Source organism: Kitasatospora sp. NPDC087315 (assembly GCF_044744345.1).
Taxonomy (GTDB): domain Bacteria; phylum Actinomycetota; class Actinomycetes; order Streptomycetales; family Streptomycetaceae; genus Kitasatospora.
In genome coordinates, this window is sequence record NZ_JBIUYD010000004.1 from 291,504 (window position 1) to 380,423 (window position 88,920).

The 88,920-nt window shown below is 72.4% G+C and carries 87 protein-coding genes, 2 rRNA genes and 1 riboswitch (1 of these 90 cut by a window edge); of the genes, 29 read left to right on the top strand and 60 right to left on the bottom strand.

What is annotated here, in order from left to right; all coding sequences use genetic code 11:
* A protein-coding gene (locus ACIO5D_RS08310; RefSeq protein ID WP_400653693.1) for a HelD family protein crosses the window boundary here: on the top strand, nt 1-2,008 show its 3' portion. The gene continues 44 nt to the left of window position 1, outside the view; the window shows 2,008 of its 2,052 coding nt (coding positions 45-2,052); its start codon lies beyond the left edge, outside the window; the stop codon is at nt 2,006-2,008.
* A gap of 90 nt (nt 2,009-2,098) precedes the next feature.
* On the opposite strand, the gene ACIO5D_RS08315 is transcribed toward ACIO5D_RS08310, so the two are convergent.
* The 3 genes from ACIO5D_RS08315 to ACIO5D_RS08325 all read right to left on the bottom strand — a co-directional run bounded on the left by ACIO5D_RS08315 (nt 2,099) and on the right by ACIO5D_RS08325 (nt 4,225).
* The gene (locus tag ACIO5D_RS08315) at nt 2,099-2,785 is read right to left on the bottom strand and encodes a copper homeostasis protein CutC (protein WP_400794345.1); all 687 of its coding nucleotides are present in this window, start codon (nt 2,783-2,785) and stop codon (nt 2,099-2,101) included.
* Nucleotides 2,786-2,924: 139 nt separating this feature from the next.
* Nucleotides 2,925-3,863, bottom strand: coding sequence for a hypothetical protein (locus tag ACIO5D_RS08320; RefSeq protein WP_400794347.1), 939 nt, complete (start codon nt 3,861-3,863; stop codon nt 2,925-2,927).
* Nucleotides 3,864-3,877: 14 nt separating this feature from the next.
* Nucleotides 3,878-4,225, bottom strand: coding sequence for a PadR family transcriptional regulator (locus tag ACIO5D_RS08325; protein ID WP_363612592.1), 348 nt, complete (start codon nt 4,223-4,225; stop codon nt 3,878-3,880).
* A 150-nt stretch (nt 4,226-4,375) separates the two neighbouring features.
* Here ACIO5D_RS08325 and ACIO5D_RS08330 point away from each other — a divergent pair, with 150 nt between their 5' ends.
* On the top strand, nt 4,376-5,044 hold the full coding sequence (locus tag ACIO5D_RS08330; RefSeq protein WP_400794349.1) for a hypothetical protein: 669 nt from the start codon (nt 4,376-4,378) through the stop codon (nt 5,042-5,044).
* 95 nt (nt 5,045-5,139) lie between these two features.
* Here the strand turns inward: ACIO5D_RS08330 and ACIO5D_RS08335 are convergent, their stop codons facing one another.
* From ACIO5D_RS08335 to thrC, 5 genes are all read right to left on the bottom strand, one after another.
* Entirely contained in the window at nt 5,140-5,508 is a 369-nt protein-coding gene (locus tag ACIO5D_RS08335; protein ID WP_400653690.1) for a hypothetical protein, read from the bottom strand.
* Between the two features lie 91 nt (nt 5,509-5,599).
* The gene (gene groL / locus ACIO5D_RS08340; RefSeq protein ID WP_363612598.1) at nt 5,600-7,222 is read right to left on the bottom strand and encodes a chaperonin GroEL; all 1,623 of its coding nucleotides are present in this window, start codon (nt 7,220-7,222) and stop codon (nt 5,600-5,602) included.
* Nucleotides 7,223-7,595: 373 nt separating this feature from the next.
* Complete coding sequence (locus tag ACIO5D_RS08345; protein ID WP_030289665.1) at nt 7,596-7,799, bottom strand: cold-shock protein; 204 nt, start codon at nt 7,797-7,799, stop codon at nt 7,596-7,598.
* Between the two features lie 576 nt (nt 7,800-8,375).
* Entirely contained in the window at nt 8,376-8,654 is a 279-nt protein-coding gene (locus ACIO5D_RS08350) for a ubiquitin-like small modifier protein 1 (RefSeq protein ID WP_363612600.1), read from the bottom strand.
* A 28-nt stretch (nt 8,655-8,682) separates the two neighbouring features.
* On the bottom strand, nt 8,683-9,969 hold the full coding sequence (gene thrC, locus ACIO5D_RS08355) for a threonine synthase (RefSeq protein ID WP_400653689.1): 1,287 nt from the start codon (nt 9,967-9,969) through the stop codon (nt 8,683-8,685).
* Nucleotides 9,970-9,986: 17 nt separating this feature from the next.
* Nucleotides 9,987-10,119: riboswitch (SAM riboswitch) on the bottom strand.
* 149 nt (nt 10,120-10,268) lie between these two features.
* Between thrC and ACIO5D_RS08360 the strand changes: the two genes are divergently transcribed.
* Together ACIO5D_RS08360 and ACIO5D_RS08365 are read left to right on the top strand one after the other, a co-directional pair.
* Complete coding sequence (locus tag ACIO5D_RS08360) at nt 10,269-11,309, top strand: glucosyl-3-phosphoglycerate synthase (protein WP_363612605.1); 1,041 nt, start codon at nt 10,269-10,271, stop codon at nt 11,307-11,309.
* A 40-nt stretch (nt 11,310-11,349) separates the two neighbouring features.
* A complete protein-coding gene (locus ACIO5D_RS08365; RefSeq protein WP_400794351.1) occupies nt 11,350-12,819 on the top strand; it encodes a trehalose-6-phosphate synthase in 1,470 nt (489 codons plus the stop codon).
* Here ACIO5D_RS08365 and otsB read toward each other — a convergent pair.
* Nucleotides 12,803-13,633, bottom strand: a complete 831-nt coding sequence (otsB, locus tag ACIO5D_RS08370) for a trehalose-phosphatase (protein ID WP_363612609.1) — start codon at nt 13,631-13,633, stop codon at nt 12,803-12,805. The genes ACIO5D_RS08365 and otsB overlap by 17 nt on opposite strands.
* A gap of 80 nt (nt 13,634-13,713) precedes the next feature.
* The gene (locus ACIO5D_RS08375) at nt 13,714-13,941 is read right to left on the bottom strand and encodes a DUF3263 domain-containing protein (RefSeq protein ID WP_363612611.1); all 228 of its coding nucleotides are present in this window, start codon (nt 13,939-13,941) and stop codon (nt 13,714-13,716) included.
* A gap of 112 nt (nt 13,942-14,053) precedes the next feature.
* On the opposite strand from ACIO5D_RS08375, the gene ACIO5D_RS08380 reads away from it, so the two are divergent.
* Entirely contained in the window at nt 14,054-14,398 is a 345-nt protein-coding gene (locus ACIO5D_RS08380; RefSeq protein WP_363612613.1) for a cupin domain-containing protein, read from the top strand.
* Between the two features lie 60 nt (nt 14,399-14,458).
* Here ACIO5D_RS08380 and ACIO5D_RS08385 read toward each other — a convergent pair whose 3' ends face one another.
* Nucleotides 14,459-15,730: an extracellular solute-binding protein gene (locus ACIO5D_RS08385; RefSeq protein WP_400653686.1), complete on the bottom strand. Its 1,272-nt coding sequence runs from the start codon at nt 15,728-15,730 to the stop codon at nt 14,459-14,461.
* A gap of 318 nt (nt 15,731-16,048) precedes the next feature.
* On the opposite strand from ACIO5D_RS08385, the gene ACIO5D_RS08390 reads away from it, so the two are divergent.
* Entirely contained in the window at nt 16,049-16,996 is a 948-nt protein-coding gene (locus ACIO5D_RS08390; protein ID WP_400794353.1) for an ROK family protein, read from the top strand.
* Nucleotides 16,993-18,189 carry an N-acetylglucosamine-6-phosphate deacetylase gene (gene nagA, locus ACIO5D_RS08395; protein WP_400794355.1) on the top strand — a complete coding sequence of 399 codons (1,197 nt, stop codon included), beginning with the start codon at nt 16,993-16,995 and terminating at the stop codon, nt 18,187-18,189. The genes ACIO5D_RS08390 and nagA overlap by 4 nt, the downstream gene beginning before the upstream one ends.
* 68 nt (nt 18,190-18,257) lie before the next feature.
* On the opposite strand, the gene ACIO5D_RS08400 is transcribed toward nagA, so the two are convergent.
* Together ACIO5D_RS08400 and ACIO5D_RS08405 are read right to left on the bottom strand one after the other, a co-directional pair.
* The gene (locus ACIO5D_RS08400) at nt 18,258-19,241 is read right to left on the bottom strand and encodes a carbohydrate-binding protein (protein WP_400794357.1); all 984 of its coding nucleotides are present in this window, start codon (nt 19,239-19,241) and stop codon (nt 18,258-18,260) included.
* 161 nt (nt 19,242-19,402) lie between these two features.
* On the bottom strand, nt 19,403-21,217 hold the full coding sequence (locus tag ACIO5D_RS08405) for a diguanylate cyclase domain-containing protein (RefSeq protein WP_363612621.1): 1,815 nt from the start codon (nt 21,215-21,217) through the stop codon (nt 19,403-19,405).
* A 367-nt stretch (nt 21,218-21,584) separates the two neighbouring features.
* Between ACIO5D_RS08405 and ACIO5D_RS08410 the strand changes: the two genes are divergently transcribed.
* Nucleotides 21,585-22,112: a flavin reductase family protein gene (locus ACIO5D_RS08410; RefSeq protein WP_363612623.1), complete on the top strand. Its 528-nt coding sequence runs from the start codon at nt 21,585-21,587 to the stop codon at nt 22,110-22,112.
* 19 nt (nt 22,113-22,131) lie between these two features.
* On the opposite strand, the gene arfB is transcribed toward ACIO5D_RS08410, so the two are convergent.
* Nucleotides 22,132-22,563 carry an alternative ribosome rescue aminoacyl-tRNA hydrolase ArfB gene (arfB, locus tag ACIO5D_RS08415; protein WP_363612625.1) on the bottom strand — a complete coding sequence of 144 codons (432 nt, stop codon included), beginning with the start codon at nt 22,561-22,563 and terminating at the stop codon, nt 22,132-22,134.
* Nucleotides 22,564-22,630: 67 nt separating this feature from the next.
* On the opposite strand from arfB, the gene ACIO5D_RS08420 reads away from it, so the two are divergent.
* Nucleotides 22,631-23,128: a hypothetical protein gene (locus ACIO5D_RS08420; RefSeq protein WP_400653683.1), complete on the top strand. Its 498-nt coding sequence runs from the start codon at nt 22,631-22,633 to the stop codon at nt 23,126-23,128.
* Nucleotides 23,129-23,287: 159 nt separating this feature from the next.
* On the top strand, nt 23,288-23,863 hold the full coding sequence (locus ACIO5D_RS08425; RefSeq protein ID WP_363612629.1) for a TerD family protein: 576 nt from the start codon (nt 23,288-23,290) through the stop codon (nt 23,861-23,863).
* Nucleotides 23,864-23,995: 132 nt separating this feature from the next.
* On the opposite strand, the gene ACIO5D_RS08430 is transcribed toward ACIO5D_RS08425, so the two are convergent.
* From ACIO5D_RS08430 to ACIO5D_RS08460, 7 genes are all read right to left on the bottom strand, one after another.
* Nucleotides 23,996-25,165 (bottom strand): hypothetical protein, encoded by a 1,170-nt coding sequence (locus tag ACIO5D_RS08430; protein WP_363612631.1) that lies wholly within the window; start codon nt 25,163-25,165, stop codon nt 23,996-23,998.
* 122 nt (nt 25,166-25,287) lie between these two features.
* Complete coding sequence (locus tag ACIO5D_RS08435; protein WP_363612633.1) at nt 25,288-25,776, bottom strand: DUF3180 domain-containing protein; 489 nt, start codon at nt 25,774-25,776, stop codon at nt 25,288-25,290.
* A gap of 241 nt (nt 25,777-26,017) precedes the next feature.
* Nucleotides 26,018-26,617: a 2-amino-4-hydroxy-6-hydroxymethyldihydropteridine diphosphokinase gene (folK, locus tag ACIO5D_RS08440; RefSeq protein WP_363612635.1), complete on the bottom strand. Its 600-nt coding sequence runs from the start codon at nt 26,615-26,617 to the stop codon at nt 26,018-26,020.
* Nucleotides 26,618-26,657: 40 nt separating this feature from the next.
* Nucleotides 26,658-27,017, bottom strand: a complete 360-nt coding sequence (folB, locus tag ACIO5D_RS08445) for a dihydroneopterin aldolase (RefSeq protein ID WP_363612664.1) — start codon at nt 27,015-27,017, stop codon at nt 26,658-26,660.
* A 250-nt stretch (nt 27,018-27,267) separates the two neighbouring features.
* The gene (locus ACIO5D_RS08450; RefSeq protein ID WP_363612638.1) at nt 27,268-27,750 is read right to left on the bottom strand and encodes a nuclear transport factor 2 family protein; all 483 of its coding nucleotides are present in this window, start codon (nt 27,748-27,750) and stop codon (nt 27,268-27,270) included.
* Between the two features lie 69 nt (nt 27,751-27,819).
* Nucleotides 27,820-28,686, bottom strand: coding sequence for a dihydropteroate synthase (folP, locus tag ACIO5D_RS08455; RefSeq protein WP_363612640.1), 867 nt, complete (start codon nt 28,684-28,686; stop codon nt 27,820-27,822).
* A 72-nt stretch (nt 28,687-28,758) separates the two neighbouring features.
* Entirely contained in the window at nt 28,759-30,597 is a 1,839-nt protein-coding gene (locus ACIO5D_RS08460) for a phosphatidylglycerol lysyltransferase domain-containing protein (RefSeq protein ID WP_400653680.1), read from the bottom strand.
* A 352-nt stretch (nt 30,598-30,949) separates the two neighbouring features.
* Here ACIO5D_RS08460 and ACIO5D_RS08465 point away from each other — a divergent pair, with 352 nt between their 5' ends.
* Complete coding sequence (locus tag ACIO5D_RS08465; protein WP_400653679.1) at nt 30,950-32,134, top strand: alpha/beta hydrolase; 1,185 nt, start codon at nt 30,950-30,952, stop codon at nt 32,132-32,134.
* 97 nt (nt 32,135-32,231) lie between these two features.
* Here ACIO5D_RS08465 and folE read toward each other — a convergent pair whose 3' ends face one another.
* The 6 genes from folE to dacB all read right to left on the bottom strand — a co-directional run bounded on the left by folE (nt 32,232) and on the right by dacB (nt 40,041).
* Complete coding sequence (gene folE / locus ACIO5D_RS08470; protein ID WP_363612647.1) at nt 32,232-32,837, bottom strand: GTP cyclohydrolase I FolE; 606 nt, start codon at nt 32,835-32,837, stop codon at nt 32,232-32,234.
* A 110-nt stretch (nt 32,838-32,947) separates the two neighbouring features.
* Nucleotides 32,948-34,999, bottom strand: a complete 2,052-nt coding sequence (ftsH, locus tag ACIO5D_RS08475) for an ATP-dependent zinc metalloprotease FtsH (RefSeq protein ID WP_363612649.1) — start codon at nt 34,997-34,999, stop codon at nt 32,948-32,950.
* 226 nt (nt 35,000-35,225) lie between these two features.
* Nucleotides 35,226-35,780, bottom strand: a complete 555-nt coding sequence (gene hpt, locus ACIO5D_RS08480; protein ID WP_049654051.1) for a hypoxanthine phosphoribosyltransferase — start codon at nt 35,778-35,780, stop codon at nt 35,226-35,228.
* Between the two features lie 71 nt (nt 35,781-35,851).
* Nucleotides 35,852-36,979 (bottom strand): tRNA lysidine(34) synthetase TilS, encoded by a 1,128-nt coding sequence (gene tilS, locus ACIO5D_RS08485; protein WP_363612652.1) that lies wholly within the window; start codon nt 36,977-36,979, stop codon nt 35,852-35,854.
* A gap of 299 nt (nt 36,980-37,278) precedes the next feature.
* Entirely contained in the window at nt 37,279-38,457 is a 1,179-nt protein-coding gene (locus ACIO5D_RS08490; RefSeq protein WP_400794360.1) for a zinc-dependent metalloprotease, read from the bottom strand.
* 84 nt (nt 38,458-38,541) lie between these two features.
* On the bottom strand, nt 38,542-40,041 hold the full coding sequence (gene dacB, locus ACIO5D_RS08495) for a D-alanyl-D-alanine carboxypeptidase/D-alanyl-D-alanine-endopeptidase (RefSeq protein ID WP_400794362.1): 1,500 nt from the start codon (nt 40,039-40,041) through the stop codon (nt 38,542-38,544).
* 75 nt (nt 40,042-40,116) lie between these two features.
* On the opposite strand from dacB, the gene ACIO5D_RS08500 reads away from it, so the two are divergent.
* Both ACIO5D_RS08500 and ACIO5D_RS08505 read left to right on the top strand, forming a co-directional pair.
* Nucleotides 40,117-40,608: an inorganic diphosphatase gene (locus ACIO5D_RS08500; RefSeq protein WP_363612658.1), complete on the top strand. Its 492-nt coding sequence runs from the start codon at nt 40,117-40,119 to the stop codon at nt 40,606-40,608.
* A gap of 213 nt (nt 40,609-40,821) precedes the next feature.
* Nucleotides 40,822-41,493, top strand: a complete 672-nt coding sequence (locus ACIO5D_RS08505) for a biliverdin-producing heme oxygenase (protein ID WP_363612660.1) — start codon at nt 40,822-40,824, stop codon at nt 41,491-41,493.
* 85 nt (nt 41,494-41,578) lie between these two features.
* Here the strand turns inward: ACIO5D_RS08505 and ACIO5D_RS08510 are convergent, their stop codons facing one another.
* Together ACIO5D_RS08510 and ACIO5D_RS08515 are read right to left on the bottom strand one after the other, a co-directional pair.
* Entirely contained in the window at nt 41,579-43,267 is a 1,689-nt protein-coding gene (locus tag ACIO5D_RS08510) for an HtaA domain-containing protein (protein WP_400794364.1), read from the bottom strand.
* A gap of 62 nt (nt 43,268-43,329) precedes the next feature.
* Nucleotides 43,330-44,826, bottom strand: a complete 1,497-nt coding sequence (locus tag ACIO5D_RS08515; protein WP_400653676.1) for an HtaA domain-containing protein — start codon at nt 44,824-44,826, stop codon at nt 43,330-43,332.
* A 168-nt stretch (nt 44,827-44,994) separates the two neighbouring features.
* Here ACIO5D_RS08515 and ACIO5D_RS08520 point away from each other — a divergent pair, with 168 nt between their 5' ends.
* Genes ACIO5D_RS08520 through ACIO5D_RS08530 form a run of 3 tightly spaced genes read left to right on the top strand, consistent with a single transcriptional unit; the run spans nt 44,995 to nt 47,908 of the window.
* The gene (locus ACIO5D_RS08520; RefSeq protein WP_400794366.1) at nt 44,995-46,023 is read left to right on the top strand and encodes a hemin ABC transporter substrate-binding protein; all 1,029 of its coding nucleotides are present in this window, start codon (nt 44,995-44,997) and stop codon (nt 46,021-46,023) included.
* A complete protein-coding gene (locus ACIO5D_RS08525; RefSeq protein WP_400653675.1) occupies nt 46,020-47,090 on the top strand; it encodes a FecCD family ABC transporter permease in 1,071 nt (356 codons plus the stop codon). The genes ACIO5D_RS08520 and ACIO5D_RS08525 overlap by 4 nt, the downstream gene beginning before the upstream one ends.
* Nucleotides 47,087-47,908: a heme ABC transporter ATP-binding protein gene (locus ACIO5D_RS08530; RefSeq protein WP_400653674.1), complete on the top strand. Its 822-nt coding sequence runs from the start codon at nt 47,087-47,089 to the stop codon at nt 47,906-47,908. Before ACIO5D_RS08525 ends, ACIO5D_RS08530 begins: the two co-directional genes overlap by 4 nt.
* A 21-nt stretch (nt 47,909-47,929) precedes the next feature.
* Here the strand turns inward: ACIO5D_RS08530 and ACIO5D_RS08535 are convergent, their stop codons facing one another.
* The 3 genes from ACIO5D_RS08535 to ACIO5D_RS08545 form a co-directional block, all read right to left on the bottom strand.
* Nucleotides 47,930-48,145, bottom strand: a complete 216-nt coding sequence (locus ACIO5D_RS08535; protein ID WP_363612922.1) for a dodecin — start codon at nt 48,143-48,145, stop codon at nt 47,930-47,932.
* Nucleotides 48,146-48,285: 140 nt separating this feature from the next.
* Nucleotides 48,286-49,245 carry an asparaginase gene (locus ACIO5D_RS08540; RefSeq protein WP_400757256.1) on the bottom strand — a complete coding sequence of 320 codons (960 nt, stop codon included), beginning with the start codon at nt 49,243-49,245 and terminating at the stop codon, nt 48,286-48,288.
* A 75-nt stretch (nt 49,246-49,320) separates the two neighbouring features.
* Complete coding sequence (locus tag ACIO5D_RS08545) at nt 49,321-49,911, bottom strand: ABC transporter substrate-binding protein (RefSeq protein ID WP_363612918.1); 591 nt, start codon at nt 49,909-49,911, stop codon at nt 49,321-49,323.
* A gap of 459 nt (nt 49,912-50,370) precedes the next feature.
* On the opposite strand from ACIO5D_RS08545, the gene dtd reads away from it, so the two are divergent.
* Nucleotides 50,371-50,811: a D-aminoacyl-tRNA deacylase gene (gene dtd / locus ACIO5D_RS08550; protein ID WP_400653673.1), complete on the top strand. Its 441-nt coding sequence runs from the start codon at nt 50,371-50,373 to the stop codon at nt 50,809-50,811.
* Nucleotides 50,812-50,834: 23 nt separating this feature from the next.
* Here the strand turns inward: dtd and ACIO5D_RS08555 are convergent, their stop codons facing one another.
* The 3 genes from ACIO5D_RS08555 to ACIO5D_RS08565 all read right to left on the bottom strand — a co-directional run bounded on the left by ACIO5D_RS08555 (nt 50,835) and on the right by ACIO5D_RS08565 (nt 52,966).
* Nucleotides 50,835-51,797, bottom strand: a complete 963-nt coding sequence (locus ACIO5D_RS08555) for a folate-binding protein (RefSeq protein ID WP_363612914.1) — start codon at nt 51,795-51,797, stop codon at nt 50,835-50,837.
* A gap of 10 nt (nt 51,798-51,807) precedes the next feature.
* Nucleotides 51,808-52,272 (bottom strand): Fur family transcriptional regulator, encoded by a 465-nt coding sequence (locus ACIO5D_RS08560; RefSeq protein ID WP_363612912.1) that lies wholly within the window; start codon nt 52,270-52,272, stop codon nt 51,808-51,810.
* Nucleotides 52,273-52,363: 91 nt separating this feature from the next.
* Nucleotides 52,364-52,966: an FABP family protein gene (locus ACIO5D_RS08565; protein WP_363612910.1), complete on the bottom strand. Its 603-nt coding sequence runs from the start codon at nt 52,964-52,966 to the stop codon at nt 52,364-52,366.
* A 285-nt stretch (nt 52,967-53,251) separates the two neighbouring features.
* Here ACIO5D_RS08565 and ACIO5D_RS08570 point away from each other — a divergent pair, with 285 nt between their 5' ends.
* Complete coding sequence (locus ACIO5D_RS08570; RefSeq protein WP_363612908.1) at nt 53,252-53,635, top strand: DsrE family protein; 384 nt, start codon at nt 53,252-53,254, stop codon at nt 53,633-53,635.
* Here ACIO5D_RS08570 and ACIO5D_RS08575 read toward each other — a convergent pair.
* From ACIO5D_RS08575 to ACIO5D_RS08605, 7 genes are all read right to left on the bottom strand, one after another.
* Entirely contained in the window at nt 53,629-53,901 is a 273-nt protein-coding gene (locus ACIO5D_RS08575; RefSeq protein WP_363612906.1) for a DUF3099 domain-containing protein, read from the bottom strand. The genes ACIO5D_RS08570 and ACIO5D_RS08575 overlap by 7 nt on opposite strands.
* Before the next feature lie 65 nt (nt 53,902-53,966).
* Nucleotides 53,967-54,257, bottom strand: a complete 291-nt coding sequence (locus ACIO5D_RS08580) for a DUF1416 domain-containing protein (protein ID WP_363612904.1) — start codon at nt 54,255-54,257, stop codon at nt 53,967-53,969.
* Between the two features lie 40 nt (nt 54,258-54,297).
* On the bottom strand, nt 54,298-55,131 hold the full coding sequence (locus tag ACIO5D_RS08585; RefSeq protein ID WP_363612902.1) for a sulfurtransferase: 834 nt from the start codon (nt 55,129-55,131) through the stop codon (nt 54,298-54,300).
* Nucleotides 55,132-55,362: 231 nt separating this feature from the next.
* Nucleotides 55,363-55,443, bottom strand: coding sequence for an Ms5788A family Cys-rich leader peptide (locus tag ACIO5D_RS08590; RefSeq protein ID WP_350517234.1), 81 nt, complete (start codon nt 55,441-55,443; stop codon nt 55,363-55,365).
* A 232-nt stretch (nt 55,444-55,675) separates the two neighbouring features.
* Nucleotides 55,676-56,392, bottom strand: coding sequence for a DUF2993 domain-containing protein (locus ACIO5D_RS08595; RefSeq protein ID WP_363612900.1), 717 nt, complete (start codon nt 56,390-56,392; stop codon nt 55,676-55,678).
* Nucleotides 56,393-56,561: 169 nt separating this feature from the next.
* Nucleotides 56,562-58,025, bottom strand: coding sequence for a hypothetical protein (locus ACIO5D_RS08600; protein ID WP_400794368.1), 1,464 nt, complete (start codon nt 58,023-58,025; stop codon nt 56,562-56,564).
* A gap of 5 nt (nt 58,026-58,030) precedes the next feature.
* A complete protein-coding gene (locus ACIO5D_RS08605) occupies nt 58,031-58,324 on the bottom strand; it encodes a MoaD/ThiS family protein (protein ID WP_363612898.1) in 294 nt (97 codons plus the stop codon).
* A 678-nt stretch (nt 58,325-59,002) separates the two neighbouring features.
* Here ACIO5D_RS08605 and ACIO5D_RS08610 point away from each other — a divergent pair.
* The 5 genes from ACIO5D_RS08610 to ACIO5D_RS08630 all read left to right on the top strand — a co-directional run bounded on the left by ACIO5D_RS08610 (nt 59,003) and on the right by ACIO5D_RS08630 (nt 64,674).
* Nucleotides 59,003-59,734, top strand: coding sequence for a response regulator transcription factor (locus ACIO5D_RS08610; RefSeq protein ID WP_363612896.1), 732 nt, complete (start codon nt 59,003-59,005; stop codon nt 59,732-59,734).
* Nucleotides 59,735-59,859: 125 nt separating this feature from the next.
* Complete coding sequence (locus tag ACIO5D_RS08615) at nt 59,860-60,921, top strand: LacI family DNA-binding transcriptional regulator (RefSeq protein ID WP_400794371.1); 1,062 nt, start codon at nt 59,860-59,862, stop codon at nt 60,919-60,921.
* Between the two features lie 125 nt (nt 60,922-61,046).
* Complete coding sequence (locus tag ACIO5D_RS08620; RefSeq protein ID WP_400757249.1) at nt 61,047-62,297, top strand: S1C family serine protease; 1,251 nt, start codon at nt 61,047-61,049, stop codon at nt 62,295-62,297.
* Nucleotides 62,298-62,350: 53 nt separating this feature from the next.
* Nucleotides 62,351-63,124: a response regulator transcription factor gene (locus ACIO5D_RS08625; RefSeq protein ID WP_363612890.1), complete on the top strand. Its 774-nt coding sequence runs from the start codon at nt 62,351-62,353 to the stop codon at nt 63,122-63,124.
* Complete coding sequence (locus ACIO5D_RS08630; RefSeq protein ID WP_363612888.1) at nt 63,121-64,674, top strand: HAMP domain-containing sensor histidine kinase; 1,554 nt, start codon at nt 63,121-63,123, stop codon at nt 64,672-64,674. The genes ACIO5D_RS08625 and ACIO5D_RS08630 overlap by 4 nt, the downstream gene beginning before the upstream one ends.
* A 69-nt stretch (nt 64,675-64,743) precedes the next feature.
* On the opposite strand, the gene ACIO5D_RS08635 is transcribed toward ACIO5D_RS08630, so the two are convergent.
* From ACIO5D_RS08635 to ACIO5D_RS08660, 6 genes are all read right to left on the bottom strand, one after another.
* Nucleotides 64,744-66,537, bottom strand: coding sequence for a bifunctional metallophosphatase/5'-nucleotidase (locus tag ACIO5D_RS08635; protein ID WP_400757247.1), 1,794 nt, complete (start codon nt 66,535-66,537; stop codon nt 64,744-64,746).
* Between the two features lie 220 nt (nt 66,538-66,757).
* Nucleotides 66,758-68,107 (bottom strand): ATP-binding protein, encoded by a 1,350-nt coding sequence (locus tag ACIO5D_RS08640; protein WP_363612884.1) that lies wholly within the window; start codon nt 68,105-68,107, stop codon nt 66,758-66,760.
* A gap of 30 nt (nt 68,108-68,137) precedes the next feature.
* A complete protein-coding gene (locus ACIO5D_RS08645) occupies nt 68,138-69,712 on the bottom strand; it encodes an SCO6880 family protein (protein WP_363612882.1) in 1,575 nt (524 codons plus the stop codon).
* Nucleotides 69,713-69,719: 7 nt separating this feature from the next.
* Nucleotides 69,720-70,928 carry a hypothetical protein gene (locus ACIO5D_RS08650; protein ID WP_400794373.1) on the bottom strand — a complete coding sequence of 403 codons (1,209 nt, stop codon included), beginning with the start codon at nt 70,926-70,928 and terminating at the stop codon, nt 69,720-69,722.
* A 73-nt stretch (nt 70,929-71,001) separates the two neighbouring features.
* Nucleotides 71,002-71,820, bottom strand: a complete 819-nt coding sequence (locus tag ACIO5D_RS08655; protein ID WP_400794375.1) for a hypothetical protein — start codon at nt 71,818-71,820, stop codon at nt 71,002-71,004.
* Between the two features lie 157 nt (nt 71,821-71,977).
* A complete protein-coding gene (locus ACIO5D_RS08660) occupies nt 71,978-72,328 on the bottom strand; it encodes a hypothetical protein (RefSeq protein ID WP_363612876.1) in 351 nt (116 codons plus the stop codon).
* Between the two features lie 269 nt (nt 72,329-72,597).
* Between ACIO5D_RS08660 and ACIO5D_RS08665 the strand changes: the two genes are divergently transcribed.
* Nucleotides 72,598-73,773: an NlpC/P60 family protein gene (locus tag ACIO5D_RS08665; protein WP_400794395.1), complete on the top strand. Its 1,176-nt coding sequence runs from the start codon at nt 72,598-72,600 to the stop codon at nt 73,771-73,773.
* 182 nt (nt 73,774-73,955) lie between these two features.
* Nucleotides 73,956-74,654, top strand: coding sequence for a phosphatase PAP2 family protein (locus tag ACIO5D_RS08670; RefSeq protein WP_400794377.1), 699 nt, complete (start codon nt 73,956-73,958; stop codon nt 74,652-74,654).
* 6 nt (nt 74,655-74,660) lie between these two features.
* Here ACIO5D_RS08670 and ACIO5D_RS08675 read toward each other — a convergent pair whose 3' ends face one another.
* Nucleotides 74,661-74,852 carry a hypothetical protein gene (locus ACIO5D_RS08675; protein WP_400757244.1) on the bottom strand — a complete coding sequence of 64 codons (192 nt, stop codon included), beginning with the start codon at nt 74,850-74,852 and terminating at the stop codon, nt 74,661-74,663.
* Between the two features lie 163 nt (nt 74,853-75,015).
* Here ACIO5D_RS08675 and ACIO5D_RS08680 point away from each other — a divergent pair, with 163 nt between their 5' ends.
* Together ACIO5D_RS08680 and ACIO5D_RS08685 are read left to right on the top strand one after the other, a co-directional pair.
* The gene (locus ACIO5D_RS08680; protein ID WP_400794379.1) at nt 75,016-75,909 is read left to right on the top strand and encodes a hypothetical protein; all 894 of its coding nucleotides are present in this window, start codon (nt 75,016-75,018) and stop codon (nt 75,907-75,909) included.
* A 188-nt stretch (nt 75,910-76,097) separates the two neighbouring features.
* Nucleotides 76,098-76,295 carry a hypothetical protein gene (locus ACIO5D_RS08685; protein WP_363612870.1) on the top strand — a complete coding sequence of 66 codons (198 nt, stop codon included), beginning with the start codon at nt 76,098-76,100 and terminating at the stop codon, nt 76,293-76,295.
* A 67-nt stretch (nt 76,296-76,362) separates the two neighbouring features.
* Here ACIO5D_RS08685 and ACIO5D_RS08690 read toward each other — a convergent pair whose 3' ends face one another.
* Nucleotides 76,363-76,752 (bottom strand): metal-sensitive transcriptional regulator, encoded by a 390-nt coding sequence (locus ACIO5D_RS08690; RefSeq protein ID WP_363612868.1) that lies wholly within the window; start codon nt 76,750-76,752, stop codon nt 76,363-76,365.
* A gap of 351 nt (nt 76,753-77,103) precedes the next feature.
* On the opposite strand from ACIO5D_RS08690, the gene ACIO5D_RS08695 reads away from it, so the two are divergent.
* Entirely contained in the window at nt 77,104-77,724 is a 621-nt protein-coding gene (locus ACIO5D_RS08695; RefSeq protein ID WP_363612866.1) for a DUF47 family protein, read from the top strand.
* A gap of 5 nt (nt 77,725-77,729) precedes the next feature.
* Complete coding sequence (locus ACIO5D_RS08700; RefSeq protein WP_363612864.1) at nt 77,730-78,725, top strand: inorganic phosphate transporter; 996 nt, start codon at nt 77,730-77,732, stop codon at nt 78,723-78,725.
* 104 nt (nt 78,726-78,829) lie between these two features.
* Here the strand turns inward: ACIO5D_RS08700 and pstB are convergent, their stop codons facing one another.
* From pstB to ACIO5D_RS08750, 10 genes are all read right to left on the bottom strand, one after another.
* Nucleotides 78,830-79,606, bottom strand: a complete 777-nt coding sequence (gene pstB, locus ACIO5D_RS08705; protein WP_363612862.1) for a phosphate ABC transporter ATP-binding protein PstB — start codon at nt 79,604-79,606, stop codon at nt 78,830-78,832.
* Between the two features lie 43 nt (nt 79,607-79,649).
* Nucleotides 79,650-80,726, bottom strand: a complete 1,077-nt coding sequence (pstA, locus tag ACIO5D_RS08710; protein WP_400794381.1) for a phosphate ABC transporter permease PstA — start codon at nt 80,724-80,726, stop codon at nt 79,650-79,652.
* Nucleotides 80,723-81,703, bottom strand: coding sequence for a phosphate ABC transporter permease subunit PstC (gene pstC / locus ACIO5D_RS08715; RefSeq protein WP_363612858.1), 981 nt, complete (start codon nt 81,701-81,703; stop codon nt 80,723-80,725). Before pstC ends, pstA begins: the two co-directional genes overlap by 4 nt.
* A gap of 146 nt (nt 81,704-81,849) precedes the next feature.
* Complete coding sequence (gene pstS, locus ACIO5D_RS08720) at nt 81,850-82,983, bottom strand: phosphate ABC transporter substrate-binding protein PstS (RefSeq protein ID WP_363612856.1); 1,134 nt, start codon at nt 82,981-82,983, stop codon at nt 81,850-81,852.
* A 227-nt stretch (nt 82,984-83,210) separates the two neighbouring features.
* Nucleotides 83,211-83,789 carry an NUDIX hydrolase gene (locus ACIO5D_RS08725; protein WP_400794383.1) on the bottom strand — a complete coding sequence of 193 codons (579 nt, stop codon included), beginning with the start codon at nt 83,787-83,789 and terminating at the stop codon, nt 83,211-83,213.
* 1 nt (nt 83,790) lies between these two features.
* Nucleotides 83,791-84,909: a CHAD domain-containing protein gene (locus ACIO5D_RS08730; protein WP_400794385.1), complete on the bottom strand. Its 1,119-nt coding sequence runs from the start codon at nt 84,907-84,909 to the stop codon at nt 83,791-83,793.
* A gap of 148 nt (nt 84,910-85,057) precedes the next feature.
* Nucleotides 85,058-87,235 carry an RNA degradosome polyphosphate kinase gene (locus ACIO5D_RS08735; protein WP_400653764.1) on the bottom strand — a complete coding sequence of 726 codons (2,178 nt, stop codon included), beginning with the start codon at nt 87,233-87,235 and terminating at the stop codon, nt 85,058-85,060.
* A gap of 278 nt (nt 87,236-87,513) precedes the next feature.
* A complete protein-coding gene (mshD, locus tag ACIO5D_RS08740) occupies nt 87,514-88,554 on the bottom strand; it encodes a mycothiol synthase (protein WP_400794387.1) in 1,041 nt (346 codons plus the stop codon).
* A gap of 75 nt (nt 88,555-88,629) precedes the next feature.
* Nucleotides 88,630-88,746, bottom strand: a 5S ribosomal RNA gene (gene rrf, locus ACIO5D_RS08745).
* 81 nt (nt 88,747-88,827) lie between these two features.
* Nucleotides 88,828-88,920, bottom strand: a 23S ribosomal RNA gene (locus tag ACIO5D_RS08750); the annotation flags it as partial.

The window sequence follows — 88,920 nt, forward strand, 5'->3', positions numbered from 1 at the left end:
CCATCTGGCCGCCTCCAGGGCCGCGCTGCGAGCGATGCGCGAGGACGTCCAGTCGCTGGACATCCGCGACGTGACCGGCACCTGGGTCACCGCCATCGTCCTCCAGAAGCAGATCGAGGCCCGGATCGCCGCCCTGGCCGACCTCTCGCACACCCCGCTGTTCTTCGGCCGCCTCGACTACCTGCACGCGATCAGCGAGGAGCTGTCCGAAGGCAGTGGAGGGGAGAACTTCTACATCGGCCGGCGGCACGTCCACGACGCCGACGGCGACCCGATGGTGATCGACTGGCGCGCGCCGGTCTCCCAGCCGTTCTACCGGGCCAGCCGGACCGCGCCGATGGACGTCGAGCGGCGCCGCCGCTTCGGCTACACCGGCGGCGAGCTGACCGCCTACGAGGACGAGCACCTCACCGACCCCGCCGAGTCGGACACCGCCTCCGCCCTGCTCGCCGCCGAGATCGAGAAGCCCCGCGTCGGGCCGATGCGCGACATCGTCGCCACCATCCAGCCCGAGCAGGACGAGATCGTCCGTGCCGACATCAGCGGCACGGTCTGCGTCCAGGGCGCCCCCGGCACCGGGAAGACCGCCGTCGGCCTGCACCGTGTCGCCTATCTCCTGTACGCGCACCGCGAGCGCCTCGCCCGGACCGGCACGCTGGTCATCGGCCCGAACAACGCCTTCCTCTCCTACATCGAGCAGGTGCTGCCCGCCCTGGGCGAGCTGGAGGTGGCGCAGGCCACCGTGCAGCAGCTGGTCGCGCATGTCGAGGTCCGGGGCGAGGACACCGCGGAGGCGGCCCGGCTGAAGGGCGACGCCCGGATGGCCGAGGTGCTGCGCCGGGCCGTGCGCTCGGGCATCACGCTGCCCACCGAGCCCTGCGTGGTGGTCCGCGGCTCCCGGCGCTGGCGCGTACCGGCCTACGAACTGGTCGAGATCATCGAGGAGTTGAAGGGCCGCGCGATCCGCTACGGTGCCGCCAGGGACGCGCTGCCGCAGCGGATCGCGCACACCGTGCTGCTGAAGATGGAGCAGGGCGGCGAGGCCCCCGACGACCGGGTGCAGGACGCGGTGGCCCGCAACCCGGCGGTCAAGGCGGTGGTCAAGCAGTGCTGGCCGCTGGTCGAACCGGCCAAGCTGGTCCTGCGGCTGCTCTCCGAACCGGAGTTCCTGGCCGAGTGCGCGGACGGCGTCCTCACCCCCGAGGAGCAGCGGACGGTGCTCTGGCCCAGGCCCGGCCGCTCGGTGAAGACCGCCCGCTGGACGGCCGCCGACGCCGTCCTGGTCGACGAGGCCACCGACCTGGTGCAGCGCACCCCCTCGCTGGGCCACGTGGTGCTGGACGAGGCGCAGGACCTCTCCCCGATGCAGTACCGCGCGGTCGGCCGCCGCTGCACCACCGGCTCGGCGACCGTCCTCGGCGACCTCGCCCAGGGCACCACCCCCTGGGCGACGGCCAGTTGGCCGGACGCCCTGCACCACCTGGGCAAACCCGCCGCCCACATCGAGGAGTTGACCAAGGGCTTCCGGGTGCCGGAGGAGGTCATCGCGTACGCCTCCCGGCTGCTGCCCGCGATCGCCCCGGGCCTGGCTCCGGCCAGTTCGGTCCGCGAGGCGCCCGGATCGCTGACGATCCGTCAGGTCGAGCGGGGCGTGCTGGCGGAGGCGGTGATCGCGGCCTGTCACCGGGCGCTGGAGCACGAGGGCTCGACCGGCCTGATCGCCGCCGACGAGCGCGTCCCACTGCTCGCCGAGGCGCTGGCCGCCGCAGGTCTGCCGCACCTCTCCCCCGGCGCCGAGACCAGCGCGGAGGCCCGGCTGACCCTCGTCCCGGCCTCGCTGGCCAAGGGCCTGGAGTACGACTACGTGGTGCTCGACGAGCCGGCCGCCGTGATCGCCGGCGAGCCCGACCGGCGGACCGGCCTGCGGCGCCTGTACGTGGCGCTCACCCGCGCCGTCTCGGGGCTCACGGTGCTGCACGCCGAACCGCTGCCCGAACAGCTGCGCTGACGACAGCGGGGCGACGGACAACGAACGACGAGTGACAACTGACAGATAACAGAGTCTGTTATCTGTCAGTTGTCACTCGTCACCCACCCCTCAGCCGTCGATCAGCGCCCGCCACTCGGCGACCCTGCCCGCGTCCACCGGCGACTGCCACCCGTCGACGCGCACCGCGCCACCGACGTGGAAGGCGTCGAAGCCGGCCGCCCGCAGGCTCGGCAGGTGCTCGGCCCGCAGCCCGCCGCCGATCAGGATCCGCTGGCCGTAACCGGGCTTCCCGGCCGCGGCCAGCTCCGCCAGCAGCACCTCCCGGCCCGCGTCCACGCCGCCGACCGCACCGGACGTCAGGAAGGTGTCCAGCCCGGGCAGCGCGCCGACGGCGGCGCGCACGGCGGCGCGGTCGGCGCTGTGGTCGATCGCCCGGTGGAACGTCCAGCGGCAGCCCGCCACGGCCTCGGCGACGGCCTCGGTGGCGGCCAGGTCGACGGCGCCGTCGGCGTCCAGGAAGCCGAGGACGAACTCGTCGGCGCCCTCGGCCCGGAGCGCGGCCGCGCGGGCGCGCAGCTCGTCCAGGTCGCCCGGCGCGAAGCCGTCCCGGATCCGCAGCATCACGCGCAGCGGGATGTCCACCGCCGCGCGGATCTTGGCGAAGTCCTCGACCGACGGGGTGAGCCCGTCGGCGGCCATGTCGGTGACCAGTTCGAGCCGGTCGGCGCCGCCCGACTCGGCGGCCTGGGCGTCCTGGGGCGTCAGCGCGATGACTTCGAGAATTGGTCTAGACATATCGGTAGACTGCCACATCCCGCGGCCCCCCGGCGAGCCCCGTGCGGCCGTTTGGCCGGGACCTGCCCTCCGGTCGCGGCCCGCCTCCGGTCGTCACCCGGCCGACCGGGCCGCCCGGCGGCGGCCCGGCCCGGTCCGATCAGATCGCGGTGCGCCATCCCTCCGTACCCGGGGGAACGCCGCCGCGCCGCCGCTTGACCAGAACCGCCGCCAGCATCAGCGCCACCGCCGCCGTACCGACCGGGAGCAGCCGCCAGATACCGCCGGCCTCCTCCCAGAGGCTGAACACGCTGAAGGCCGCACTCAGCGGCAGCATCGCGAGCCCCGCCGCGGCGGGCAGCAGCCAGCCGCGCACCACGGTGAGCACCAGGAACAGCGGAACGACCACCAGAACGGTCGACCACGGGGCGTTCATCAGGTAGCGGGTGTCGTAGTTCCCCTGGGCCGCGACCATGAGTCCGCCCAGGACCGCCGACGCCGCCATCAGCGCGCGCGGCCACCCCGTCGGGCGGCTCAGCAGGTCCCGTGGCGCGGCGATGACCAGCAGCCCGGAGAGCACGAACGGCACGACCGAGGTGCTCGTGTAGAGGGTCCACCACCAGCCCATGGCCTCCGGCGCGAACGCGTCCCTCATGCCGAGCAGCCCGGTGACCACCACCCCCACCGCGAAGATCCGCGCCACCGTCCAGCTCCCCACCATCGCGGCGAGGGCCAGCAGGAGCGCCACCACCGGCTGCGCGATCATGATCGCCCGGCCCAGGCTCGTCTCCCCGGCGAAGTTCCAGGCGACGGCGTCCACATCGCTGAACCACGGCGACAGACTCGCCCCCGCGACCGCGGCCGCGATCAGTGGCGCGGCCGCCCCGAGCAGCCGCCCGCCGAGGGAGCTGGAGGTCAGCCTGGTCCGCACCCGCAGGCCGTACGCGGCGAGGTCGAGCGCCTCCCGGGCCAGCGCCTGCCTGCCCGCCTCGGCCGTGGTGTCGGCGAAGACCGCGGCCAGTTCGTCGCCGCGCTCGCGGCGGTAGCAGGCCGGGTAGAGCTGGAGCGCGACCCGCAGGACGACCGTCTGTGTGGTCATGACGGTGGGTGTGGTCATGTGAAGGTCCCCCTGACCCTCGGTCGGACAACGGCGAGGCGCCGCTCGGCCTCGGTGGCGACGGCACGCAGCCGTTCGGCCTCACCGGCCAGGGCGGCGCGGCCGGCCCCGGTCAGCGCGTACGAGCGCCGGGCCCGGCCGTCCACCACCTCCTCGGCCGCGACCTCGATCAGCCCCTGCTGCAGCAACCGGTCGAGGGCGCCGTAGAGCGTGCCCGTCCGCATCGTGACCCGGCCGCCGGAGATCGCGGCGACCTCCTGGATGAGCGCGTAGCCGTGCCGTGGGGCGTCGGCCAATGCCGTGAGCAGAAGCAGCGTGGGCTCCTGCATCGCACGTTCTGTCATAGGACTACATATATCGCTAACCTACATATAGGTCCAGTGGAACTCCCACCGGCCGACCCGCCCGACCCGGACGCCCAGACTGATCAGGACGACCCGACCGATCCCGACGCCCCGGCCACACCGTCCGCCCGGGCCAGCACAATGAACCCCATGCCGAACACGTCCGCCGCCGCCGGCCCGCCCGCCGCCGCCGATCTGCTCGCCGACTGGACCGCCCTGCTGCACCGCTGCGGCACCGGCACCGACCCCGAACCGTACGGGCGCGAGCTGCTGCGCCGCTGGGCCGAGCCGCAGCGCCGCTACCACGCCACCGATCACCTGCGGGCGGTGCTGGGCCACGTCGACACGCTCGCCGGACACGCCGACGCACCGGACACCGTCCGGCTGGCCGCCTGGTTCCACGACGCCGTCTACCGCCCCGACCGCTCCGAGAACGAGGAGCGCAGCGCGGCCCTCACCGTCCGGGCGCTCACCGAAGCCGCTCTGCCGGCCGCCCGGGTGGCCGAGGTCGCGCGGCTGGTCCGGCTGACCACCACCCACCGCCCCGCCCCCGGCGACCGGGACGGCGAGGTGCTCTGTGACGCGGACCTCGCCGTCCTCGGCGGCACCCCCGAGGCGTACGCGGCGTACGCGGCCGCCGTACGCGCGGAGTACGCCTTCGTCCCCGAGCCGGACTTCCGGGCCGGGCGCGCGGCGGTCCTGCGCCGGCTCCTCGCGCTCCCCGCGCTCTACCGCACCCCAGCCGCCCGCGAACGCTTCGACGCCCCCGCCCGAGCCAACCTGGCCGCCGAACTCGGCCTCCTGGAGGGCTCCGAGTAGGACGCCGCGGACCGCGAACGCCCCGGGCGGCACAAGGGCCGCCGTCGCGCCCCGGAGCGCGACGGCGGCCGAAAGCGGTCCCGGCCGGGCGCGGTCTACGACAGCCGGCCGACGGGCGACACCACCGCCCCCTCCTTGCCGCACACCCAGTGCGGCTCGGGCCCGAGCTCCGGCTCCACGCCGAGCGCGTGCGGGTCCCCGTCCGCCGCGCACGCGGTGCACAGCGGCCACCGCCCGTACTCCTCCAGCAGCGCGTCCTGGACGTCCTGGGCGACCAGCCCGAGCACGTACTCGGCGCCGTCCGGCCACTGCTCCAGCCACCAGCGCCGGTGTGTCACGGCGTTCTCCACCAGCGACACCACGGCGGCGTCCGCCACGTCCCGGGCGGAGAGGTCGGCGAGGATCAGCGCCCGCGCGTTGTGCAGGGCGGTCTCGATGTCAGCGGTGTCACCGGTGGAAGCCATCCGTCCATTCTCCCGCAGAACGCCGCATGGGCGGCTCCCCGGAGGGAACCGCCCATGCGAGCGAGGAACTGCCCGATCCGATCGAGTCGGATCAGAAGTCCATGTCACCGCCCGGCATGCCGCCGCCGGCGGCCGCGGCGGCCTTCTCCGGCTTGTCGGCGATGACGGCCTCGGTGGTGAGGAAGAGCGCCGCGATGGAGGCGGCGTTCTGCAGCGCGGAGCGGGTGACCTTGGCCGGGTCGATGATGCCCGCGGCGACCAGGTCGACGTACTCGTTGGTGGCGGCGTTCAGGCCGTGACCGGCGGGAAGGTTGCGCACCTTCTCCACCACGACGCCACCCTCCAGGCCGGCGTTGGTCGCGATCTGCTTGATCGGGGCCTCCAGCGCGACCTTGACGATGTTGGCACCGGTGGCCTCGTCGCCCTCGAGCTCCAGCTTGTCGAACGCGACCGAGGCCTGCAGCAGGGCGACGCCACCACCGGCGACGATGCCCTCCTCGACGGCGGCCTTGGCGTTGCGGACGGCGTCCTCGATGCGGTGCTTGCGCTCCTTGAGCTCCACCTCCGTGGCCGCGCCGGCCTTGATGACGGCCACGCCGCCGGCCAGCTTGGCGAGGCGCTCCTGGAGCTTCTCGCGGTCGTAGTCCGAGTCGCTGTTCTCGATCTCGGCGCGGATCTGGTTCACGCGGCCGGCGACCTGCTCGCTGTCACCGCCACCGTCGACGATGGTGGTCTCGTCCTTGGTGATGACCACCTTGCGGGCGGTGCCCAGCAGGTCGATGCCGGCGTTCTCGAGCTTGAGGCCGACCTCCTCGGAGATCACGGTGCCACCGGTGAGGATGGCGATGTCGCCGAGCATGGCCTTGCGGCGGTCGCCGAAGCCCGGGGCCTTGACGGCGACGGACTTGAAGGTGCCGCGGATCTTGTTCACGACCAGGGTCGACAGGGCCTCGCCCTCGACGTCCTCGGCGATGATGACCAGCGGCTTGCCGCTCTGCATGACCTTCTCCAGCAGCGGGAGCAGGTCCTTGACCGAGCCGATCTTGGAGTTGGCGATGAGGATGTACGGGTCCTCGAAGCTCGCCTCCATACGCTCCAGGTCGGTGGCGAAGTAGGCGGAGATGTAGCCCTTGTCGAAGCGCATGCCCTCGGTGAGCTCAAGCTCCAGACCGAAGGTGTTGCTCTCCTCGACGGTGATGACGCCTTCCTTGCCGACCTTGTCCATGGCCTCGGCGATGAGCTCGCCGATCTGGGTGTCGGCGGCCGAGATGGAGGCGGTGGAGGCGATCTGCTCCTTGGTCTCCACGTCCTTGGCCTGGGCCAGCAGCTGGTCCGAGACGGCGGCGACGGCCTTCTCGATACCGCGCTTCAGGGCCATCGGGTTGGCGCCGGCGGCGACGTTGCGCAGACCCTCGCGGACGAGCGCCTGGGCCAGCACGGTGGCGGTGGTGGTGCCGTCACCCGCGACGTCGTCGGTCTTCTTGGCGACCTCCTTGACGAGCTCCGCGCCGATCTTCTCGTACGGGTCCTCGAGCTCGATCTCCTTGGCGATGGAGACACCGTCGTTGGTGATCGTGGGGGCGCCCCACTTCTTCTCCAGAACGACGTTGCGACCCTTGGGGCCGAGCGTGACCTTCACTGCGTCGGCGAGCTGGTTCATGCCACGCTCAAGGCCGCGGCGAGCTTCCTCATCAAAGGCGATGATCTTGGCCATCTGAAGTGGTCCTCCGGGACACGGTCGACTGCTCGGACCAAGGGGTGCCCGCGACGGACGGCCCTGGTGTGCGGGGGTCCTTTCCCCTACCGCTCCCGGGGGCCTCACCGACCCGGTCCGCTGTCACTCTCACGCTGTGAGTGCTAACGCCAATGATTAGCACTCTGGCAGGGCGAGTGCAAGCCCAATCGGCAACCCGCGAGCCGCACCGGCCACCCGCGGGCGGACGTGCGGCGGGCCCCGGGCGCCACGTGCGGCGGCGCCCGCCGCCGCACGTGGCGACGGGCCCGTACGACGTGTGTCGTACGGGCCCGTCGCGAAGCAAGAGGCGCACCAGCCGATGGGCCGAGCCGAACTCCTGGGGTCGGAAAGGTCAGACCGCGGCGCGGACCATGTCCGCCTGCGGGCCCTTCTGCCCCTGAGAGATCTCGAACTCGACCCGCTGGCCCTCCTCAAGGGTGCGGTAGCCGTCCATCTGGATCGCGCTGTAGTGGACGAAGACGTCCGCACCACCGTCGACCGCGATGAAGCCGTAGCCCTTCTCCGCGTTGAACCACTTGACGGTGCCCTGAGCCATTCCGAACTCCCCTAGTGCTGTGCTGGCCCTTCACGCGCCCGCAGGTCGCGGGCCCGGGTCTGGTTTCGAGGCCGGCCCGGGGAACCCCCCCTGGACGCAGCCGTGCACGCCGCGGTCCCCCGCCGAGCCACCGGACGGCATCCGATGGGCGGGCGATCGCGTCGATCGCGGCTGAATGTATCCGGATCGACGCCCTCTGCAACAGGGTCAGCCGCAGGGAATTCCCCGGGCCCGCCAGGGGACACCTCAGGTGAAATCAGGAGGAAATCGGCATTTCACGCCGGACATAGCGGACGAATTACTCAAATCCCCTTGAGAATTCTGACATCTGCCTGACATGTTTCACGGCCGTGCGCGCGGCGCCGGTCTCAGCGGCCGGACGGTCACCGGCGATACGGGTTCAGCCGGATTCGGGCGCCGGTGAAAGGGGAAGGGGAGCCCTGTTCCCAGCCGAGCGACACTCTACTCCGACTGGACCCGGAAATATTCCCGCCGAAATGCGGCCGGCCGCCCCCGCGTACGGAATTCGGAATTCCGTACGCGGGAACGGCCGGCCGGGAAGAGCGGCGGACGGGCTCAGCAGCCGCCGGCCACCGCCGGGATGATCGACACGCTCGCGCCGTCCTTGATCTCGGTCGCCAGCCCCTCCGCGAACCGCACGTCGTCGTCGTTGACGTAGACGTTCACGAAGCGGCGCAGCTTGCCGGCGTCGTCCAGGACGCGGGCGGCGATGCCCGGGTGGTTCTTGTCGAGGTCGGCGATGACATCGCCCAGGGTGGCACCCTCGGCGGCGACCTCGGCGGAGCCGCCGGTGTAGGTGCGCAGGATGGTGGGAATGCGGACGTTGGCGCTCATGGCGGGGGCTCTCCTAGCGGGGTGGTGGTCAGGCGGAGGCGAGGCCGGCGTCGCGGAAGGACTCCAGCGTCGGGCGGATGACGGTGGTCATGCCGGAGTCGGAGACGGCGTCCAGGGTCTTCAGGCCGTCGCCGGTGTTGATCGCGACGGTCTCCTTGGCCGGGTCCAGCTGCCCGGTCTCGACGAGCTTCTTCAGCACGCCGACGGTCACCCCGCCCGCGGTCTCGGCGAAGATGCCCTCGGTGCGGGCCAGCAGCTTGATCGCGGCCACCACCTCGGCGTCGGTGACGTCCTCGACCGCGCCGCCGGTGCGGCGGGCGATGTCCAGCACGTACGGGCCGTCGGCCGGGTTGCCGATCGCCAGCGACTTGGCGATGGTGTCCGGCTTGACCGGGCGGATCACGTCCCGGCCGGCCTTGAACGCGGCCGACACCGGCGAGCAGCCGGCCGCCTGCGCCCCGAAGATCCGGTACGGCCGGTCCTCGACCAGACCGAGCCTGATCAGCTCCTGCAGCCCCTTGTCGATCTTGGTGAGCTGGGAGCCCGAGGCGATCGGGATGACGATCTGCTCCGGCAGCCGCCAGCCGAGCTGCTCGCAGATCTCGTACGCCAGCGTCTTGGAGCCCTCACCGTAGTACGGGCGGAGGTTGACGTTCACGAAGCCCCAGCCCTCGCCGGCCGGGTCGCCGATCAGCTCCGAACAGAAGCGGTTGACGTCGTCGTAGTTGCCCTCGATGCCGACCAGCTCGCCGCCGTAGACCCCGGCCATCACGACCTTGCCCTGCTCCAGGTCGTGCGGGATGAACACGCAGGACTTGAATCCGGCCCGGGCCGCCGCCGCACCGACCGCACCGGCCAGGTTGCCGGTGGACGAGCAGGACAGCGTGGTGAAGCCGAACGCGCGGGCCGCCTCGATGGCGCAGGCCACCACGCGGTCCTTGAACGAGTGGGTGGGGTTGCCCGAGTCGTCCTTGATGTGCAGCTGAGCGGTGAAGCCCAGCTCACGGCCCAGGTTGTCGGCCTTCACCAGCGGGGTCCAGCCCGGGTTCAGGTTGGGCTTCCCGGCGACATCGGCCGGAACGGGCAGCAGCGGGGCGTAGCGCCAGATCGACGCCGGGCCGGCCTCGATCCGCTTGCGCAGGTCCTCGGCGGCCTCGCCGCCGAAGTCGTACGCGATCTCCAGCGGCCCGAAGCACTCCAGGCAGGCGAAGCTCGGACCGAGCGGAAAGCGGGTGCCGCACTCCCGACAGGACAGCGCGGCGGCGGGGCCGAGGTCAACGGTGAGGGATGCGGGTGCGGCGGTGTCGATAGCCATGATGGCGGAGGCCTCTCTCCTCATCTTCCCCGTGACGCGGTCGCGCCACAGGCCGGAATTGGCACCTGTCCCGCCGGGCCTGTACGACAGCCGCGCGAGAAGGTTGCCGGGACGTCAACGGGCCGTTCCCTCAGTCCCTCTGGATGAGCTCTGTGAAGTTGTGGTCCTGCTCAGCGGTGACCCCGGCGTGCGAAGGTCCGATCGCTGTACGAAGACTGTATCCGAAGGCGTCAACCCCGAACGGGACCGTCCGCCACGCGAGATGCCCCGTCCCACCCGAACCCGCCGAGGAGAGACCCGTGCCCGCCGAACCGACCCCCGCGCTCCTTCCGCAGGCGGCGTCCTGGCTGCGCCGCCGCTCCTGGAGCGCGGCCGACCGCCCGGTCGGCACGCTGCTGGACGCCAAACGGGCGGCGGGCCGGGCGGGCACCGTCAGCGTGGTCCTGCCCGCGCTGGACGAGGAGGCCACCGTCGGCGACATCGTCCGCACCGTCCGCCGCGAGCTGATGGAGCGCCTCCCGCTGGTCGACGAACTCGTCGTGGTCGACTCCGGCTCCACCGACGCCACCGCCGCGGTCGCCGCCGGGGCCGGCGCCCGGGTGGTGCACCGTGACGACATCCTGCCCCGGCTGCCCGCCGCCCCCGGCAAGGGCGAGGTGCTCTGGCGCTCCCTGCTGGTCACCAGCGGCGAGATCGTCTGCTTCGTCGACGCCGACCTGCGCGAGTTCGACCCGGCCTTCGTCTCCGGCATCATCGGCCCGCTGCTCACCGAACCCGACATCCAGCTGGTCAAGGCCATGTACGACCGGCCGCTCGAAGTGCCGTCGAGCGGCCCGTCCGACGCGGGCGGCGCGGTCGTCCCCTCCGGCGGCGGCCGGGTCACCGAGCTGGTCGCCCGCCCGCTGCTCAACCTGCACTGGCCGGAGCTGGCCGGCTTCGTCCAGCCCCTCGGCGGCGAGTACGCGGCCCGCCGCTCGCTCCTCGAACGGCTGCCGTTCCCGACCGGCTACGGCGTCGAGCTCGGCCTGCTGGTCGACGCCCTGGAGACCGCCGGTCTGGACGCCCTGGCCCAGGTGGACGTGGGCGTGCGCCACCACCGCCACCAGGACGGCCAGGCGCTCGGCCGGATGGCCGCCACCATCTACCGCACGGCCCTGGAACGCCTCGACCGCACCCACCGCCTCAAGGCCTCCGCCGACCTGGTGCACCCGCTGCTCACCCAGTTCACCCGCGACCCGGAAACCCGTGCCTTCACCGCCCACACCCACCCGGTCACCGGCCTGGAACGGCCCCCGATGCACACCGTCCCCGAGTACGTGAGCCGCCACCTGCCGCACTGACCGGGGTTTGCCGACCCTGGCCCCCGGCAACGTACCAACCATGGGCGATCTCACGACCGAACGTTCGAGTCCGACCGGCACCGCCCCCGTACTGGTGGCCTCCAACCGGGGACCGGTGTCGTTCAGCACCGCGGACGACGACACGCTGACCCTCCGCCGGGGCGGCGGCGGCCTGGTCTCCGGGCTCTCCGCCATCGCCGACCCCAGCGCCGTCTGGGTCTGCGCCGCCCTCGGCGACGCCGACCGCCGGGCCGCCGCGGAGGCCCCGCACGGCCGCCTCGACCTGGCCGGCCACGACGTCGGCGGACAGGCCGTCCGGATGCTGGACATAGATCCGGAGACCTTCGCCCGGGCCTACAACGGGGTCGCCAACTCCACCCTCTGGTTCGTCCACCACCTGCTGTACGCCACCCCCACCGCCCCCGCCTTCGACGCCGGCTTCCGCACCGAGTGGCAGGCCTACCTGGCCTACAACGCCGCCTTCGCCGACGCCCTCGCCGCCGAGGCGGCCCCCGGCGCCGCGGTCCTGGTGCAGGACTACCACCTGTCCCTCGTCCCCGCCCTGCTCCGCGCGGCCCGACCCGACCTGCGGATCGGCCACTTCTCGCACACCCCGTGGGCCCCGCCCGAGTACTTCCGGCTGCTGCCCGACGATGTCGCGACCGCCGTCCTCACCGGGATCCTCGGCGCCGACCGGGCCGGCTTCCTCACCCGCCGCTGGGCCCTGGCCTTCGCCGACTGCTGCGAGGCGCTGCTCGGCGCCACCGTCGACCGGACCGCCCTCACGGTCACCCACGACGGCCGCACCACGTTCCTCGGCGTCCACGGCCTCGGCGCCGACGCCGACTTCCTGCGCGACCGCGCCCACCGCCCGGACGTCGACGAGCGCCTCGCCGCCCTCCGTGAGGCCGTCGGCGGCCGGCGCACCGTCGTCCGGGTGGACCGCACCGAACTGAGCAAGAACATCGTCCGCGGCCTGCTCGCCTACCGGCACCTGCTGCGCACCCGCCCCGAGTGGCACGACCGGGTCGTGCACGTCGCCTTCGCCTACCCCTCGCGCACCGACCTCGCCGAATACCGGGCCTACACCGCCGAGGTCCAGCGGCTGGCCCAGGAGATCAACGACGAGTTCGCCACCCCCACCTGGCAGCCGCTGATCCTGCACGTCGACGACGACTTCCCGCGCTCCCTGGCCGCCTACCGGCTGGCCGACGTGGCCCTCGTCAACCCGATCCGGGACGGCATGAACCTGGTCGCCAAGGAGGTCCCGGTGGTCTCCGACCACGGCTGCGCCCTGGTCCTCTCCCGCGAGGCCGGCGCGTACGCCGAACTCGCCGACGACGCGATCACCGTCAACCCGTACGACATCATCGCCACCGCCGACGCCCTGCACGCCGGGCTCACCATGCCCGCCGACGAACGCGCCGACCGCACCAAGCGCCTCGCCGCCGCCGCGACCGCCCTGCCGCCCCAGCAGTGGTTCCTCGACCAGCTCAACGCGCTCGGCTGAGCTCCTCCCCCAGCGCCGCCAGCAGCTCCACCACGCCGGCCGGGCCCGGGACCACCAGGTCGGCCCGGTCGGCGAGCTCGCGGACGGTCGTCCCGCTGCACACCAGCAGCCCGGCCAGCCCCTCCCCGCGCAGCTTCTCCACCGCCGCGTAGGCCGCCACATCGCCCAGATCGTCCCCGGCGTACAGCACCGACCGGGCGGCCCGCTCCCGCAGGAAGCCGGTCAGCGCGGCGCCCTTGTCCACCCCCGGTGGCCGCAGCTCCAGCACCAGCCGGCCCGGCTCCACCACCAGCCCGTACTCGGCGGCCAGGGCCGCCACCGGTGCCCGCAGCAGTTCGAACGCCTCCTCCGGTGCCCCGGTGCGCCGGGTGTGCACCGCCAGCGAGCGGCCCTTGTCCTCCACCCAGGTCCCGGCCGGCGCCCCGGCCCCCGCCAGCACGTCCGGCAGCGCCGTCCGCACCCCCGCCACCCCCGGGTGCACCGGCGGCGCCGTGACCTCTCCGGCCTCCCAGCGCTCGGCGCCGTAGTGCCCCAGCACCACCAGCCCGTCGACCGCCGCCAACCCGCCGTACTCGACCGCCAGCGCGGCCGGCCGGCCCGTCACCACCACGATCGAGCCGACGTGCGGGGCCAGCCCCCGCAGCGCCCCCGCCACGCCCGGATGCGCGCGCGCCAGGCTCGGATCGGCCACGATCGGTGCCAGCGTCCCGTCGAAGTCGAGGGCGACCACCGCGTCCCCGGGCGAGGCGAGCACCGCCTCCAGCCCCGTGCGCCCGGCGTCCGTGTCCGGCTGCGGAATCTCCTTGAAGACCATGCCCGGACCCTACCCACGCGGCCGCGCCGTCACCCGGCCGGCGGTCGGCTACCGACCGCTACCGACCCACTGCCGACCCGCTACCGGGCCGCCCGCCGGGCCGCCCGTACCCGCCGCAACCGGTTCACCAGCACCGGCGCGTGGGCCAGGGCCTCCGGCCGATCCAGCAGCCCGTTCAACAGCTGGTAGTACCGCGTGCTGGAGAGCCCCAGCTCCTCCCGGATCGCCCGTTCCTTGGCCCCGGCCGTGCGCCACTGCCGTCCCTCCAGCTCCAGCACCGCCCGGTCCCGCCCGGTCAGCTCACCCATGCCCCGTCACCGCCTCCGACGCCCCGGTCCGCTACGACCTGTCATTCTCCCCCGCCGGTCCGACACACTCTGCGCCCCCGCGCTCCCCGCCCGCGCCGCTACCGTCGCTGGCATGACCACCAGCTTCGCCCTGCACATCCCCACCGCCGAGCTCGAACCCGACCCGCTGGACCCGGCCCAGATCGTCTCCGGCACCCCCGAGGTCTCCGGCAAGGTCCTCTCGGAGTCCCCCGACGGCCGCCAGCTCCGCGGCATCTGGCAGATCACCCCCGGGGTGGTCACCGATGTCGAGGCCGACGAGCTGTTCGTGGTGCTCGGCGGCCGGGCCACCATCGAGATCGACGGCGGCCCGACCCTGGAGGTCGGCCCGGGCGACTGCGCCGTGCTCCGGGCCGGCGACCGCACCACCTGGACGGTCCACGAGACCCTCCGCAAGGCCTACGCCATCACGCTCTGACGGAGCGCTCCGACCACCCGCCACGCCCGTGGCCGCCGAGGGGCCCTCGCGCCGGTCCGGCTACTTCCGGACCCGCGCGGCCTCCTTCAGCGCGGCCCCCTGCAGCCCCTCGAGCACCTTCTTGGCGTCGCCGGTGACGGCCTCCCCGATCCCCGCCTTGATCCGGTTGCTGACGTCGGTCCACGCCGGATCCCCGAACGGGTAGAAGCTGGCGTTCGTCAGACCCGTCGCGAACTGCTTCAGGTCGTCGTGCTTGCCGTCCGTCGTCATCTGGGTGAAGGCGTCCTGGGTCACCGGCAGCAGGTTGTAGGTCTCGTCGAACTTCAGCTGGTTCTCCTTGGTGTACACGAAGGAGAGGAACTTCTTGATCTCGTTCTTGTGCCCGTTGGCCTTGAACGCCATCATCCAGTCGGCGACCCCGAGGCTGCCGGTCTTGGCCACCCCGTCCCGCTTCGGTATCGGCGCCGTACCGAAGTCGATCTTCCCGGCGGCGGCCATCCGCAGCAGGGTGGGGTGCCCGTTCAGCATGCCGACCTTGCCCGCCGCGAAGTCCGTGAACACCGGCGTGCGGTTCATCTTGCCCGGCTCGGCGTAGGTGAGCTTGGTGTCGACCAGGTTGGTGCGCAGCCAGCTGAAGGTCGCCTGGTTCTGCTGGCTGTCGATGGTGTAGTTGCCGACGTCGTCGGAGAGGCTGCCGCCCCCGCTGAGCGTCCACAGCATCGACTCGGCCGGGGCCTCCTCCGGGCCGAGCGGCAGGCCGTACGGGGTGACCCCCGGCACCTTGGCCTTGATCTTCTCGGCGTCCTGCTTGAGCTCGCTCCAGGTGGCCGGCGGCTGGCTGATCCCGGCCTTCTGGAAGACCGCCTTGTTGTAGAACAGCACCCGCGAGGAGGAGACGAACGGGATGCCGTACTGCGTGCCGAGCATCTGCCCGGCGTGCGTGAAGGAATCCATCATGTTGGCCTGGGTCTCCAGGGACAGCACGTCCGTGGCCGGGTAGAGCCGGTCCGCGGCGGCCTGGTCGGCGAACCCGCCGGTCTGCAGCAGGTCGGGCGACGTGCCGGCGGCGATCAGGTCGTCGACCCGCTTGCCGATGTCGGTCCAGCCGACCACCTCGACATCGACCTTGATCCCGGGGTTGGCGGCCTCGAAGCGGTGGGCGATGTCGTCCCAGTACGGCTTGGAGCTGGTCTCCGCGCTCTCGCCGTAGTCGGCCGCGACCAGCTTGAGGGTGACCGTGCTGTCGCCCTGCCCACCGCAGCCGGTGAGCAGCAGCGCTCCGGCCAGCGCGGTGCCGAGCAGACGGGTGGGGACCTGGGCGCGCCTGTTCAACGCGGGTACCGCCTTCGAGGGGGGAGTCCGATGGACGTCGGAGTTGTCTGAAAAGCGGCCGGATGGGGGAATCCGGCAGGGGGGAGGCGTAACACTGTCAAACCCACCGCACGGTGGTCCACACCTCTGGCCGGTACGTGCCGGGTAGTTATCGAAGTGCGGAGGTCATTGCACGATGCGCAATGGCGGCGAGCCGCAGCAGGACGCGCAAAGTGCCGCACACCACATGGTTCTGCGACAAAGCTCACCTACTTTGGACCAGACCAATCCGACAACTGGACTAGACCTCTCCGACCCGACCAAGGGAAACTGTCCTCCGTGAAGCACGTCATCGCACTCGATGTAGGCGGCACCGGCATGAAGGCCGCGCTGCTCGCCCAGGACGGCTCCGTGCTGTTCGAAGCACGCCGACCGACCGGGCGGGAGCACGGCACGGACGCCGTCGTCGCCGCCATCCTCGACTTCGCCGCCGATCTGGCGGACGAGGGCCGAAGCCGTTTCGGCGTCGCCCCGCTGGCGGCGGGCGTCGCCGTCCCGGGGACGATCGACGAGAGGAACGGTATCGCGGTCTTCTCCGCCAACCTCGGCTGGCGGGACCTCCCCCTGCGCAAGCTGCTGGGCGAGCGCCTGGCCGGCCCGGGCGGCCCGCCCATGCCGGTCGCGCTCGGCCACGACGTGCGCTCGGGCGGTCTCGCCGAGGGCCGGCTCGGCGCCGGCCGGGGCGTCGAGCGCTTCCTGTTCATCGCGCTGGGCACCGGCATCGCCGGCGCCATCGGCATCGGTGGCCGGATCGAGGCCGGAGCCCACGGCTACGGCGGCGAGATCGGCCATGTGGTGGTCCGGCCGGGCGGCCCGCAGTGCGGCTGCGGCGCCCGGGGCTGCCTGGAGACGCTCGCCTCCGCCTCCGCCGTCTCCCGGGCCTGGGCCGCGGCCTGCGGTGACCCCGACGCCGACGCGGCATCCTGCGCCGTCGCGGTGGACGCCGGGGACGACCGTGCCGTCGCGGTCTGGCAGCACGCGGTGGACGCCCTCGCCGACGGCATCGTGCTCGCCCAGAGCCTGCTCGACCCGTCCACGGTGATCGTCGGCGGCGGGCTGGCCGAGGCCGGTGACACCCTCTTCACTCCCCTGCGCGCGGCGGTCAACGAGCGGCTGACCTTCCAGATGCCCCCCGAGGTCGTACCGGCCATGCTCAAAGACACCGCCGCATCCCTGGGCGCGGGCCTGCTCGCCTGGGACCTGCTCTCCATGGAGGTGACCGCGTGACCACGCGGATTCAATCAGCGGCTCTGCCGCGGCGTACCGCACTGGCCGGCGCCCGACTCGTCCTGCCCGGCGGTGTCGTCGAGGGCGACCGGCTCTCGATCGACGGCCCGCTGATCGCCGGCTTCGGCGGCGCGGCCGAGCCCGGCGACCTCGACCTGACCGGGTACACCGTCGTCCCCGGCTTCGTCGACCTGCACGTCCACGGCGGCGGCGGCGCCTCGTACACCTCCGGCATCGCCGAGGAGGCCCTCAAGGTCGCCCGTACCCACCTGGAACACGGCACCACGACCACCATGGCGTCCACCGTCACCGGTGAGATCGACGAGGTCGCCCGCCAGGCCTCCGTGCTCTCCGAGCTGGTCGAGGACGGCGTCCTCGCCGGCATCCACTTCGAGGGCCCGTTCATCTCGCACAACCGCTGCGGCGCCCACCGCCCCGACCTGCTGCGCGACCCCGACCCGGCGCTGGTCCGCAAGCTGGTCGACGCCGCCCGCGGCCACGCCAGGATGGTCACCCTGGCGCCGGAGCTGGCCGGCGGCCTGGAGTCCGTGCGGATGCTCGCCGACCTCGGTGTGATCGCCGCCGTCGGCCACACCGACTCCGACTACGCCAAGACCCTGGAGGCGATCGAGGCCGGCGCCACCGTCGCCACCCACCTCTTCAACGCCATGCCCGGCATCGCCCACCGCGCGCCCGGCCCGATCGTGGCGCTGCTGGAGGACGAGCGGGTCACCGTCGAGCTGATCAACGACGGCATCCACCTGCACCCCTCGGTGCTCGACCTCGCCTACGGCACCGCCGGCGCCTCCCGGGTCGCGCTGATCACCGACGCGATGGGCGCGGCCGGCATGGGCGACGGCCTCTACCCGCTCGGCCCGCTCCAGGTCGAGGTGAAGGAGGGCGTGGCCCGTCTGGTCGAGGGCGGCGCGATCGCCGGCTCCACGCTCACCCTGGACGTGGCGTTCAAGCGGTCCGTCACCGTCAACAACCTGACGCTGAACCAGGCCGCCGAGTCGCTCTCCGCCGCGCCGGCCCGCCTGCTCGGCCTCGCCGACTCGATCGGCTCGCTGGAGACCGGCAAGAACGCCGACCTGGTGGTCGTCGACTCCGAGAGCTACGACCTGGTCGCCGTGATGCGCCGCGGCGAGTGGATCACCGGCGCCGAGAAGTTCGCCCCGGTCACGTCCGTCTGACCGACGGCCACGGCCGCCCGCCCCCTCCGCACAGAGGGGACGGGCGGCCGTGGTGTGCCCGGGGCCGGTCAGCCGGCGCTGGCTTCGAGCGTCACCTGGTCGATCAGGACGGTGCCGCCCACCGGGGCCGAGACGGTCACGGTGTTCGGTCCGGCCTGGAGCGGCGGAGTTATGTAGGTGGTGTACCAGGAGGACGCCGCGTCCTTGCCCGGCGAGTAGTTCCGGAACGCCAGACCGCTCGGCCAGTCCTTGCCGTTGACGGCGACCGTCGCCTTCACGTCGGCCCCGGGGTTGTTGAAGTGCACGGTCAGCTTGTACGTCCCGGCCGCGGCGACCTCGCCGGTCCAGGTCACCGAGGACCCGGCCTGGAGCGTCAGATAGCTGCCGTCCGCCGACTTGGCGCCCTTGACGGTGTTCCCGGACGGCGCGTTCTGGCCCTGCAGCTGGCTCGCGTCCACGGTGCCGGGGCCGTTGGCCGGGGCGGCACTGGCCGAGGGCGAGGGGGCGGTACTGCCCGCCGTGGTGGTCGGGGTGACGGGCGCGCTGGCCGAGGGCGTCGGCTTGTCGTCCTTGTCGCCTTCCGGGTCACCGGTGGAGAGCGCTATCCCGGCCCCGATCGCGATCGCCGCGACCACCGCCACGGCACCGATCACCGCACCCTTGCTCCGGCCGCTGCTCGGCCGCTCCTCCCCCGGCTGCGGGCGGGAGTGCTCGGCGTAGCGGGTCTGCTGGGTCGGCACACCGCCGTACTCGGGCTGCTGCTGCGGGTACGGCTGGGCGGGCTGCCCCTGCGGGTACCCCTGCTGTTGCTGCGGCGGGTAGGGCTGCTGCGGCGGGTACGGCTGCTGACCGTACGGGGCCTGCTGCCCGTACTGGGCACGGCCCACCTCCATCGGGCGGCTGTACGACGTGCGCGGCACGCCCTGCTGCGGCTCGGCCGACTGCGCGGCGCTGCCGTCGGCCGGGCGGTAGAGATAGCCGAAGGGATCGTCGTCCTGCGGTGCACCGCCCTCCGGGCTCTCGGGCACTCCGTTGCTGCCGGCGGTCGTCACGGTGGTCAACTCCCCATCGCGGTCGCGCCGCCCGGCTGCCGTGCCGCCGGCGCAAGTCATGGTCGCTCGTACCCGGGAACCCTACCTGCCGTCTCCCACAGCGGGGAAAGAGCCCTTGACAACCGGCGGGTAGCTCGCGCCCGGCGGGGCCGCGCCGCTGCTCAGCCCGCCCGTCGGTGCGAGCGCTCTCCCCGGGCCCCGCGCACCGAGCCGCCCCTGGCCCGCTTCTCGTCGTACATCCGCTCGTCCGCGGTGTGCAGCACCTCCTCGATGCTCATCCCGCAACCCGCCCAGCCGACGCCGAGGCTGACGCCGACCCGCATCGCCCGGCCGTCGATCCGCATCGGCGGGATGATCGCGTTGCGCAGCCGGTGGGCGAGGTCCTTGGCCTCCTCCCGGCCGATGCCGTCGGCCAGCACCACGAACTCGTCGCCGCCGAGCCGGGCCACCGTGTCGCCGTCCCGGACGGCCCCGCTCAGCCGGCGGGCGACCTCGACCAGGACGGCGTCGCCCGCGTTGTGGCCGAACCGGTCGTTGATCGACTTGAAGCCGTCGAGGTCGCAGAAGAGCACCGCGAGCCCCTTCTCCACCGCGGCCGCGCCGCCCGAGCGGAACGGGCCCGACCAGACCTCGCCGCCCGCACCCTGGTCGGCGGGGACCACGGCGTGCACATGTTCGCCGTAGCCGCCCGGCCAGTCCGTCCCGCCCGGGGGGAAGTCCGGCCCGGGCTGCCCGTCGGGCGCGCCGTAACCGTGCACCGGCCCGGACCGCGGGTCCGTCCCCTCCAGCCCCCCGTACGCGGCGTGCGCGCTGTAGGAGTCGGCCGGGTAGCCGGGGTACGCCTGCGGGTAAGCCCCCTCGCCGTGCCCGGCGACGGCGCCGACGGCCTGCGGCTCGTTGCAGAGCCGCCGCCCCAGCCGGGCCTTGAGCTCGGCGCCGTTGGGCAGGCCGGTGAGCGCGTCGTGGCTGGCCCGGTGCGCCAGTTGGAGCTCGTGGCGCTTGCGGTCCTCGATGTCCTCGACATGGGTGAGCAGGAAGCTCGGGCCCTCGGCGGCGTCGGCGACGATCGAGTTCCGCAGACAGACCCACTGGTAGCCGCCGTCCCGCCGGGACAGCCGCAGTTCCGCCCGGCCGCTCTCGGCGCTGGTGCGCTCCAGCAGGGCGCGGTCCTCGGGGTGGACGAGATCGGCGAAGCTCTGCTGCCGGAGCACCGCGCGGGGGCGGCCGAGCAGCCGACAGAGCGCGTCGTTGACCCTGGTCAGCTGGCCGCGCCCGGCACCGTGCAGCTCGGTGATGGCCATCCCGCTGGGCGCGTACTCGAAGGCCTGGCGGAAGCTCTCCTCGCTGGCCCGCAGCGCCTGCTGCTCCTTCTCCAGGCGGGCCAGCGCACGCTGCATCTCGGCGCGCAGCCGGGCGTTGCCGATCGCGATGGAGGCCTGGAGGGAGAACATCTCCAGCGCCTCGCGGGTCCAGGCGCCGGGCCGCTTGCCGCTGCGCGGACGGTCCACCGAGAGGACGCCGAGCAGGTCGCCGCCGGCGCTGTACATCGGGGCGAGCAGCCCGTCGGCGGGGTGCCAGTCGTTGGCGTAGACGGGCTGCGGGCCGTCCCCGATCCAGCGCGGGATGTCGCTGGCGACGGCCCAGCCCCGGTCGTAGGGGAGGAAGCGCAGGGTGCCCCAGTGGTCGCTGACGCCGAGCAGCCGGTCCCAGGACTCGCGCGAACCGACCTGGCCGAGCAGGACGGAGGGGCCGCCCATGGCGCTCTCCTCCAGCTCCCAGACGGCCGCCACCACGAGGTCGCCGTCCGGGCGGACGAGGCTGACCGCGGCGGCGTCGAAGCCGAGCCCGTGCACCGCGCCCTCGACCACGGCCTGCAGCGTGCCCGCCAGGCTGCGGGCAGCGTTGAGGTCCGCCACGACCCGGTGCAAGGTGCGGAGGGTCGCGAGACGGACGTACGGCTCCGACTCGGCTTCCATGCGGGGGCTCCCCGGCTGCTTCGGATAGTTCTTGAATGGTTATCGTCCGATTGCCAGAAGAACTGAATCACAGGGAGCACAGCGTTCGGCACGCTCGGTCAGCAATAGGCCGCCACTTGTGACTTAAATCACACAAGACTTATGCGCCCTTAATCAGTTCATCCGTCCCGTATGGGGACATAGGGCTTCATCGGGATATTTCTCCTGGTCGGCCGCATTGACCGCGCACTGAAGCCACCTGACGGCCGGCGGGCTCCCTGCTTCACTCCTGCGGGTGAGTCCGGCGGCGAACCGTAACCTCTGCGCCGTTGGTCCTACGACCACGGCCCGATGCCGTTCTGCCCGGCCGCCGACTACCGTGCGGTACGTGTACTCGTCCCCGCAGCCCGAAGCTGCCCCCCAAGCGACGCCCGACGAGTTCCGGGCAGCGCTCTCCCAGCTCGCCTCCGGCGTGAGCCTGGTGACCGTCCACGACCCGGAGGACGGCGAGGACGTCGGCATGACCGCCACGTCCTTCCTCTCCGTCTCGCTGGAGCCGCCACTGGTGCTGATCTCCGTCCGCGAGGACTCCCGGATGGACGACGTGCTCTCCCGGACCGACACCTGGGCGGTCTCGCTGCTCGCCGAGGAGCAGAAGGCGCTCGGCTCGCGGTTCGCCATGAAGGGCCGGCTCAGCGACCGGCTGCTGTTCGCCGACGCGCCGCACCACCGCGGCCCGCTCACCGGCGCACCGCTGATCGACGGGGCGCTCGCCACCGTCGAGTGCCGCACCGAGCAGCGGATAGCCGCCGGTGACCACACCCTGCTGCTCGGCCGCGTCCTGGAGGCCGTGGTGCCGAACCCGGGCGGCCGCCCGCTGCTCTACTTCCGCGGCTCCTACCGGCAGCTGGGCTGACCCGCTCCCCGGCCCCGGGCTAGTCGGAGTGCGGAGCGCGCCGGCCCTGCTTCAGCTCGGAGCGGTGCCGCTTGTTGGACAGCCGCCGCTCGACCATGCCCCGGCTCGGCTTCGTGGCCCGGCGCGACTTCGGCGGCGGCGCGGTGGCCTCGCCCAGCAGCGACGCCAGCCGGGCCGCGGCGACCTCGCGGTTGCGCCACTGCGAGCGGTGCTCCGAGGCCCGCACCACCAGCACCCGCCCGTCCACCAGCCGGCCGGCCAGCCGCTCCAGGGCGCGCTGCTTCCAGACCTCGGGCAGCGCCGCGGAGGCCGCCAGGTCGTAGCGCAGCTCCACCTGGGTGTCGGAGGTGTTGACGTGCTGGCCGCCGGGGCCGGAGGAACGGGAGAAGCGCCAGACGAGCTCGGTGTCGGGGACGACCACCGAGCCCCGTACGCGGATGGGCTCGGGCATGCGCCCATCATCCCGTGCCCGGGGCCGCCGGTCACCCGGTTATCCGGCCGCGCCCGCAACCCCGACAATGGCGTACGTGATCGAGCTCGGCTACTCCCTCTCCAACCGCTTCCCCGACCCCCCGCAGACCGACTACCGCAGCGCCTCCGTGCACACCCTGCGGTACGACCTCTTCTGCGGCGACGTCTACCTCGACGCCGACGGGACGGAACTGTCCACCGACTGGAAATGGGTGCCGGTGCTCGATTTCGCCTGGGCCCTGTGCGACATCGCCGAGCAGCTGGACCGCGACCCGGACGGCAGCCGCGCGGCCCGGGTGCAGACGGCCGACCTCGACTTCACCCAGAACACCGAGCTGCTGCGGTTCGCCCGCCGCTTCAACTGGGTCGAGGTCACCGCGACCTGGCTGCCGGACGAGCCACCCGCCGTCGTCCGCCACAGCGAGCTGCGGCGCGAGGCCAGGGACTTCCTCCAGGACACCCTCGCCGATCTCTTCGACATGCACCCCGACCTGGCCGACAATCCGAACATCTGGTCACTTCAGGGCCGCTACCGTCGAATCTGACCACTTCGCGTGCCCGCCCCGATCGGCCTGTTCCGACGGTTCATTGCCCTCGTCTTTGCCCAACCGTGATTCACCGCGGAAATTGGCCACCCGGTACGGAACCAAGTCACCGGGCTCTCGCGTTATCCGGGTCAAAGCAACGAAGGGACAGCAAACACCATGCCAGTGAGCCTCTCCAAGGGTGGCAACGTCTCGCTGACCAAGGAGGCCCCCGGCCTGTCCGCGGTCACCATCGGACTCGGCTGGGACGTCAGGACCACGACCGGTGCCGAGTTCGACCTCGACGCCAGCGCGATCGTGCTGAACGCGGACGGCAAGGTGCTGTCCAACGGCCACTTCGTCTTCTTCAACAACACCAGCACCCCGGACGGCACCGTCGTCCACACCGGTGACAACCGCACCGGCGAGGGCGCGGGCGACGACGAGGCGATCAACGTCAACCTCGCCGGCCTGCCGGCCGAGGCCGCCAAGATCACCTTCCCGGTCTCGATCTACGACGCCGTGGCCCGCTCGCAGAACTTCGGCCAGGTCCGGAACGCCTACATCCGCGTGATCAACGCGGCCGGCGGGGCCGAGATCGCCCGCTACGACCTCTCCGAGGACGCCGCCACCGAGACCGCCATGATCTTCGGCGAGCTCTACCGCAACGGTGCCGAGTGGAAGTTCCGCGCCGTCGGCCAGGGCTACGCCTCCGGTCTGGCGGGCATCGCCCAGGACTTCGGCGTCCAGCTCTGACGCCACCCCGGACACGCCGAAGCGCCCGGCCCTCCACCACGGAGGGCCGGGCGCTTCGGCGTTGACGGCCACCGGAAACACTGCGGCGCGGGCAGCCGGTCGGACCGGCCGCCCGCGCCGACGGCGCCGGGTTCAGCGCGAGGCGCGCAGCTCCGGAAGCTGGAGCAGTTCGGTCTCGTCGTGCGGGGTCAGATCGACGACCTCGGGCTCCACCGCCGCTTCCTCCGGCGCGGGAGACCCTGCCTGCACCATCGAAGCGGCGTGCGCCTGCGCCTCTGCCTGGGCCTGGGCCTGAGCGGCGACGGCCTCGTCCCCCACCACGTCCGCCAGATCGGCGCGCTCGCCCAGCTCCGAGACGCTCCCGACGGCCGGCGTCGGAGCCGCCGCCCGGACGGCCGCGCCGGAGCTGCGGCCGAAGAAGCTGAAGCCCTGCCCCCGGACCTGCCCGGACTGCACCGGCCGCGGCCGGTGCCGCTCGGCCGGCACCACGGGCGCGGCGGGCGTCCCGCCCAGCTGCTCGACGGTCGCGGTCAGCACCGGCCGCGCGGGTGACCCGCCGACCGCCGGCCGTTCGCCCACGGCCTGGTCCTCCGCCGCCACGGACGCGGCCGACGCCGGGGCAGGCACCGCAGGAGCCACCGGAGCGGGCACTGCGGGCACCACCGGAGCCGGTACGGGCGCGGGGGCCGGAACCGGTGCGGCGGGCGCCGTACGAGCCCGCAGCGCGACCTGCGCACCGGCCGCCCGCTCACGCTGCGCCTCCTGCGCCGCCGCACGCCGCTCCAGCTGCCGCAGCACGGCCGCCGCGCGGACGAACGCCGCCGGGCTGGCCGGGTACCTGGGACGGCTCGCGGCCAGCGCCCGCTGGGTCGCCTCGGCCTCCTTGAGCGCCTGCTCGGCGACGGCGACGGCCCGCTCGCGCAGCAGCCGGGCGATCTCCGTCTCGGCCTTCGCCAGCCGAGACTTCTCGGCGGTCAGCCGGCGGCCGAACCGGGTGGCCCGCTCCTCGGCGACCTCCGCCGCGTACTCGGCCTCGGCGAGCTGCTCCTCGAAGCGCTCCTCGGCCCGCAGCCGCTGCGCGGCGGAGGCCTCGGCGGCCGCCCGCGCGGCCCGGTCGCGCTGGCGCAGCAGCACCGCGATCCCGAGCGTGGCGAGCACCGCGGCGACACCCACCGAACGCACCAGGACGGTGTCCTGACTGAAAAGCAGCGCGGCCACCGCGGCGACGATGAGCACGCCGGCGGCGGTGGGGGGAAAGACCCGGCCGAGGACGGAGGAATGACGGTGGCGTCCGCGAGACATGCCAAGAAACTAGCGTGCGAATTGGGGCCGTGTCAGCCCAGGGTCCCCTTTAGCCCTTGACAGCACGCAACCTTTACCGCACGTGCCCGGCCCCTCACTCAAGATCACCGAGTGCCGCCCGCTCAGCGGGGGGATGCCGCCGGGCCGCTCGGGTCGTCGTGGTTCTCCGGCAGCTTGCAGACGTGCTGCAGCCAGAGCGCCGCCGCGATCACCGCCGCACCGGCCAGCACCGCGAAGCCAGCCGTGACGGCCTGGTCCTTGCGCGCCGACACGTCCAGCTCGCCCAGCAAGTAGATCCCCGCGCCCGCGTAGATGCCGGTGACCACCGCCGAGACCAGCGCGCTCGCCTGCCCCAGCACCACCGCCCGGGCCGCGCCGAGCGGGTCGACCCCCTTCGCCCCGGGCTGCCGCTCGCGCGCCGCCTTCAGCCGGGACCGCAACGAGAGCGCGGTGGCCAGCAGGATCACCGCCACCGCGGCCAGCACCACCGGCGCCGCGCCGGGCACGGCCGGCAGGGTGTCCAGGGAGGCCCAGAGCTTGGAGCCGGCCCAGGACAGCGCCGTCGTAGCGGCGGTGATGCCGACCAGCAGACGGAGGCGAAGCAGCTTCACTCGGACGAGGTCCTTTCCCGGGGTACCGGAGACGGGCGGCCGCCCCCGGGCTGGGCCCTCTCCCCCGGCAGCCGGGCCGGGAGCGTGCCCCCGGCCCGTTGACGGGCAGGAGCCGAGGGCGGGTACGACGGCGTCAGGCCACCGTACCGGGCCCGGCCGGGCGGACACCCGCACGGAGGGCGGACACCTACTCGTACGGCCGGAGCCCCCGCCCGAGTTCCCCGGCCGCGGCCGGTGCCGGTTATTCCGGCAGGGTCAGCCGGATGTCCTCACGCCGCCGGACCCCCTGGGAGTCCGGACCGCCGAGCGCCGCCAGCAGCTCGGCGACCTGGCCCCGGCCGGGCAGCTCGGCCTCCGGCTGGGCGTCCAGCCAGGGAGCGAGCACGAAGGCCCGCTCGTGCGAGCGCGGGTGCGGCAGCAGCAGCTGCGGGTCGTCGCTGGTGACGCCCTCGTAAGTGAGGATGTCGACGTCCAGGGTGCGCGGGCCCCAGTGGACGGTGCGGACCCGGCCGAAGGCGTCCTCGATCGCGTTGCCGCGCTCCAGCAGGTCCTGCGGCGGCAGCGAGGTGCGCAGCACGACCACCGCGTTGTAGTAGTTGGGCTGCTCGTCGGGGCCGCCGACGGCCGCCGTCTCGTACACCGCGGAGACGGCCTTGATCCTGAGGCCGGGGGTGTCGGCGAGGGCGTCCACGGCGCCCTGGAGGGTGTCCAGACGGTTGCCCAGGTTGCTGCCGAGGGCGATCACGGCGCAGCGCTGGCTGTGCAGCGTGGTGTCGGCCGAGTCCACCCGGCTCTCCAGGTCGAACGTGGTCGGCGGGGCGGTCGGGTCGCTGGTGCTCATCGGATTCCCTCTGCGGCTGGAACGGGGTACGCGGCGTGGGTCATGCGCGGCCCCGGTGGATGGTCACGGTCACGTCGTCGAACGGCACGGTGATCGGGGCGTCCGGCTTGTGCACGGTGACCTCGACCCCCTCGACCGGGTCGTGCTTCAGGCACTGGTCCGCGATGCGCTGGGCCAGGGTCTCGATCAGGTCGACCGGCTCGCCGGCGATGATCGCGGTGACCTCCTCGGCCACGATGCCGTAGTGCGCCGTACGGGTGAGGTCGTCTCCGGCCGCGGCGGGGCGGGTGTCCAGGTACAGCACCAGGTCCACCACGAAGGTCTGGCCCTCGATGCGCTCGCGCTCGAAGACGCCGTGGTGGCCCCGGGCTCGCAGGCCCCGCAGGGTGACGCGGTCCAGCAAACGAATCACTGCTCCCAGTCGGACGGGCCCCGCCCCCGTGGAAAAGACGTGGGCAGGCAGGGTGAAGGCGGGCATCGCGCTCGCCACTCCGTTTCGAATCTACCCGCGAGCGCTGACAACGCCTGACCGTCCTACCCGGCACGAACCGTCGCCACGCACACCCCAATGGCAATTGACATGAACGTTCGGTGACCACTCGGACATTCCCGGGCCACCACCCGGTACTGATTTCCCGCCGGCGCCCGATTCAGTCCTCGTCGTCCTCGTCGCCGCTGGTCAGGACGGGTGAACCATGGTGCGACCAGAGCCTCCACCCGGCCGGGGTCCGGCGGAAGAGATTGGTCGAGACGACCTTTCCGCCGATCAGCGGGCCGAGTTCGCCCTCCTCCTCGGCCTCACCGCCGGAGAGGATGTTCTCGGTGCACGTGACAAGGGCCACATCGCCGTGCACCTCGGCCTCGACATCGGTCAGGAAAAACTGGATGTACTCCGTGTTCATCATGATCAGCATGTACGAGCGGGTCACCTGGGCCCGTCCGCGCAGCACCGGCCAGCCGGGGTGCACACACACCACGCCGCCCTTGTCGTCGGCGTCGGCGGCCCCCAGCCAGGCGTTCTCGACCGCCTCCAGATCGCCGTTCTCCAGGGCCTCGTACAGCGCCTGGTTGGCCGCCAGTACGGCCTCCCGGTCCGCCTCACGGGCCCGCTGTCCCGCGGTCTCGCCACTCACCCTGCCGTCACCTGCCACTGGCCCTCCCGTCTCGCCTCCCTCCTTGCCTGCCAACGGGCAGGAGGAGCCCTACCGAGCCGCGCGCTGCCAGGCCGCGACCACCCGGACGGCGTCCGCCGTGCCGGACACGTCGTGCACCCGCACCGCCCAGGCACCGGCCCGGGCCGACAGCACCGACACCGCGGCGGTCGCGTCGTCGCGCTCCCGGGCCGGGCGCAGTTCCCCGGTTTCCGGGTCGGCGAGCAGCGTACCCAGGAACCGCTTGCGCGATGCGGCGACGAGCACGGGACGCCCGAGCGCGGTGAGGGCGTCGAGACGGCCGAGCAGGGCCCAGTTGTGCTCGGGGGTCTTGGCGAAGCCCAGACCGGGGTCGAGGATCAGCTGCTCCTCCTTGACGCCCGCCGCCAGCAGCGCCTCCACCCGGGCGGTCAGCTCGCCGACCACGTCCGCGACCACGTCGTCGTAGACCGCCAGGGCGTCCATGTCGGCGGACTGCCCGCGCCAGTGCATCACCACGAAGGGCGCGCCGGTCTCGGCCACCACCCGGGCCATCGCCGGGTCGGCGAGGCCGCCGGAGACGTCGTTGACCACCCGGGCGCCGGCCGCGACGGCCTGCTCGGCGACCACGGCGCGCATGGTGTCGATGGAGACGACCACCCCGGCGTCGGCCAGTTCGCGCACCACCGGCAGCACCCGGCGGAGCTCCTCCTCCTCGGACACCCGCTGCGAGCCGGGCCGGGTGGACTCGCCCCCGACGTCCACCAGGTCCGCGCCCCTGGCCCGGAGCGCGAGTCCGTGCGCGATCGCGCGGGCGGGGTCGTGCCACATCCCGCCGTCCGAGAAGGAGTCGGGCGTGACGTTGACCACGCCCATCACGGCGCAGCGGTCGAGCCGCGGCAGTCCGGCCGGAAGGGAGAAGGACAGCAAATCGCTCATACCCCCATTATCGAACGGAGCCCCCGCCGAGGATTCTCGGCGGGGGCTCCGTCCAGGTCGGCGGCGGCGTGGTCAGGCGGCCTCGCCGACCTCCGGCCGGGCCGGGGCGGGCATCAGGCCCTCCCGCTGGCGCCTGCGGCCCAGGCGCGGCATGCCGAGGGTGATGAAGGCCTCGGCCTGCATCGCGGCGAATCCGATCCGCGGCAGGTCGCGGGTGTTGGGGAAGACCAGGAAGCGCGGCTCCCACTCGGGCTGGAACTTGGCGTTGAACTTGTACAGCGACTCGATCTGGAACCAGCGCGAGAGGAACACCAGCAGCCCGCGCCAGGCCCGCAGCACCGGGCCGGCGCCGATCCGCTCGCCGCGGGCCAGCGCCGATCGGAACATCGCGAAGTTGAGCGACACCCGGCGCACGCCCATCGCGGGCACGGCCTGCAGGGCGGCGACGATCAGCAGTTCGTTCAGGCCCGGGTCGGCGGCCCGGTCGCGGCGCATCAGCTCCAGCGAGATGCCGTCCGGCCCCCAGGGCACGAAGTGCAGCACGGCCTTCAGGTCGTCCCCGGTCTCGCCCTCCTCCGGGGCCTTGTGGGCGGTGACCACCACGCAGGCGTCGTCGCCCGGGTCGCCGAAGCGGCCGAGGGCCATCGAGAAGCCGCGCTCGGTGTCGGTGCCGCGCCAGCGGGCGGCGGCATCGGCGATCCGGTACTTCTCCTCCTGGCTGAGGTCGGCGACCCGCCGCACCTGGCAGGAGTAGCCGTTGCGCTCGATCCGCTTGACCATCTGGCGGACGTTGCGCATGGCCCGCCCGGCGAGCGAGAAGGTGCCGGTGTCGACGATCGCCTCGTCGCCCAGCTCCAGCGCGTCCAGGCCCGCCTCGCGGGTCCAGACCTCGCCGCCGACCTCGCTGCAGCCCATCACGGCCGGCACCCAGGCGTGCTCGCGGGCCTCGGCCATGAACACCTTGATCGCGCCCGGCCAGGCCTCCACGTCGCCGACCGGGTCACCGGAGGCGAGCATCACGCCGGAGACCACCCGGTAGGAGATCGCCGCCTTGCCGGTGGGCGAGAAGAGCACGCTCTTGTCGCGGCGCAGCGCGAAGTAGCCCAGCGAGTCCCGCTCGCCGTGCCGGTCGAGCAGCCCGCGGACCTTCTCCTCGTCCTCGGTGGTCAGCTCCGGCTTCGGCTTCTCCGGGCGCAGCGCCAGGTAGGCGGTGGTGAAGGCGGTGAACAGGCCCATGCCGCCGAGCAGGTAGGCGACCAGGTCGGACATCCGGTCCGCGTTGTAGTGGACCGGCCCCTCGAAGCCGAACAGCCCGTACCCGACATGCTGGAGCCGCTCGAACAGGCCCGGGTGGCCGATCTCGTACTTGGCCCGGGTGCTCACGATCAGCAGGCCGAGCAGCACGCTGACGGTGCCCATGACGACCAGGTTGACCACGGCCCGCCAGCGGGTGCGCGGGTCCGCCTTGGCGTAGAACTCGCGCTGGTGCACCAGCATCACCGCGAACAGCACCAGCGAGACCACCGCCGGGCCGATCTGGTGCCAGCGCAGGATGTGCAGTGCGGCGCCGACCGGCAGCAGCACGCAGACCGCGCGCCAGGCGCGCCGCTTGCGCCGGCGCAGCGCGTGGGCGAGCAGCACCAGCAGCAGGCCGATCATCAGCGTCCCGGCCGCGGCCAGGGTGGTGGTACCGCCGGGCAGCTGCCCGGCGAAGCTGTGCACCTTGCTGTGCCGGAGCCTGGGGAACACCGCGCTGGCGATGTCCACCAGCCCGATCAGCAGACAGGCGTAGCCGACCACGCCGGGGAGCCAGGCCCTCGGAACGGCGGCGGCTTGGGTGCGAAGCGTCTGCAGACTGCGCCGACGACGCGGCTGCTCGGGGCTCGGCTCAACGGACACGGGAACGCTCATGGAAGCTCAGCGTAGAGGCTGTGGAGCGGTGTCCTGTCACTCCGGGGGAGGAGTTGTGATGGACCTTCATGCCTTTTCCTTCATCAGGCAATACGCATACCAAGGAACCGGAAACGGAAGGTAAACCGGAACCGAGCACGCGCTGCGATTGAGCCGAGGGTGGGAGCCGGAGCCCCGGTGCCGCGTGGCGCGACGGGGCCCTCACGTACGCGGTACGTACGGTGGACGCCGCATTCTAGGGCTCCGGTTGCGTCCGGTCACTCCCGGCCTCCCCTGCCTGCCCCGGCGCCCGGACAGCCTAGCCGCGGTGGCCCCGGCTGACGGACCGCCAGACGATGAAGCCCGCACCGCAGTGTCCTACCGGAAGGCCGACGGCATGGAACTGACCAGCAACGCGCTGGTGAACTCGCTGCTCGCACTCGGCGCGGCGGCCCTGGTCGCCACCCTCTGGCTCTGGCCCCGGCTGGCCCGCCAGCGCCCGCTGCCGGTGCTCGGCCGGATCGGACTGATGACGGTCACTCAGGCTCTGGTCCTGGCCGTGCTGGCGCTGTCCGTCAACAACTCCTTCGGCTTCTACACCTCGTGGGACGACCTGCTGAACCCCGGCGGCGCCAAACTGACCCTCACCAGCAACGAGAACCACAAGGGCGGCGCACCGGCCTCCGACGAGCTGGTCCAGCCGAGCACCGAGGGCGGCCTGGAGACCGTCACCGACCTGCCCAAGGGTCCCCCGAAGGAGGTCGGCAAGGTGGAGTCGGTCGAGATCACCGGCACGGAGAGCGGCCTCTCCGACCAGATGTTCGTCTACCTGCCGCCCGAGTACTTCGACCCGAAGCTCGCCATGGTCCGCTTCCCGGTGCTGCTCGCCCTGGCCGGCTTCCCCGGCACCACCCTGCAACTGCTCAAGGAGCTGCCCGTCCCGCAGACCGCCTGGGAGCTGCGGAAGACCGGGAAGATGGCACCCGCCATCATCGTGCTGGCCCGCCCGACCGTCGCCCCGCCCCGCGACACCGAGTGCGTCGACGTGCCCGGCGGGCCGCGCACCGAGTCCTGGTTCGCCAAGGACGTGCCCGAGGCGCTCCGCTCGGCCTACCGGGTCAGCCGCTCGCCCTCCTCCTGGGGTGTGCTCGGCTTCTCCTCCGGCGGGAGCTGCGCGCTCCGTCTGGCGATGCGCTTCCCGGAGGTCTACGGCAACGGCACCGGCATGCACGCCGACTTCAAGGTGGCCGAGGACCAGTTCACCGGCGGCAACCTCTTCGGCGGCGATCAGACCCTGGCCGCCCAGAGCGACCTCGACTGGCGGCTGCAGAACCTCCCGGCGCCGGCCCTCTCACTGCTGGTGATCAGCACCCGCAAGGAGTCGGACTACCCGGACACGCTGAGGTTCGTCGACCACGCCCGGCAGGTGGCGGCCGCCAACCCGCAGTTCAAGGTCGATTCGCTCTACCTGGACGACGGCGGCCACAACTTCGAGAGCTGGGTCCGCGAGCTGCCCGCCGCCCTGGAGTGGATGAGCGCCCGGCTCAACTGGGCCTGACCGGCGGCGCGGCCGGGAAGGTGGCCACCCTCCCGGCCGGGCTCGCCCGCACCGCACGGGGTGCTCTGAGCGCATCCGCCGCCCGCTACCGCTACCGCTACCGCCCGATGATCAGGCTCATCGCCTCGGCCCGGGTGGCCGGGTCGCGCAGCTGGCCGCGCACGCAGGAGGTGATCGTCTTGGCGCCGGGCTTGCGGATGCCGCGCATCGACATGCACATGTGCTCGCACTCGACCACGACGATCGCGCCGCGCGGTTCGAGGATCCGCATCAGCGCGTCCGCGACCTGGCTGGTGAGCCGCTCCTGCACCTGCGGGCGGCGGGCGTAGACGTCGACCAGCCGGGCCAGCTTGGACAGCCCGGTGATCTTGCCGCTGGTGGACGGGATGTACCCGACGTGCGCGACGCCCCGGAACGGCACCAGGTGGTGCTCGCAGACCGAGGTCAGCTCGATGTCCTTGACCAGCACCATCTCGTCGTGGCCGAGGTCGAAGGTGGTGGTCAGAACGTCCTCGGGCTCCTGCCAGAGGCCGGCGAATATCTCCTTGTACGCCCGGGCCACCCGGGCCGGGGTCTCCAGCAGACCCTCGCGGTCCGGGTCCTCCCCCACGGCGAGCAGCAGCTCGCGAATGGCGTTCTCGGCCCGCTTCTGGTCGAAGGTCCCGACGGTGGACGAACCGTCGAGCGTCACCGGGTCGATCATGCGGGCCTCGCTAACTAGGTGGGACTTGGCTTAACAGCACGGATGCCGCGCCTCCAGGGTACAAACCCTGGTGACGCGGCATCCATTCCGTCCTTTGCCAGGCGGCCGGATCAGCCCTCGGCGGGCGGCTCGGTCGGCAGCGGCGGGAGCTTCACCACGTCGACCGGGGTGGTCTCCGCAGCGGCGGCGCCGTTGGTCAGCGCCAGCTCCTTCGGGGACTGCACCGGCGGCCGGGTGGACGGCGTGCGCCGGGACGAGCCCGTCCAGGCCGGCCGGGCCGGGCGCTTGACGATCGTCGCGAAGATCTCGGCGATCTGCTCCTTGTTGAGGGTCTCCTTCTCCAGGAGCTCCAGGACCAGGTTGTCGAGCACGTCGCGGTTCTCGACCAGGATCTCCCAGGCCTCGTTGTGCGCGGTCTCGATGAGCTTCTTGACCTCTTCGTCGACCAGCCCGGCGACCTCTTCCGAGTAGTCGCGCTGGTGGCCCATCTCACGGCCCAGGAACGGCTCGGCGCTGTCCGAACCGAACTTGATCGCGCCGAGCCGCTCGGTCATCCCGTACTGGGTGACCATGGCGCGGGCCGTCGCGGTGGCCTTCTCGATGTCGTTCGACGCACCGGTGGTCGGGTCGTGGAAGACCAGCTCCTCCGCCGCGCGGCCGCCCAGCATGTAGGCCAGCTGGTCCAGCATCTCGTTGCGGGTGGTGGAGTACTTGTCCTCGTCCGGCAGCACCATGGTGTAGCCGAGGGCCCGGCCGCGGGACAGGATGGTGATCTTGTGCACCGGGTCGCTGTTGGGGCACGCCGCCGCCACCAGGGCGTGGCCGCCCTCGTGGTACGCGGTGATCTTCTTCTCCCGGTCGGACATGATCCGCGTGCGCTTCTGCGGACCGGCCACGACGCGGTCGATCGCCTCGTCCAGGATGCCGTTGTCGATCAGCTTCTTGTCCGAACGGGCGGTCAGCAGAGCGGCCTCGTTGAGGACGTTCGACAGATCCGCGCCGGTGAAGCCGGGGGTGCGCTTGGCGACGGCCGAGAGGTCGACGTCCGGCGCGATCGGCTTGCCCTTCTGGTGCACCTTGAGGATGTCCAGCCGGCCCTGGAGGTCGGGACGCTCCACCGCGATCTGGCGGTCGAAGCGGCCCGGGCGCAGCAGCGCCGGGTCCAGGATGTCGGGGCGGTTGGTGGCGGCGATCAGGATGACGCCGCCCTTGACGTCGAAGCCGTCCATCTCGACCAGCAGCTGGTTGAGGGTCTGCTCGCGCTCGTCGTGGCCACCGCCGAGGCCCGCACCGCGGTGCCGGCCGACGGCGTCGATCTCGTCGACGAAGACGATCGCCGGGGCGTTCGCCTTGGCCTGCTCGAAGAGGTCGCGGACCCGGCTGGCGCCGACACCGACGAACATCTCGACGAAGTCGGAACCCGAGATCGAGTAGAACGGCACCCCGGCCTCGCCCGCGACGGCACGCGCCAGCAGGGTCTTACCGGTACCGGGCGGGCCGTACAGCAGCACGCCCTTGGGGATCTTGGCGCCGACCGCCTGGAACTTGGCCGGCTCCTGCAGGAACTCCTTGATCTCGTGGAGCTCCTCGACCGCCTCGTCCGCACCGGCGACATCCGAGAAGGTGGTCTTCGGGGTGTCCTTGGTGAGCAGCTTGGCCTTGGACTTGCCGAACTGCATGACGCGCGAGCCGCCGCCCTGCATCTGGTTCATCAGGAACAGGAAGACCAGGACGATGATCACAATGGGCAGCATCGACAGCAGCAGGCTGACGAAGGTGCTCTGCTTCTCCGGGCTGATGGTGTAGCCCTCGGAGAGCGTGCTCTGGTCGTTGTCGTTGATCTGGGCCTGGAGCTTGTCGGCGATCGCGACACCCTGGTCGCCGATGTACGAGGCCTGGAACTTGCTGCCGGACGGAACCTTGCCCGTACCGGCGTTGGACAGGCTTGCGCCGTCCTTCAGCTGGATCTTGATCGTGTTCGAGTCACCGGTGGTGATCTGCGCCGACTTGACCTGCTTGGCGTCGATCGCGGCGACGACCTGCCCGGTGTCCACCGTCTTGTAGCCGTTCGAATCCGAAACGACCTGCATCAAGACGATGACGGCGAGGACGGCCAGCACGATCCACATGATCGGCGCACGGAAGTATCGCTTGACGTCCATCCATGCGGGGCGTTGCCGCCCCGTCCCTCCTGCCACTCAACGGCGCCGCGGGGCCGTGGCCGCCGGCGCATCCGGTCTGTGCTCATGTGAAGAGCGGTTTTATTGGACCGTACCGCAGTCCGACCCGCCCGTGGCGGGAGCACAGCGACACGACGTATTTCTTTGTCCCCCCGACTCAACGGGCGGGAACGGCGTACTGTTCCCGCCCGTAGCCCGAACGGAGCTCTCAGCCGCCGTAGACGTGCGGGGCGAGGGTGCCGATGAACGGGAGGTTGCGCAGCTTCTCCGCGTAGTCCAGGCCATAGCCGACCACGAACTCGTTGGGGATGTCGAAACCGACGTACTTGACGTCGATCTCGACCTTGGCGGCGTCGGGCTTGCGCAGCAGGGCACAGACCTCCAGCGAGGCCGGGCCGCGCGAGCCCAGGTTGCCCAGCAGCCAGGACAGCGTCAGCCCGGAGTCGATGATGTCCTCGACGATCAGGACGTCCCGGCCGGCGATGTCGGTGTCGAGGTCCTTGAGGATCCGCACCACACCGGAGGACTTGGTGCCCATGCCGTACGAGGAGACCGCCATCCAGTCCATGGTCACCTGCGAGTGCAGGGTGCGGGCGAGGTCCGCCATGACCATCACGGCCCCCTTGAGGACACCGACGATCAACAGATCCTTGCCTGCGTAGTCCCGGTCGATGCGCTCGGCCAGCTCCAGGAGCTTGGCGTCGATCTCGTCCTTGCTGATGAGCACCTTCGCGAGGTCAGCGCCCATGTCGTTCTGATCCACCGGGGATACGTCCTCAAACGTTCGGGGTCTGTGTGGCCGGCGGCCCGGCGCCCCGGGAGCATGCCTGCCCGTCAGTCGCCCTGTCGCCGAAAGACCAGCGTGCCACACCTGCGGGTGGCCTCGACGCCCCCGGGTAGGTGCAGCGGCCCCTGACCGCGCCATCCGGTGACCAGCAGGTCGATCGTTTCGAGGTGCCGCGCGAAGAGGTCCCCGGCCGGGCAGCCCGCCCGCAGTGCGGCCCTGCGCAGGACCCGGCGGCGCACCGCGGGCGGCAGTTCGGCCAGCTTCACGACCTCCAGGGCGCCCTCGCCGGACCGGAGATCGCGCTCGGCCAGCGCGGCCCACTGGTCCAGGGCGTCGGCGTCGTCGCGGAACAGCCGGGCGGTGCGGGCCAGCGCCTCCACCACGCCGCCGCCGAGATGCTTCTCCAGGACCGGCAGCACCTCGTGGCGCACCCGGGAGCGGGTGTACGCCGGGTCACAGTTGTGCGGGTCGTCCCAGACCGGGATCGACTGGGCGGAGCAGGCCTGCCGGGTGGCGGCCCGGTCCAGCTCCAGCAGCGGGCGGCGGTAGCGGCCCTTCTGGGCGGGCATCCCGGCCAGCGAACGGGAGCCCGAACCCCGGGCGAGGCCCAGCAGCACCGTCTCCGCCTGGTCGTCACGGGTGTGGCCGAGCAGGACGGCGACCGCGCCGTGGCGCTCGGCGGCCTCGTCCAGGGCCGCGTAGCGGGCGTCCCGGGCCGCGGCCTCCGGTCCGCCGGCCCGGCCGACCCGGACCGGGACCGCCTCGACCGGGTCGAGCCCGAGCGAGCGCAGCCGGTCGGCGACCTGGGCGGCGCGGTCGGCGGAGCCGTCCTGGAGGCCGTGGTCGACGGTGACGGCACCGACCCGCAGGCCGATCTTGGGGGCTTCGAAGGCGGCGGCGATGGCCAGGGCCATGGAGTCCGCGCCCCCGCTGACGGCGACCAGGACCAGCGGCGAGCCGGGAGCGGCCGGGGTGCGCGGCAGCCCGGAGGGGTGGCGGTGGGCGTTGCCGATCAGGGTGGTCCCGACGGCGGCGCCGACCAGCGGCGCTCCGCTCGAACGCTCGCGCGGCTCCCGGACCGGGGCGGTGAAGGTGGTGCCGGCCTCGGCGGCGAGGTCGGTGAGCGTGCGGCGTACGGCCAGGCGTATCGCTGCGACGGCGGGGTGTGGGCCCACGGCGGACGACTCCTCGGCGGAGGGGACAGGACGGCGGCGGGCGCGGCGGGAACCGCACCCTCCGTAAGCGCCTCGTTACCGGGCGCTCACAGATGGTGGCAGAAAGGAGCGACCCGCTACGCCACCCGCGCCACCAGTACGACCACCGTCCCACGTACGGGTGAATGGAAAAACGTATCTTCACCCGCCATCTGCACGATTGGACCACTCGTACGAACGGGTTTGACCGCCGTCGGCCACCCTTCGGTGGCCAATCTGATCAGCAGCTCGCGTGATCGGCGGCTGGTCGGCTGGTCGGATCAGTGGGCGACGCGGGCGACCCAGGCGGCCGGGTCGTGGATCTCGTCCTTGGTCGGCAGGGTGTTCGGCGAGGTCCAGACCCGGTTGAAGCCGTCCATGCCGACCCGCTCGACCACACCGCGCACGAAGACCGCGCCGTCCTGGTACTGACGGAGCTTGGCGTCCATGCCGAGCAGTCGGCGGAGCACCAGGTCGAGGCGGTTGGCGCCGCGGTCCCGGCGCTGCTGGAACTTCTCCCGGATCTCCGCCACGCTCGGCACCACGGCCGGGCCGACGCCGTCCATCACCACGTCGGCGTGGCCCTCCAGCAGCGACATCACGGCCGTCAGCCGGCCCAGGATCTCGCGCTGCGCGGGCGACTGGACGACCTCCAGCAGACCGGTGGACGCCGAGCCGTCGCCGCGGCCGGCCAGACCCGGCAGGCCGCCGCCGAGCGAACCGGCCGCGTCCCGCAGGCGGTCCAGCAGCGCGCCCGGGTCGACGTCCGTCTCGGCCAGGAAGGACTGCACCTCGGACTGGATGTGGTCGCGCAGCCACGGGACGGCGGTGAACTGGGTGCGGTGGGTCTCCTCGTGCAGGCAGACCCAGAGCCGGAAGTCCGACGGGTCGACGTCCAGCTCGCGCTCGACGTGCACGATGTTCGGGGCCACCAGCAGCAGCCGGCCCGGGCCCGGGTCCTCGGGGCCGAGCCGGGGCTTGTCGAACAGCGCGGCCGGGCTGTCCGGCGCCTCCAGCGAGGGCTCCGCCGGGGCGAAGGTCTCGTACTGCCCGAGCACCTTGGTGGAGAGGAAGGCCAGCAGGGCGCCGACCTCGATGCCGGTGGCCTTCTCCCCCACCGTGCCGAGGACGCCCGCCGTGGTGCTGCCCGCCCGGCGGGCCTGGAGCTTCTCCACCAGGGGCTGGACGATGGTGCGGAAGCCCGCCACGTTGGCCCGCACCCAGCCGGGGCGGTCCACGATCAGCACCGGGGTCGCGGCCGTCTCGGTGAGACTGCTGGAGCGCATCCCGGTGAACCCCCGGACGTGCTCCTCGGCCTCCAGGGCGTGCCGGCGCAGCTCCGCCACCACGGCCGCCGCTTCGGCGCGGCTCACCTCCGGCCCCGGCCGTACCAGCCTGGTCGCGGTTGCGACCGCGAGATTCCAGTCGACCATGTCAGCACCGCCGCTCGCGCTCGTCATGCCCTCACCGTACGTGCTCCCGTCCGTCGGGGGGAGCCACAGGCGCCGACGTCCTGGGGAGTGGACCGCTCCGGTGCGTCCGGGTCAGTGGCAGCCGCAGGCGGCCAGCCGGGCGACGATGCGGTCCATGGCCGCGCGGGCGGTGTCGGCGGGGGCGGCGGTCCTCGTCATCACGGCGAAGGAGAGCAGCCGGCCGTCGGCGTCCACCACCGTCCCGGCCAGCGTGTTGACGCCGCTCAGGCTGCCGGTCTTGGCGCGGACCAGACCGGCCGCCTCCGCCGCACCGGAGTTGACGCCGAAGCGCTTGCCGAGGGTGCCGGTGAAACCGGCGATCGGCAGGCCGGTCAGCACCGGGCGCAGCTTCGGGTGCTGGTCCGAGGCGGCCAGCGCGAGCAGGTGGACCAGGACGGCCGGCGGGATCGCGTTGTCGGGGTGCAGCCCGCTGCCGTCGTTGAGCACCACTCCGGCCGTCGGCACGCCGAGCCGGGCGAGCTCCTGGGTGACGGCGGTGGCGGCGCCCTCGAAGCTGGCCGGTTGGCCTGCGGCCAGCGCGGCCTGACGGGCGATCGCCTCGGCGAGGGTGTTGTCCGAGGTGGTCAGCAGCCGCTCGACGAGCCGGGCGACGGTCGGTGAGTCCACCCGGCCGAGGACCGGTGCGGCGGCGGGCGCCGGGGCGGCGGACGGCCTGGCCTTGCCGTCGACGGTGATGCCCTGGGCCTTGAGCAGGGCGGCGAAGGCGTCGGCCGCCTGGGCGGCCGGGTCGGCCACCCGGGCCGGCGCCTCCTCGCGGCTCTTCGGGTCGACCTTGCCCTCGTCGATCATCAGCGGGGTGACCAGGGCGATGTTCGCCGCGTCGTGGTTCTTGTGCTGCGGGTTGCCGGAGTAGAGCGAGAGGTCGTAGTCCAGCCTGACCGTGGTGGTGCCGACGGCCCTCAGGGCGGCGGCGGTCTGGCGCGCCAGTGCGTCCAGCGAGGCCGGCGCGGTGTCGGCGTCGGCCGGGAGCCCGCCGATCTGCACCTGGTCGGCGGGCAGCGCGGTGAGCGTCGGGTCCCCGCCACCCACGAGGGTGATCCGGTCCGGGTCCGTTCCCTTGACGACCCGGGTGCTCAGCCGGGTGTCCGCCGGGATCAGCGAGAGCGCGGCCACCGTGGTCGCCAGTTTGGTGGTGGAGGCGGGGGTGGCGGGCGTGTCCGCCCCGGAGCCGTACAGGAGCCGGCCGCCGGCCGCGTCCGCGACGGCGAAGGTGACGGTGCCGAGGCTCTTGTCGCCGAGCGCGCCGGCGAGCGCCTGCTGGAGGCCCTGGAGGGTCGGCACCCCGGCCGTCGGACCGGCCTCGGCGGCGGTCAGGACGCCCGTCGCGGCGGGCGCCGGGCGGCCGGCGGCGGACGGGGCCGCGGAGCCGGACGGGACGGGGGACCGCTCGTCGCCCTCGCCGTGCCCGGCGGTGTGCCCGCCGGGCGAGGGGGACGGCTGCGCGTACGCACCACCCGAGGTCAGGACCGTACCGGCGACCAGCACCGCCGCTCCGAACAGCCCTGCGGCCGTTCCCCGGCGGCGATGCCCCGCCCCGACCCCAGCTCTCACCGACGGCCCCTTTCCCGAGCACTCACTCCCGTAGGAGACACTTGGATTCTGTCAGTCCCTACCTTGGAGGAACCGTTGGAGTTCGACGTCCTTATCGAAATCCCGAAGGGCTCCCGCAACAAGTACGAGGTCGACCACGAGTCCGGTCGTCTGCGGCTTGACCGGATGCTCTTCACCTCGACCCGCTACCCGGCCGACTACGGCTACGTCGAGGGCACGCTCGGCGAGGACGGCGACCCGCTGGACGCGCTGGTCATCCTGGACGAGCCGACCTTCCCCGGTTGCCTCATCAAGTGCCGCGCCATCGGCATGTTCCAGATGACGGACGAGGCCGGCGGCGACGACAAGCTGCTGTGCGTCCCGGCGACCGACCCGCGCTGGGAGCACCTGCGCGACATCCACCACGTGTCGGAGTTCGACCGCCTGGAGATCCAGCACTTCTTCGAGGTCTACAAGGACCTGGAGCCGGGCAAGTCGGTCGAGGGCGCCAACTGGGTCGGCCGCGCCGAGGCCGAGGCCGAGGTCACCGCCTCGATCAAGCGTCTGGCGGAGTCCGGCGGTCACTGAGCCGTCGTACCGATCTCGTTCGTCCAGGGCCGTTCGAGGCAGGTCGAGGCAGTCGGAGGCCGGGGTTTGCGGAGCGATCCGCGGGCCCCGGCCTTCGCCGTGTCCGGGGCCGGGACTATGGTCCGGGTTTACCGACAACCTGTCGGCATGACGTTGACTTAGGTTAGGCTAACCATAACAATCGGGGGTGATCCCGATCCCCTGGAGGCCCGCATGCCCACGCCCGAGCAGCCCGCTCCGTTCTCCACCGTGCTCCGCACCGCCAGCAGCGAGGAACACGAGGCCGCGGAACAGTCCTCGTTCATGAGCCACCTGCTCGGCGGACGGCTCGGGATCGACGCCTACGCCGACCTCACGAGCCAGCTCTGGTACGTCTACCGCGCGCTGGAGGGCCGGACCGCCGAGCTGGCGGACCATCCGGTGGCCGGACCGTTCATCGACCGCGCGCTGCTGCGCACCGCCGCCATCGAGCGCGATCTGGAGCACCTGCGCGGAGCCGACTGGCGCGCGGGGCTGGCGCCGCTGCCCGCCACCGCCGCGTACGTCGCCCGGGTGGAGGAGCTGGCGGCCGAGTGGCCGGCCGGGTACATCGCGCACCACTACACCCGCTACCTCGGCGACCTGTCCGGCGGTCAGATCATCCGCGGCATAGCCGAGAAGACCTGGGGCTTCGAGCGCAAGGGCGACGGCGTGCGGTTCTACGTCTTCGAGGAGGTCGACAACCCGGCCGCCTTCAAGCGCGAGTACCGGGCCAGGCTGGACGCCGCCGGCCTGGCGCTGGACGACATCGAGCGCCGTCGGGTGGTCGACGAGTGCAAGCGCGCCTTCGTGCTCAACGGCGCGGTCTTCCGCGACCTGGACGCGCGCTACCCGCTGAGTGCATAAACGTTTCTCCCCGCACACGTGGGCCCCGGCGAGCAACCGCTCACCGGGGCCGTTTCGTGTGCGGGCCGCTTCGGGCGGGGGTCCGTCAGGCCTGCGCGCCGCGGCGGCGGACCAGGACGGTGGCGCTGCCGCCGACCAGCAGCAGTCCGGCGGCGGTGGCCAGCAGCGGCACCACGGGGGTGCCGGAGCCGGTGGAGGCCAGCAGGCCGCCACCGCCGAGGCCGGCGCCGCCGGTGGTCAGCGTGGCACCACCGGCCGTACCCGCGCCGCCCGTACCGGAGTCGGCACCGCCGGTCGTGCCACCCGCCGTGCCACCGGTCGTGCCACCGGCCGGCGGGGTGGTCGGCAGCTGGGCGTTCCGGTCGAAGGCCAGCGAGACCGAGACCGGGTCCAGCGCCTCGCCCGCCTGGTAGTTGGCGAACGCGGGCACGCCCTCGGCGGTCAGCGTGGCGGGCACCGCGGAGAGCGTCACCACGCCGTCGACCGGGGCGAGGTCGGCCTTCGAGAGGTCCAGCTTGGCGATCCTGGCAGCGGAGAGCGAGGTGCTCTTCCCGTCCATGGACTTGGCGTTGACGTCGGCGGTCAGGTACGCGCCGTCCCGGTCGATCGTCAGGCCCGGCTTGGAGATGGTGGTGTCCAGCTTGTAGCCGCCGTTCTCCGGGTGGCCGAGGAAACGGACCGAGCCGTTGAAGCCGGCCGCCACCGAGTGGGTCGCGGTGTCGTACGTGCCGGTGGCGCCGGCGAAGCGGTAGTCGGCCGCGCCGCCGCCGAACTCGACCTTGCCGTTGGCGACCGGGCTCTCCAGGTACTTGCGGAAGCTCGCCTTGACCGACCAGTCCAGGGTGCCGTTGACGATGGCGAGTTCGCCGTTGCCGCTCGGCGCGGTGGTGGCCGAGGGGGTGCCGGTGGCGGACGGCGTACCCGTCGGCGAGGGGGTACCGGTGCCCGTCGCGCTCGCCGACGGCGAGCCGGTCGGCGAAGGAGTACCGGTCGTGGTGGCGGAGGCGGTCGGCGACGGGGTGCCGGTCGCGGACGGCGAACCGGTCGGCGCCGGGGTACCCGTGGCGGACGGCGACCGGGTGGGGCTCGGCGACTGGGTCGCGGACGGCGTGGCGGACGGCGTGGCGGTCGGCGAGGGCGTGGCCGGGCTCTGCTTCAGCAGCAGCGACAACGGGTCGAGGTCCGCGCCGGCCTGGTAGAAGCCCGCGAACGCCCTGGCGCCCTCCTCGGTGAGCTTGGCCGCCGTAGGCACGCCGGTGGTGGTGTCCCGGCCGACGGTGAACGTCGCCAGCGGCACGTCGTCCCGTCGGGTGATCTCGGCGCCGACCGTCTCCTTGGACGCGGTGTCGGCGGTGAGCGTGCCGGCCGTCCCCGAGGTGCTGATCTTCAGGTCGCTCAGCGCCACGTCCAGCGCGCCGTGGTGGGCGCTGAACCGGACGCCACCGGTGAAGGCCGAGCTGAGGACGTGCGTGGACAGGTCGTACGTGGCGCTCGCCAGGCCGAAGTGGAAGCTGCCGTCGGCGTTGGTGGTGGCGCCCCCGGTCAGCTCCACACCACCCTGGCCGATCGGCCCGGTGACGTAGCTACGGAAGCTGGCCTTCACCCCCCAGTCCAGCCCGCCGGTGTCGTACGTGACGCTGCCGGGGCCGCCTGCGGCGAGGGCCAGCGCGGGGGCGCCGAAGGCGGTCAGGCCGAGGCCGGCGGTGGCGGCCGCGAGGGCGGCGAGGCGGGTGCGGTTGCGGCGGCCCGGCCGCTGGGCGGTGCTGCGGGACATGGTGGTGCTCCGTTCGGTGGGCGGGGGAAGGTGGTGCGGCGTCAGACCGGGGCGGGGCCGGGTCAGGACGCGTCGCCGGGGGCGGACCGGCGGCTCCGGCGCCGGGCGAGCACGCCGCCGGCCGCGGCGAGCGCCGCCACCAGCAGGCCGCCGGCCACCGCCACCACCGGGACACCGCCCGAGGAGGAGGCGGAGGAGGCGACCGGCGCGGCGGAGGGCGTCGCGGTGGCGGCCGGGGCGCTGCCGATGTCGGGCAGCGGGGGCAGGGCGGCGGCCGGGTCGAGGGCGACCGCGAAGCTCAGCGGGTCCATGTCGGTGCCCGCCGGGTAGAGGTTGCCGAACGCCTTGGCCCCCTCCTCGGTGAGCTTCAGCGGCAGCTCGACGGCCTTCAGCAGACCGCCCTCGGGCGTGAGGCCGGCCGCGTCGAAGACGGCCAGCCGGACGCCGGTGAGCTGCTGCGAGCCGCCGTCCGGCGTCCGGCCGGAGACGTCCGCGACCAGCCGGCCCTGGCCGCCGGCCACCGTCACCCCCGGGTTGGCGAGGGTGAGGTCCAGCCCGTAGCCGTCGCCGCTCCGCATCCCGGTGAAGCGGACGCTGCCGGAGAAGGCGGCGGTGAGCTCTCCGGTGGCGGCGTCGTAGCCACCCCTGGCCGGGGTCCAGCGGTAGAACGCGCCGCCGTCCGCCGCGCCGCCGCCGAGTTCCCAGCGGCCCTTGGCGATCGAACCCGTGACGTAGTCGCGGAAGGTCCGCCGTACGCCCCAGTCGAGCGCGCCGTTGGCGAACTCGGTGCGGGCGGGGGCCTGCGGGGCGGCGCTCGACGGCTGACCGGTCGTCGGCTGCGCGGTCGGCGGCTCGGCGGCCGGCGTGGTGGCCGGCGGCGTGGTGGCGGCCGGGGAGGGCGTGCCCCGCGCGGTGGTGGGCTGCGTCGCGGGCAGGTTGACCGAGAGCGTGACCGGGTCCAGCGCCGTCCCGGCGGTGTAGAAGCTGCCGAAGGCCTTGGCCCCGGCGTCGGTCAGCGTCGCGGGCACATTGCTGAGCGTCAGGGTCCCGGCCGCGCCGCGCAGATCGACGCCGGCCAGCGAGAGATCGGCCAGTTTCGCCTGACTGGCGCTGCTGACCTGTCCGGTCTCCCTGGACTTGCTGCTGACGTCCGCGTAGAGCCCGGCCGCGCCGCCCTGGACGGCCCGGAAGGTGATCCGTCCGACGCTCAGGTCGAGCGCGTTGACGCCGTTCTCCTGGTGCCCGGTGAACCGGACACCGCCGGAGAACCCGGCGCTCAGCGCCCCGCTCGCCGGGTCGTACGTGCCGGTGGCGGAGTGGAACCGGAAGGTGCTGCCACCGACCGTGGCCGCGCCTCCGGTCAGCCCCCAACTCCCCTTGGCGATGGGCCCGGTGACGTACGTCAGGAAGGACTGTTTGATCCCCCAGTCCAGTCTCCCGCCGGAGACCTTCCCCTCGGCGGCGGCCGCCTGGAAGGGCAGCAGCGCCGCGGTGAGGAGGGCTGCCAGAGCGGCCACCAGGGAGGCGGCCAGGCGACGGAGCCGTCTGGGCAGAGGCACGGGGGATCACTCCTCGGCACGACAGGGGACACGACGGGGGAAGGGGCCGGCACGACGCCGACCCCCTTGCGAAACTGAGGTAAGGCTAACCTAATATATGAGTCAAGAGTCCCCCCGCCGCCCCTCGCACCCGGCCGCCGGTGGTGACAACTCCCAGTGAAGGGCCGCATGTTGAGCAGCACGATCCGAACCCGGGCCACCCGCGGGCCCGCCCTCCTGCTGCTCGCCCTCGGCCTGCTGCTCGCCCTGACCGCCTGCGGCGCGGCCACCGGCGCGACCGGAGCGGCCGGCTCGGCCGGCACCTCGCGCGCCCCGGACGCGGTCGAGCCACTGCCCGTCGAGCCCGCCCCGCAGCTGCCGGCCACCGCCGCCTCCGCCGACGGCCGATCGGTCACCGTCACCAGCGCCGACCGGATCATCCCGCTGAACGGCAGCCTCGCCGAGATCGTGTTCAGCCTCGGCCTCGGCCCCAGGGTGGTCGCCCGGGACGTCTCCACCACCTTCCAGCAGGCCTCCGCGCTGCCGGTGATCACCCAGGCCCACGACGTCTCCGCCGAGGGCGTGCTCTCGCTGCACCCCACCGTCGTCCTCGCCGACCGCTCCACCGGCCCGGCCGAGGCCATCGCGCAGATCCGGGCGGCCGGCGTCCCGCTGATCGTCCTGGACGACGCCAAGCGGCTCGCCGACGTCGGCCCCCGGATCGACACCGTCGCGGCCGCCCTCGGCGTCCCGGACGCGGGACGGCAGCTGAAGGAGCGCACCGAGCAGCGGATCACCGAGGCCAGGGCCGCGCTCCCCGGCGCCGACCGCCGTCCCAGGGTCGCCTTCCTCTACCTGCGCGGCAGCGCCTCCGTCTTCCTGCTGGGCGGCCCCGCCTCCGGCGCCACCTCGCTGATCGAGGCCGTCGGCGGCGAGGACGCGGGCCAGGCCGCCGGGCTCACCGGCGACTTCACCCCGCTCACCAGCGAGGCCCTGGTCAAGGCCGCGCCCGACGCGATCCTGGTGATGAGCAAGGGCCTGGACTCGGTCGGCGGCGTCGACGGCCTGCTCAAGCTGCCCGGTGTCGCCCAGACCCCGGCCGGGCTGGACCGCCGGATCGTCTCGATCGAGGACGGCCAGCTGCTCAGCTACGGCCCGCGCACCCCGCAGGTGTTGCGCGAGATCGCCGAGCAGCTCTACCCGACGGCCGCCAAGTGAGCACCGCCGTACGGGAGAAGCCCGTCCCGCTGCCCAGGGCCCGCAGCCGCACCGCCCTGATCACCACCGCGCTCGCCGTCGCCCTGGTGCTCTGCGCCCTGCTCGCGGCCGGCATCGGCGCCTACCGGATCCCGCTCGGCGACATCCTCGCCTCCTTCGCCCACCGGCTCGGCCTCGGCGGGCACGCGCTGGACCGCGTCCCCGAGTCGGTGCTCTGGAACGTCCGCCTCCCCCGGGTGGTGCTGGCCCTGCTGGTCGGCGGCTCGCTGGGCTGCGCGGGCGCGCTGATGCAGGGCGTGTTCGGCAATCCGCTCGCCGAGCCGGCCGTGATCGGCGTCTCCTCCGGCGGCGCGGTCGGCGCGGTGGCCTGCATCGTGCTCGGCCTGGACGCCCTCGGCAACTGGACGGTGACCGTCTTCGCCTTCGCCGGCGGCCTGGTCACGGTCTTCGCGGTGTACGCGATGTCCCGCTCCGGCGGCCGCACCGAGGTGGTCACGCTGATCCTCACCGGGGTCGCCGTCAACGCCTTCTGCGGCGCCCTGATCGGCATCTTCCTGTTCACCGCCGACTCCGCGGCGATCAGCCAGGTCACCTTCTGGCAGCTCGGCTCGCTCTCCCAGGCCACCTGGGGCAAGGTGCTCGCCGTCCTCCCGTTCGCCGCCGTCGGCCTCGCCGTGGCACCGCTCCACGCGCGGAAGCTGGACCTGCTGGCGCTCGGCGAACGCCCGGCCCGCCACCTCGGGGTGGACGTCGAGCGGATGCGGCTGGTGCTGATCACCGTCGTCGCGCTGCTGACCGCCGCCGCCGTCGCCGTCAGCGGCATCATCGGCTTCGTCGGGCTGGTCGTCCCGCACCTGCTGCGGATGGCGGCCGGCCCGGGCCACCGCTTCCTGCTGCCCGCCTCCGCCCTCGGCGGCGCCCTGGTGCTGGTCGCGGGCGACCTCGCCGCCCGCACCCTCGCCGAGCCCGCCGAACTGCCGCTCGGCGTGCTCACCGCGCTGATCGGCAGCCCGTTCTTCTTCTGGCTGCTGCGCCGGACCAGGACCAAGCAGGGAGGCTGGGCATGAGACTGCGCACCGACCGGTCGGTACCCCGACGCCCGCTGCCCGGGGACGAACTGCTCACCGCCGACGCCGTCCGGCTGACCGTCGGCGGGCGCGAACTGCTGGCCGGCGCCTCGGTCCGGGTCGCGGCGGGCGAGGTGCTGGCGCTGCTCGGCCCGAACGGCGCCGGCAAGTCCACCCTGCTCTCCGTCCTCGCCGGGGACCTCCCGCCGACCGCGGGCGAGGTCCGGCTGCACGGCCGCCCGCTGGCCGGGTACGGCACCGCCGAACTCGCCCGGCACCGGGCGCTGCTGCCGCAGTCCGCCGCGCTGTCCTTCCCGTTCCCGGCCGGCGAGGTGGTCCGGATGGGCCGCGCCCCCTGGTCCGGTACGGCGGCCGCCGCCGAGGACGAACCGGTGATCGCCGAGGCGATGGCCGCCACCGAGTCCACCGCCTTCGCCGAGCGCCCGTTCACCGCGCTCTCCGGCGGCGAACGGGCCCGGGTGGCGCTCGCCCGGGTCCTGGCGCAGCGCGCCCCACTGCTGCTCCTGGACGAGCCGACCGCCGCCCTCGACCTGCGCCACCAGGAGCTGGTGCTGCGGGTGGCCCGGGCGCGGGCCGCCGCCGGGGACGGCGTGGTCGTGGTGCTGCACGACCTCTCACTGGCGGCGGCCTACGCGGACCGGGTGGTGCTGCTGACCGCCGGTGCCACGGTCGCGGACGGGCCGGTGGCCGAGGTGCTGCGCGCGCCGCTGCTCAGCGAGGTGTACGGCCACCCGGTCGAGGTGCTGCCGCACCCGCGCACCGGCGTCCCGCTGGTGCTGCCGGAGCGGGACCGCTGACCACCCGGTGCGGTGGCGCGGTCAGCCCTCGTCGTCCAGCCGGAAACCGACCTTCAGACCGACCTGGTAGTGCTTGATCCGGCCGTCCGCGAGGTGGCCCCGGATCTGCGTCACCTCGAACCAGTCGAGGTTGCGCAGCGTCCGGGACGCCCGCTCGACGCCCTTGCGGATCGCGTCGTCGACGCTCTCGGTCGAGGACCCGACGATCTCGGTCACCCGGTACACGTGCTCGCTCATGACGGACTCCCTCAGCTGTGTGACGGCCCCCGGTCCACCGTGCACCGAGGGGGGTCCGCCCGCACGCCGACCGCCGTCCGGAGGCGTCTCCGCCGACCGGACCCCGCCGTCCCCCGCCCTCTGCCCGCCCTCTCCCGGCCCTAGAACGCCGCCCTGATCAGGCCCACCGGCACCCCGCCGCCGAGCAGCGGGGCCGCGCCGATCCGGTCGAGGGTGTCGTCCGCCGTCGTCACACCGAGCCGGCGCAGCGCGGCCGCCAGGACCGGCCCGCGGGCCCGCTCCGCGCCGTCCTCGATCTTGAAGGCGAGTGCCCGGCCGTCCGGCAGCGCCACGACCTGCACGGCCTCGGCGCCCATCTTGGACAGCAGGCCCGGGACCGCCCGCATCAGCCAGGTGTCGGCCCGGCGGGTGCCCGCCACGTACTCGGGGTGCGCGCGCATCGCGTCGGCCACCCGGCGCTCCGGAGTGCCGGGCTCCGCCAGCAGGAGGCCGCGGTAGCCGCGGGCCAGGCCGGTCAGGCTGACGGCCAGCAGAGGCGCGCCGCAGCCGTCCACCCCGAGGTGCCCGGCCGGCTCACCGGTGGCCTCCTCCAGCGCCTCGCGGGCGAGCAGCTGGAGAGGGTGCGCCGGGTCGAGGTAGCTCCCGGTGGACCAGCCGTTGGCGACGCAGGCGGCCAGCCAGCCGGCGTGCTTGCCCGAGCAGTCCATCAGGATCGGTGCCCGCCCGGCGCCGGCCCGCAGGAGGAGTTCGGCCTCGGTCTCGTCCAGCGGCAGGTCCGCCGGGGTCCGCAGGGCGGTCTCGTCCAGCCCGGCGCCGGCCAGGATCCGCCGTACGCCGTCGAGGTGAAACGTTTCTGCGGAGTGGCTGGAAGCCGCCAGTGCCAGCAACTCGCCCCCGATCGCCAGGCCGGCCCGCAGGGTGGCCACCGCCTGGAACGGCTTGGCGGTCGAGCGCGGGAAGACCGGCGCGTCGGGGTCGCCCAGCGCGAACTCGACCGAACCGTCGGCGGCGAGCAGCACCAGGGAGCCGCGGTGCCCCCCTTCGGTGAAGCCCGAGCGGATGACCTCGGCGAGAACGGGCAGGGCGGCGGACTGGGACATGGCGGATGCCTTCCGGGGGCGAGGGTGGGCCGGGGGCGAGCCGGGCACCGCTCCCGCCCAGGGCGCCTCACCCGGTCAGAGCGGGCCACCCAGGAGCAGGTCGTCGACCCGTGCTTCCCCATCACGGTACCTGCGGGTGATCTCCGCGCTGCAGCCGTCCGCCGTCCGCAGCAGCAGCTGCCGCCGCCCGGACACCTCGCGCTCGTGCGCGCGCAGCCGCTCCAGCGCCGCCAGCAGTTCCTCGGCCGGGTGCGCGGCCAGATCGGCCAGCTGGACATCGCCCATCAGGGTGTCCGCCTCCAGCTGGGACTGCTCGCCGCGCGGCGGCCCGAGGGTGACGTGCCGGGCGGAGCGGCGCACCGTGGACGGCGCGTCCGTGAGGATGGCCGGCAGCCGGTCCAGCAGGGCCCCGGCCGGCTCCTCGCCCGCCGCCGGTTCCCGGACCGGGCCGTCGTCCGGCCGCCGGTCGAGCTCGGCCCGCAGGATGTCCATCCGCCCGTGCAGCAGCCGCCGCAGATAGGACAGGTCGGCCTCCTGCTCCAGGGTCTCCCGGCGCAGGGTCCGCAACCGGTCCAGGCCCAGCCGCTCCAGATCGGGCGCCGCCGCCGGCTCCGGGCCCTCGGGCACCCGCCCGGACCGCTGCTGCGCCGCGCTGCTCGCGTCCATCAACCAACCACCTGCCGTCGTCCCGATCCCGCCCGCTCGCGGCACCCCGTCGCCTGCCGCCGGTCCGGTCCCGTCCCCCCGGCGGGCTGTTGCTCCCCGCCCGACGGACAGCACGCCCGGACACCCCCGAAGGTTCCCGCCCCCGGCCGGTGCCACCCCTCGGGGACGGCACCGCCGGAACGCCTGACCCAGCGGTCCGGCCTCCCGACCGAACCGGGCCCGGCGCGGCGGACCTTGACGCCCCGGACCCCTTGTACGGTCCACCAGCGTGCCACCCCGCCCGGCGCCGGTGCACCGCCTGTGCACCCGAACGGCCCCCTGGCGAACCGGGGTGGCTGATATGACCGGGGCTTTCCGCAGCAAGAGTGGCGCCCTTCGTGGCGCAGGCGCACACTGCCCGGCGTGCACATGGTGGAGTGCGCCCTCAAACGAACCACCCGCCTCCGGCACAATGGCCGCATGCGAGCAGTGGTGCAGCGAGTGACCGAGGCCAGGGTGACGGTGGCCGGCGAGAGTGTCGGCGCGATCGACGGACCCGGGCTCTGCGTCCTGGTCGGCGTCACCCATGACGACACCCCCGCCAAGGCGGCCCAGCTGGCCCGCAAGCTCTGGACCCTGCGGCTGCTGGAGGCCGACTCCGACGGGGTCGAGCGGTCCTGTTCCGACCTGGCCGCCCCGCTGCTGGTGATCAGCCAGTTCACCCTCTACGGGGACGCCCGCAAGGGCCGCCGCCCCACCTGGAACGCCGCCGCCCCCGGCCCGGTCGCCGAACCGCTGGTGGACGAGGTGGTCGCCCAGCTGCGCGCGCTCGGCGCCAAGGTCGAGACCGGCCGCTTCGGCGCCGACATGCGGGTGGCGCTGGTGAACGACGGCCCCTTCACCGTCCTCGTCGAGGTCTGAGCCCCGCTGCCCGGGTCCGAGCGCTACTGCGGGACGATCACGTCCTGCGTGCCCGGGACCGTCCCGGCCAGCAGGACGGCGTCCACCGGGACGTTCCGCTTGACGATGGCCAGCGCGATCGGCCCCAGCTCGTAGTGGCGCGCCGAGGACGTGACGAAGCCCAGCGCCCGCCCGTCCGGGTCCGAGGCGAGATGCACCGGCGTCCCGTGCGGGGGCAGCGTCTCCTCGGTGCCGTCCAGGTGCAGGAAGACCAGCCGGCGCGGCGGCCGGCCCAGGTTGTGCACCCGGGCGACCGTCTCCTGCCCCCGGTAGCAGCCCTTCTGCAGATGGACGGCGGTGGTCAGCCAGTCCACCTCGTGCGGGATGGTCCGGTGGTCGGTCTCGAAGCCGAGCCGCGGCCGGTGGCCCTCGATCCGCAGCGCCTCGTACGCCCAGATCCCGGCCGCCGGTCCGTACCCCTCGACCAGCGTCTCCAGCTCGGCGCGCGGCAGGAAGAGGTCCCGCCCGTACGGCAGTTCGCGCACCGCGGCGGCGCCCTCGGCGGAGGCGGTGGAACCGGCCGGCAGATGGACCACCGCGTAGTCGGCGGTCGCGTCGGCGACCTCCACCCGGTAGAAGAACTTCATGCTCTCCAGGTAGCCGACCAGCTCCCGCTGGGTGCCCGGCTCGACGTGCGCCCAGGTGGTGGTTCCGTCGTCGACCAGGTAGAGGGCGTGCTCGACGTGCCCGTTCGGGGAGAGCACCAGCGCCTCGGTGGCCTGCTGCGCGGGCAGCGCGCTGACGTGCTGGGTCAGCAGCAGGTGCAGCCAGGCCAGCCGGTCCGCGCCGGTGACGGTGACCACGCCCCGGTGCGAGAGGTCCACGAAGCCCGTGCCCCGGGCCAGCTCGCGTTGCTCGCGGAAGATGTCGCCGTAGTGGGCGGCCACGCCCTCGTCGGTTCCCTCGGCGGGGACGGCACCGGGCAGCGCAAGCAGCGGGCTCTTCATACCGGCCAGCTTACGACTGGGCCCGCCGGTGCTCGGCGGCGCAGTCGGCGCAGCGGCCGAAGATGGCGAAGTGCTTGAGATCGGTGTCGAAGCCGTGCTGGGCGCGCAGGCTGTCGATCAGCGGCTGGGCGATCTCGGTCCCGGTCTCGGTGACCTTCTGGCAGTCCCGGCAGACCAGGTGCAGATGGTGGTGCCGGCCGGCCAGGTGGTAGGTGGGGGCGCCGTGGCCGAGGTGCGCGTGCGAGACCAGGCCCAGCTCCTCCAACAGCTCCAGGGTGCGGTAGACGGTGGAGATGTTGACACCGCTGGCGGTCTGCCGGACATGGCAGAGGATGTCGTCCGGGGTGGCGTGGTCGAGCACGTCGACCGCCTCCAGGACGAGCTGCCGCTGGGGCGTGAGGCGGTAGCCGCGCTCGCGCAGGTCGGCCTTCCAGTCGCCGGAGAGCTGCCAGTCGGTGGTTCCGGTGTCCGCCACGGTGCTGTCCCTGCCAAGGTCGGGGAGTCCTGATGCAAGTGTAGGGACCGGCCCGCGGCCGGTCCCTACCTCAAGCGCTGACGAGTCGTGCTCAGCGGAAGAACGCGATGCCGTCGTCCGGCAGGTCGTTAATGTCCTTGACCAGCTGGGCCGGGCTGAGCACCTTCTTCAGCTGCGCCGACATGTACGGGCGCAGCGGCACCTCGGGCGCGGCCTTCTCGCCGACCCAGAGCAGCTCCTCGTTGACGAAGCCGTACAGACGCTTGCCGCCGGAGTACGGCGCCGAGCCCTCGATCCGGGCCACCGCGTCGGTGGAGACGTCGATCTGGGGCTTGCCGTCGGCCAGCTCGCCGTACCAGATCTCCACGGTGCCGTCGTCACGGACGGAGGAGATCTCGATCCCGCGGGCACCGCCGGTGCCGTGCTGGTTGCTGGTGATGCGCCAGAACGCGTGCTCGTTCTCCAGGGGGCGGACCTTCTCGCCCTCGTTGTCCAGCACCCAGGTGCGGGAACGGAACTCCAGGAAGGGCCGGCCGTCGTGCCGGATGACGATCTCCTGGCCGAAGTTGCACTTCTCGGTGCCGGCGCCCTCTTCACCGGGCAGCGGCGCGTAGACGCCCGCGCCCTCCCAGGTGCCGAGGAGGAAGGCGAGCGGGACGACGTCCTTGTGGAGGTCAGAGGGGATCTCGATCATGTTCCTGGTCGCTGTCGTCGGTGTGGGGCTGCTTCAACCGTACGGCAGTCGACTCAGCGCTGGCCCTGGTACAGCTTCATCACCGAGAAGATGGCGAACCAGGTGATCAGCACGGCCATGAGGGCCAGCAGACCGTCGAAGAAGATTTCCAGACCGGACACGGGGGGCTCCCAGGGCGGCGACAGTGTGGTGGATTTTGCTGCCGCTCACTCTATCCGCCGGTCGTCGACGGGTCTCGGTGAGCCCCACCCCGTCGGAATTTCGCCGACACCCTAGGGTGTCGGCATGTCGTCGAACACGAAGCCGGGCCAGAAGAAGCTCGTCATCAAGGTCACCGCCGGGGCGGACGCGCCGGAGCGCTGTTCGCAGGCCTTCACGGTGGCCGCGGTGGCCGTCGCCAGCGGGATCGAGGTCTCGCTCTGGCTCACCGGGGAGTCCTCCTGGTTCGCCCTGCCCGGGCGGGCGGCCGAGTTCGAGCTGCCGCACGCGGCGCCGCTGCCGGACCTGCTGGAGTCGGTCCTGGCGGCCGGCACGGTCACCCTGTGCACCCAGTGCGCGGTGCGGCGCGGGATCGAGCAGAAGGACACCGTCGAGGGTGTCCGGATCGCGGGCGCGCAGGTCTTCGTCAGCGAGATCATGGCCGACGGCGTGCAGGCGCTCGTCTACTGACGTTCCTCGTGGTCGGGGCGGTCCCGGTCGTGGCCGGGGTCGTCCCACTTCGGGTCGTCCCAGCGCGGGTCGTTCCACCAGTCGTCCTCCGGGTCCCGCTTGTTGGCGAAGACCGCGGCGGCCGGTGGGATGACCATCGCGAAGACGCACATACCGATCGCGGCCGGGACGGACCAGAACCGCACCAGGCCCCAGGCCAGGACGAACAGCCCGAGGCAGACGCCCATCATGGCGAAGTAGTAGCGATGCCGCCGGCGTGCCTGCACACTTCCACGGTACGGCCGAGGGCCCCTGCCGGAGCAGGGGCCCTCACCGTCTTTCCGCGGCCGGATCAGACCGCGATCGCGACCTCGACCGGGACGCCCTGGGCGGCGACCACCTGGCGGTCCACGGTCTGGCCCGGGACGAGCGCGCGCAGCGTCCACTTGCCCGGGCGGGCGAAGAACCGGAACTGGCCGGTCGCCGAGGTGGGCACCTCAGCCGTGAACTCGCCGCCCTCGTCGAGCAGCCGGACGTAGCCGTTGACCGGCTCGCCGTCGCGGGTCACGGAACCCTGGATGATCGTCTCGTTAGCCACGTCAACTCCTGCCAGGTCCGGGCCGCCGGCCTTCGCACCGCACATGTTGGGTCTTCCCTTCTGACTTACGCGTGGAGCCGGTGGCTCAGTTACCGAGCTCGATCGGCACGCCGACCAGGCTGCCGTACTCGGTCCAGGAGCCGTCGTAGTTCTTCACGTTCTCCTGGCCGAGCAGCTCGTGCAGCACGAACCAGGTGAGCGCGGAGCGCTCGCCGATCCGGCAGTAGGCGATGGTGTCGACCGCCAGGTCGACGCCCGCGGCCTCGTACAGCGCCTTGAGCTCGTCGTCGCTCTTGAAGGTGCCGTCGTCGTTGGCGTTCTTCGCCCACGGGATGTTGCTGGCGGTCGGCACGTGGCCGGGACGCTGCGACTGCTCCTGCGGGAGGTGGGCCGGGGCGAGCAGCTTGCCGGAGAACTCGTCGGGCGAGCGGACGTCGACCAGGTTGAGGTTGCCGATGGCCTCGATGACCTCGTCGCGGAAGGCGCGGATCGAGGAGTCGGCGGCCTGCGCCCGGTACTCGGTGGCGGCGCGCTCCGGCACCTCGGCGACCAGGTCGCGGGAGTCCAGCTCCCACTTCTTGCGGCCGCCGTCCAGCAGGCGGACGTCACCGTGGCCGTACAGCTTGAAGTACCAGTAGGCGTACGAGGCGAACCAGTTGTTGTTGCCGCCGTACAGGACGACGGTGTCGTCGTTGGCGATGCCCTTGGCGCTGAGCAGCGCCTCGAAGCCGGCCTGGTCGATGAAGTCGCGGCGGACCGGGTCCTGCAGGTCCTTCTGCCAGTCGATCCGGACGGCGTTGCGGATGTGGTTCTTCTCGTACGCGGAGGTGTCCTCGTCGACCTCGACGATCACGACCTTCGGGTCGTCCAGGTGGGCCTGGACCCAGTCGGCGTCGACCAGGACGTCGCTGCGGCTCATGGTGATGTTCTCCATCCGGGGGCGGTTGGCGGAAGGTGCTGCTATCAGGATGCTGCGGGCTGCCCGGTGGCGGCGGTCCGAATTTCCGTCCGAATACTGGGACGGGGAGAGGTGTCCGGTACGGCCGGGCGTTGGTCTGCGGAGTGCAGGGGCGACGATCGGCCACACATACCGGGCCAGGTCACCGGGGGAATCGGCGGCGGGCGGCAACTGCCCTGCCAGGACGCCGAGTTAGCGCATTCGACACAGACAGGCGGCCACGCGGCACAGGTCTACCGCCCGCCGCTTCGTGAGGTCCGTCTGTCGCTTCATGCGGACGATGCTAGGGACATCGGACACCTGCTGTCATCAGCGTATCGAATGGTGAGACCAGATGCTTCGAATGTTGAGATTTGAGGATTTCACGGCCGGTGGGAACCGGCCACCGGCCGTTCCGGACCCCTCACCGGGCGGGAACGACGCCGCTCCGCGGCCGACGATGGACAGCGCGTCTCGCGGAGCGGAACGGTGCGGAGACCGCAGGAGGGGCCGGCGGCGGGAGGGGTCAGCCGATGACCTTGACGCCCTTGCCGTCGAAGGTCAGCCGGACGCCCTCCTCCTGCGGCGACACGCCGGCCAGGTGCAACCCGGCCGGCATCGCGTCGAGGGTGAAACTCACCGGCTCGATCTTCTGGTTGGTGAGACCGGCCACCGCTCCGGCCACACCACTGAGCTGGAAGCCGTCCACCGTCACCGTGTTGCCCTGGCTGTGCAAGGAGCCTTCGCCGATCGGGAGCGGGCCCAGCGAGGCCTTGATCTTGCCCGGCCCGCCGTAGGAGAGGTTCAGCCGGGTGCTGGAGCCCCCCGAGAGCCGGGCCGCGTTCGGCACCATCTGGGCCGCCGGCGGAAGCAGCTGGGCCAGGTCCGCATAAGTGATCAGGCCGCTGCCGGTGCCGTTGTCCACCGTCGCGCTGGAGAGACTGCTGCTCACCGCGACGCCGGACAGCTCGGCCTTGAACGAGTGCAGCGCCACCTGGTGGCCGCCGTCCCCGACGGTCAGCCCCTCGGCGGAGACCCGGACGTCGTCCAGCTTCATCGACAGCACCTGGGTCAGGAAGGGGAAGCCCGCGATCGAGACGTCCGGGCGCTGGCTCATCCGGCCGCTCTTCACCATCTGGTCGGCGGCCTCGTCCTCGGCCACCCCGACCGCGATCCGGTCGGCGCCCACCAGCAGGCCGGAGAGCACCACCAGGCCGATCGTCGCCTTCAGCCAACCGCGCATCGCTCTCCCCCGTCGTGGCCTGTCGCCGTCGTCGTTCTCGTCGCCGCTGCTCGTCGTTCCGGTCCGGTGTCCGCCGGCCGCTCCGGTGCGACCGCCCTCGTACGACCGTACGACGTCCCGCCCCGGAGCATGGTTCCGGCGCGGGACGTCGTACGGCTGCCAGCGGATGTCAGCCGGCCAGCAGCCGGGTGGCGATCCAGATCAACGGCGAGGCCACCGCCAGCGGCAACGCCACACCCGCCGTCATGTGCACGAACCGGGACGGGAAGTCGTACCCCGCCACCCGGCGGCCGATCAGCGCGCCGAGGCCGGCCAGGGCGCCCAGCGCGAGCGGCGCGCCCACCACCAGGCCCAGCAGCACCGCCGCCAGCACACCGAGCACCGGGCCCAGCCGCTTCGGACCGGGCAGCGGCGCCGCCGCCAGCACGGTGGCCAGCGCGACCGCGCCGACCGCCGCCGGCACCCAGTCGGCCAGCAGCAGCGCGGTGCAGAGCACGGTCACCACGGTGGCCGAGCCGAGCACGGTGAGCGCGTAGAACCGCTCCTTCGGGTCCGAGGGCCGGAACGTCTGAAGAACCAGGACCAGCAGGAAGAACCCGCCGAGGGCGCCGACCACGGCCGCCGCGCCGCCGTCGGAGTCCGCCAGCAGCACCGCCGCGTCCGCGGTGAAGCCGGCCAGCGCGGCGAGGGCGATGCCCTGACGGGCCGGCCACATGCCGTTCAGCCGGAACCAGCCGGCCGCGGTCAGCGCCTGGAGCAGCGCGACCACCAGGGCCAGCGCCACCTGCCCGAGCGCCGCTCCGGCGGCCAGCAGCGCGGCCGCGCCGGCGGTGATCAGCGCGGGCTGCAGACCCGGGTCGATGATCGGCGAGCCGGTCCGGGCGCCGGGCGCGGCGGGTGCGGAAGCGGGGGCAGGGGCGGGAACGGACTGCGCCGGGACCCCGTGACGCGGCCCGGCGGCCGGCCGGCCGGCCGGGGGCTGACCCGCGAAGGCGCCCGAAGGTGCGGGGGCCTTCGGGAGCTTGAGCGTCATGGTCGGCGGGTCGAAGACCGGCACCGGGGCCGGCGGGGGCACCGGGGCCGACGCCGGGGCAGGCCTCGGGGCCGCCGCGGTCACCGGCGGGATCAGCGCCGTCGGCGCGTCGTCGAGGGGCGGCACCGGCGGGATCAGCGCCGTCGGCGCGTCGTCCACCGGCGGGACCGGCGGCAGCAGGGTCGTCGCCGCGTCGCCGACGGGCGGCTGCGCGTACTGCGGCCGGCCGTACTGCGCTTGTCCGGGCTGTGGTTGTCCGGGCTGTGGTTGTCCGGGCTGCGGCTGGCCGTACTGCTGCCCGTACTCCTGCTGACCGTGCGGCTGCTGACCGTACTGCTCGTACGCCGGGTAACCGCCGTACGGAGCCTGCCCCCCGGGCGCGCCCGGTTGCGGGTAGCCAGGCGCGTGGCCCGTGCCGGGGGCGTACGGCTGCGCCTCACGCCCCTGCTGCGAGTACGGCTCCGGCGCGTACCCCTGCTGGGGGGCGTACGGGTGCTGCGCCTGCGGGTACGGCAGGCCGCCCGCTTGGGCGTCCTGCGGGCCGCCGGGCCGCCGCCGACGTCTGCCGCGGCCTTCGTTCGCGTCGCTCATGTCGGTCACGCCGCTCACCCTCCCGCGAACGGCGGGAGCACCTCGACCGTCCCGCCCTCGGTGAGGGCGACGGTCGCGTGGTCACGGCCACCGACGGGCGAGCCGTCGACCAGGTAGGAGCAGTGCCCGAGCAACTGGACGAGCTTCGGCCGGTCGGCGTGCCGCCGCCGGGCCGCCGTCAGCGCCTCCGCCAGGGTCGCCGCCTCGTACGGCTCCTCGGCCAGCCCGGCCTCGGACTTCGCCGCCGCCCAGTAGCGGATCGTCCCGCGCACCCGAGCGGCGCTCGCGGGCTCGGTGGTCGCGCCCATGGCAACCCCTTCTCGTCGTCCTCGCCCCGTCCCGGTACCCCGGTCCGGGTCCACACCGGGGCGGCCGCGCCACCACCCGAAAGAGGTACGCGCACGGTGCCGTCGATGCGCGTCCCATGATGGCGTGTCCGCCGCCGCGACCGGCAATCGCCCTGGCCCGGCGAGCGCCGACGGCCCGCTCGCACGGTGGCCGGGCACACCCGGAGCGCGCCCGGAACAGCCGGAGCGCCGCTTTCCGGCCCTCCCGACGCGGGACCGGGTCGGCTATCCTCGATCCCTGAGGGATCCGGGCAGAGTCGCCCCCGGATCCTTTTGTGCTTTCAGGACGCCAGTACGGACGTTCGTGCGAATCGTCGGCCCACCCCCGGCGCGGAGCAGGAACCGCCCCGCCATTCGAGGCACAACGACGTGCCCGGGCCGGCCGGGGTGTCGGAAACCCGACGCCGGGCCGCCGCCCGACACGGGGACAGACCGGAAGGTTCGCGGGATGAGCAGGGCAGAAACGGTGCAGCAGGGGTTGCGGGACCTCTGTCGTACGCCCCGCTCCGCCGCGCACGCCGGCAAACCCTCCGGTCCCTGCCGGGCGCCCGCCCCCACCCCCTCCTCAGCACGAGCGCCATCCGGCTGTGGCGGCAGCCGTGACGCGACCGCGACGACCCGGAAAGGGGACTACCGGGTATGAGCTCTCTCCTCCTCCTCACCAACGCGCTGCAACCGTCCGCGGAGGTGCTGCCGGCCCTCGGCCTGCTGCTCCACAACGTCCGCGTGGCGCCCGCCGAGGGTTCCGCCCTGGTGACCACGCCCGGCGCCGACGTCATCCTGGTCGACGGCCGGCGCGACCTGCCGCAGATCCGCAGCCTCTGCCAGCTGCTGCGCTCGACCGGCATCGGCTGTCCGCTGATCCTGGTCGTCACCGAGGGCGGCCTGGCCGCCGTCACCGCCGAGTGGGGCATCGACGACGTCCTGCTGGACACCGCCGGCCCCGCCGAGGTCGAGGCCCGGCTGCGGCTCGCCCTGGGCCGGCTCAACGTGGCCACCGAGGACAGCCCGATGGAGATCCGCACCGGCGACCTCACGGTCGACGAGGCCACCTACTCCGCCAAGCTCAAGGGCCGGGCACTCGACCTCACCTTCAAGGAGTTCGAGCTGATCAAGTACCTCGCGCAGCACCCCGGCCGGGTCTTCACCCGGGCCCAGCTGCTGCAGGAGGTCTGGGGCTACGACTACTTCGGCGGCACCCGGACGGTCGACGTCCACGTCCGGCGGCTGCGCGCCAAGCTGGGCGTCGAGCACGAGCAGCTGATCGGCACCGTACGCAACGTCGGCTACCGCTTCGTCGTACCGGAGAAGCCCGACAAGGGCGAGCGCCCGGACCTCTCGCAGCGCTCCTCGGCGCCGCTGGAGGCCTGACCGGTCGGCCGGGCGAGGCTTCTCGCCCGGCTTGTCCGCATTCGCCCCGCCGCGTCCGCACCCCGCCCGCCGATAGCCCCAGGTGGCACTGCCCGGGCGGACACCACACGCGTAGACTCCCCTCCGTGGCCAAAGTGACGCGCGACGATGTAGCCCGACTGGCTGGTACCTCGACCGCGGTCGTCAGCTACGTCATCAACAACGGGCCGCGCCCGGTCGCGCCCGCGACCAAGGAGAAGGTCCTCGCCGCGATCGAGCAGCTCGGCTACCGGCCGAACAGCGTCGCCCAGGCGATGGCCTCCCGCCGTACCAACCTGATCGGCATGGTCGTCCCCGACGCCCGCCAGCCGTTCTTCGCCGAGATGGCGCACGCGGTGGAACGCGCCGCCTCCGAGCGCGGCAAGCTCGTGCTGATCGGCAACTCCGACTACGTGGACGACCGCGAGGTCCACTACGTCCGCGCCTTCCTCGGTATGCGGGTCTCCGGCCTGATCCTGGTCAGCCAGGGACCCTCGCAGCGGGCCGCCGAGGAGTTCGCCGCGATGGAGGGGGCGAAGGTGGTGCTGCTGCACCGCCGTCCCGAGGCGATCGACGATGTCGCGGTGGTCACCGACGACGTGGGCGGCGCCGAGGCCATCGTCCGCCACCTGCTGGAGGTGCACGGACACCCGTACGTGGCCTGCTTCGGCGGCCCGGTCGAATCCCCGGCCCCCGGTGACCCGGTCATCGACCACGTCGAGGGCTGGCAGCGCGCCATGGACGCCCACGGCCTGCCCACCGAGCCGCACCTGATCGACGCGCCCTTCCACCGCTACGGCGCCTATGACGTCGCGCTGGGGCTGCTGCGCTCGGCCGCCCGCCCGCCCGCGATCTTCTGCTCCACCGACGACCAGGCGATCGGCGTGCTACGGGCCGCCCGCGAACTCGGCCTGCGGGTGCCGGAGGACCTCGCGGTGGCCGGCTTCGACGACGTGCCCGAGGCCGCCCTCGCCGACCCGCCGCTGACCACCGTCGCCTCCGACCGCGACGCGATGGCCCGGGCCGCCGTGGACCTGGTGCTCGACGACTCGCTGATGGTGCCGGGCTCGGACACCGAACGGGTCCGGAAGTTCCCGTCCCGCCTGGTCATCCGCCGTTCCTGCGGCTGCGGCGGAACGGCCCCGGGCGCCACCGCCGAAGCGGAATAGCGCAATCCGGCCCGGCATCCGCCATCTACCGCCTGACCAGGCTTTATGAGAAGTCAACGGGCTTCTCGGGCCCTTCTGAGCCCGCTCTCATCCGATCCTCATCCAGCGGGCGGACGTTGGTCGACATGAGCGATCAGCAGCACGGCAGCGAGCAGTACGGACAGCGCGGGCAGGACGACCGGTACGACCCCTACGGCACGTACGACCCGGCCCGGCCCTCCCAGCCCCACGAGCCGTACGGCACGGACACCGCCCAAGGCGCCTACGCCGCCCACCCGGCTCCGCACGAGAACCGGATCATCCCGGGCACCGTCCTCGGGAGCACCGTCGCCGAGAGCACCGCCGGCCACGGCTACCGCGAGGACCACTCCCGCGGCGGCTTCGACAGCCCGCCGCCTCCCCCGCCCGCGGCGCCCCCCGTGCCGCCGGCCCCGCCCGCCGCCGGCGGACCGGGCACCCCCGGCGGCCACGGCGGCCGGGGCAGGCGCGGACTGCTGCGCGGCCGGGTCGCCCTGGTCACCGCCGTCGCGGCGGTCGCCGCCGTCCTCGGCGGGGTCACCGGCGGCGTCGTCGCCGCCGACGAGCACGGTTCCGGCACCCGCACCACCACCATCGCCAGCCCGGTCTCCGCCCGCTCGGACGGCAGCGCCGACGTCGCCGCCGTCGCGACCGCCGTCGCACCGAGCGTCGTCCAGATCACCGTGCAGGGCGCGAGCGGCACCGCCACCGGCACCGGCGTGGTCCTCAACAAGGACGGCCAGATCCTCACCAACTACCACGTGATCTCCGGCGCGGTCGACGGCGGCCGGCTCACCGTCACCTTCAAGGACGGCTCCACCACCCAGGCCACCGTCACCGGCACCGACAAGGCCCTGGACGTCGCCGTGATCACCGCGAGCGGCGCCAGGAACCTCGCCCCCGCCGTCCTCGGCGACTCCTCCGCCGTCTCGGTCGGCGACCCGGTCGTCGCCATCGGCAACCCCGAGGGCCTCACCGGCACCGTCACCTCGGGCATCATCAGCGCCGAGAACCGCGAGGTCACCGTCCAGGTCGACGAGAGCAGCACCAGCGGCAACGGCGGCTTCGGCTTCCCCAACCTGCCCGGCCTGCGCGGCGGCACCCCGCAGAGCAGCGGCGACACCACCACCTACAAGGCCTTCCAGACCGACGCCGCGCTCAACCCCGGCAACTCCGGCGGGCCGCTGATCAACGCGAGCGGACAGGTCATCGGCATCAACTCGGCGATGTACTCGGCCAACGGCTCCAACTCCACCGCCGGTGGCAGCAGCGCCGGCAGCGTCGGCCTCGGCTTCGCCATCCCGATCAACGACATCAAGCAGGTACTCCCGAAGCTGCAGGCCGGCCAGAACATCTAGACGGACAATTGCAGTAATCCCGGCCCTCCGACCACGAGAAAGGGCAACCGCCCATGACCCCGTCCGCCGACGACCGCACCCCCGCCGAGTCCGGGCCCACCACCGCCCGGCTCCTCGTGGTCGACGACGAACCCGCCCTCCGGGACGCCCTGGAGAGCAGCCTCGCCTTCGAGGGCTACGAGGTCGCCACCGCCACCGACGGCTACGAGGCGCTGGAGTCCGTCGAACGCGAGAAGCCCGACCTCGTCCTGCTGGACATCATGATGCCCCGGATGGACGGCCTCACCGCCGTCCGCCGGATGCGCTCCCGCGGCGACAGCGTCCCGGTGCTGATGCTCACCGCCCGGGACGCCGTCGGCGACCGGGTCACCGGCCTCGACGTCGGCGCGGACGACTACCTCGCCAAGCCCTTCGAGCTCGACGAACTGCTCGCCCGGGTCCGCGCCCTGCTGCGGCGCAACGCCCTCGCCACCGAGGCCGCCGCCCGGGCCGCGGCCGTCGAGGAGGACAACGAGGTCATGGCCTTCGGGGACCTGCGCATGAACACCGCCACCCGGGAGGTGACCCGGGCCGGCAAGCCGGTCGAGCTGACCCGGACCGAGTTCATGCTGCTGGAGATGTTCCTCTCGCACCCCCGCCAGGTCCTCACCCGCGAACAGATCCTCAAGGCCGTCTGGGGCTTCGACTTCGAGCCCTCCTCCAACTCCCTGGACGTCTACGTGATGTACCTGCGCCGCAAGACCGAGCAGGGCGGCATGCCCCGCCTCATCCAGACCGTACGCGGCGTCGGCTACGCCCTGCGCCCGGCCGCCGGCACCGGCGCGTGAGCAGCACGGCCCCCCTCCCGCCCCCGCCGTCGGCGCCACCCCGGATCCCCCGCCGCCAGCGCCTCCTCCGCTGGTACCGCGCCCAGTCGCTGCGCAGCCGGCTGACCTTCCTGACGGCGGCGGCGGTGGCGGTCGCCATCGCCCTCTCGGCGCTGGCCTGCTGGTTCATCGTGGAGCAGAAGCTCTACGACCAGGTGCAGGAGAACCTGTCCCGCGCCAAAGTGCCACCCCTTGAGCTGGTCGACCCGATCCGGCGCACCTACAGTCTGGGATTCTGCAGCACCTCGGTCGCGAAGGCCGAGGCCGCGGCCGAAACCGCCGCCAAGGCGAAGGCCAGGGAGATTCGTCCCGATATGATCGGCGGCGGATCAGCGGGAGGGGCCGGTCAGTTCACCACCGAGCTCTACAGTCCGAACGGGCAGATCTGCATTCCGGATGTCTCGCCCCCGAAGGGCGTCGAGGTCAAGGCCTCCGACCTGCTTGCCATCTCCCAGGGCAAGTACACCTACCGTGACGGCCGCTACGTCGACGGCACTCCCGCCAGGGTTCGGCTGAACGGCGTCCACGACGACGCGGGCAACAGGTTCGTCCTCCTGACCGCGACTCCGACCGACGCGGTCGAGAAGTCCCTCAACCAACTCGCCCTCATCCTCGGCGGCGTGGCCCTCGGCGGCGTCATCCTCGCCGGAGCGGCCGGCCGCCTGGTCGCCCGCTCCGCGCTCAGGCCCGTGGACCACCTCACCGACGTCGTCGAGCACATCGCCCGCACCGAGGAGGTCGGAGCCACCATCCCGGTTCGCGGCAGCGACGAGATCGCCCGTCTCTCCACCTCGTTCAACTCCATGAGCACCGCCCTCGCCAACTCCCGCGACCGCCAGACCCGGCTGATCGCCGACGCCGGGCACGAGCTCCGCACCCCGCTCACCTCGCTCCGGACCAACGTCGATCTCCTCATCCGCAGTGACGACACCGGCCGTCCGCTCCCCGCCGCCACCAGGACCAAGCTGCTCGGCAACATGAAGGCACAGATGCAGGAGCTCACCGTCCTGATCGGCGACCTGCTCCAGCTCTCCCGCCCCGACTCCCCCAAACCGATCCGGAACCTCACCGTCGTCGCGCTGCACCAGATAGCTCAACGAGCGGTCGAGCGCGCCAAGTTGCGCGGGCCGGGACTGGTCTTCGAGACCGACACCGAGCCCTGGTTCGTCCACGGCGACGCCGCCGCCCTCGAACGCGCGGTGATCAACCTGCTGGACAACGCCGTCAAGTACAGCCCGCCCGGCGGCACCGTCGAAGTACGGCTCCACCAGGGCGTGCTGACCGTCCGCGACCACGGCCCCGGCATCCCGCCGGACGAGCTGCAGTACGTCTTCGACCGGTTCTGGCGCTCGCCCTCCTCCCGGCAGCTCCCCGGCTCCGGCCTCGGGCTGTCGATCGTCGCGCAGAGCGTCCGCGAGGCCGGTGGCGAGGTGTCGCTCGGCCCGGCCGGGGACGGTGGCCCGGGCGCGCTCGCGACCGTACGGCTGCCGGGCGGCCCGGCTCCCGAGTAACGCCCGCGGACGGCGAAAGGGCGGGCGGGGCGCCCCGACAGCGCCCCGCCCGCCCTTTCCGGCTCTCGGTCAGCCGATGCCGCCGCCCGGGCCGATGACCTTGATGCGGTCCTGTGCCGGGGCCTGCAGCGGCGCGGCGGCCGAGCTGTGGGCGCCGAGGTAGGCGGCGAAGACGTCCAGGTCCGAGGCGCCGACCAGCTTGTCGGTGCCGGCCGCGAAGGCCGGGAAGCCGTCGCCGCCGCCGGCCAGGAACTCATTGGCCGCGACCCGGTAGGAGGCGGCCGGGTCGATCGGCGCGCCGTTCAGCCGGACCGAGTCGACCAGCACCCGGTCCGCACCCTTCTTGCGCATGTCCAGGGTGTAGGCCAGGCCCCTGGACGGCTGCAGGATCTTCGGCGAGGCCTCGTTGCCGCCGCTCACCTGCTGCTGGAGCAGCTGGAGCAGCTGGGCGCCGGTCAGCGTCTTGACCTGCATCATGTTGGTGAACGGCTGGACGGTGAACGCCTCGCCGTAGGTCACCACCCCGTCGCCCTCGGCGCCGCTGGCCTTGTAGACCAGGTCGGAGCGGATGCCACCGGGGTTCATGAAGGCGATCTGCGCACCGCCCTTGTCGGCGGGGGCCAGACCCTCCTGCTGCGCGTCGGCGATCAGGTCGCCCAGCGGCTTCTCCGGGTCGCTGTTGCCGCGGCCGTTGATGTCCGAGGCGATGTAGCCGACCGGGCGGTCGGCGATCGGCGCGGCCAGCTTGGAGTAGCGCGAGATCAGCGCCGTCATGTCCGGGGCCTTCTCGACCGTGCGGCGCACGATGTGGTTCTCGGCCTTGACCGACGGACGGACGATGGTGCCCGTGGTCTTGTCGAGCTTCAGGTCGATCTCGGTGTAGAGCCGGCCGAAGGAGGCGGCACTGGTCACCGAACGCGGAACGCCCTGCGGGTCGGGGATGGTGCAGGCGTACGCGTTGTGGGTGTGGCCGGTGACGATGGCGCCGATCGCCGGGTCCAGGTTCTTGGCGATGTCGACGATCGGGCCGGAGATGCCCTGACCGGCGGTGCCGCAGTCGTAGTTGTAGGTGCTGCTGGCCGGCAGGCCGCCCTCGTGGATCAGCGCGACGATCGAGTTGACGCCCTGCTTCTTCAGCTCGGCGGCGTACTTGTTGATCGTGGCGACCTCGTTGCCGAACTTCAGGCCCTTGACGCCCTCGGCGGTCACGATGTTCGGCGTGCCCTCCAGGGTCGCGCCGATGAAGCCGATCTTCACGCCCTGCGACTTGGTCACCCAGTACGGGGCCAGGACCGGCTTGCCGGTCTTCTCGTCGGTGACGTTGGCGGCCAGGTAGTTGAAGTTGGCGCCCTTGAACTTGCGGCCCTTCTCGTAGCAGCCGTCGACCGGGTGGCAGCCGCCGTTCTGAAGGCGCAGCAGCTCCTTGGCGCCCTCGTCGAACTCGTGGTTGCCGACCGCGGTGACGTCCAGGCCGAGCTTGTCCATCGCCTCGATGGTCGGCTCGTCGTGGAAGAGCGCCGAGGTCAGCGGGCTGGCGCCGACGATGTCACCGGCGGCGACGGTGATCGAGTCGTCGGCGGGGATCCGGGCCTGGCGCAGCGCGGTGGCCAGGTACTCGATGCCACCGGCCGGGGTGCTGACCGGCCGGCCGGTCGCCGGGTCGATCTCCTGGATGGTGCCGGACGAACCGGCCGGGGGCTCCAGGTTGCCGTGGAAGTCGTTGATCGCCAGCACCTGGAGGTTGACGGTCTTCTGACGCTTGGCGTCCGCGGCCTGGGCGGCGGTCGGCACGACCACCGTGCCGAGCAGGCCGGCGGCGGCCGCGACGGCGAGCGCCGCGCGTCGGGATCTGACGGTGAGCATGAGGGTCCCCTGCACCTTGAGAGAGCGCCCAGCTGTGGACAGGTCCGGGTGGGCGAAGATGTCGTTGCGCGAATGCAGCCTAGAGTCAACGCGCGTAGCTGTCAGGACCCCGGACGTAACGACAGGGTTACCTACTGACGAATCGTCGCCGGACAATCGCCCCGGACGGCCGGCTCACCCCGCCCGGACCGCCCGGCTCCCCGCCCTCTCCGGCACCCGCTCAGACGCCCGGCTCGGCCGCCAACTGGCGTTCGGCGCGGACCCGCTCGGCCACCGCGTCCTCGGTCATCGCCCGGTCGGTGTACACCAGCGGCCGTTCGGCCTCGGTGATGATGTGCTTGACCACCTGGACGTTGCCGTTGACATCCCAGACCGCGATACCCGGCGACAGGGTCGGGATGATCTCCACCGCCCAGCGCGGCAGACCCAGCACCCGGCCGGTGGCTCTCGCCTCCTCGGCCTTCTGCATGTAGATCGTCCGGGTGGAGGCCATCTTCAGGATCGCCGACGCCTCCTTGGCCGCCGCGCCGTCCACCACGTCCGAGAGGTGGTGGACCACCGCGACGAAGGAGAGGCCGAGCCGGCGCCCGAACTTCAGCAGCCGCTGGAACAGCTGGGCCACGAACGGGCTGTTGATGATGTGCCAGGCCTCCTCGACCAGGAAGATGCGCTTCTTCCGGTCCGGCCTGATCCAGGTGTGCTCCAGCCAGACCCCGACGATCGCCATCAGGATCGGCATCGCGATCGAGTTGCGGTCGATGTGCGACAGGTCGAAGACGATCAGCGGCGCGTCCAGGTCGATGCCGTCCGTGGTCGAGCCGTCGAACATGCCGCGCAGGTCGCCGTCGACCAGCCGGTCCAGCACCAGCGCCACGTCCAGGCCCCAGGCCTGCACCTCGTTCACCGCCACGCCCAGCGACTCCACCGAGGAGAGCTCGGGGCTGCGCAGGGTGTCGATGATGTCGTTCAGCACCGGCTGACGGCCGGTCACCGTCGCCACCACATGGGCGTGCGCGGCCTTCAGCGCGAAGCCGGCCCGCTCGTCCAGACCGTGCCCCATCGCCACCTCGATGATGGTGCGCAGCAGCGACAGCTGGCCGGTCGTGGTGATCGCCGGGTCCAGCGGGTTGAGCTTCACCCCACCGTCCCGGGCCGCCATCGGGTCGAGCCGGATCGACTTTATGCCCAGCGCGTTGGCGATCAGGTTCCACTCGCCGACGCCGTCCTCGCCCTGCGCGTCCAGCACCACGACCTGCCGGTCCCGGAACCTCAGCTGGCGCAGCACATACGTCTTCTCCAGCGCCGACTTGCCGTTGCCGGACTCGCCGAGCACCAGCCAGTGCGGGGCCGGCAGCTGCTGGCCGTACAGCTGGAAGGGGTCGTACACATACCCCTTGCCGCTGTACACCTCACGGCCGATGATCACGCCGGAGTCGCCCAGCCCCGGTGCGGCGGTCGGCAGGTAGACCGCCTGCGCCTGGCCGGTGGACGTACGCACCGGCAGACGGGTGGTCTCCACCTTGCCGAACATCAGGCTGGTGAACGCGTCGGTGAGGTTGCCGATCGCCATGGGCGGCCTCCTGGTGGATTGGTGCGCCGGTCAGCGGCGGATGCCGGTGGCGAACGGGAGGGTGTTGACGAAGGCCCGGTGGTGCTCGCGGTCGCACCACTCCAGCTTGAGGTAGCTCTTGCCGGCCGAGGCGCGGATGGTCCGCTTGTCGCGGGCCAGCGCCTCGGGGCTGCGCGAGGAGACCGTGATGTAACCGACCAGGTTGACCCCGGCCGCACCGGACGCCAGGTCGTCACCGCGCTGGTCCACCCGGCCGGTGTGGGCCAGGTCGCGCGGGTCGACCGTGCGGTTCATCTTGGCCGCGCGGCTGGCCTCCGCCTCGTCGTTGGTCTTCTCGGTGAGCATCCGCTCGATGGCCACGTCGGTGGGCTCCAGGTCCATCGTCACCGCCACCGTCCGGATCACGTCCGGGGTGTGGACCAGCAGCGGGGCCAGGAAGTTGACGCCGACCGGGGTCAGCGGCCACTCCTTGATCCAGGCGGTGGCGTGGCACCACGGGGCCCGGGTCGCCGACTCCCTGGTCTTCGCCTGCAGGTACTGCGGGTGCGTGGCGTCCAGCTCGGCCGGCCAGGCGTTGCGCTTCGACATCGCCTGGATGTGGTCGATCGGGTGGTCCGGGTCGTACATCGAGTGCAGCAGCGAGGAGAGCCGGGCCTGGCCGAGCGGCTGACGCACCCGGATGTCCGCCTCCGCGAGGCGCGCGCAGATGTCGGTCAGCTCGCGCGCCATCACCGCGGCCAGCCCCTCGTCGTCCCGGGCCCGCCGTCCGGTCGCGGTCCGGCCCATGGCGTGCGCCTCGGCCGCCAGGTCACGGGTGTAGTGCATGCAGGCCACCAGGTAGGCCCGGTGCTGCTCGGAGGAGGTCGAGACCATCGACTGCAACTGGTCGTACGAGTCCTGCAGCCACCGCGGCGCGTCGTGGTCCCCGCGCCGCTCCACGTCCTTGGCGTGTGCGTCCGGGTCGGCGGGCAGCGTCCGGGCGAGGATCTGCAGCCTGGTCACGAAGCCGTCCCCGTTGGCGACGTGCTTCAGCAGCGTGCCGAACCGGTCGACCAGGGCCTCCTGGTCCTCCGAGTCCCGCAGGCCGACACCCGGACCCTCGATCTCGATCGCCGCCGTCACCGTGCGCCGCTCCAGGTGCATCAGCACCCCGACCTCGTCCGGCCCGAACGGCGCGGCCAGCCAGCGCAGCCGGCCCACCCCGGGCGGCGGGCCGACCTCCACCTCGCGCCCGTCCAGCCGGGTGCCGGCGTCCATCGCGTCCGACTTCCACACCGCCCGGCCGCTGCGGACCGTCCGGCGGTAGGTGCGGTTGATCTCCACCCACTTGTAGAACGTCCGGCGGCGGTACGGCACGTAGACCGCGGCGATCGCCAGCAGCGGCAGCCCGATCAGACCCGCGATACGCAGCGGCAGCACGGGCATCATCAGGCCCCAGAGCATGCCGAGGAACGCCCCGAAGATGATCAGGATGATCTCGCCGGACTCCCGGTTCCGGCCGATCGGCGCGTTCGGGCGGGCCTTGCCGATCAGGTAGGTGCGGCGCTGGTGCACGTACGGCTGGGCGTACTGGGCGCCGTACTGGCCGAGTGGTTCGCTGCTCACTTACCCGTCACCCTCCCTTCGCTGGATTGCTGTCGCGGATCGCTGCCGAGGCCGGCGGCCCGCCCTGCGGCGGCGGGGCCGGGGTGCGGCCGGCGTGCGCGGCGATGCCCGGCGCGACCGAACCGCCGCCGGCCCCACCGCCGCCGCCCGCCCCCTGCGGGCCGCGGTCGCCGTGGGTGCTAATGCCCTGCTTCATCAGGTTCGCGGTGCCGTTGATCATCGCCGAGCCGGCCGAGACCGCGCTCGCCCGGGCCGAGCGCATGTTCATGATCTCGTCACCGAAGCCCGGCACGAAACGGTAGACGGCGGTGCTCGCGAAGATCGACAGGAACAGGATCGCCAGACCCGACAGCACCCGCGCGAAGTCGTCGTTCGCCCCGGCACCGGTCGCCACCGCACCGGCCAGCCCGAGGATGATGACGATGATCGGCTTGGCCAGGTCCACCGCCACCATCACCCCCGCCCAGCGGCGCACGTGCTTCCACAGCTGCTTGTCCACCAGCCCGGCGTACACCGCGGTCCCCAGCAGCGCACCCACGTACAGCATCGCCGCCCGGATCAGCAGCTCGATCCAGAGCACCGCCGCGGCCAGCACGGCCACCAGCGACACGATGATCAGGATCAGCGGCCCACCGCCCATGTCACCCTTCTCCAGGGTGTCGGCGAACCCGCCCAGATACGTCCCGGTGTCCGACTTCGTCCCCACCGCGACGGCCTTGGTCAGCCCGTCCGTCGCGCTCACCACCGTGTACAGGATCAGCGGCGTGAACGCCGACGCCACCACGGTCAGCCAGAGGAAGCCGATCGCCTCCGAGATCGCCGTCGTCAGCGGCGCCCCACGCACCGCCCGCTTCGTCACCGCCAGCAGCCAGAGCACCAACGTGATGATCGTCGAGGCGGCGAACACCACCGCGTACTGCTGCAGGAACGACGCATTGGTGAAGTCCACCTGCGTCGTCCCGTCGATCGCACTCGACAGTTTCCGCACCACCCACGCCGCCGCCTGCGCACACCCCTTCGCCAACGACCCGAGCGGATCGGCCACACTCCCGACGGTCCCGCTGCCGGGAATGACCACGGCGCCGTTCGGAGCGCACCCCGCATCGCTGCCGGGGATCGGAAGATCGACCTTCTGGCAGGTCGGACTGGCCGACGGCGATGGCTCGGCGAAGACCCTCTGGGCCGCCAGCAACACCGCCACCTGGACAGCGGCCATGGCACCCGCCAGGGTACCGACGCGGCGCACGATCGGGCGGGCGGCACCAACGGCGGTACGACGTGGTGTGTGGTCAACGGGCATAGCGGAAACCCCCGAACTGCTGGACGGCGCCGGTGATCTCGTCGGCGGTGGCGGCCTGCTGGTCGCCCGGCATCGGCGCGGGGCCCTGCCGGCTTGCGTAGTCGCTGAGCTTCCAGTCGCCGCCCGTCCAGTGGAGGGTCAGGGTGATGGTGTACCAGTTCTCCACGACCGGTTGGACGGAGCGCTCGCCGGCGAGTCCGGTGAGTCCGGTGCACCAGACCTCGATCTTGGCGTCGCTGTCGCTGTATCCGGCCGACTTGGTTCCCACCGGGACGGTGCGGCTGACGAAGGTGAGGCCTTTGGGCGCCCGGCCCTGGGCATCGAGGCCGTAGCGGGTCGCGGTATCGCCGCCGAACCCCTGGTCCAGGCGGGCCTGGAGGGCTGCGGCGGCGCCCGGGTCGGCGATGGTGGCGACGATGGTGTGGCGGCTCTCGGCGCGGAACATGTCGGCGGAGCCGATGGCCACCGCGTAGTTGACGGCGGCCGACTGCGCGCCCTGGTCGGTGTGCGGGAAGCCGCCGGCGATGCCGTTGGTGGTGGTGCTGACCGGCTGCTCGCCGCTGGGGCCGGGACCCGCGCCGGCGGTGGCGGTGGCGCCGTCGGCGGAGCGGCCGGCGGTACCGGAGGCGCCGGGGTCGGCCTTGCCCCGGTTGGCGATGGAGATCGCCACCACCAGCAGGGTAACGACCACCAGGACGGTCAGCAGCGTTCGCAACGGCCTCGGTTGACGAGCGCTCACCTGTGAGGAGGGCTGTTCGCCGACCGGCAGCCGCGTACGGGTGTGCGGCTGGTCGTCGGACAACGGCACGGCGGCCCTCCTGGTGCGGGGAGCCTGGGCGGCTCCGGGGGCCCCTCCGCCCGTGGACGGGCGGGAAGGGAGGTGAGGTGGGTGGACCCCCGGCGGGGGCTCCGGAAGGTCCTGACGGGACGGACGTCAGGCGGGGGCACCGCCTGCTGTCCGATCGTCAGATGGCCATGCCGTACACAATGGTGAACAGAGTGCCAAGTGATCCAATGATGAACACGCCGGTCAGCCCGGCGATGATCAGCCCCTTGCCCTGCTCGGCGCCGAAGCTGTCACGCATGGCGGTGGCGCCGATCCGCTGCTTGGCCGCGCCCCAGACGGCGAGGCCGAGGCAGGCCAGGATGGCCACGGCCATGACGACCTCGACCATCACCCGGGCCTCCGACCCGAGGCTCGCGAACGGGCCCCAGTCCGGGGCGATCCCGCCGATGATGGTGTCGATATTCGGCTTCTTAGGAGGGTCTTCGGCCAGGTGGCCGATCGCGATACTGTCCACGCTGCTCAGGTTCATTTCCATCTCACCGCCCGATCAGGCAAATTCAAGGGCCCAGACCCCGTCCGCGCGAAGGGTCGGTACCTATTCTTGGCCAGATCTGACGTCGACTTGGCTGCTTCTCGCGGATTGGTCGTGAGGCATCGGACACGTGCGCGAGGATGTCCACCGTACGAAGGATAGCGCTCACTCTTTGTATCTCTGATGATTGCGGTGAGCAACGCCTTCCGGGACACTTCGACTGACGATTCGTCGGGATGGTGCTGATGGTACTCCGCAAGGCCGGGATGGCCGCCGCAGCAGCGGGAGTTGTCGCATTCGGCTTCGTCGGTCTGGTGACCGTCGGGACGTATGCGGCAAGTGGGACACCGCAACCGTCCGCCAATCGCGCCAACCTCTCGGCGGGAACCGTGCCGGCCGCCTACCAGGGGCTGATCCAGCAGTGGGGAACGCTCTGCCCGGAGATCTCCCCGCCGATGCTCGCGGCACAGCTGTACCAGGAAAGCGGTTTCGACCCGGGCGCCCGATCGCCCGCGAAGGCGTACGGAATGGCGCAGTTCCTGGAGAGCACCTGGGCGATCTACGGCACCGACGCGAACGGCGACGGCAAGAAGGACATCTGGGACCCCGCGGACGCGATCGCCTCGGCGGCGACGTACGACTGCGCGCTCGCCCGTGACGTGGCGAAGGTGCCGGGCGACCGGCAGGACAACATGCTGGCCGCCTACAACGCGGGCCCGTACGCGGTGGAGAAGTACGACGGCGTGCCGCCGTACCGGGAGACCCAGGGGTACGTGCGGAGCATCAAGGCGCTGGCCCGCAGCTTCACCGCGCCCACCGCGCCGGTGGAGGTGGTCCAGCAGTCGGCCGGCGCGATCTACTTCGCCCAGGGCAAGCTCGGCACGCCGTACCTGTGGGGCGGCGAGGGCCTGCCGTCGCAGAACGGGCGGTTCGACTGCTCCGGGCTCACCTGGGCCGCGTTCGCCAGTGTGGGCATCACGCTCCCCCGGGTCGCCAACGACCAGTGGTACGCCGGGCCGCACCCCTCGCGCGACCAACTGCGCCCGGGTGACCTGGTCTTCTGGGCGACGGATCTGAACGACCCGCGCAGCATCCACCACGTCGGCATCTACGTGGGCGGCGGGTACATGATCAACGCGCCGCACACCGGCGCGGTGATCCGCTACGACAAGATCGACACCAGGGAGTACATCGGCGCCACCCGGATCACCTCGGACGGCGCCGAGGCCCTGCCCGTGCGCAACGCGGACGGCACCATCACCGGCAAGGGCGGTCCGGGCGCGGCCACCCAGGATCCGGCCACACCTCCGAGCGGCACCAGCAGCCCACTGGCCAACCCGTCGGCCGGCCAGGCCGCCGCGGCCGCACCCGCGGGGCCGGCCGGCCCCGACCCCGCAGGTCCCGGTCCGGCAGGTCCGGGTCAACCCGCCGTGAAAAGCTGAACCCCCGGGCCGCACGGTGTGAGCGCACTGTGGACGCTGAGTCAATTTTCGATAACAGCGCGTTTCCGTGGAACGCCGCGCCCCGGTTATGACGTTGTGTCCGATGGTCCACCGTCAGCCCCCTGGGCCGGGCGGACCTCGGCCGGAACGAACAGGTGCAGCGGACCAGAAGGAGGTGCGGCGTGTCGACGCCGCTTGCCGACACGACCAACCCCGACCTCGGTCTGCTCTACGCCGTCAACGGCCTGGCCAAACGCTCTCCGGAGTGGCTGGACCACCTGGTCTCGTGGATCGGCGAGTACGGCATCCTGCTCGGCCTGGCCCTGCTGGGCCTGGTCGGCTGGCTGCAGGCCAGACGCCGTCCGGACGCCCCGGTGGCGGTCGCCGGGCTGCTCTGGGCACCGCTCTCGGTCGCCATCGCCGAGCTGGCCAACCTGCCGATCGCCGCCATCGTGAACCGCCCGCGCCCCTTCGTCGATCACACCGGCCTGGACGTGCTGGTGGACGGCAAGGCGGGCACGCACTCCTTCGTCAGCGACCACTCGACGATGTCGATGGGCATCGCGGTGGCGCTGTTCCTGGTGAACCGGCGACTGGGCTGGATCGCCGGCGGCCTCGCCCTGCTGCAGGGCTTCTGCCGGATGTTCATGGGCGTCCACTACCCCACCGACGTGATCGGCGGGTTCGCGCTCGCCACCGCGGTCGTCCTGCTGCTGGCGCCGATCGCGATGGCCGTGCTGGTCCCGCTCTGCCACGCGCTGAGCCGGACCGTCGTCGCCCCGCTGATCAGGGCGCCCCGGAGCGGCCCGCGTCCGCGCGGCCGGCGGCGCGGCGGCGAGCGCGGCACCGTCCAGCCGCCGGAGTCCGATCTGGCGGCCTAGCGGCCGCTACGGGGACTCCCCGGCGTGCTCGGTGAGGTGGTCGGCGGCCTCCCGCCGGCTGAGGTCGCGGGACCGGCGGGCCGGGGAGAACCAGCCACAGGCGCAGGTCGCGAAGGAGAAGGAACCGCGCTCGTCGATCTCGACGCGGTGCTCGGGCATCCGGGTGGTGCCGGGGGCAGCCGGCAGCTCACTGTGCACGTGGTTCACGGTAACGCCCGGGGGCCCCGGCGCGCGATGCCTCCGGCGCGCCGGGTTTCGCGTAACCCGGCGCGCCTCAACTCGTTTGCCCGGAAAGAGCTCTGCCCACCTGGTGGTGGTCGGCGGGGCAGTCGGGCCCAAGGGGGTTGTCGCGAGGATGAAGATGACCGACCAGCAGCGCAGCGGCCGGCAGCGGCGCCGTCCGCTGCCGCACCTGCGCGCGGCGGCCGGGGCCGCCGTGCTCGCCGCCGCCCTGACCGGGCTGGCCGGCTGCTCGGACGGCCCCGGCGGCTCGTCCGACCAGCGGTCGAGCACCCCCGACCAGCTTTCCGGCGACCCGGTGACGGCCGTCCGCAGCGCCGCCGACATCACCGGCCGGACGGGTTCCGCGCACACCGCCACCGAGCTGGTGACGGAGTCGGCCGAGAAGAAGGCCGTCTTCACCGGCAGCGGCGGCTACGACTACGTGAAGCGGATCGGCCGGCTGGAGGTGGCGGTGCCGCCGGGCGCGGCGACCACCGGGAAGATCGTCGAGGTGGTCCTGCCCGGCACCGTCTATCTGCAGAACAGCGGGGCCAAGGTGCCCGAGGGCAAGTGGGTCAAGCTGGACGTGCGCCAGCTGCCCGACGGCAACCTCGTCAGCAGCGGTGCCACCGACCCGGCCTCCGCCGCGGGCGCGCTGCGCGGGGCGCAGAAGGCGGACCTGGTCGGTACCGAGACGGTCGGCGGGGTGGCGCTCAAGCACTACCGCGGCGTTCTCGACCTGTCGAAGGCGGCCGACGCGACCGGTGGCCGGGGCGGGGACGGCCTGCGGATGGCGGCCCAGACCTTCACCGTCCGGGACGTCCCGTACGACGCCTGGCTGGACGACCAGGGCCGGCTGCACAAGGTGGTCGAGGTGTTCACCTTCGCCGGGGTCGCGGGTTCCAAGGAGGCGAAGGACCAGGTGAAGGTGACCTCGACGACCTCCCTGACGGACTTCGGCAAGCCGGTGGAGGCGGCCGAGCCGCCCACCGCGGACATCTTCGCGACGAAGCCCACGGAGAGCCCGAAGTAGCGGCCGGGGGCGAGGAGGGCTCGGGGAGGGGCGCCGCCGGACCGGGTGGGTGTCCGGCGCCTGGCGCCCACCCGTTTCGGCGGCGCCGAGATGGCCCGTCCGTGCCATGTGGACGGGCTCCGAAGTGCCTAGGCTGGATGTCGGGTGGCTGCCGCCCGGGCTGGCGAGGCGCTGAAGGGGTGGTGCAGGTGGTGTCGTCCACGGGCGGCCGCAGCGGCGGCCACGACGACGCGGCCCTCGACGAGATCGAGCTGGCCGGCGAGCTGATGATCGCCGCGACGGCCAGCGCCGGCGAGCGGCTGCCGACCGAGCGGATCGACGAGGTGCTGCTCGACCGGCCCGACGGCGGTTCGGCCGCCGGGCCCCCGGCCGAGCGGGACGACTAGAGACGGCTGAAAACGGCCAGGGCCGACCGCAACGGGACGGCCGGAGCGACCGGCGCTCGGCCCGGTGTCAGCTGCGCAGCAGCCGGGCGATCGCGGCGGTGGCCTCCGCCACCTTGGCGTCCAGCTCCGCCCCGCCCTCCTCGGCGGCCGCGGCGACGCAGTGCCGCAGGTGCTCCTCCAGCAGCGAGAGCGCGAAGGACTGCAGCGCCTTGGTGCCGGCCGAGACCTGGGTGAGCACGTCGATGCAGTAGACGTCCTCGTCGACCATGCGCTGCAGACCGCGGATCTGGCCCTCGATCCGGCGCAGCCGCTTGAGGTGGGCGTCCTTCTGCGCGCTGTACCCGTGCGGCCCGTGGTGACCGGCCGCCGCAGGGGCCGCGGCCTCGGCGGTGTGGTCGGCCGGCGGCTCGCTCCCGTGCGCGTGGTCCGGCTCGGTTCGCGCTTGCGTCGTGGTCATCGGCCCGCCTTCTCCTGAGTGCCTGGGTGGCTGCGTCGGCCTCCAGTGTCCAACACCCGGGCCGGTCACGGTGTTCCTCCGGCGGGCCCGACGGGCCCGGAGCGGCAGGCCGGACGGTTCCCCCGTACGGGCGGCGCCCCGGTTCTTCCGCGCGCACGACGGGGGCAATCCGGGCGAGGTTCCGTCAGACTGGGGGCTCACGTCCGCACATGGCTGTGCGGGCCGGTTCCACTGGTGCGGCAGCCAAACGGAAGGGGAGGTTCCGCCTCCCCCACCACCACCCCGTTTGCGCAATTGCGCCTGGTTGCACCTAGCATCGTTCAGTCCCTACCCCGCACATCGGAGATTTCCGTGCGTTTTAGCCTGACCCCGAAGGAGACGAGCTTCTACGACATGTTCGCCGCCGCAGCGGAGAACCTCGTCGTCGGATCAAAGCTTCTGCTGGAACTGCTGGGAGCAGACGTGTCGGCTCGTGCGGAGATCGTCGAGCGCATGCGCGCCGCCGAACACGCCGGGGACGACACCACCCATGCGGTCTTCCACCAGCTGAACTCGTCCTTCATCACGCCCTTCGACCGCGAGGACATCTACAGCCTCGCCTCGTCGCTGGACGACATCATGGACTTCATGGAGGAGGCCGTCGACCTGGTCGTGCTGTACGACATCCAGACCCTCCCCAAGGGCATCGAGCAGCAGATCGAGGTCCTGGCCCGCGCCGCCGAGCTCACCGCCGAGGCGATGCCGAACCTGCGCAGCATGTCCAACCTGACCGAGTACTGGATCGAGGTCAACCGGCTCGAGAACCAGGCCGACCAGATCCACCGCAAGCTGCTCGCCCACCTCTTCTCCGGTCAGTACGACGCCATCGAGGTGCTCAAGCTGAAGCAGGTCGTGGACGTCCTTGAGGAGGCGGCGGACGCGTTCGAGCACGTCGCCAACACGGTGGAGACCATCGCCGTCAAGGAGTCCTGACCCTCGTGGACACGGCAGCACTCATCGCCGTCATCGGCGTTGCGTTCTTCTTCACCTACACCAACGGCTTCCACGACTCGGCGAACGCCATCGCCACGTCGGTCTCCACCCGGGCGCTGACCCCGCGGGCCGCGCTCGCGATGGCCGCCGTCATGAACCTGGCCGGCGCCTTCCTCGGCAGCGGCGTGGCGCACACCGTCTCGCAGGGCATCATCGCGACCCCGGTCGGCAACCAGGGGATGGCGATCCTGTTCGCCGCCCTGGTCGGCGCGATCGCCTGGAACCTCGTCACCTGGTACTTCGGTCTCCCCTCCTCCTCCTCGCACGCGCTGTTCGGCGGCATGGTGGGCGCGGCGATGGCCGGCGGGACCGAGGTGATCTGGAACGGCGTCCTGGAGAAGATCGTCATCCCGATGATCGTCTCCCCGATCGTCGGCCTGATCGGCGGCTTCCTGGTGATGCTGGCGATCCTCTGGATCTTCCGGCGGGCCAACCCGCACAAGGCCAAGCGCAACTTCCGGGTCGCCCAGACCGCGTCGGCCGCCGCCATGGCCCTCGCGCACGGCCTCCAGGACGCCCAGAAGACCATGGGCATCGTGGTGATGGCCCTCACCATCTCGGGCCACCACGACTCCGACGGCATCCCGGTCTGGGTCAAGATCTCCTGCGCCACCATGCTCTCGCTGGGCACCTACGCGGGTGGCTGGCGGATCATGCGGACCCTCGGCCGCAAGATCATCGAGCTGGACCCGCCGCAGGGCTTCGCGGCCGAGGCCACCGCCGCGACCGTCATGTACGTCACCTCGTTCGTCTTCAAGGCGCCGATCTCCACCACGCACGTGATCACCTCGGCGATCATGGGCGCGGGGGCCACCAAGCGGATCCGCGCGGTGCGCTGGGGCGTGGCGAAGAACATCGTGCTCGGCTGGTTCATCACGATGCCGGCGGCCGCCGTCGTCGCGGCGCTGATGTACTGGTTCGTCCACCTGTTCTGGGGCTGACGCCCCGCAGAACCGACAGGGCCCGCCCCCACATCTCGGGGGCGGGCCCTGTCCCGTACTTCGCGGCGGCACCGCCATGCAGCACCGCGAAGCAGTCGCTGCTCCTAGCCGAAGCGGCCGGAGATGTAGTCCTCGGTCGCCTGGGCCGACGGGTTGGAGAAGATCCGCTGGGTGTCGTCCAGCTCGACCAGCTTGCCCGGCTGGCCGACGCCGGCCAGGTTGAAGAAGGCGGTGCGGTCGCTGACGCGGGCCGCCTGCTGCATGTTGTGGGTCACGATGACGATGGTGAACTCCGACTTCAGCTCGCCGATCAGGTCCTCGATGGCGAGGGTGGAGATCGGGTCGAGCGCGGAGCAGGGCTCGTCCATCAGCAGGACCTGCGGCTCGACCGCGATGGCGCGGGCGATGCAGAGGCGCTGCTGCTGGCCGCCGGAGAGGCCGGCGCCCGGCTTGTTCAGCCGGTCCTTGACCTCGTTCCACAGGTTGGCACCCTTGAGGGACTTCTCCACCACGCCGTCCAGGGTGGACTTCTTGCGCACACCCGCGAGCTTCAGCCCGGCGACCACGTTGTCGTAGATCGACATGGTCGGGAACGGGTTCGGGCGCTGGAAGACCATCCCGACCGAACGGCGGACGGCTACCGGGTCGACGCTGGCGCCGTACAGGTTCTCGTCGTCCAGGAGCACCTTGCCCTCGACGCGGGCGCCGGGGATCACCTCGTGCATCCGGTTGAGGGTGCGCAGGAAGGTCGACTTGCCGCAGCCGGAGGGGCCGATGAAGGCCGTCACCGAGCGGGGCTCGATGCTCATCGAGATGTCCTCGATGGCCTTGGTGGTGCCGTAGTAGGCGGACAGTCCGCTGACGTCGATGCGCTTGGCCATGATCGTTGCTTCTCTCGTCTGTCTTCGTACGTCAGTCGGTCGCTCAGTGTCCGCCCTTGGGCGAGCGCCAGCGTGCGATGCCCCGGGCGATGAGGTTGAGCCCCATCACGAAGGCGATCAGCACCAGCGCGGCGCCCCAGGCGCGGGCGTAGCCGAAGTCGTTGTTGACCATCGAGTACTGCTGCCAGATGTACATCGGCAGGGACTGCTGCGGTCCGTCGAACGGGTTGCTGTTGATGTAGTCGGCGCCGAAGACCAGCATCATCACCGGGGCGGTCTCGCCCGTGATGCGGGCGACCGAGAGCATCACGCCGGTGGTGATGCCGCCGATCGCGGTGGGGAGGACGATCCGCAGGATGGTCTTCCACTTCGGCACGCCGAGCGCGTACGAGGCCTCGCGCAGCTCGTTCGGGACGAGCTTGAGCATCTCCTCGGTGGAGCGGACCACGACCGGCATCATCAGGATCGCCAGCGCGAGGCTGCCCGAGAAGCCCGAGTAGTTGAAGCCGAGGGCGAGGTTCCAGAGCGAGAGGATGAACAGACCGGCGACGATCGACGGGATGCCCGTCATGACGTCGACGAAGAAGGTGACCACCTTGGCGAGCCTGCCGCGGCCGTACTCGACCAGGTAGACGGCGGTCAGCAGACCCACCGGGGCGGCCATCGCGGTGGCCAGGCCGACCTGCTCCAGCGTGCCGATCAGCGCGTGGTAGATACCACCGCCGGCGCCGGCGGAGCGGACGCCCTTCATCGAGTGGCTCAGGAAGTTGCCGTTCACCACGCCGATGCCCTGCTGGACCGTGTAGACGGTCAGGGCGACGAGCGGGACGACAGCCAGGATGAAGGCGACCCAGATCACCGAGGTGGCGAACCGGTCCTTGGCCTGGCGGCGGCCCTCGATCCGGGCCGAGAGCCCGTAGCTGATCAGCAGGAACAGCGTGGCCGAGATCAGGCCCCACTGCAGGTGGCTGGCCAGGCCGCCGAGCGCGCCGATCGCGCAGCCGAGCGCGATGGAGCCGCCGGCGACGGCGGCCGGGGTCCACTTGGGCAGCCGGTTGGCGGTCAGCGGCCGGCTGACCGGCCGGGTGTCCGCCGGGACAGACGTGGTCGCGGCACTCATGCGTTGGCCCCCGAGTACTCCTTGCGGCGGGCGACGATCAGCCGCGCGGCACCGTTCACCAGCAGGGTGATGACGAACAGGACAAGGCCGGAGGCCATCAGCGCGTCGCGGCCGGTATCGCCGGCCTCGTTGAACTTCAGCGCGATGTTCTGGGCGAAGGTGCCGCCGCCCGGGTCGAGCAGGTGCAGCGACAGCACGCTGTTGGACGAGAGCACGATCGCCACCGCGATGGTCTCGCCGAGCGCGCGGCCGAGGCCGAGCATCGAGGCCGAGATGATGCCGGGGCGGCCGAACGGCAGCACCGCGGTGCGGATCATCTCCCAGCGGGTCGCGCCGAGCGCGAGCGCCGCCTCCTCGTGCATCCGCGGCACCTGCCGGAAGACCTCGCGGCTGACCGCAGTGATGATCGGAAGAATCATGATGGCCAGCAGGATGCCGACGGTGAACAGGTTGCGCGGGGTGGTGCCGGCCCTGGACTGGTCGAAGATGTACGTCCAGCCGAGGTAGTCGTTCAGCCAGCTGGTCAGCCCGTCCAGGTGCGGCACCAGGAACAGCGTGCCCCAGAGGCCGTACACGATGCTGGGGACGGCGGCGAGCAGGTCCACCAGGTAGGCGAACGGCTGGGCGATCCGGCGCGGCGCGTAGTGCGAGATGAACAGCGCGATCCCGATGGCCACCGGGACGGCGATCGCCATGGCGATGACCGCGCTGACGATGGTGCCGAACGCGAGGACGGCGATGCCGAAGACGGGCTTCGGGGCGTCCGGCGTCCACTCGAAGGTGGTGAGGAAGTTGCCCTCGTTCTTGCTCAGGGCGATGCCCGAGCGCCAGGCCAGGAAGCCCGCGATGGCGGCCATGATGACCAGCAGCAGGATGCCCGACCCACGAGCGGCGTTCATGAAGATCTTGTCGCCGACCCGGCTGTCACGCTTGCGGCGTTCCCTGCCTCGCGGGGCGGCAGGGGAGGATGAAGTCATTGGTCTACTCCGGTCTGGTGGTGCTGCCCCGAGGGGGCGGCACCCTGGCGGCGGTGCCCCGGACGTGCTTCTTCGTCAGTGCTTCCCGGTGGGCGGCCCCGGCCCCCCTCGTTCACGGGGCCGCCCCACCGGGAGGTCCTACTGGATCAGGCCAGCGTCGGGATGACGGCGTTGACCTTGTCCGTCAGCTCCTTGGGGAGCGGCACGTAGCCCGTGTCGCCGATGGCCTTCTGGCCCGCGTCGCTGGCGGCGTAGGTCAGGAAGGCCTTGACGGTGTCGAGGGTGTCGGCCTTGTTGCCCTTGTCGCAGACGATCTCGTAGGTGACCAGGACCAGCGGGTACGAGCCCTCGTCCTTGGTCGCGTAGTCGAGGGTCAGCGCCAGGTCGCTGCCGGTTCCGGCGACCTTCGCCTTGGCGAAGGTGTTGGCGGCGTTGGCGGCGGTGGCCTCGACCGGCTTGGAGGCGCCGGTGGCGATGGAGGCGCTCTTCAGGTTGTTGGTCTGCGCGTAGGAGAGCTCGGCGTAGCTGATCGAGTTCTTGACCTGCTTCACCTGCGCCGAGACACCGGCGGACTCCTTGGCCGACTGGCCGCCCTTGCCCGCCCAGGCCTTGGCGGGCGGGTACGACCAGGCGCCACCGGAGGTCTTGGCGAAGTACTTGGTCAGGTTCTCCGTGGTGCCGGAGTCGTCCGCGCGGTGGAAGGCCTGGATGTCGGCGTCCGGCAGCTTGGCGCCCGGGTTCAGGGCGACGATCGCCGGGTCGTTCCACTTGGTGATCTGCGAGTCGAAGATCTTGGCGGCGGTCGGGCCGTCCAGGACCAGGTTGTCGACGCCATCGATGTTGTAGACGAGCGAGATCAGGCCACCGACCAGCGGCAGGTCGATGCCCTGGCCACCGGTGCAGACCGCCTTGGTGGCGTCGACCTCGGCCGGCTTCAGGGCCGAGTCCGAACCGGCGAACTGGACCTTGCCCTGGGTGAACTGCTGGACACCCGTGCCCGAGCCGCCGCCGCCGTAGTTGATGGTGGTGCCGGAGCAGGCGGCGCCGAAGTTGGTCTTCCAGACGTCCATCGCGTTGCCCTGGGCGGTGGAGCCCGAGGCGAGCAGCGCACCCGGCTTGCCACAGTTGATCGCCGCAGCCGACGAGGCGCCGCTGGAGCCACCGGACGCCTTGGTGTCGTTGTTGTTGTCCGAGCCGCAGGCGGCGAGCGACAGCGAGCTGACGAGCGCCATGGCACCGATGGCGAGGGCCTTGGAGCGGCCGTTCCGCTGGAGCTTCACTGGGGTGTCCCTTTCTGTGGCATTGCCCGTCGCGCGGGCCGTCCGAGGACGGGGGAGCGCGGGTTTTGCTGTGGTCCGGGGCCCGTTCGGCCCTCCGGTAAACCCGAAGTTAGGCCGGGTAGGTGACACGACAGCCGGTCAGAAGTGAACGGGGAGTGAACCTCGAACGGATGACAGGAAACTACGTCAGGTAGTAACGGTTGCGTCACGGCAAGGGCGCGGAGAGATCACTTCCACCGTTCCTTCACCGCGCCCGGGTCGGCCGCCCGCACCGGCTTCTCCGTCAGGATCTCCAACAGCGCGTCGACCAGCAACCGGTCGCGCTCGTAGGTCAGCCGGGTACGTGCCTTGCCCGCCGGCAGCCACTCCAGCCGGTCCACCTCGCGGTTCGGGCGGAACGCCCCGGCGGACGGTACCGCCGCCCAGTACCGGACCTCCTTGGGCCGGCCCTGCGCCAGATAGTGCTGGGCCGGCAGCTCCGGCCCCAGCAGGCAGTCGAACCCGGTCTCCTCCCGCACCTCGCGCAGCGCCGCCTCGACCACCCCCTCACCGGGGTCGAGCTTCCCCTTCGGCAGGCTCCAGTCGTCGTACTTGGGCCGGTGGATCACCGCGATCCGCGGCCGCCCGAGCCGGCCGCTCTTCTTCGGCCGGCCCGGCAGCCACAGCACCGCGCCCGCCGCCAGGACGACCCTCCCCCGCGCGGCACCGGACCCGTTCGCGCCCGGGCCGCGCCCGGCGGGGGCGCTCGTACGGGTTCCGCCCGTGCCGGGGCCGTCGGCCTGCTCGGTGCTCAGGCGGTTGCGCAATTCAGGCCATCCGTGGTGCGGGGGTCTGCCCCCAGCCCTCGGCAGGGGGGATCTCCAGCCAGCCGTCCGGGCCGGGTGGGAGCTCGGGCCACCGGCGGCCGAAGGCGTACCGCGCCGCCTCCACCTCCAGTCGCTGATCAGCATGCACCACGCCGAGCACATAGGCGGTCGCCGGGGTGATCCGCGGTGTCCGCGCCGCGGTGGCCACGGTGACCGCCGCGTCCGCCGCCTCCTGGTGCCGGCCGAGCACCTCGTCCAGCTCGTCCAGCTCGACGGACGGCCGACCGCACACCTCCAGCGCGTACCGGGCCCGTTTCACCAGGATCCGCACCCGGAGCCACGGCGCGTCGTCCGCCGCCAGCGCCGCGTCCGCGTCGACCGCGCCCCTGACCGCCGGCGCTTCCGGCCCTGCGCCGGGGAGCGCGGGCTGCACCGTGCCGAGCCGGCGCAGTCCGTCCCCGCCGTACGGCCTCGCGGCCCGCCGCAGCGGCAGCTGCTGGGCGCCGGCCGTCAGCGCCGTGAACGCGGCCGCGGCCTGCGGCAGCAGCACCGTCCCCGCCCGGCCGCCCGCCGACTCCAGCAGCGGGGCCTCGCCGACCAGCAGCGTCATCCGGTCCGCCAGCGCGTGCAGCCGGGCCGACCGCAGCTCCTGCAGCACCGTCGAGTGCGCCCTGGTCCGGGCCAGGGTCAGCTGTCGGTCCAGCAGCGCCCGGGCCTTCGGCGCCCCGGCGTGTCCGGCGAGCATCCCGGGCCCGTCCGGCTCCGTCCCGTTCAGTGAGTCCAGCGCGCCCAGCAGCCGGGCCGAGCGGCGGACGTACCCCGGTTCCAGCGCCAGCAGATTGAGCAGCCAGCGCAGCTCGGTGCGCGACTCGTGCGCCCAGGCCTGCTCGAAGCTCCCGCCGAAGGTGTGCAGCAGCCCCCCGATCCGCCGCACCGCCCGCAGCAGGTCGGCCGTACCGGCGGACGGGACGGCGACCGCCCCCGGTCTGGCGCCGACCTCGCCCACCGCGAGCGGCAGCGCGCGCAGGAACGCGCCGGCCTGGGCGGTGAGATGGCTGGAGAGGATGTCCCCGGCGGTCGCGGTGGAGGCCGCCTGGGCCGTCATCGGCGCATCGGTCATGACTAGGTAGATCCCCGTTCCCCCGGGGCCGTCCCCCGGGGCTGGTGGCCGACCGCTGCGGCGGGTCCCGACCGCTCAGCGGCTCGCGTCAGTGGGTCGTCGCGTCAGTGGGTCATCGCGTCGTCGGGTCGTGGGCGGGGACCCGCGGTCAGCGGGCGGCAGCGGCCCGGCGGCGCTGGCGGGAGTCGATCAGCAGGTCCTGGACGTGCCGCAGCGGCTTCCCGTCGGCGGCCTGGGAGCGTCTGGTCCAGGTGCCGTCCGGCCCGAGGTGCCAGGACTCCGTCTCGTCCGACACCCCGAGGTCGATCAGCCCGGACAGCTCGGCCCGGTGCGCCGGATCGGTGATCCGCAGCAGGGCCTCGATCCGGCGGTCCAGATTGCGGTGCATCATGTCGGCGCTGCCGATCCACACCTCCGGATCGCCGCTGTTGCCGAACACGAAGATCCGCGAGTGCTCCAGGAAGCGGCCCAGGATGCTGCGCACCCGGATGTTCTCGCTCAGCCCCGGCACCCCCGGGCGGATCGCGCAGATCCCCCGCACCCAGACGTCCACCGGCACTCCGGCCTGCGAGGCCCGGTACAGCGCGTCGATCACGGCCTCGTCGACGATCGAGTTGACCTTGAGCTTCACGTACGCCGGGCGGCCGTCCCGGTGGTGGGCGATCTCGTTGTGGATCCGCGCGACCAGCCCGTCGCGCAGGCCGCGCGGCGCCGTCAGCAGCCGCCGGTACGACTCGCGGCGCGAGTAGCCGGAGAGCCGGTTGAAGAGGTCCGAGAGGTCCGCGCCGACCTGCGGGTCCGAGGTCAGCAGCCCGATGTCCTCGTACAGCCGGGCCGTCTTCGGGTGGTAGTTGCCGGTGCCCACGTGCGAGTAGCGGCGCAGGGTGTCGCCCTCCTGGCGGACCACCAGCGACAGCTTGCAGTGCGTCTTCAGCCCGACCAGGCCGTAGACGACGTGGCAGCCGGCCTCCTCCAGCTTGCGGGCCCACTTGATGTTGGCCTGCTCGTCGAAGCGCGCCTTGATCTCGACCAGCACGAGGACCTGCTTGCCGGACTCCGCCGCGTCGATCAGCGCGTCCACGATCGGCGAGTCACCGGAGGTCCGGTACAGCGTCTGCTTGATCGCCAGGACGTCCGGGTCGCCGGCCGCCTGCTCCAGGAACGCCTGCACCGAGGTGGAGAAGCTGTCGTACGGGTGGTGCAGCAGCACGTCCCGCTCGCGCATCGCGGCGAAGATGTCCGGCTGGGAGGCCGACTCCACGTCGGTCAGGCCACGGGCGGTGCCCGCCACGAACTTCGGGTACTTCAGCTCGGGCCGGTCCAGGTCGGCGATGCCGAACAGGCCGGTCAGGTCGAGCGGGCCGGGCAGCGGGAAGACCTCGGCCTCGGTGATGTTCAGCTCCCGCACCAGCAGGTCCAGGATGTAGGGGTCGATCGACTCCTCGACCTCCAGCCGCACCGGCGGGCCGAAGCGCCGCCGCATCAGCTCCTTCTCCAGGGCCTTGAGGATGTTCTCGGTGTCGTCCTCCTCGACCTCGAGGTCCTCGTTGCGGGTCACCCGGAAGGCGTGGTGCGCGAGCACCTCCATGCCGGGGAAGAGCTCCTCCAGGTGCGCCCCCATGACGTCCTCCAGCGGGACGTACCGCTGCGGGGAGGCCTCCAGGAAGCGGGCGAGGGACTGCGGCACCTTCACCCGGGCGAAGTGCTTGTGCCCGGAGACCGGGTTGCGCACGACGACCGCGAGGTTGAGCGAGAGCCCCGATATGTACGGGAAGGGGTGCGCCGGGTCCACCGCCAGCGGGGTGAGCACGGGGAAGATCTTCTGCCGGAAGAGGGTGTGCAGGCGGGCCTGCTCCTTCTCCGCCAGCTCGGCCCAGCGGACCAGCTCGATGCCCTCGGCGGCGAGGTCCGGCAGGACCTCCTGCTGGAAGGCGGCGGCGTGCCGCGCCATCAGCTCACGGGAGCGGGTCCAGATCAGGTCCAGCACCTCGCGCGGCTGAAGGCCGGACGCGCTGCGCTGGGCGACGCCGGTGGCGATCCGGCGCTTCAGGCCGGCCACCCGGACCATGAAGAACTCGTCCAGGTTGCTCGCGAATATCGCGAGGAACTTGGCCCGCTCCAGCAGCGGGATCTCCGGGTCCTCGGCCAGCTCCAGGACGCGCTCGTTGAAGGCCAGCCAACTGCGCTCGCGGTCCAGGAAGCGGCCCTGCGGCAGTTCGTCGAAGTCCTGCTCGTCCGCGGCCGGCAGCTCCGGCGGTATCGCGAGCGCGCTGGACATCCGGGCCGGCGGGGGCAGCGGTGCAGAGACAGGGCGGGGGATGCTCATGGGCTCCAGCTCCTCCAGCAGGACGGCGTCCGGACGCGAGTTGCTCTGCGGGCCGTCGTCCTCGCCCAGCGCCAACGCCCACCCGCCCGGCGCGGTCCGTACAGGACCGGCCAGCGGATGTCGGCCGACGCTGCACGAGCGAGACACCACGGACTTCATCCTGTGATCTTCGCGGCAGCAATTGAATCCACGGTAAACACCGCATGGCCAGGAGGAAAGCTGAATCGGTCGGGGCCGGTCCGACGGTGCCGAACCGTTGCCCCGGGCCCATCCCTCCGCTATGCCGTCCTGTCCTCGCGGTACTGGGCGCGGTACATCAGGTCCACCTCGTGAACGGTGAACCCCAGTCGTTCATATACCCGCACAGCGGCCGGATTGTCCGCGTCGACGTACAGCAGTACGGTTTCCAGCCCCCGCTCGGCCGGGCCGCCGCCGGTCAGATGACGCAGACCGGCCGCGGTCAGCGCCCGGCCGAGACCACTGCCCTGCTCCGCCGGGTCCACCCCGACCACGTACACCTCGCCGAGGGCCGGCTCGGTGGCGGTCGCCGGGTGCACCTTGGTCCAGTGGAAACCCACCGCCCTGCCGTCCCGGGTGGCGAGGAAGAAGCCCGCCGGGTCGAACCACGGCTCGGCCAGCCGGTCGGCGAGGTCCTGCCCGGTCCAGGCGCCCTGCTCCGGGTGGTGGGCGAAGGCCAGCGCGTTCAGCCGCAGCCACTCGGCGTCGTCCTCGCCGGGCCGGAACGTACGGAGCTCGATGCCGTCCGGGAGCGGCACGGCCTCGGTCTGCGGACCGGTCCGGCGCATCTGCCGCAGCTCGCGGACCAGCTCGGCACCGTAGCGCTCGGCGAGATGGCGGGCCGCCGGATGGCCGCCGTGCACCCAGAAGTCGACGAAGTCACGGCCGGCGCCATGGGCCTCGGCGAGCACAGCGTCCACCAGGTGACGGCCGAAGCCGTTCCCCCGGGCAGCCGGAGCCACCACCAGCTCGGCCGACGGATTGGCGTCCGAGCCCTGCCCCTGCGGAACCTCCAGCTGCCCGTATCCGACGACGGCCTGGCCGCCGGCGTCCGGACCGCTCGCGTGCTGGACGAGGTGGACCACCCCCGGCCGAGCCGTCTCCGAGGAGCGCAACCGCAGCCGCCCCTGCTCGGACACCGCCGCCCGGCCGTCCGCCGACTGCGCATCCGCCAGGACGCCGAGCGCGCCGTCGCGCCGGTCCGGTCGCAGCACCTCGTACGCGACGACCACACCCTCGCCGGCCGCCGACGTTCCGCTTCCGCTGTAGAGCCGTTCCTGCCGAGCGTCCTGATCGTCCATGGCTCTGACCATACGTCAAGGGGTAAACGCAGAGAACCCCCACCCGGAATCGGGTGGGGGTTCTCTGGAATAATTGTTCGGCGGCGTCCTACTCTCCCACAGGGTCCCCCCTGCAGTACCATCGGCGCTGTGAGGCTTAGCTTCCGGGTTCGGAATGTAACCGGGCGTTTCCCTCACGCTATGACCACCGAAACACTATGAAACTGTCAACCGACCACACCGGAACAGGCATGGGGTCGTTGTTTCAGAACAACACAGTGGACGCGAGCAACTGAGGACAAGCCCTCGGCCTATTAGTACCGGTCAACTCCACCCCTCACAGGGCTTCCATATCCGGCCTATCAACCCAGTCGTCTACTGGGAGCC

What these genes read in the sequence shown, in the direction of transcription:
- ACIO5D_RS08460 (WP_400653680.1), bottom strand. Translation starts at nt 30,597, where the DNA reads ATGAGCGTTCCCGTGTCCGTTGAGCCGAGCCCCGAGCAGCCGCGTCGT.
- ACIO5D_RS08535 (WP_363612922.1), bottom strand. Translation starts at nt 48,145, where the DNA reads ATGAGCGAGCACGTGTACCGGGTGACCGAGATCGTCGGGTCCTCGACC.
- ACIO5D_RS08540 (WP_400757256.1), bottom strand. Translation starts at nt 49,245, where the DNA reads ATGTCCCAGTCCGCCGCCCTGCCCGTTCTCGCCGAGGTCATCCGCTCG.
- ACIO5D_RS08680 (WP_400794379.1), top strand. Translation starts at nt 75,016, where the DNA reads ATGACCGACCAGCAGCGCAGCGGCCGGCAGCGGCGCCGTCCGCTGCCG.
- ACIO5D_RS08690 (WP_363612868.1), bottom strand. Translation starts at nt 76,752, where the DNA reads ATGACCACGACGCAAGCGCGAACCGAGCCGGACCACGCGCACGGGAGC.
- ACIO5D_RS08335 (WP_400653690.1), bottom strand. Translation starts at nt 5,508, where the DNA reads ATGGCTTCCACCGGTGACACCGCTGACATCGAGACCGCCCTGCACAAC.
- dtd (WP_400653673.1), top strand. Translation starts at nt 50,371, where the DNA reads ATGCGAGCAGTGGTGCAGCGAGTGACCGAGGCCAGGGTGACGGTGGCC.
- pstC (WP_363612858.1), bottom strand. Translation starts at nt 81,703, where the DNA reads ATGACTTCATCCTCCCCTGCCGCCCCGCGAGGCAGGGAACGCCGCAAG.
- ACIO5D_RS08650 (WP_400794373.1), bottom strand. Translation starts at nt 70,928, where the DNA reads ATGGCCGCTGTCCAGGTGGCGGTGTTGCTGGCGGCCCAGAGGGTCTTC.
- ACIO5D_RS08345 (WP_030289665.1), bottom strand. Translation starts at nt 7,799, where the DNA reads ATGGCTCAGGGCACCGTCAAGTGGTTCAACGCGGAGAAGGGCTACGGC.
- ACIO5D_RS08595 (WP_363612900.1), bottom strand. Translation starts at nt 56,392, where the DNA reads ATGCGCGGTTGGCTGAAGGCGACGATCGGCCTGGTGGTGCTCTCCGGC.
- pstA (WP_400794381.1), bottom strand. Translation starts at nt 80,726, where the DNA reads ATGAGTGCCGCGACCACGTCTGTCCCGGCGGACACCCGGCCGGTCAGC.
- ACIO5D_RS08365 (WP_400794351.1), top strand. Translation starts at nt 11,350, where the DNA reads ATGGGCGATCTCACGACCGAACGTTCGAGTCCGACCGGCACCGCCCCC.
- ftsH (WP_363612649.1), bottom strand. Translation starts at nt 34,999, where the DNA reads ATGGACGTCAAGCGATACTTCCGTGCGCCGATCATGTGGATCGTGCTG.
- ACIO5D_RS08315 (WP_400794345.1), bottom strand. Translation starts at nt 2,785, where the DNA reads ATGTCTAGACCAATTCTCGAAGTCATCGCGCTGACGCCCCAGGACGCC.
- ACIO5D_RS08660 (WP_363612876.1), bottom strand. Translation starts at nt 72,328, where the DNA reads ATGAACCTGAGCAGCGTGGACAGTATCGCGATCGGCCACCTGGCCGAA.
- ACIO5D_RS08735 (WP_400653764.1), bottom strand. Translation starts at nt 87,235, where the DNA reads ATGAGCATCCCCCGCCCTGTCTCTGCACCGCTGCCCCCGCCGGCCCGG.
- ACIO5D_RS08565 (WP_363612910.1), bottom strand. Translation starts at nt 52,966, where the DNA reads ATGATCGAGATCCCCTCTGACCTCCACAAGGACGTCGTCCCGCTCGCC.
- ACIO5D_RS08730 (WP_400794385.1), bottom strand. Translation starts at nt 84,909, where the DNA reads ATGACCGATGCGCCGATGACGGCCCAGGCGGCCTCCACCGCGACCGCC.
- folK (WP_363612635.1), bottom strand. Translation starts at nt 26,617, where the DNA reads ATGAGCACCAGCGACCCGACCGCCCCGCCGACCACGTTCGACCTGGAG.
- folE (WP_363612647.1), bottom strand. Translation starts at nt 32,837, where the DNA reads ATGATCGACCCGGTGACGCTCGACGGTTCGTCCACCGTCGGGACCTTC.
- ACIO5D_RS08505 (WP_363612660.1), top strand. Translation starts at nt 40,822, where the DNA reads ATGCCCACGCCCGAGCAGCCCGCTCCGTTCTCCACCGTGCTCCGCACC.
- ACIO5D_RS08620 (WP_400757249.1), top strand. Translation starts at nt 61,047, where the DNA reads ATGAGCGATCAGCAGCACGGCAGCGAGCAGTACGGACAGCGCGGGCAG.
- ACIO5D_RS08380 (WP_363612613.1), top strand. Translation starts at nt 14,054, where the DNA reads ATGACCACCAGCTTCGCCCTGCACATCCCCACCGCCGAGCTCGAACCC.
- ACIO5D_RS08580 (WP_363612904.1), bottom strand. Translation starts at nt 54,257, where the DNA reads ATGTGCGGTGCGAAGGCCGGCGGCCCGGACCTGGCAGGAGTTGACGTG.
- ACIO5D_RS08320 (WP_400794347.1), bottom strand. Translation starts at nt 3,863, where the DNA reads ATGACCACACAGACGGTCGTCCTGCGGGTCGCGCTCCAGCTCTACCCG.
- folP (WP_363612640.1), bottom strand. Translation starts at nt 28,686, where the DNA reads ATGAGCGATTTGCTGTCCTTCTCCCTTCCGGCCGGACTGCCGCGGCTC.
- ACIO5D_RS08375 (WP_363612611.1), bottom strand. Translation starts at nt 13,941, where the DNA reads ATGGGTGAGCTGACCGGGCGGGACCGGGCGGTGCTGGAGCTGGAGGGA.
- ACIO5D_RS08420 (WP_400653683.1), top strand. Translation starts at nt 22,631, where the DNA reads ATGGCGTACGTGATCGAGCTCGGCTACTCCCTCTCCAACCGCTTCCCC.
- ACIO5D_RS08350 (WP_363612600.1), bottom strand. Translation starts at nt 8,654, where the DNA reads ATGAGCGCCAACGTCCGCATTCCCACCATCCTGCGCACCTACACCGGC.
- thrC (WP_400653689.1), bottom strand. Translation starts at nt 9,969, where the DNA reads ATGGCTATCGACACCGCCGCACCCGCATCCCTCACCGTTGACCTCGGC.
- otsB (WP_363612609.1), bottom strand. Translation starts at nt 13,633, where the DNA reads ATGGTCTTCAAGGAGATTCCGCAGCCGGACACGGACGCCGGGCGCACG.
- ACIO5D_RS08425 (WP_363612629.1), top strand. Translation starts at nt 23,288, where the DNA reads ATGCCAGTGAGCCTCTCCAAGGGTGGCAACGTCTCGCTGACCAAGGAG.
- ACIO5D_RS08625 (WP_363612890.1), top strand. Translation starts at nt 62,351, where the DNA reads ATGACCCCGTCCGCCGACGACCGCACCCCCGCCGAGTCCGGGCCCACC.
- ACIO5D_RS08605 (WP_363612898.1), bottom strand. Translation starts at nt 58,324, where the DNA reads ATGGGCGCGACCACCGAGCCCGCGAGCGCCGCTCGGGTGCGCGGGACG.
- ACIO5D_RS08570 (WP_363612908.1), top strand. Translation starts at nt 53,252, where the DNA reads ATGTCGTCGAACACGAAGCCGGGCCAGAAGAAGCTCGTCATCAAGGTC.
- ACIO5D_RS08640 (WP_363612884.1), bottom strand. Translation starts at nt 68,107, where the DNA reads ATGGCGATCGGCAACCTCACCGACGCGTTCACCAGCCTGATGTTCGGC.
- ACIO5D_RS08635 (WP_400757247.1), bottom strand. Translation starts at nt 66,537, where the DNA reads ATGCTCACCGTCAGATCCCGACGCGCGGCGCTCGCCGTCGCGGCCGCC.
- ACIO5D_RS08585 (WP_363612902.1), bottom strand. Translation starts at nt 55,131, where the DNA reads ATGAGCCGCAGCGACGTCCTGGTCGACGCCGACTGGGTCCAGGCCCAC.
- ACIO5D_RS08530 (WP_400653674.1), top strand. Translation starts at nt 47,087, where the DNA reads ATGAGACTGCGCACCGACCGGTCGGTACCCCGACGCCCGCTGCCCGGG.
- ACIO5D_RS08555 (WP_363612914.1), bottom strand. Translation starts at nt 51,797, where the DNA reads ATGAAGAGCCCGCTGCTTGCGCTGCCCGGTGCCGTCCCCGCCGAGGGA.
- ACIO5D_RS08325 (WP_363612592.1), bottom strand. Translation starts at nt 4,225, where the DNA reads ATGACAGAACGTGCGATGCAGGAGCCCACGCTGCTTCTGCTCACGGCA.
- ACIO5D_RS08490 (WP_400794360.1), bottom strand. Translation starts at nt 38,457, where the DNA reads ATGACGAGCGCGAGCGGCGGTGCTGACATGGTCGACTGGAATCTCGCG.
- ACIO5D_RS08330 (WP_400794349.1), top strand. Translation starts at nt 4,376, where the DNA reads ATGCCGAACACGTCCGCCGCCGCCGGCCCGCCCGCCGCCGCCGATCTG.
- groL (WP_363612598.1), bottom strand. Translation starts at nt 7,222, where the DNA reads ATGGCCAAGATCATCGCCTTTGATGAGGAAGCTCGCCGCGGCCTTGAG.
- ACIO5D_RS08610 (WP_363612896.1), top strand. Translation starts at nt 59,003, where the DNA reads ATGAGCTCTCTCCTCCTCCTCACCAACGCGCTGCAACCGTCCGCGGAG.
- ACIO5D_RS08520 (WP_400794366.1), top strand. Translation starts at nt 44,995, where the DNA reads ATGTTGAGCAGCACGATCCGAACCCGGGCCACCCGCGGGCCCGCCCTC.
- ACIO5D_RS08430 (WP_363612631.1), bottom strand. Translation starts at nt 25,165, where the DNA reads ATGTCTCGCGGACGCCACCGTCATTCCTCCGTCCTCGGCCGGGTCTTT.
- arfB (WP_363612625.1), bottom strand. Translation starts at nt 22,563, where the DNA reads ATGCCCGAGCCCATCCGCGTACGGGGCTCGGTGGTCGTCCCCGACACC.
- ACIO5D_RS08590 (WP_350517234.1), bottom strand. Translation starts at nt 55,443, where the DNA reads ATGAAGCGACAGACGGACCTCACGAAGCGGCGGGCGGTAGACCTGTGC.
- ACIO5D_RS08665 (WP_400794395.1), top strand. Translation starts at nt 72,598, where the DNA reads ATGGCCGCCGCAGCAGCGGGAGTTGTCGCATTCGGCTTCGTCGGTCTG.
- mshD (WP_400794387.1), bottom strand. Translation starts at nt 88,554, where the DNA reads ATGGACGATCAGGACGCTCGGCAGGAACGGCTCTACAGCGGAAGCGGA.
- pstB (WP_363612862.1), bottom strand. Translation starts at nt 79,606, where the DNA reads ATGGCCAAGCGCATCGACGTCAGCGGACTGTCCGCCTACTACGGCACC.
- ACIO5D_RS08510 (WP_400794364.1), bottom strand. Translation starts at nt 43,267, where the DNA reads ATGTCCCGCAGCACCGCCCAGCGGCCGGGCCGCCGCAACCGCACCCGC.
- ACIO5D_RS08405 (WP_363612621.1), bottom strand. Translation starts at nt 21,217, where the DNA reads ATGGAAGCCGAGTCGGAGCCGTACGTCCGTCTCGCGACCCTCCGCACC.
- ACIO5D_RS08545 (WP_363612918.1), bottom strand. Translation starts at nt 49,911, where the DNA reads ATGGACGCGAGCAGCGCGGCGCAGCAGCGGTCCGGGCGGGTGCCCGAG.